An 89,706-nucleotide genomic window follows, 5' to 3' on the forward strand; every position below is an offset into this window, starting at 1 on the left:
CCTCAAACGCCGGCGAGGCTGAAATTGCCCCGCGGCCTCAAACGCCGGACGAGCTGAAATCGCCCTGCGGGCAATCCAGCTCAGCCAAATCCAGCCCCGCCGGCGTTTGAGGCGCCGCCGGAGGCACATCAATCAAGCCCCGCCGGCGTTTGAGGCGCGGGGGTACGGGGGCGGAGCCCCCGTTACGGCGCCGCGCCCGAGAGCGCGGGGAGCGACGCCGCAGGGGGTCAGGCCTCCAGGGCCTCTCGCAGCGACATCCCGTAGATCTCCGTGCCGCCGTCGTCCGACAGGCGAACCCGTTCGACGCCGCCGTCCAGCAGGTCCTTCCAGTACTCGCCGATCCAGGACTCCGCGTCCCCCTGCGTGGTGAACTCCTCCGGCACCACCGACGGGTTCGTCTCCGCGCCGTCGGCCGTCTCGAACCGCCACGTCCACGCCATGTCCGCCTCCGTTGCTCGTCCGCTGTTCGCCTTGAGTCTGCCCGCAGAGTAGCCGGGCGCGCACCACTCTCGGCGACGCGGGAGGATCATCCTGTGGAACTCACTCTGCTCGGCACCGGCACACCCGAGGGCCTGCCCCGCCCCGGCTGTCCCTGTGCGGCCTGCGCCGTCTCCGTCGGCACCCGCTCCCGCGCCGCGACGGCCGTCCTCGTGGACGGGGCGCTGCTGCTCGACCTCACCCCCGGGGCGGTGCTGGCCGGCGCCCGGGCCGGGCATTCGCTGACCGGCGTACGACAGGTCCTGCTGACCCACCCGCACGACGGGCCCGCGGTGGAGCTGCCGCCCGGGCTGCCGGCGGCCGGGCGGGTGCCCGACGGCCGGGAGCTGTCGGTGATCTCCGGGCACCGGGTGCGGGCGGTGCCGATGGACGCGCCGGGCACCGGGTACGAGGTGACCGGCCCGGACGGCGGCCGGCTGCTGTACCTGCCGCCCGGCGGGGCTCCGGCCGGGACGAACGGGGCGAGCGGGCAGCGCCCGTACGACATGGTCCTCGCGGACGTGCTGGGCCGGCCCGAGGCCCTGGCGCGGCTGCGGGCGAGCGGCGCGGTGGGCCCGGCCACGGACGTGATCGCCGTCCACCTCGACCACGACACCCCGCCGGGCCGGGAACTGGAGCGCCGGTGCGCGGCGGCCGGGGCCCGGGCGGTGCCGGACGGGACCACCGTCGTCGTCGGGGAGTACCACGCGGTGCCGGACCTGCCGCGCCGCACCCTGGTGCTGGGCGGCGCCCGCTCCGGCAAGTCCTACGAGGCGGAGCGGCGGCTGGAGGCCTTCCCCGGGGTGGTGTACGTGGCCACCGGCGGCACCCGCGAGGGTGACCCGGAGTGGGCGCAGCGGGTCGGCCTGCACCGCGAGCGCCGGCCCGCGAGCTGGCGGACGGTGGAGACCTGCGACCTGGTCCCGCTGCTGGCCGAGGCCGGTCCGCCGCTGCTGATCGACTGCCTGGCGCTGTGGCTGACGGACGCCATGGATCGGGCGGGCGCCTGGGACGACGAGGAGTGGGCCGCCACCGGCCGGCTGAAGCTGAGCGACCGGGTCGCCGAGCTGGTGGCCGCGGTGCGCGCCACCCGCCGCACGGTGGTGCTGGTCAGCAACGAGGTGGGGTCCGGGATCGTCCCGGCGACCGCGTCGGGCCGCCGCTTCCGCGACGAGCTGGGCCGCGTCAACACCGCGGTGGCGAACGAGTGCGAGCAGGTGCTCCTCTCCGTCTCGGGACAGGTGCTCGTACTCAAGGAATAGCAGCGCCTCAAGGAATGGCGGAGGTGACGCCGTGAAGCCCTCGAGATCCGCCGGAGAGAGAACCGGGCTGGCCGCCTTCGCCGGGTGCTGCCTGCTCGGTGGCGGCAACGCGGTCGGGGTGAGGTTCAGCAACCGCGAACTGGACCCGCTGTGGGGCGCGTCGCTGCGGTTCGGGGCGGCCGCGGTGGTGCTGCTGGCGGTCATGGCCGTCCTGCGCCTCGCGCTGCCCCGCGGACGGGCGCTGGCCGGCGCCGTCCTGTACGGGATCCTCAACTTCGGGGTGACCTTCGCGCTGGCCTACTACGCGCTGGTCCGTGTCCACGCGGGGCTGGGCCAGACGCTGCTGGCGCTGGTGCCGCTGGTGGCGCTGCTGCTGGTGGTGGCCCAACGGCAGGAGCCCTTCCGGAAGTCCGCGCTGGCGGGCACGCTCGTCGCCGCAGCCGGGGTGGCGCTGGCCTCGCGGGCTCCGCTGCAGGGCGATGTGCCGGTGCTGTCCCTGCTGGCGGTGCTGGGCGCCGTCCTGTCCTTCGCCGAGGCCACCGTGCTCGTGCACCGGCTGCCGCCGGTCCACCCGGTGACGATGAACGCGGTGGGCATGAGCGCCGCGACGGCGCTGCTGGTCACCGGCTCGTTCGCCGCCGGGGACACCTGGCGGCTGCCCGAGCGGACGGCGACCTGGTGGGCGCTGGCCTACATGGTCGTGGCGGGCTCGGTGCTGACGTTCGTCTTCTACCTGGTGGTGGTCCGCCACTGGGGCGCGTCGCGCGCCGCCTACGTCTTCGTCGTGATCCCGGTGGTCACGATCGTGCTCTCCGCCTGGCTCGACGACGAGGAGCTGACGGTGGGTCTGCTGCTGGGCGCGCCCCTCGTGATGGCGGGTGTGCACCTCGGAGCGCTGAGGCCCGGCCGGCACCGGGACACCCCCTGAGGGGAGGGCCTCACCGGCTGTACGCTTCGGCAGATGAGCACGCTGAATCTCGACGACTTCTCCGATCTGATCGAGCGCCCCGACGGGGGCGTCCGACGTGATGCCGAGGAACGCCGTGAACGCCTCTCGGTGCCGCCCGGCGCGCTGGGCCGGCTCGACGAGCTCGCCGAGTGGCTCGCCGCCGCTCAGGGGCGGGTGCCGGTCAAGCCGATCGAGCAGCCGCGCGTCGTGCTGTTCGCCGCCGACCACGGCATCGCCTCCGAGGGCGTCTCGGCCCGGACCGCGTCCACCGGCCACGAGCTGGTGCGGGCCGTGCTCGACGGGACCAGCCCCGTCGCGATCCTGGCCGGCCGGCTCGGCGCCACGGTGCGGGTCGTCGACGCGGGTCTGGACTGCGAGCCCGGGCTGCTGCCCGAGGACGTGGTCCGCCACCGCGTGCGGCGCGGCAGCGGCCGCATCGACGTGGAGGACGCGCTGACGGCCGAGGAGGCCGAGGCGGCGCTGCGGCTCGGGATGCGGATCGCCGACGAGGAGGCCGACTCCGGTACGGACCTGGTCGTCCTCGGCGATGTCAGCGTCGGCGGGACCACCGTCGCCGCGACCCTGGTCGCCGCCCTGTGCGGCACCGACGCCTCGGTGGTCACCGGCCGCGGCGGGGTGCCCATCGACGACCTGGCCTGGATGCGCAAGTGCGCGGCGATCCGCGACGCGCTGCGCCGGGCCCGGCCCGTGCTCGGCGACCAGATCGCGCTGCTGGCCGCGGTGGGCGGCGCCGACGTGGCCGCCATCACCGGTTTCCTGCTGCAGTGCGCGGTGCGCCGTACGCCGGTCATCCTCGACGGCGTCGTCTCGGCGGCCTGCGGACTGGTGGCCCAGCGGGCCGCGTTCCGGGCGCCCGACTGGTGGCTCGCCGGTCAGGCGAGCGGCGAGCCCGGCCAGGCGAAGGCACTGGACCGGATGGCGCTCAACCCTGTGCTCGACCACGGCGTCACAGTGGGCGAAGGTACCGGGGCATTGCTGGCTCTCCCCCTGGTCCAGGCGGCTGCCGCGCTCGCGGCGGAACTCCCGGAGCAGGCGGCGCAGGAGCCGACGGAATGAGTCACCGGGGCCCGCGGTCCTGACCAGGCCGCAGTCCCCGGACTGGCCCGCCATGGATCGCGACGCCCCATATGATCGCTTTTTATGGGAGAGGTCCGTTTGACCAGGGTAGAAACCGACCGCGGCGCCGCAGGGGCACCCGGGACGGCATCCGGAAGGAAAGAGACCGGCGGCGACCCCGCCGGCAAGGCGGCGGGGGGCGGCCGGGAGACCGGCCGGGGGAGCACCCGCTCACGGCGCAGCGCCGCGTTCGCGGTCTGGTACCTGCGCGCCGTCACCTTCGTCAACTTCCTCAGCGCGGTGTGGGTTTCGCTCGGCCAGGACCTGCGCCAGCACAACATCGAGGACTTCTACACCCCGTACCTGCTCACCGCGGGCTTCGCCTCCGGCCTGTTCTCGCTGATGCTGGCCGTCACCATGGGCCGCCGCAAGCGCGCCGCGTGGATCCTGAACCTGGTGCTGGGCGGGATGCTGCTCCTGGCCTTCCTGCGGGCCGCGTTCGCGCCGTGCGTCCAGTGGGACGAGTTCAACCTGTGCTACCCGGAGTTCCGCGAGCACACGCAGAACTGGGTCTCGCTCGTCCTGACCGCCCTGTTCGTCGGCGCCCTGCTGCTGGGCCGCCGGGAGTTCTACGCCAAGGGCGACCGCTCCAACCCCGCGCTCGCCACCATCGTGGCCGCCGCGGGGCTGCTGTTCACCTCGCTGATCGCGGCCCTGCTCGTCGGCGCCACCAACACCGCCGCGGCCGGCGCCGAGGCCACCTTCCTGTCCCGCTGGCGGTACGGGGTGATGCGCCTGATCACCCTGGACCCGGACGCCAAGGCCTACCGGACCATCACCACGCCCGGCTGGGTGGACGTCTTCATCAACGTCATGTCGATGCTCCTGCTGCTGGCCGTGCTGTTCGCGGCCTTCCGCTCGCGCCGCGCCGTCGACCCCCTCTCCGAGGAGGACGAGGAACGGCTGCGGGCCCTGCTCGCCAAGCAGGGCGACCGGGACTCCCTCGGCTACTTCGCGCTGCGCCGCGAGAAGTCCGTCATCTGGTCCCCCACCGGGAAGGCCGCCGTCACCTACCGCGTCGTCGGCGGGGTCTCGCTGGCCTCCGGCGACCCGATCGGAGACCCCGAGGCCTGGCCCGGCGCCATCGAGCCCTGGCTGGCCGAGGCCCGCGAGCACGGCTGGGTCCCGGCCGTGAACGGCGCGAGCGAGGAGGCCGGGCAGATCTACGCCCGGCACGGGCTGGACGCGCTGGAACTGGGCGACGAGGCGATCGTCGAGACGGCCGAGTTCACCCTGGAGGGCCGCGCCATGCGGACCGTCCGGCAGGCCTACAACCGCGTCAAGCGGGCCGGCTACACGGTGCGGATCCGCCGCCACGCGGACATCCCGGCCGAGGAGATGGACGAGCTGGTGCGCCGCGCCGACGACTGGCGCGACGGCGCGACCGAGCGCGGCTTCTCCATGGCACTGGGCCGTCTGGGCGACCCCAGCGACGGCCAGTGCGTGATGCTGGAGTGCACCGACGGCAACGGTGATCTGCGCGCCCTGCTGTCCTTCGTCCCGTGGGGCCCCAAGGGCCTGTCGCTGGACCTGATGCGCCGTGACCGGGATTCCGAGAACGGCCTGATGGAGTTCATGGTCATCGAACTCCTCGAACGCTCCAAGGAGATCGGGGTCAGCCAGGTCTCGCTGAACTTCGCGATGTTCCGGTCCGTCTTCGAGCGCGGGTCGCGGCTCGGCGCCGGTCCGGTGCTGCGGATGTGGCGCTCGCTGCTGAGCTTCTTCTCGCGCTGGTGGCAGATCGAGTCCCTCTACCGGGCCAACGCCAAATACCGGCCGATCTGGGAACCGCGGTTCATGCTCTTCGAGAAGAGTTCGGACCTGCTGCGGATCGGAATCGCGGCGGGCCGGGCCGAGGGCTTCCTTGAGGCCCCCGGCCTGCCGAAGTGGCTGCACCGCAGACACCTGGAGACCCGCCGTTGACAGCGTGGACCACCTCCTCACTCGGGCGGTTCGCCCGCCGCGAGTGGGGGCCCCTGTTCTGGACCGTCCGGGAGGCGCTCGTCCACGACAAGTGGCGGGCGATCCCCATGACCCTCGGCGCGGTCTGCCTGACCTCGGTCTTCCAGATCGTGCAGAACACGTCGTGGGGCTTCCAGCCGGTCCAGAACCTGGGGTCGGTCAAAGCGGTCGACCCCCTGTGGCTGGCCCTGCTGCGCACCCCGCTGTCCCTGTTCGTGCCCGCCCTCGACCTGCCGGTGTGGGGGGCGCTCGCACAGATCCTGCTCGTCTTCGGCATCTGCGAGATCTGCATCGGCTGGTGGCGCACGCTGCTGATCGGCTACGTCGCCACCCTCGCCGGGACCACGTACGCGCGGATCGGGCTCTCGCTCGGCCCCGACCACCCCTTCGGCCTGCCGGTGTCCGACCGGATCGTCAACGACACGGGGCCCTCGGCGGCGGTCGTCGGCCTCGCCATCTACGTCTGCTGGCGCTACCGGGCGTACCTCACGGGCGCCGTCGTGGTCCTGGTGATGATCGGCGAGGTGCTGATCAAGGACAACCTCGCGGGCAAGGAGCACCTGGCGGCCATCGCCGCCGTCATGGCGGTCTGCGTGGTCCGGGCGCAGTGGGGCCCGGAGCGCTCCCGCCAGCCGCTGGGCCGGCGCCCTCCGCCGGTGGACAGCCGGTAGCCGCCGCCCGGGCAGGCCGTACCGTATCCGCGTGACGACAGACCTCGGACGGTTCGCGCCCACCCGGCACTGGATGCGGGCGCACCCGCTCGCCACCGATGCCGTGCTCGCGTTCGGGGCGTTCGTGGCCATGGTCGTCGGGTCCTTCGCCGACCCGCACGGCCCGCACGGGCCCACGTTCGGGACGCGCACCCCGGCGCCGTTCTCGCTGGTGCTGATGCTGCTCGGCTCGGCCGCCCTGGTGTGGCGGCGCCGGCGGCCGCGTGCCGTACTGGCCGTGACCTGCGGGCTCTCCCTGCTGGAGCTGACCACGGGGGAGCCGCGGGCGCCCGTCGCCATGTGCGCGGTGATCGCCCTGTACACGGTGGCCTCGCGCACCGACCGGCCCACGACCTGGCGGATCGGGCTGCTCACCATGACGGGTCTGACGGGCGTGGCCATGCTCGCCGGGCCGATGCCGTGGTACGCGCAGGAGAACCTCGGGATCTTCGCCTGGACGGGCATGGCCGCGGCCGCCGGTGACGCGGTGCGCAGCCGGCGGGCCTTCATCGACGCCATCCGGGAGCGGGCGGAGCGCGCGGAGCGGACCCGCGACGAGGAGGCGCGGCGGCGGGTCGCCGAGGAGCGGCTGCGGATCGCCCGGGACCTGCACGACGTGGTGGCGCACCACATCGCGCTGGTCAACGTGCAGGCGGGGGTGGCGGCGCACGTCATGGACAGGCGCCCGGACCAGGCGAAGGAGGCCCTGGCCCACGTACGGGATGCCAGCCGGTCGGCGCTGAACGAGCTGCGGGCCACGGTCGGGCTGCTGCGGCAGTCCGGGGACCCGGAGGCCCCGACGGAGCCGGCGCCGGGGCTGGCCGTCCTGGACGAGCTGGTGGACACCTTCCGGCACGCCGGGCTGCCGGTGCAGGTGATCGTCCAGCTGGGGCCCGGAACGGAGCCGCTGCCGGCGGCCGTGGACCTGGCGGCGTACCGGGTGGTGCAGGAGGCCCTGACCAACGTACGCAAGCACGCGGGGCCGGGGGCGCGGGCGGAGGTGAGCGTGGTGCGGATCGGCCCCTCGGTGGAGGTGACGGTCCTCGACGACGGCGGCGACTCGGCCGACTCCGCCCCGCCCCCGACCGACCCGGGCGGCGGCCACGGCCTCCTCGGCATGCGCGAACGCACGGGCGCCCTGGGCGGCTCCTGCTTCGCGGGGCCGCGGTACGGGGGCGGGTACCGGGTGCACGCGATCCTGCCGGTGTGAGGCCCGGGCCGGCTTCTGCCCCCTCGGGGGGCCGGCCTGCGGGCGGGAGGCGGGTTTGGTCGGGGTCTCGGCCGGGCGGTCTCAGAGAGGGTATGGGGGTCTCCCGTCAGTCTCATCGTCCTTCCGCGTCGGCCCGGCCTGTCAAGGGCGCTCCCTGCGGTCGCGTCGCTTCGCGATCGCCTACGGCGACCCTTGACAGACCGGCCCGCCACGGAAAAACGAAGACTGCCGGGAAACCCCCAAAAGAAACGGCACGGGTCCACAGTCACAGGGACGGGCACACCAGAGACCAGGCGAGGCACCGGGCACCGGCAGACCGGGCATCCGGCCCGACATCCAGCCCATCCGGCGCCCCCACACGCGCCAGATCGCTACGCGCTCCTCACCTCTCAGCGTCCGACGACCGCCCCGGGCTGATACCCCCACCAAATGCCGAACAGAGAGCCATTCCGTGTCGTCGGGCGCCTCAGATCGCTACGCGCTGCCCTTCGCCCGGCGACCCACGGCCGTCTTGGGCTGGTCGTAGGCGGGCTCGACGTTCTCGACGGCGGTGGGATCCTCCTACGCTCATGGACATGAGTAACAGCACCCCGCCGAACACGTCAACGCCACGTCACTCCGTGTCCGTTGCGGGAGCGGTGGTGCGCGATGACGGCCGACTGCTGGCCATCCGCCGAGCCGACAACGGAACCTGGGAGCTGCCCGGCGGAGTGCTTGAGCTGGCGGAAACCCCAGAGGACGGGGTGCGGCGGGAAGTGCTGGAGGAAACCGGCATCCACGTCAAGGTGGACCAGCTCACCGGGGTCTACAAGAACATCACGGCTGGCGTGGTCGCCCTCGTCTTCCGCTGCAAGGCCTCCGGCGGCATGGAACGCCTCTCCCGCGAAACCACGGCCATCCAGTGGCTTACTCCCGAAGAGGTGGTCGAGCGGATGTCCGAGGTCTACGCCATCCGCCTCCTGGACGCCGTCAACGGCAACGGCCCCCACGTCCGCAGCCACGACGGACGCCAACTGCTCACGGACCAGCCCAACTCGGCCGTGGGTCGCCGGGCGAAGGGCAGCGCGTAGCGATCTGAGGCGCCCCACGACACGGAATGGCTCTCTGTTCGGTATTTGGTGCGGGTATCAGCCCCAGACGGTCGCCGGACGCCGAGAGATGAGGAGCGCGTAGCGATCGGATGCGCTTCGGTGTTCCGCAGGGCGGTCAGGCCGTCATTTGGTGGGGGTATCAGCCCGAGGCGGTCGTCGGACGCTGAGAGGTGAGGAGCGCGTAGCGATCTGGCGCGTGTGGGGGCGCCGGATGGGCTGGATGTCGGGCCGGATGCCCGGTCTGCCGGTGCCCGGTGCCTCGCCTGGTCTCTGGTGTGCCCGTCCCTGTGACTGTGGACCCGTGCCGTTCTTTTGGGGGTTTCCCGGCAGTCTTCGTTTTTCCGTGGCGGGCCGGTCTGTCAAGGGTCGCCGTAGGCGATCGCGAAGCGACGCGACCGCAGGGAGCGCCCTTGACAGGTCGGGCCGACGCGGAAGGACGATGAGACTGACGGGAGACCCCCATACCCTCTCTGAGACCGCCCAGCCGAGACCCCGACCAAACCCGCGTCCCGCCCGCCTGTCTCCGGCCGCCCCACCGGGATCCGCCTGTCTCCGGCCCCGCCCCACCGGGAGGCGGGTGGGCAGCCGCCGACCGGCCCCGGCCCCTCGAGGGGGCAGAAGCCGGCCCGCCCGTCAGCACGCCTTCCGCCACGCCCCCAGGTCGTCCCGCTTCTGCAGGGAGCTCAGCCGCAAGTCGCGCGAGCGGGGGCAGAAACGGGACGCCGGCAGCTCGTACTCGACGTGGAAGACGGCCTTGCCGGCCTGTACGAAGGGGGTCAGGCGGTCGCACTCCTCGTACTGGGCGCACTGTTCGTTCACCGCGAAGTCGAACTCCCCCACCAGCTGCGGGATCTGGTCCAGGTCGTTCTTCAGGCCCACCGCCAGGCCCCGGTCATGGGCCAGCTTCGCGATCAGCCGGTTGTAGCGCAGCTGGTCCTCCGCCGTGAGCGGGAAGCCGGACTTGTTCTTGTAGCCGTCCATGTTGTCCGGCTCGACCGCGTCGAAGCCCTTCTCGCGGCACATGTCGAACCGCGCCGCCATCAGCGGTTCCAGCTCCGCCACCCGGCGGATGTCCAGCCAGCGTTCGCCCTCCCAGCCGTTTCCCTCGCCGAGCAAGTCCTTCGCGAACTGCCCCGCGTCCGGGCGGAAGTCCTCCCAGGCGCCGGTGGAGAGGTAGCAGATCGTCTTGCGGCGGGCCTGCTTGAGGGTGGCGACCTGTTCCTTCGTCGTGTTGAAGCCGTCCACGTCGTACACCGCCGCCTTGACCGACGTGTCGAGCCGGCCCGTGAGCTGCCACTGCCAGCTCACGCCGGGCTTCGGCTGCCAGCGCTCCCCCGGCGGCGGGTCGGGCGAGATGTCGTCGGAGTCGGGGCCCCCGGCCGTACAGGCGGCCAGAAGGAGCAGCGGTACGAGGAGCAGGACGCGCAGGCGCTTCACGCGGTGGCCTCCAGGGCGTGCGGGAGGGTCCCCCACGGGTGGGCGCCGGTGCCCGGGACCGCGCAGTGCACTCCCGCCCGCCGGGCCTCGGCGAGTTCGGCGGCGGGGGCGCCCGGCGGGACGGCGTAGACGAGGTGGCAGAACCGCTGGGCGGGATGGTCGGCGGTCCAGGGCGGTACGGCGCCCGCGTCCCGGTAGGCGTCCCAGGGTCCCTCGAAGGTGACGAGGAGGTCGGCGAGTTCGGCGTAGCCGGGGTGCGGGTGGACCCCGTGGTTGAGGACGAGGGTACGGGCCCCCGCGGCCCGGGCGGCGACGGCGAGCCGCCCGTAGTGCGCCAGCAGTTCCGGGGCGGAGGCGGCCTGGTCGAGGAAGGCCCCGTCGGTGCCGTACCAGTCGCGGTGGCGCAGCAGGTCCTGGACCACGGCGGCGTGCGGGCGGCGCCCGTAGTCGGTGTCGGCGTAGCCGAGGACGGGCACGCCGGCCTCGCGCAGCCGCTCGGCGACGCGCGCGAACCGCTCGTCGGGGGCGGCGCCCGGCCCGCTGTCGGGGTTGAGCACCACGGAGTGGAGCCGGCCGGCGGAGCCGATCAGCCGTTCCCAGTCCTCGGGCCGGTCGTCGGGGTGCTCGTAGAGCGGCACCAGCAGCATGGGGAGGCGGTCCTTCTTCTCGTACGTTCTGACGTGGTTCATCGGTGTGCGGTCGCCCGGCCCAGGAGCAGGCAGACCAGGACGGCGAGCGCCGCCGCGGCCGCGCCCGCCACCACCAGCTGGACCAGCCGGGGCTGTCCCAGCCCGACGAGCAGGGCCAGGCTCTGCGCGACGGCGGCCGAGGCGCAGACCACGGCCGCGGGCCGGACCGCCCCGAAGGACTGGAGGAGCAGCCCGGTCCACATCACCGCGCCGAGCAGGAGCAGGGTCAGGGCGCGGAGCCCGGTCAGGGCGGGGGCGTCCGGCCAGAGGAGGGTGCCGGCCAGGCCCAGGGCCAGCAGCACCGCGAGGTAGGCGGCGAGGCAGCGGGCCAGGGTGGCGTGCATCCGCCGCCGGAAGGCGCGGGGCGAGCGGGCCGCCCGGAGCCCGGCGAGGCTGCCGCTGCGGAACCGGTGGAGGAGCCATTCCGCGGGGCCCATGCTGAGGGTGAGCGCCACCGCGGAGGGGGCGGCCACGGCCTCGGCGGGACCGCCGGCGAGGACCTCCCCGAGCGCGGCGTACAGCACGAGCAGGCCGGTGCCGAGGCCGAAGACCCCGTACGGGACGGAGTCCCCGAGCCGGGGCCCGCGCGGGGCGTACTCCTCCTCGGCGCCGCGCAGCATCCGCCAGCGCACGGGGCCGTGGCCGTCGTGGCGGCGCCCGGTCCGGTCCCGGAGCCGCCGCACGGCGGACCGTACGCCCGCGGCGACGGGCAGTTCCCGTACGGCCAGGGTGCAGGCGGCCAGCAGGGACACGGCGAGGAGGGTCACGCGGACCGGCACGGGCAGGTCCGTGAAGAGGGCGAGCAGCGCGCCGGCGGCCATCGGGCCGAGGGCGGCGAGCAGCAGCCGCTCCCGGCCGAGGACGAGCAGGACGGTGGCGGCCCCGACGTAGAGGGCCTGTCCGGCGGCGAAGGCGTACGAGAACGGCGGCCCGCCGGGGACGGCCAGCGCGGCGGCGGTGCCCAGCAGGGACCCGGCGGGGGCTCCGGCGAGCAGGGTCCGCGCGGCGGCGGCCCGGTCGCCGAGGCCGAGCCAGGAGTAGGCGCGGTGGGACAGGGTCTGGTCCCAGACCCAGCCGATGAGGGCTCCGGCGAGCAGGGTGAGCGTCCCGGCGGGCAGGCCGAGGCGGTCCTGCGGGCCTTCGAGGAGGGGCGCGCCGAGGACGTAGGCGAGGCCGGGCAGGGCGAAGATCACCCCGCGCAGGAGGCAGGCGGTGAGGGAGACCTTCCAGGGGTCGGGGGTGTCCGCGGGCTCCGGGAAGGAGCGGGGCACCCGGGCGTAGAGCTCCTCGGCGAGGGCGAAGGAGTCGGGGCGGCCGTAGGTGAGGCGGATGTACTCGTCGGTCATGCCGTCGGATTCGAGGATCGCGGCGATCTCGTCGGGGTGGACGGCGGCGGCCGCCAGCCCGTCCAGGCGGGTGAGCAGTTCGTCCATGGGGTCGGCGGCCACCGGCCCGTCGCGGCGGGGCCGCGGGACGGCCGGCAGCGTGTCGGTGGCGGCCGGCCACCCGGCCGGGCCGGGTGACCCCGGACCGGCCGAGCCGGACGCTCCGACGCCGCCGCGGGCGCTGGCGGCCCGGTGTCCGGCGGAGCCGGGACCCGTGCCGCCATCGGTTCCGGCGTGGCCGGCCGCGGCCTGGGGTGCAGTCGGGGGTGCAGCCGGGCCGGGGCCCGTGCCGCCCTCAGCACCGGCTGGGCGGCCAGGCCGCTTGTATGCCTTCGCGCCGGCCGAGCCCGGGAGGAGGCGGCCCGCCGGGCCCGCGGGCTGCTCGGGCCACGGGGGCTTGAGCCAGAGGGATCCGCTCACCACAGGCTCCCGTCGGCGGCCAGTTCGCGGTACCAGGGGTCGGCGAGCCGGCGCGCCCAGTCGTCGCCTGCGCGGACGGGCAGGACGGGCTGGCCGGCGAGCTCGCGGTAGATGTGGCGGAAGCCGTCCACGGACTGGTGGAGGGTGAACTTCTCCACCACCCGTTTGCGGGCCATCCGGCCGAGTTCGGCGCGGCGTTCGTCGTCGCGCAGCAGGGCGAGGGTGGCGCGTGCCATGGTCTCGGGCTCGCGCGGCGGGACGACCAGGCCGGTGTCGCCGACGGCCTCCCGGACTCCGCCGACGTCGGTGGAGACGGTGGTGCGGCCGCAGGACATGGCCTCGATGATGGAGAAGGGGAAGCCCTCGCTGATGCTGGAGAGCATCACGATGCTGCCGGCCGCGTAGGCCCGGGCGACCTGCTCGATGCGGCCTTCGTACGAGATCCCGTCTCCGACGCCGAGTTCGGCGGCGAGCTTCTCCAGGCGCAGCCTGTACTCCTCGCAGCCGGCCGGGACCGGGCCGAAGAGCCGCAGCCGCAGGGCGGGCAGTTCCTCGCGCATGACGGCGTAGGCCCGGATGAGGGTTTCGAGGTCCTTGATGGGGTCGATGCGGCCGCACCAGCTGAGGGTGGGCACCTCGGGTTCGGGTCCGGCCTCGGGGAAGGCGTGCGGGTCGACGCCGTTGTAGACGGTGCGGATCCGGTCGGAGGCGGCGCCGCCGCGCTCCTCCCAGCGGCGGTTGTACTGGTTGCAGGGGGTGATCAGGTCGGCCTGCCGGTAGCCCTCGGTGTTGAGTTCGCGGTAGAAGCCGAGCATCAGTGCCTTGACCGGCCAGCGCTGCTCGGCGGTGCGGTAGCCGAGGTAGCGCTCGCGCAGGTAGATGCCGTGCTCGGTGAGGAGGAAGGGCACCTCGTCGAGCTGTTTGGCGGCGAGGGCCGGGAGGGTGGCGAGGCCGCTGCTGACGGCGTGCGCGACGCTGTCGGGCGGGATCCGCACGGCCAGCGGGCGCAGCGCGTGTTCCAGCAGGTCGGTGGCGGTGAGCGCGTCGTGGATGGTGGGCTCGGCGGCGGCGGTGGTGAGGCCGGGGCGGGTCCACACGTCCATGAGGAGGCGCAGGACGGACTCGGAGCGCAGGGCCGGGGCGAGCTTCCCGGCCCTGGCGAGGAGGGCGAGTTCCCGCAGGGCCCCGGAGAACCCTCCGGCGGCCGGATCGAGCAGGGACAGCAGGAAGGTTTCGTAGACCTCGGTGAAGCGGCGGTGGGCCTTGCCGCGCAGGGCGGAGCGGCGGCCGCGTCCCGGGGAGGGACCCCAGAGCGGGACGGCGGTGTGCCGGTAGACGTTGCGCGGGAGTTCCCAGGTGACCGGCTCGCGTCCGGAGCCGGTCAGGGCTATGACGTTGAAGTCGACCTCCGGCATGCCGCGCACCAGTTGGTCGCACCAGGTGCTGACTCCCCCGTGGACGTGCGGGTAGGTGCCTTCGGTGAGCATGGTGACATGGCGCCCATGGCTCATGCGGTGTGTCCCCCCAGGACGTGAAAGGGGCCGGCGCCCCTGTGTGTTCGTTCGCGGAGCGCCGGCGCCGGTGGTTCTCGTGGCGGCTTGCTGGACTGCCCGTACGGTCAGCTGGGCAGCTTGAGCGTGACGGCGCTCTGGAGCAGCTCGGGCGCCGTCCAGGCGGACCGGTTGCCCGCGTAGGCGGTGCCGAAGTCGGCGGTGCCGAGCAGGAGTTGCTTCTTGGTCCCGTTGGGTGCGGTCACCGGGGCGACGACCCCGGTGGGCGCCTTGACGGTGACGGCCGTGCCGATGCGGTAGGCGGTGACCTTGCCTTCGGCGAGGGCCTTGTCCCAGGCGGCGCGGCGGCCGAGTTCGACGCCGGTGTCCTTCATGCTCTGGTTGACGATCGGCGCGCTGGGCGCGTACAGCGCGCGGTAGGTGTCCAGGACCCGGTCGAGCACCGGGTAGAGGGTGCGGTCCTCGGCGAGGTTGGACTGGTGGACGTAGTGCGGGCGCGGGTCGTTGGCCAGCACGTGGCGCAGGGCGGTCCGGGCCTCCTGCGGGACGATGTAGTCCAGGTAGCCGGTGTTCGGGTCGATCGGGTCCGGCAGGCAGGTGGAGGTGGCCGGGTTGTCCTCGCAGACTCCGCTGCCGCCGTCCTCGCGGCTGGTGTAGATCCAGTTGTACTCGTCGGCCATCTCCGCGTTGGTGCCCGTGTTGTAGTACACGTTCATCGGGTGGCGGGGCACGGTGAGGGCGGCGCCGACCGGACGCTGCTGGGGTTCGCGGGAGTTGTCGCTGCCCGCCCATTTCACGCCGTTGTCGGCGAGCGCGCCGGCCAGGTTGGGGTTGTCCTGGTCCTGCTGCGGCAGGGTCTTGAGGCCCGAGTGCTCGCCGGTGACGAGCTCGGTCCGGTCGGTGGTGATGCCCTTGGAGGCGGCCCAGTTGTTGTTGTCGCGGATCTGGGCGGAGATCTCGGCGCGGCTCATCCAGTTGATGGCGCCCTGGGCGTTCTTCGTGCAGGTCCAGGGGGTGGTGGTGGTGTCCTGGACGCAGCCGAGGAAGGGGTGCGTGTAGGTGTGGTTCATCCAGCGGTACTGGGCCCGGTCGGCGACGAGCTGCGCGGTGAGGGCGTCGGTGCCGCCGTTCTCCGCCTTCCACTCCTCGCCGGCGCCCGCGTTGAAGAGCATGTCGAGCTTGAAGCCCTTGGTGCGCTGCCACTGCGCCGCGTAGACGGCGTCGGCGGCGCTCATCCGGATGGTGCTCTCCTTGCCCTCGCCGCCCGCGCAGGCGTAGTCGCCGGGCGTGCAGTTGAGGTCCTTGTTCCAGCGGGCGTCGGGCGCGAAGACGTCGTCGACGTGGACCGCGAAGTAGTTGCGGCTCTGCCCGAGGTGGATCCCCTGGGTGAGCCAGTCGACGATGCCGCGGGCCAGCAGCCGGAACTGCTGCTGGTACTGGTTGTAGCCGAAGGTGACGACCAGTTCGCTGCGCCCGTCGTGGGCGTACTCGCCGACGAGCGAGGCCCGTCCCGTGCCGACGGGGGCGTCGAGGTAGCTGGTGTAGCCGGTCCGCGGCTTGCCCATGAAGCCGAAGCTCTCGGGGACGAGGGCGGAGTTGTCCTCGAAGGCGACCTGCCCGCCCAGGTATCCGAAGGGGCCGGCCTTGCCGGCGGCGGTGACGGCGGCCTGGGTGCCGTCGAGCTGGCCGCTGTAGCCGCCGTTGTCGGTGTACTCCAGGCCCACGCCCGGGTGGGCCCAGGTGTAGGCGTCCACCTGACGGATCCCGTACGCCGTCTCGTACGCGGCGAGGGCGGCCATCTCGGCGGAGCCCTCGCCGAAGGGGTTCTCGTTGGGCAGGACGACGCCCTGGTACTTGGCGCGCGGCCGGCCGTCGACCGTGTCGCTGAGGAAGGCGGCGTTGATGACCGGCCGGCTGCCGCTGCCCAGCACCACTCGGGTGTAGGGGACCCCCGTGTCCCGGAGCTCCGCCGTGATCGCCTCGACCGAGCTGCCGCCGTCGTCGACGACGAGCACCTTCAGGTCGATGCGCGGTGCCGTGGCCGCCGTGGCGGTCGCGGCGGGTACTGCCACGGACACCAGGGCGGCCGCGGCCATGACGGCGGCGACCCTGTTCATCCGGTTCTTGTTGACCATTTCGGCCTTTCCCCCCGCAGGCATCCTCGACTCGGCCCGTGGCGGACGGCCGGGCCGGGGAGGCTCTGTGGAAATCATGCAAAGGAACCCCGCGTCCCCTTGCGAGAGTGGACCGAGTCTCTCGGACCTCGTCAGGTCTACGAGGCAAACCTGGAGCAGAGTCCACAGATGGGTGAACCTGGTGGCCTCTTGATCGAACAACTTGCCAAACCTTCGAGTGACGTACGGGCGAGTACGTGCGCGTAGGCTCATTTCCGGCGGCCGTCGGGCCGGAATACGATCGCCACGGATGGCCGTCCACCCACTCGGCCCACACACACAAACGGAAGCGAGACCTCACCACCGTGACTGCTCTGACTCTCAGCACTGCCGGCGCGGCGACGCTGCGCGCCGACGCCCTCGTCGTCGGTGTCGCGAAGGGCCCGAAGGGGCCGGTCGTCGCCGCGGGCGCCGAGGCCGTGGACAAGGCGTACGACGGAAAGCTCGCCGCCGTGCTCGACGCGCTCGGTGCCTCGGGCGCCGAAAGCGAGATCACCAAGCTGCCGGCCCCGGCGGGCCTGAAGGTCCCGGTCGTGCTGGCGGTCGGACTGGGCTCCCTCCCCGAGAAGGACGAGTCGTTCGACGAGGAGGTGCTGCGCCGCGCCGCCGGCGCCGCCGCCCGCGCCCTGCACGGCTCGAAGAAGGCCGGCTTCGCCCTGCCCCTCGACGACGCATCCGCCGTCACCGCCGTCGCCGAGGGCGCGCTGCTGGGCGCGTACGCCTTCACCGCCTACCAGGGCGGCGACAAGAAGGGGTCCGGCAAGAACGGCGGCCCGAAGCTGCCGCTCGCCGCGGTCGCCCTGCTGGGCGGCAAGCCGCGCGACAAGGAGCACAAGGCCGCGGTCGAGCGCGCCACGGTCGTCGCGACCGAGGTCAACATCGCCCGTGACCTGGTCAACACCCCGCCGAACGACCTGACCCCCGAGGCCTTCGCCGCGGTCGCCTCCGCGACCGCCAAGGAGCACGGCATCAAGGTCCAGGTCCTCGACGAGAAGGCCCTGGTCAAGGGCGGCTACGGCGGCATCATGGGCGTCGGCAAGGGCTCCGAGAACCCGCCGCGCCTGGTGAAGCTCTCCTACACCCACGCCAAGGCGGAGAAGACCCTGGCCTTCGTCGGCAAGGGCATCACCTACGACTCCGGCGGCATCTCCCTGAAGCCGGCCGGCCACAACGAGACGATGAAGTGCGACATGGCCGGCGCCGCCGCCGTCTTCGCCTCCGTGGTCGCCGCCGCCAAGCTGGGCCTCCAGGTCAACGTCACCGGCTGGCTCGCGCTCGCCGAGAACATGCCGTCCGGCTCCGCCGTGAAGCCCGGCGATGTGCTGCGCATGTACAGCGGCAAGACCGTCGAGGTGCTCAACACGGACGCCGAGGGCCGCCTGGTCCTGGGCGACGCGCTGACCAAGGCCTCCGAGGACGCCCCGGACGCGATCGTCGACGTCGCCACCCTGACCGGCGCCATGGTGCTGGCCCTGGGCAACCGCACCTTCGCGGTCATGGGCAACGACGACGCCTTCCGCACCTCGGTCCACGAGATCGCCGAGGAGGTCGGCGAGGCCTCGTGGCCAATGCCGCTCCCCGCGGACCTGCGCAAGAGCATGGACTCCCCCACCGCCGACATCGCCAACATGGGTGAGCGCATGGGCGGCGGCCTGCTGGCCGGCATCTTCCTCCAGGAGTTCGTCGGCGAGGGCATCACCTGGGCCCACCTCGACATCGCCGGCCCGGCCTTCCACGAGGGCGCGCCGTACGGCTACACCCCCAAGGGCGGCACCGGCTCCGCCGTGCGCACCCTGGTGCGGCTGGCCGAGCGCACCGCCACGGGCGACCTGGGCTGACGCGCCCCCGACCGCCGCACATGACACACGTGGGACATGTGGGACACGTGTGAGATACGTGTGAGACACGCCTCAGGCCTTGATCGAACCCTTGATCAAGGCCTGAGGCGTGTTCACCGACAACGAAATCCGTAGGTTTCTACGCAGCGGTAACGCGTACTTCGTGCGGAACGACCTCCCACATGCTGGGCCCGGCGTCCCGCGTTCCCGCGACAAATGCGAAGATGGGTTCTCGGCAGGACAGGGCCCCCACCACAGGGCCGAAGAAACAAGCGGCCGATTACCAGCCGCCGCCCGGTCACAGAGGACCGGTGCCCGGCGCACATGCATGGAGGACGTGACGTGGCGAACGACGCCAGCACCGTTTTCGACCTAGTGATCCTCGGCGGTGGCAGTGGCGGTTACGCCGCGGCTCTCCGCGCATCCCAGCTGGGTCTCGACGTTGCGCTGATCGAGAAGAACAAGCTCGGCGGCACCTGCCTGCACAACGGCTGCATCCCCACGAAGGCTCTGCTGCACGCCGGTGAGGTCGCGGACCAGGCGCGCGAAGCCGCCCAGTTCGGTGTCAAGGCCTCTTTCGAGGGCATCGACATCGCGGGTGTGCACAAGTACAAGGACGAGGTCATCTCGGGCCTGTACAAGGGTCTGCAGGGCCTGGTCGCCTCCCGCAAGGTGACCTACATCGAGGGTGAGGGCCGCCTCTCCTCCCCGACGTCCGTCGACGTGAACGGCCAGCGCATCCAGGGCCGCCACGTCCTGCTGGCGACCGGCTCCGTGCCGCGTTCGCTGCCGGGCCTGAACATCGACGGCAACCGCATCATCTCCTCGGACCACGCGCTGGTCCTGGACCGCGTGCCCGAGTCCGCCATCGTCCTGGGCGGCGGCGTCATCGGCGTCGAGTTCGCCTCGGCGTGGAAGTCCTTCGGCACCGACGTGACCGTCGTCGAGGGCCTCAAGCACCTCGTCCCGGTCGAGGACGAGAACAGCTCGAAGCTGCTGGAGCGCGCGTTCCGCAAGCGCGGCATCAAGTTCAACCTCGGCACCTTCTTCGACAAGGCCGAGTACACGGAGAACGGCGTGCGCGTCACGCTGGCCGACGGCAAGACCTTCGAGGCCGAGGTGCTGCTGGTCGCCATCGGCCGCGGCCCGGTCTCGCAGGGCCTGGGCTACGAGGAGCAGGGCGTCGCGATGGACCGCGGCTACGTCCTCGTCGACGAGTACATGCAGACCAACGTGCCGACGATCTCGGCGGTCGGTGACCTCGTCCCGACCCTCCAGCTCGCGCACGTCGGCTTCGCCGAGGGCATCCTGGTCGCGGAGCGTCTGGCCGGTCTCAAGACCGTCCCGATCGACTACGACGGTGTTCCGCGCGTCACGTACTGCCACCCCGAGGTCGCTTCCGTCGGCATCACCGAGGCCAAGGCCAAGGAGATCTACGGTGCGGACAAGGTCGTCGCCCTGAAGTACAACCTGGCGGGCAACGGCAAGAGCAAGATCCTGAAGACCGCGGGCGAGATCAAGCTCGTCCAGGTCAAGGACGGTGCCGTGGTCGGCGTCCACATGGTCGGTGACCGGATGGGCGAGCAGGTCGGCGAGGCCCAGCTGATCTACAACTGGGAGGCCCTGCCGGCCGAGGTCGCGCAGCTCATCCACGCGCACCCGACCCAGAACGAGGCGCTCGGCGAGGCCCACCTGGCCCTGGCCGGCAAGCCGCTGCACTCCCACGACTAATCGTCACCGGGCGCGACGACCACTTCCGCACTTTCGTAAGGAGCAACAGAAACCATGTCGGTTTCCGTAACCCTTCCGGCGCTCGGCGAGAGCGTCACTGAGGGCACTGTCACCCGCTGGCTGAAGGCCGAGGGCGAGCGCGTCGAGGCCGACGAGCCGCTGCTCGAGGTTTCGACCGACAAGGTCGACACCGAGATCCCGTCGCCCGTCGCCGGCATCCTGGCCTCCATCAAGGTCGCCGAGGACGAGACCGTCGAGGTCGGCGCCGAGCTGGCCGTCATCGACGACGGTTCGGGCGCCCCGGCCGCCGCCGCGGCTCCGGCTGCCGAGCCGGCCGCCGCCGAGGCCCCGGCCGCTGCGGCGCCGGTCGCCGAGGCCCCGGCCGCCCCCGCACCGGCCGAGACCCCGGCCGCCGCCCCGGCTGGTGCCGCCTCCGGCACCGACGTCGTGCTGCCCGCCCTGGGCGAGTCCGTCACCGAGGGCACCGTCACCCGCTGGCTGAAGTCGGTCGGCGAGACGGTCGAGGCCGACGAGCCGCTGCTCGAGGTCTCCACCGACAAGGTCGACACCGAGATCCCCGCGCCGGTCGCCGGCACGCTGCTGGAGATCCTGGTCGGCGAGGACGAGACCGCCGAGGTCGGCGCTCGTCTGGCCGTCATCGGCGTCGCCGGTGCCGCCCCCGCCGCGGCTCCGGCCGCTGCCGCCCCGGCTCCGGCCGCCGCGCCGGCCCCCGTGGCCGCGCCGGCCCCGGTCGCCGCTCCGGCTCCGGTTGCCGCTCCGGCTCCGGTTGCCGCCCCGGTCGCCGCTCCGGCCCCCGTGGCCGCTCCGGCTCCGGTCGCCCCGGCCGCCCCCGCCGCTCCGGTCTCCGCCGGTGACGAGGGCGCGTACGTGACCCCGCTGGTGCGCAAGCTCGCCACGGAGTCCGGCGTCAACCTGGCCACGGTCTCGGGCACCGGTGTCGGTGGCCGTATCCGCAAGCAGGACGTCCTGGCCGCCGCCGAGGCCGCCAAGGCCGCTGCCGCCGCCCCGGCTCCCGCCGCCGCCCCGGCCGCCAAGGCTCCGGCCGCCGCGGTCTCCGAGCTGCGCGGTCAGACGGTCAAGATGACCCGCATGCGCAAGGTCATCGGCGACAACATGATGAAGGCCCTGCACTCGCAGGCGCAGCTCAGCTCCGTGGTCGAGGTGGACATCACCAAGATCATGAAGCTGCGCGAGAAGGCCAAGGCCGGCTTCCTCGCCCGCGAGGGCGTCAAGCTGTCCCCGATGCCGTTCTTCGTCAAGGCCGCGGCCCAGGCGCTGAAGGCCCACGCGGTCGTCAACGCCCGGATCAACGACGACGAGGGCACCATCACCTACTTCGACTCGGAGAACATCGGCATCGCCGTGGACTCCGAGAAGGGCCTGATGACCCCGGTCATCAAGGGTGCCGGTGACCTCAACCTGGCGGGCATCTCCAAGGCGACCGCCGACCTGGCCGCCAAGGTCCGCGGCAACAAGATCACGCCGGACGAGCTGTCGGGCGCGACCTTCACCATCAGCAACACCGGCTCGCGCGGTGCCCTGTTCGACACGGTCATCGTGCCGCCGAACCAGGTCGCCATCCTGGGCATCGGTGCCACGGTGAAGCGCCCGGTGGTCATCGAGACCGCCGAGGGCACCAACATCGGCATCCGCGACATGACGTACCTGACCCTGTCCTACGACCACCGCCTGGTGGACGGCGCGGACGCGGCCCGGTACCTCTCGGCCGTCAAGGCGATCCTCGAGGCCGGCGAGTTCGAGGTCGAGCTCGGTCTGTAAGGGCTCTCCGCCCCGCAGTTCCTCATACGGCGCCCCCGCCCGGAATCCTCTCCGGGCGGGGGCGCCGTCCTGCTACTCCGGCGCATCCGGCCGGGCGGACCTCACGGCGCGCCGTCGACACAGCGGGCGATCGCCGTGATCGTGCCTTCCTGTCCCTGCCCGGCGGCCGTGACGCCCCAGCCCGTGCCGTCAACGGTCGGGAATTGGTTGGTGATGAAGAAGTTCGCGGTGGCGAGATAGCCACCGCCGGTGACGGTCTTGCCCGCAGGGCACGTGGCGACGGCCTGGTTGACGCCATTGGCCGGAACGAGAGCCGGCTCCGAGGAGTAAGCCGTGTACGCCCCCGTCACGCCGCCGGACGGCGGGGTCGGCGGGGTCGGCGCGGGGTTCGTCTGGGACGCGCTCTGGCTGCAGCTGATGTTCTGCGTGCCCGTGAACTGGTTGTTCGTTCCGGCCTGTCCGACGGGGAAGCAAGCGAGTGTGACCGACGGGAGTCCGAGAATCGAGAGCAGTGAACCGTCGTCCGCCGCCTGGGCGCCACCCGTGCCGATCAGCAGGGCCGCCAGGGCGGTGCCAAGGGTGGCCGCGCACCTCTTCGTCAGCTTCACCATTGCGCCTTTCATTCGTACTGCGGGGGGATCCGCAAGGGACAACGTGCCGTGAGGGCACGGGGCCCGAGCCGTGGCGCGCCGCAGCACGACGAGCTTCGCCCGACTGGCCGTCCCGGGCGGGCGGGAATCCGTCGCAGGCTCGGGTCGGAAGCGGGAACCGCCGTACCGGTGCTGTAACCAGCCTCACTGTCGGCGCCCCCGTCCGGGATACTCCCGGGCGGGGGCGCCGCCGTATTGTCTACGCATCAGGCCCGCACACCACCTCCACACCCATCAGGAGATGAACCGCCGATGATCACCCCACCCGTCGTGCACTCGCTGCGCGAGCAGATCCGCGAGCACATCGTGGAGGGGATCGTCAGCGGGCGCTGGAAGCCCGGTGAGCGGATCGTGGAGCGCCGGATCGCCGTGGAGCTCGAGGTCAGCCAGACGCCCGTGCGCGAGGCCCTGCGCGAGCTGGAGACCCTGCGGCTGATCGAGTCGGCGCCCAACAAGGGCGTGCGCGTACGGAACCTGTCGGCGGCGGACCTGGAGGAGATCTACCCCGTCCGGGCCGGTCTGGAGCAGATCGCCGCCGAGCTGGCCGCGCCCCGGCTGGCGGCCGACACCTCGGCCCTGGAGCCGCACGTCGCGGCCCTGTGGGAGGCCGACCGCAGCGAGGACGGCACGGCGCAGGTGCGGCACACGGTGGGCTTCCACCGGGAGCTGGTGCGGGCGGCGGGGAACAGCGTGCTGCTGCACACCTGGGAGAGCCTGGGCATCGAGGTGTTCACGGCCCTGTCCATCCGCTGGCTGGGAACGGTCCAGAAGTCCTACGCCGAGGAGCACGAGGCCCTCGTCAAGGCGTTCCGCACTCAGGATCCGGACATCGGCCTGCTCGTGAAGCGGCACGTTCTGGGCTGCGCACCGCGCGCCTGACGGCCTCCGAGCGCGCCCGCCTCGCCCTGATTTGCCCGGCACCGGGTGCCCGATTTCGTGGCACCGGGTGCCGACTTTTGTCGGATGGACGGTTCTTCGTCACTTTTATTTGATCGATCATCGATCAGGGATTTACAGTCAGGCCGGACCTCAACCAGGTCCAACGACCCTGTCCTGCCCGTCAGGGATTTTTTCACCACCTCTCCATTACCCGGAAGGCGGCGCACAGCGATGTCCGACCCCGTAGGAAAGCTTCCGAGCGAGCTCGACCAGCTCCCGGACCGCGACACCGAAGAGACCGCCGAATGGGCGGCCTCTCTCGACGCCGTCGCCAAGGCCGCCGGTACGCGCCGGGCCGAATACCTGCTGCGTCGCACCCTCCAGCACGCCGAGGCCGCCGGCCTCGCGCTCCCCAAGCTGCTGGAGACGGACTACGTCAACACCATCCCCACCGCCGCGGAGCCGCAGTTCCCCGGCGACGAGGCGATGGAAGCCAAGATCACCGCGTGGAACCGCTGGAACGCGGCGGCCATGGTGACCCGCGGCTCCAAGTACGGCGTCGGCGGCCACATCGCCACCTTCGCCTCCGCCGCCTGGCTCTACGAGACCGGCTTCCAGCACTTCTTCCGCGGGAAGGAGGCCGACGGATCGGGCGACCAGCTCTACATCCAGGGCCACGCCTCCCCCGGCATCTACGCCCGCGCCTTCCTCGACGGACGCGTCTCCGAGCAGCAGCTCGACAACTTCCGCCAGGAGTCCGGCGGCAACGGCCTGCCGTCCTACCCGCACCCGCGGCGCCTGCCGTGGCTGTGGGAGTTCCCCACGGTCTCCATGGGCCTCGGCCCCCTCTCCGCGATCTACCAGGCGCGCTTCAACCGCTACCTGCAGAACCGGAACATCAAGGACACCGCCAACTCGCACGTCTGGGCCTTCCTGGGCGACGGCGAGATGGACGAGCCCGAGTCGACCGCCGCCCTGGCCCTGGCCTCCCGCGAGCAGCTCGACAACCTGACCTTCGTCATCAACTGCAACCTGCAGCGCCTCGACGGTCCGGTCCGCGCCAACTTCCGCGTGGTCCAGGAGCTGGAGGCCCAGTTCCGCGGCGCCGGCTGGAACGTCATCAAGACCCTGTGGGGCTCCGCCTGGGACGAGCTGTTCCAGCTCGACACCACGGGCGCCCTGGTACGCCGCCTGCGCGAGGTACCGGACGCGCAGTTCCAGACGTACGCGACCCGCGACGTGGCCTACATCCGCCAGCACTTCTTCGGCGCCAACGCCGAGCTCACCGCCCTCGGCGGCCTGCTCTCCGACGCGAAGATCGCCGAGTGCTTCCACACCTCCCGCGGCGGCCACGAGCCCCGCAAGGTCTACGCCGCGTACAAGGCCGCCCTGGAGCACAAGGGCGCGCCGACGGTCATCCTCGCGCAGACCGTCAAGGGCTACACGCTGGGTGCCGGGTTCGAGTCGAAGAACGCGAACCACCAGATGAAGAAGCTGACGATCGACGAGTTCAAGGACATGCGTGACCTCCTTGGCCTCCCGATCCCGGACAGCGCTTTCGCCGACGGCCAGGTCCCGTACGGCCACCCGGGCGCCAACAGCCCCGAGGTGCAGTACCTCAACGAGCGTCGTGCGGCCCTCGGCGGCCCCGCCCCGGCCCGCAAGGTCCACCACGTGGCCCTGCCGGCCCCGGCCGACCGCTCCTTCGCCCCGCTGCTCAAGGGTTCCGGCAAGCAGGAGATGGCCACCACCATGGCCTTCGTCCGCCTCGTCAAGGACCTGATGCGCGACAAGGAGACCGGCAAGCGCTGGGTGCCGATCGTCCCCGACGAGGCCCGTACCTTCGGTATGGAGTCCCTCTTCCCGTCGGCCGGCATCTACTCGCCGCTGGGCCAGACCTACGAGCCGGTCGACCGCGACCAGCTCATGTACTACAAGGAAGCCAAGGACGGCCAGATCCTCAACGAGGGGATCACCGAGGCCGGCGCCATGGCCGACTTCATCGCCGCCTGCACGTCGTACGCGACGCACGGCGAGCCGATGATCCCGTTCTACATCTTCTACTCGATGTTCGGCTGGCAGCGCACCGCCGACCAGATGTGGCAGCTCGCCGACCAGCTCGGCAAGGGCTTCATCGTCGGCGCCACCGCCGGCCGCACCACGCTGACCGGTGAGGGCCTGCAGCACGCGGACGGCCACTCGCACCTGATCGCGTCCACGAACCCGGCGTCGCTCAACTACGACCCGGCCTTCGCGTACGAGATCGCGGTGATCGTCAAGGACGGTCTGCGCCGGATGTACGGCGAGAAGCCGGAAGACGTCTTCTACTACCTGACGGTCTACAACGAGCCGAAGGTGCAGCCCGCGATGCCCGAGGGCGTCGAGGAAGGCATCGTCAAGGGTCTGTACCGCTTCAACACGGCGGCCGACCTGGCGGAGGCGGCCCCGGCCGCCGACGCCCCGAAGATCCAGCTCATGGCCTCGGGTACGGCGATCCACTGGGTCCTGGAGGCGCAGCGCCTGCTCGCCGCCGACTGGAACGTGGCCGCCGACGTCTGGTCCGCCACCTCCTGGGGCGAGCTGCGCCGCGACGCGCTGGAGTGCGACGAGGCGCTGCTGCGCGGCGAGGTGCGCACCCCGTACGTCACCCGCGCGCTGGAGGGCGTCACCAGCCCGGTCCTGGCCGTCTCCGACTGGATGCGCCAGGTCCCGGACCAGATCAGCCAGTGGGTCGAGCAGGACTACACCTCGCTGGGCACGGACGGCTTCGGCCTCTCCGACACCCGTGAGGGCGCCCGCCGCCACTTCGGTGTCGACGCCCAGTCGATCGTGGTGGCCGCGCTGGCCCAGCTCGCCCGCCGCGGCGAGGTCCCGGCGTCCTCCATCAAGGAGGCCCGGGAGCGCTACGGGCTCTGACCCGTACGCGACTGACGCACCGAAGGCCGGTGTCCACCCCCGAGGGGGTCGGACACCGGCCTTTGGCCGTATGAGCGGTGGCGGCGGAGGGGTCGACCCGTGATGCTGGAGCGGTGATGGACGAGACGGAGTTCTGGGAGATCGTCGACCGTACCCGCGAGGCCGCCGAGGGCGACCCCGAGGAACACGCCGAGCTGCTCGTGGAGCGGCTGGCGCAGCTCGACCCGGACTCCGTCCTGGACTTCGCGCGGCACTTCGAGTCGCGGTACAACCGGGCGTACACCTGGGACCTGTGGGGGGCCGCCTGGGTGTTGCTCGACGGGGCCAGCGACGACGCCTTCGACTACTTCCGCTGCTGGCTGATCGGGCAGGGCCGGGAGGTCTTCGAGGGCGGGGTGCACGATCCGGACCACCTCGCGGAGCTGCTGGGCGACTTCGACGAGGAGATCGACGGGGACGGCGAGGAGCTGGGGTACGCGGCCGACGAGGCGTACGAGCAGCTGACGGGGGCGGTGGCGCCGGATCTGGGCGTGCCCCTGCAACCGGCGGAGCCGGAGGGCGCCCCGCTGGACTTCGAGAACGAAGCCGTGCTGGCGGAGCGCTTCCCCCGGCTCTGGGACCGTTTCCGGTCGTAGCCCTGCCGACGGCGGGCCTAGTAGTGCGTGCCGCCGTCGATGCGGATCTCCGTACCGGTGATGAAGGCGCCGTCCTCGGAGCCGAGCATCGCGACGACGCCGGCCACGGTCTGCGGGCCGGCGAAGCCCTGGCCGAGGGCCGGGGCGAGCTTGGCGAACAACGACCAGTCGGTGTCCTCGGGCAGGCCCGGGCCGTTGCCGGTGGTCATGCCGCTCTCGATGGAGCCGGGGGCGACGGAGACGAAGCGCAGCCCCTGCTTGCTGTACTCGGCGGCCAGCGCGTGGGTCATGGACTGGATGCCGCCCTTGCTGGCCGCGTACGCGGACATGTAGGGGTGCGCGAAGGTGGCCGAGGTGGAGCTGAAGTTCACGACGACCGGCTGCTCGCCCGCCAGCAGGGCCGGCAGCGACTCGCGGATCATCAGGAAGGTGCCGGTCAGGTTGACCGAGATGACCTTGTTCCAGAAGTCCAGGGTGGTCTTGTGGGTGTGCTCGGACCGCAGGATGCCCGCGGCGTTGACGAGGACGTCGATCCCGCCGAGGGCGTCGACGGCGGCGGCCACGCCCTCCTTGACGGCGTTCTCGTCGGATATGTCCAGGACGGCGGTGGTCAGGCGGTCCTGGTGGCCGTCGGCGGCGGCCTTGTCGGCGGTGGCCTTGAGGCCGGCCTCGTTGACGTCCACCGTGTGGACCCGGCCGCCTTCGGCGAGGATGCGGTGGACGGTGGCCTGGCCGATGCCGGATCCGCCGCCGGTGATGAGGACGCGACGTCCTTCGTAACGGTTCATGGGTACGAGCGTACCGAAGCAGTGGCACGTTTTGCCAGAGTGGCAGGGAATGCACTCCCTCTTGATCCCGGGAGGTACGCTTCACCCCGTGAGATCCCCTCGTCCGTACTCCCCCCAGGCCGGCGCCGGAGCCCAGTCCCTGACCGAACGCCGCAAGGCCGCCACCCAGCTCGACATCGCCCGCGCGGCCTGCGAGCTGTTCGCCGAGCACGGCCCCGACGGCACGACCGCCGAGGACATCGCCCACCGCGCGGGCGTGGCCCTGCGCACGTTCTACCGCTACTTCCGCAACAAGCAGGACGCGGTGGCCCCGCTGCTCGCGGGCGGCGGGGACGCCTGGCGGGCGCTGCTCTCCGAGGAAACCCCCGGCACCCCCCTCGCCGAGGCCCTGGAGCGGGCCGTGACCCGCTCGCTGACCGGGCCGCAGGCGGTCGAGGAGGGCCTGGAGGTGACCCGCGGGCTGCTGCGCGCGGCGGCGACCGACCAGGCCCTGCGCGCGGTCTGGTACCGCGTGAACCAGGACTCCGAGGAGCACCTGGTCCCGGTGGTGGCCCGGCTGGCCGGCCCGGAGGCGGACCCCCTGGGCGTGCGCCTGATCGCCGCGGCGGCCACGGACGCGATCCGCATCTCCCTGGAGCTGTGGTCGGCGACGGACGCCCCGGTCACCGGCCCCGGCTCGCCCGCGGAGCTCGCGGTCCGCTGCCTGCGCGACCTCACCAGCGCGATGCCCCTGCTCCGCTGAGGTCAGCGGAGCAGGGGCATCGGCCCGTGCGCGGGGTGTTCAGCGGCCGCGGTCCCAGCCGCCCGAGTTGTTCCAGTTCCCGGAGTCGTTCCAGTTCCCGTTGTTCCAGTTGCCGGAATCGTTCCAGTTGCCGTTGTTCCAGTTGCCGTCGTTCCAGCTGTCGTTCCAGTTGGAGTTGCGCCAACCGGTGTCGTCCCGCCAGTACCCGTCGTTCCAGTTGCCCCAGTCGTCCCGGTAGCCGCCGACGCCGCCGACGCGGCCGTCGTTCCAGCACCAGTCGGGCACGTAGCGCCAGTCGCGGTTGCAGCATTCGTCCCAGCGACGCCCGTCGTTCCAGTTGTCGCACCTCCAGGTGCCGCCATTGGCCGAGGCGCTTCCGGCCGGCATCAGTCCGAGGGTGACTCCAGCGGCGCCTGCCAGGACTGCCGCAACGATCCTACGGCGCATCTTCATGCACCTCCGAACGTGTTTCTCTTATCCGGCCTTTAGGACATTTCCACCCTGGCTCGGCCGCCGAGCCCTGTCAAAGCGGAAAGGCCCCCCACCGCTCTCCGAAGAGAGCGGCGGGGGGCCTTCCACCAGGCACTTTAGAGGTCGAAGATTTACAGCACCAGTTCTCCGACCTGCAACGATCACCGATCTCAAGATCACCTTGCACGGATCCTGCACAGGCCCCCGGCTTCGCGCCTTCCCGGCGCCGCCACCTCGCACTCGGGATGGGGTGCACACGGCCACTGGACCGGCTTCGGCGGTGATCACTATGTGTGACGGCGAAATTGGTTCCAGATTCGTCCCGATGAACCCCCGTCGGCAGCACATCAGGCCGCCGTCGCGTACATGCTGCGGACCGCTGCCCGGACCTTGTCGCCAGCCGTCGCGACGGGCTTCACGTACTTCCTCAACGTGAACGCGGGGTCGGTGTGCCCGAGCCGGTCCGCGAGGGTGCAGACGTCCACGCCGGCGTCGACCATCATCGACGCGAAGAGGTGGCGGAGGGCGTGCATCATCTTGTCGCGGCACTTCTCCCACTTCCGGCCCTTGCCCACCGGCTTGTCGTTCAGCGCGCGGATCACGCCGATCGCCTCCAGCGCCGCCTTCCAGAGGTAGCCAAAGTAGTTCTTGTTGATCGGCTTCTTCTCGCGCGAGTAGAAGATGATGGAGACCGTCACCGGCTCGCCGTCCCGCGTGGCGTGCGGCAGGGTCACCGTCACCGGCGGGTACGTGGCCATGTGCTCCAGCAGCGCGTTCGCGACGTCCTCGCCCAGCTCGATCCACCGGTCTTTGGGGTTGCGGTCGTCCTCGCCCTTGGCGCCGTCGAAGACCATCACGGACCCGTCCCAGGCGATCTGGCGCTGGACGTGCAGCATCGGGCCGTCGGGGTGGTCCCAGAGGATGTCGTCCGGGGACAGGCCGAAGATCTCCCCCTGGCGCAGACCGAGCCCGCGGCCGACGTCCACGATCGCCTTGTAGGGGTCCGGCAGCTCGATCCGGATCTTCTCCGTCTGCTCCCAAGTCAGCGGCAGGCCCTTCGCCGCGGTCTTGGACCGGTGCGGCTTCGCCTGCTTCACGCTGAACGTGCGGACCGGGTTGCTCGGGATCAGCTTCGCGTCCACCGCGAGGTCGAACATCGACTGCATCTCGGAGAGGATGAGCCCCACGTAGGTCTCGTCGATGACCCCGCTCCGGTCCTTGATCCACCACAGGATGGTGAAGTTGGAGATGTCGGCGATCTCCATGCTTCCGATCTTGTGATCCTTGATGTGCACGCGGGTGCGCGACTCGATCTGATACTTCGACCTGGGGTTCTTGAACCTCTTGACCTCCAGCCACGTGTCGACGAGGGCGCCCATGAGCACCTTCCCGGCCTTCGGGCTGACGTGGGTACCGGCGGTCACGCCGGCCCGCATCTTGTCCTCGTAGTTCTTCGCGTCGACCTCGGTGGTGAACAGCTCCGACTCCTGGACTCCGGCGGGGTCTCGCCAGCGGGCCTGCCACCGCTTGCCCTTCCCGTGCACCTTCGACACGAACTTGTTGTGCCCGTGCTTCTTCACGGTGCAGCGCACGACGCCGGGGTGCCGCTCCTCGCACTCGGCCGGAGAGCTGTGGGGGCACTCGATCGCAGCTCTCGGGGGGCGGGCCAGATGCCAATTGTCGTAGGGCACGCAGGATCTCCTAGTGGTGGTGAAGGAAGGGAAGGGACCGACTACGCGCTCTGCTGGGCGACCTGGGCGGCCCACCACGCGTCAACGTCGGACCACGTGTAGCGGAGGTGCTTGCCGATCCGTACGGCCGGCGGCCCGTAGCCCTTGTGACGCCACTGGTAGAGCGTCCCGACCGGGACTTGCAGGTAGGCCGCTACCTCTTCGGGGGTGGCCTTGGGGTGCCGGTCCAGTTCCGGCTTCCGCGCGGTCATGACCGACCGCCGGGGATCAGAAGCGTACATGCCGCGACGGTGCTCAACAGGTGTTCTGTGCAGGGGAATTGCAAGGAGAGATCCTTACCGCTCCGGGCCCCAGGGCGCCGCACCACACAGCGCCTCGGCGACGTTCACGGCAGGTACCGGGCGATTCGCCTCACAGGGCCCTCGCCGACGATCACATCATTTGACCGGCGCCGAATCACGGACCCGGATGCAGGTTCACCTGCTCAGCCGATGAACATCCCGCGATTGCCCGGCAATCTGATCACATGACGATTGAACTCCCCGCAGGAGTCTCCATGGTGGACGCCTTCGAAATGTCCTTTCGCGCGATGGGAAAGCGCCCGCGCGAAGCCCGAGTGATGGCGATCGGGTGCTTCGACCCGACACAGGTGACGGTCGAGGACCTCTATGCCGCGATCGAGGCCGACGAAGCGGAGGTGCGCGATCGTGAGCACGCCAGGCAACTTGAGCACGCTCGGGCACAACGTACCCGGCTTGTGGAACGGGAGGCCCGCTACGAGGACCCCGAGAGGCAGGAAGCATGGCGGGAAGTGCGGGAAGATCTGCTAGCCGACTGCGACCAGCGGATCCGCGACCTGGAGCAGCACTGCTGAACCACATGAACGGCCGGAGCCGTCCCTGATGGCCGTCTCCGCTGGCGCCAACCTGCACCGACACGCCGAGTTGTTAATCCCGCGCGCGTGGAATTCCGCCTGCTGGGTTGATTCTCATTCTTCAACAGGGCTGCAACCGCTAGATGTTGTGGTTCCCCCAACTTTCTTGCTGCGCAGCGATGCGCTGATCCGCTACGGACCAATTCGACGATGGTCGGCCCGGTTTAAGCTGCCCGGGTGATCTCTGGGAGGAAACCTTTCCCCCCGCTTGTCGCGGCGCCAGGCTGGAGGGCGTGACCTTTCCTCGTAACCCTCTCCCGTCCGGCGGCTACCTCGTACCCGATCTGTTGGAAGGCGAGCTGCTGGTCTTCCGCCCGATGGGGCTGAAGCTCAACGAGTACGGCCACGAGGAGATCCTGACCGATGTTCTGGCGGTGCGGGACCGGACGGTGGGCATCGCGCCCAACGTGAAGGTGAAGCAGAAGTTCCTCGTGCCGACTCTGAAGGAGTTCCTGCCTCAGCCGGGCCGCGATCTTGAGAACCCGGAGGAGCGGATTACTGCCGGCTACATCATGAAGATTCAGTCACCCTGGGTTCTGGCGCCGCACTCTTTGAGGGATGCCGCTGTGGTGCGGAAGATGTGCCGGATCGCTGAGTGGATTCCCGCGGAGGATTCCGACTAGGCCGCGCTCTTGGTGCGTATCGCTTGTTCCGTACCGAAGACAACCCGGTACCCGATGGACAAGCGCGCGTGACGAAGCGACCGGAGGGAGCGGCGTCACACGTGGAAGCGAAGGCGACCGTAGGGAGCCAAGCGCCACCAGCTGTGAAGCAAAAGCAACATAGCTTGAGTCGCTTGGCTCCCTACGGTCGCCTTCGCTCACTCGCCATCGCTCAGCTCCCTTCGGTCGCCGAGCATGTCGTGAGGGGACGGACGGAACAGCTGGAACGGGACAGCAGGCGAGACGAAGTGCTGAAGCCTCAGCAGACACGGCGCTTTTGCTGACGGTAAGAGCCCACGATAGAGAGCCCTTGCGGCGCATGGCCAAGGTGCCTCTGCTTGATAGCCCGCCGACTGTCGTTTGATAGTCCATGGGCTATCAAACCGGGGCGCGGTCCACCGCCCGAACAGCGCTATCAGCGGTGAAAGTTTTCGCATAGGCTGAGTCTGGCAAGGCCGCACAGCGGGGCGGATGGGCCGCAGCGACAGGACATCCCCTCGGTGCAGGAGCACTGAATGCCCCGCAATGCCCCCCGGGTTCGGCGGCTGAACGCCGTCAACGAGACCACCGGCGAGATCACCAATTTCAACGTCGTCGCGGACGGCGAGCCGTTCTACTCCTACGGCTTCGTCAGCAAGCAGTACGCGATGCTCGACTTCTCCTTCTGGCGTATCGCCGAGGAACACAACTTCACAGGGTTCGATTACCGCCTCTACGGGTTCTTCTACGAACGGCAGTCCCGGAAGGATCCCGGGCGCGTCATTATCAAGAGCCAGCGGTGGATCGCCGAGCAGATGGGGACCAAGCAGGCCAACGTCTCGGCCTCGCTCAAGAAGCTCCGCACCTCGCGGCTGCTGTATTCCGAGTCCCGGACCGTCTGGTACCTCAACCCGCAGATCGCGTACTGCGGGAACGGGAAGACCCACGGCGACGCCATCCAGGCCATGCCGGACGGTTCGTTCATCTACGTCACCCCCGACAAGAGCGCCGCGTAAGACGGAAGGGAAACGGATCATGACGAGCTCCGCGGACAACCTCGTGCGGTTCCGGCGGCGACGCCGGCCGACCGTACGCTTCGACCTGTCCCCGGCGGCCTACCGCGTGCTGTTCTTCATGACGAGCCGACAGAAGTCCGGGGAGCCCGGGGTCGCCATCACGGGCACGCAGACCGAGATGGCCCGCGTTCTGGGGAACTCCCAGCCGACCATTTCCAAGGCGCTCCGCGAGCTGCGGGAGGCCGGAGTCATCCGCCCCATCGTCTCGGGCGTCTGGAACATCCACGCCGACTACATGTTCGGCGGGTTCAAGCCGGTGGACAACGTCGTCTCGTTGCCCTTCGTGGCCTGAACATGCAGCGGCCCCCGCTGCCTCGGAGGGGGTTCAGCGGGGGCCAGGACCCTTCCAGGGTATCCACCTGGGCGATTGCCGCAATAGTCGATAAACGGGTGAAACGGATCAGTTCATGGAGCAGCACCCCGAGCGCATGCCCTGGGAAGAGGACCCGGACGTCATCGTGGCCCTGAACAAGATCATGCTCCTCGGAATCGGACCGAGCGGGGAGAACCTTGCGCCCCGCGGCTTCGAGGTGCCGGACCCCTCCAGCAAGTTGTGCGTGCGGAGCGACGTCTGAGGGGTACGAGGGTTCACCCGGCCGGAGTCGTTAGCGCCGTAACTCACGCCGGGCAGGCTGCTCGTATGACGAACTTCCCCCAGGTGGAGGCCGGCGAATGAGCAAGACCGAACCCCGCATCGTGGCCGCCATCCCCGGCGGCGGCTACGTCTTCAACGAGCAGGTGGGCGACCGGACCGCTTCCATCCCGGTCCTGGCGTGGCTGATCTACGACGACGGCGACGTGCAGGCCGTCGACTGCCTCGGTGACCACCTCAAGGGCACCGTCGCCGGACCGTTCAAGGACTGGCCCGCCTTCCAAACACCTCCGCGGGACGGCCTCGCCTCATGACCGACGACCTGCGCCTGATGGTCAGCCTGACCGACGACGAAGCCCGCGCGGCGGAGGAGATCGGCATCCAGGTGTACCACCGGGAGGACGGCACGCCGATGATGCTGCTGAACGACCACACGGCGCACTGCGTGGAGCTCTACGCCGCGGTCCGGCGCTACCGGCACGAGGACGCCGTGACGGCGCGGCAGCTGCTGGCCCAGCTGGACGATCCCAGGACGTAGGACAACACGAGACCCTCGTTGGCCCCCGGTTTCGGCCGGGGGCCTGCGCTAACAACCGCACGACCACCGAACCCACAATCGCGATATGGACCGTGACCTGACCGCGCACTTCGGCGCCGGCGCCCGCGAAGCACCGCAGCCGACTGCGCGCCGCGTCCAGCAGGCCGCCCCTGGGTCGCTGCCGCCCCGCCCCGTACGAACCGACGACCGCGCGGAGTTCGTGGCGTACGCGGGCACGTGGCGCGATCCGCAGTACCCCGTGGACGACCTCGAAGACGGCGAAGTCGTCGAGGAGTGGGACGAAGACGAGGACAACCAGGACCACGGCGAGGGATGGGACTTCATCCCGCTCGGCGGCCGTCGCTAAATCCGGTGCCACGCAGTCACGTAGCTGCGTGAACCGCTACTCGTCGGCTGTCCCCGTCGTCACGTGCAGCACCGCCGACTTGGGCCCGGATCCCGCCGACCCCACCGCTGCGATCTGGAGGGCGTACGCGGTCGACGGCCTGAGCTTGACCCAGGAAGTCACGGGCGGCTCGCCGGAGGTGGCGTTGAACCCGCCCACGATGACGTTGCGGAGCGGCCCAAGCGTCAGCGACGGCGTGTCCGGCGGGGTGTCGCCCTCGGCGATGTAGAGCAAGTGCCCGGTGACGCCGAGTCCGTCGAGCCCCGCCGAGCCGCTCGTGGCGCTGCTGGCGGGGATCTGCCCGACGTCGGAGCTCCAGTACAGCTGCATGCCCTTGTACGACACGTTCCCGCCGTCCTGCGGGGAAAGCCACAGCGGGGCCGCGGGGAGCGGTGCAGAGCCGTATGGGGGTGTCCACGTCGCGCGGTCGGCTTCGATCTCCTCCGGTGTCGCCGGGGGCCACTCCGTGCGCGTCGACTCCCCGTCCGCGTCGGTCAGCGGATACGGGTCCGATGTGTAGTCGCCGCCAGCGTGGAAGGGGGTCTTCTTGTCCTTGATGCTCACAGCCGACTCCAGGAGAAAAAGAGAATGTAATTCTCAATTCTCCCATCCAGCACAAAAAGAATGTGTGACGCGGACAGCGCGAAGGCCCCGAACTCCAGGAGGGAACGGGGCCTTCGTCGTCTACCTGCCGTGCCTGCGCAACCAGTTCCGGGCCCGAGAGCGGTCCTTCGCACTGACGCCCCACGCCGCGGCGTACTCGTACTCGCTGGCCTTCGCGTGCCACACCTCGCCCTGTTGCCAGGACCAGTGAGGCGGAAGGTGCCCGGTGGTGCGGATGTAGTGGTCGGTGCGCTCGCCGGGCAACATCGGCCGGCGCTCAGTGTGCGTTGTGGACATGGGTTTCCCTCTCGGGCAGGGCTCACCGGTCACCGGATGATGACCGGTCCCTGTCCACGTCAAGCCGCGCCGAGAATCAGCAGCGGTAGGCGCCTGAACCCGTAGCGGGCCGTACAGGGAGACGGGGCGCGTACTCGTGGCCACGCTACGGGGGCTACGAGCGCGAAGGGAAGTGAAGTCGCCCGGATGGAGTCAGGGCATGAAGAAGCCCCGCCGGCCTCTTGCGAGGTAGCACCCGACGGGGCTGTGAGATCCGGTGTGACGCGGAGTTCTCGTTGAAGAACTTAGCACATCTGATAGCCTCCTCGGAGGCCACTGCTTTCCCCGCCGGCCACTGCCTCCGCGAATATCTCAATTCGCGTTCGAGGAATCAGGTGGGATAATTCGGGCATTTATCACCTAATGGTGGGTACCCCCTCAACTGCCCACGGAATGCGCCTAGTTGGGCAACCAGGGCATCGCCTTTAGTGCAAATGAAATCTCATATCCTGGTCGTGATATTCCTCGCCTTTCTTTTTTCTCCCGAACCCCCTATGCTGCGCCCCTTTCCGCGATAATTGACCCATGCCCATTCGGGCACGCCCGCTAGCACCGGGCGCACGGTGTGACGATTCGCGATAGGGGTTTCTCGAAAATGACCACGGACACAAGGGCACCGCACACCCAAATTCAGGAACTCATGCGGGAACACCGTCTCACGAGCCTCACTGCCGTGGCAGGCAAGCACGGCGAGACGCTGGCCTACCGCGCGGAGCGTCCCATCCGGGGCCGCTACGACCAGGTGACGACGTTCTACTACGTGATCACCCTCGACGGCCGGTACCTCGACAAGGGATTCAAGTCCCCCGGCGCCGTTACGAAGTGGGTACGCGAGCACTCCGCCGAGATTTCGGCCGAGTCTGTCGAGGACCCGAGTAATCAGGTCGAACCGGAAATGGTCGAGACCGAGGACGACATCACGGACCCGAACACTCCCGTTGGTCGGCAGGCATGGTCTGTCGTCAAGCTGTCCCGTGACGCTCAGAAGTACGCGACGCAGGCGGAGGAGCACGCCCAGGAAGCGGAGCGGCTCGCGCTGGAAACGGCCTGCTACGCGGATATCTCCGAAGTCTCTCGGACTGTGCGGGCAGTCGAGGAGCGGATTTCCGAGGCGCAGCGGCACACGGACCTGATCCGGCCGGAATTCGATGCGGCCGAGCGGCTGTACCGGCGGGCCCGTTGGGCTCACGCTGCGGCGTACCGCATCTCTAGCGTGATGTTCTTCTCTGACGGCCCGTGGGATGCCGTGATGGATGACTGGACGGAGCGCAGCAGCGATGCCCACGCGTCCGCCATGGAATACCGGGACCGCGCCGAGGGTGCGATTCAGGATGCCGGGGACGACGTCCGCCGCGCGGAACGTCAGCTTGACCGTGCATGCGCGGTCTGCGGCTGCTGGTACCCGTGCACGCGGTCCGGGCGTGAGCTGATCGCCGATCTGTATGAGCGTGGCGGGTACACGTGCGGTTGCGGGGGCGCCGTCGAGGCCGACGACGTTCCGGAGCCGGTTGAGCCGTGCGCGGGTCAGATCAGCTTCGACGACGTGCCGGAGCCGGAATTCCCCGTATCCCTCGCGGCCGGTGAGTCGGTGGCCCCGTACGAGGGTGAGCACCACCGTGCCGAGGACGACGGCTACGACTGGGCGTTCACCACGGCGGCCGGTCATGAGTTCCGGCTGTGCGCGCGCTCGTACAACCGGGATGAGTGGCAGGTGGCGCGGGCCCCGTTCACCGCTAGCGGGGCGTCCGGCGGCTGGTTCTGGTGGGCGGAGCCGTACGAGGGGCACAACGACCCCGTACACCTGGCGGCGGCCGTCGAGTGGTGCCGAAAGGACTCGGCATCGCGGGCGTGGGCGGCAGGCGTCTGGGCGCGGCACGGGCACATCAACGAGGAGCGCGTTCCGTGGTCGGCTGAGACCGTCGAAACGGAGCTTGAGCCGCGCGTGTGGCGCGTCGAGCGGTACGGGCGCGTCGGTCTCAAGGCTCAGTACCCGTGGGGCTGGGAGCGGTCGGCGGACGGCGCGTTCACCGAGGCGCCGATCACGGGCAACACGGACGGGATGTTCCGCAAGCGCGCCGACTTCTACCTGACCGTGGCCGGGCTGGAGGAGATCCCGACCGAGCGTTGGGTGATCGCGGGTGTGGACGCCTCGCACGGCAAGGACGCGCGGGAGTGCGGTCCCGGCGGCTGGGAGCACGGGGGGTGCCGTGCCCGTAAGTCCGAGGGCCGGTTCCTCGTGGACGTCCTCGCCGAGGACGGTGTGACGGTCATGGGCCGGGTCGGCGCGTGCGCGGAGCACCTGGCGCGGCGGCTGTTCGAGGTGCACGGCCACGAGGGCGAGCCGTGGGACGTCGCGCACAAGGCGGCGGGCAAGGTCGGCGGTTCCATGGGCTCTTGGCTGGACTGGAAGGAGCGGCTCTACGCGCTGACCGCGCAGATGCTGACGGCGGCCCTGGAGGCGGGCGAGACCAACCCCCGCCCCGACGCCGTGGCGGTGCTGCTGGGAGAAGCCCGGGTGATGGGTGAGCAGCAGGCCGCGAAGGCAGCGCGGAAGGCTGCCAGGACGGCGCACGAGACCACGGTGACCGAGCGGGACGGGTTCTTCATCCCCTCGTGCTCGTGCGGCTGGGTGCAGGACAACGGGGCCTTTCAGCGAGAGGACTTCGCCGAGATGCGCGCGGGCATGCACCGACGTCAGCCGGAATTCGATGTGGACCGGCCGCAGCCGGAGGAGAAGCAGGACCAGGGGGAGAACACGGTGGGGCGGGGCAGCATGGCGCCGAAGAAGAAGGTCGCGCCCAAGGTCGGCGACATCGTCTTCAGCGACAAGAAGACGTTCCCGTGCGTCGCGGAGATCCTGGGTCACCGCTACGTGGTGCGGAAGCTCGCCGGATCCTTCTCTGCCCAGCACGAGCACGCGGACGGGGCCCGGCTGATCTTCGAGGGCGAGGACCCGAAGAACATCTGCCGGACGGGCGGGGACATGTTCCCGAACCTGCCCGCGCTCAAGCGGGCGATCCTCGCGGACGCGGTGACCCGTGGTGAGCAGCAGGCGGAGCCGACGGCCGAGCAGCCGACCGAGGACGGGACTGCGCACCTGCCGAAGGCCCTGCGCCTGGCCCTGGCGCGCGACGCTGCTGAGGAGCAGGAGGAGCAGCAGCCGGTCACGCACGCCGACCTGTTCGCGGTCGACGGCGAGGAGCTGGTGACCCTCCTGGAGTCCCTGACGGAGGAGCAGCGGGAGACGCTGGCCGCGCCGTGGCCGGTGCGGTGGCTCTACCCGGCGGAGAAGCCCAGGGGGCTGAACTTCTGCGCGGGCTGCGGCGGGGGCTGCAAGGGCAAGCGGCTGGTGTCGGACACGGACATGATCTGTGTCGATCTGGCGGGCGACGCGGTGGCGACCTCGGAGGCGGCGGGCTGCACGGTGCTGCGCGCGGACGTGAAGACGCTGAACCCTGAACACCCCGCGCTGCGGTTCACCCACGACGTCATGTTCACGATGCCGTGCCCGGATTTCACGGTGGCTGGTACGGGCGCCGGTCGTGCTCCGGAGAACCTGGAGATCCTGGTCGAGGCGATCAACCAGGTCGGGTTCATGTACGGCAACTACGAGAAGGACGGCACGGAGTACTGCACCCACGAGGAGGACGGCGAGGAGTGCACCTGGGAGGAGGGGTGCTTCTCCTCGTACGGGGAGCGCACCGATCACACGGTGGCGGACATGTGGGCGCTCGTCGAGGGCATGACGGCCAAGACGGCGGGGCTGATGCTGGCCCCGGTGATCTGGTGCCTGGGCCTGCGGTACATCGGCGCCCCGCTCACCCGGATCGTCATCGAGCAGGCCGCCCTGCTGCCCGAGCAGGTCAAGGAGGACATCTGGCTTGAGCTGGTGACGGCCGGGTGCGAGCAGGCGGAATGGGACGTCATTGACGCTGCCGATTTCGGGTCTCCGAGCAACCGCAAGCGCTCGATCATGGCGGCGCACTGGTACCGGCGCCCGGGGATGCCGCAGGCCCCGGGGATCACCACGCTGGCTCATGAGGCGATCGGCTGGGAGCCGGACGCGGAGGTGAACACGCGGGGGGTGCGGAAGACCAGCGGGGGCAACAACTTCCGCATGGACGGCCGCACCAGCCGTCATCCGGAGCCGAAGCCGATCAACGGCATCACCTCGAAGATCCGAGGCTGGTACAACGCGGCCACGGGACGCCGGTTCACGATCGAGGAAGTGTGCCTCCTGGTCGGCCTGCCCGCGGACTACCCGGTGGTGGGGTCGCGCTCCTCGAAGACGCAGCAGCTCGGCGACGTCTTTTCTCCTCTCGTGTCCCTGGCCGTGTGGGGTCAGCTCCTCGGGGTGCCGTGGCGGGAGATGCTTCGCCGCTACCTGAGCGAGCTGTACCCGCAGGTGCACGGCGCCGACACGGAAGAAATTCCGGCCCAGATTCCAGCCGGCGAGTCCGCCGAGGTCGGGGAGGAAGTTCCTGCGCTTGCCGACACGGAGGAAAAGCCGGACGCCGCGGAGTGCGACCACCGATACGCGTGGCTCACCGTCGACCAAGCCGCTGAGGACGGCCGCGGCGTGGCTGTCGGGTGTGCCGACGGGTGCCAGCGGCTCACCCGCAAGGGGAAGTCCCGAACGTCGGCCCTGGCCCTGGCCGAGTGCGAGAGCTGCGAGGTGACGGGCGAGTGGGAGCGCGTGAGCGACACCGTGGAGCGGGTGGCCGTGGTGTGGGCCCCGAAGCGGGACGTGCCGACCATGCGCGAGACCCTGGAGAAGCACGTCGGGCCCGACTGGAAGCCGATCGAAGCCACCGCCGAGCCGGAGTTCGCCGAGGAGCCGGAGGAGCCGAAGCGATACCAGGGACCGCTCACCCGGCAGCAGAAGCGGGCGGCATGGCGCCTGCACGCGGGTGAGCCTCGGGTGACGGTGACCCCGCTGGACGCGGGCGGCGTCGCCGTCAGCATCAACGACGGGTCCTCGTTCGTGGACCTGCGCCCGGCCCTGGAGGCCGCCCCGGTGCGGCCGATGCTGGAGGCGGCACCCGTAGTGCTGCCGGTGACGGGTAGGGCGTACTGGGAGCCGGGGCAGCGCGTGACGCTGGCCGGACGGGCCGGGACGACGCGCTACAGCACCTTCGACGGGGTGCGGGTGGAGTGGGACGACGCGCCGCAGGTGTGCGACTACGTGCGTCCTCAGCAGCTGTGGGTGGAAGGCACCGAGCCGCAGCCGGAGCCGCGGGGGTGGTTCGAGCCGGTCGCCGCTCCCACGTTCGTCGAGAACGACGGCGACGCGATCGACTACGCGGCGATCAGCGCAGCCAACAGGGCCGCACGCGAAGAGGAGCTGACGGCGGAGCTGCTGACGGAGGAGCTTCGGGAGCAGCCCGAGGAGCTGGACGCCCCGTCGATGACGTGGGATGAGCTGGAATCGTCGCTCGATGCTCTGTGGCGGGAGCTGCGCGGGGAGCAGGAGGAGACGACGCCAGGGCTGGACTGGGAGGAGCTGACGGCGGAGTTGTCCACGCTGGGGGGTGAGCTGCGACGGCCGGAGCCGGTGGCGACGCCGGTCCGGGTACCCCGCACGCTGCGGCGGGACCTGATGAGCATTGCGGCGGCGGGGGCACTGGTGACGCTGGTCGGGGCGAGCGTGGCGGAGGTGGTGCCGCCCCTTGGGTGACCCCGGTGGGGCCGGGCGGTGTAGGAGCTGCGCCGCCTGGCCTCGGAGGGGGGGAGCGGCAGGGGCAGCACCAATGAAACCGCGCCCTTTGGCCGCCGAAAGGTAAACGAGCCGTTGACCGCTCCCACCGCCAGGGGATCACGGCCGCGGCGGGATCCGGTAGCGCGGCCAGCGAGGACGGCACCGGTGCAAAAACGGCCACTACGCGGCCGGCTGCAAGTTACCGGATCAGGATTTCCGCTGCTGATCATCGGTTCATGACGATCAATGCAGCCGAGGAGTCAGCACCAAAGCGCAGGAACGCCGCGACGTTCAGTCGGCCGCTGACTCGCCAGCAGATGAGCCATCAGCGTGTGGTCGAGTGGCGCCGACCCGAGGGGCACCCCGTGGTCGGGATGCTCGCGTACCGCTCCGCTCCCGACGATGAACACGCGAAGTGGCTCGTGGTGCCGGTAGCCAACGGGGTCACGGTCCTGCGCGTGCCGTGGCCGGCGGTGGAGGCTGGTGAGTTCTTCGGAACCGGCGTGGGGGTTCTCTCGGTCGAACAGCAACGCACGATCGGCCGGTGGCTGCGGGCTGAGCTGCCGGAGTAGGCGCCGCGGTTGGGCGCCGGGTTGTACGCAGCAGTTGGCGAGTCACAGGTGGGAAACGCGTTTCCCACTCGGCCGGCGAGAGTGTCCCCCATGGGGGACTCGGGATCGAAGCGTAAATGGTGCGTTCGAAACAACCCGGCATGAAGTAGAAGTATGCGGGCGCCAAGGCGTCCAAGATCCGGACGAGCCTGCGCCGGGTCCATGACTCCGAATAAGGTACAGATATTGCGAGTGTTGACACGCTCTGCGGAGCGAAGGGGGACAGAAGTGATCGAAGGTGTGGAATCGGGACTCGCCACGGTGCGAACCGGTGTTGGCGTCCCGCGCCAGATCCAGCGGCCGGAGGAGTACGACGAGCAGACCCGGGCCGGGCTGGACTACGTAGACGACATCGCCGCCGAGAAGGTGGCCGCCGGCCGTCCCGACAACACCGTCACCGCCTACGCCCAGGACTGGAAGGCGTGGGAGAAGTTCTGCGCCGAGAAGCAGCTACCTCTCCTCGCGATCCGGTCCGGCACGCTCGTGTGGTTCGTCGAATGGCTCTGGGAGCAGCCCGGCAGGAAGGCGGGAAGCCGAACCGCGCCGTCCACCATCGACCGCCGCATCACCGGCATCGTCGTATCCGCCCGCGTCGACCACAAGCTGACGTTGGAGCACGGCGTGGCCAAGCAGGCGCGAGCCCGCCTGACGCAGCTCAAGGACGAGTTGGCCAAGAGCCCCGAGACCCGAGGCCGCGGTAAGGCTCCGGCCCTGAAGATTCCGCACCTCCAGCTGATCAGCGCCGCCCTTCCGGACAACCTCCGCGGCCTCCGCGACCGCGCCCTGGTGCTCGTGCACTTCGCCCTCGCCGGCCGGGAACACGAAATCGCGTGGCTGCGGAACCGGCACATCACGCTCACCGACGAGGGCCTGGTGGTGGACGTCGCGGTGTCCAAGGTCAAGCCCCGCACCGTCGGCATTCCCTACGGAACGCGCCTCGCCACCTGCCCCGTACGGAACTGGGTCAAGTACAAGGAAGCCGTCGAGGAGCTGACCGGGGAGCCGCTCAATCCCGACGAGTTCGCGTTCCGCAGGATCCACGCCAAGGGGAAATCGCTCATGGCCGGCGGCATCACCCCCGAAGCCGTCGGCGACGTCGTCACCAGCGCCGGGGAGATCGCGGGGATCGAGATCAGGTTCACCGGACACAGCCCCCGCCGAGGCTTCGCCACCGAATCCGTGAAGAAGGGCAAGGAGCGGGAAGCGAAGCGGCAGGGCGGATGGGCCAAGGCCAGCCGCGCCTTCGAGGAGTACGTGGAGGAAGGCGGACTGTTCGAGGACAACGCGCTGCATGGCATCGGCTTGTAGCGGCTGCCGTCCAAGCCCCCGTTAGTTCATGAGCGGGGGCATTCATTTATTTGAGCAGCAGTTTCTCGTCCTGCCGGACGGCGTACATCTCCAGGCGGTAGCCCAACGCTGCGAGGTAGGAAGCCAGCCGGCCGGGAACGTGCGATTCCTCGTGCTCGAAATTTCCGACCGCCGAGCGGGAGACGTCCATCAGCTTGGCGACTTCGTCCTGGGACAGCTTCAGGAGCTTCCGCAGATCCTTCACCGGCACTTCTTCAACCTCGATCGCCGGCCGCGGTTCATCGAGCAGCGTCATGGGGTCGAAAAACTCTATGTCATCCTCCGCTCCCAGATCAGATGCAGCAACGTAGGAAGGCGGCAGGTTCCACGGCATCGAGCTTTTCCCTTCGGATGACACCTATTCGTGTCATGACACCGATCGGTGTCATTTGGCGCTGCTGCAATTTTCCACGAAAGATCAACGAAGGGGAATGTTGAAAGTCAAGGATGTTGTGATGTGAGGAATGCCACTGCCTCCGGAGCCAGGCGCCGGCCGGGCTGCCCTGCCTGGCTCTAGCAGGGTGTTAGGCAGGGTGTTGCTGGAGCTGTGCCCTGCTGGCGTGGCGTGAGAACTAAGCGAAATACTTCTTCTGCCAATGCATTCTTCTGGCTACGGCAGGAGCAGGCGCCCGGCCCGGCGAGCGTGGCGTACGTAGGGGAAGCAGTACCTATGTATGTAGAAGGGCACATTGCTTGGGCCCCCCGGAAAATCTTTCCCCGTCTCTTCGGGCACCGCGGATACCTACTTGCAAGGGAAGCTCTTCGCCCCGCCGACGTCCTGCATGCGGATCCGCCACATCTGGCGGACCTCTATTCACCTCGACATTTTCCCGTTAACACCATCAACCCGCAGTGGTGAATGCTGGTGGCATGGACGACCCGACAGTCTTCACCAATACCGCGGACCGGCGTATGCCGGCGCTGCTGCGATACCCGGATGACGCCGATCCTGGTCTCATCCTCCGCGAGTTCCCCCCTGACTTCTTCACCTGGAGTCAGCAGTGGGGGTGTCCGACATTCCCCGCCAACCGTGTCACCGATGTCGTTCGTTCTCTGCACCGCCACTTCACGTACGTATCCGTCAGGAGCGGACCTTCCGAAAGGGAGCTGGAGCGGAGTAACCGAGTACACCGCAGCGCATCGGCGCTCACATGAACGGCCGGTTTGCCTCTCCCGGTCGAAGGGGCCCCGTATTCGCCAGCGGGGCCCCGCACCTTCTTTCAGGCTTCCTTGTAGCCGCTCTCTGCGCCGCCTACAAACTGCCGGTTAACCAGCGCGCCGCTGTTCTGCTTCACCGCCCCCGACCTGTACCGGCTGGTGTCGCCGTAGTAGTGGCGGACAGCGGCGTCGTACTCCGTCGAATCGTCCACGACCATGCGCCGCGTGTGGGCGTTGGTCATCTTCCCCTCGCCCTCGTTCCTCACGGACGTGGAGTAGGAACCGCACGGGCGCACCGCCGGATTCTCCCGAGTGTCGGGGCGCTGCATGTCGGGGTGAAGTCCCCATTGGCTGTAGTCGACGCCGGGGCGGTGGTACGGATCGTCATCGGCAAAGCGGAAGTTGTTGATCGAAGGGGCATGTGCCTGACACAGCAGCTCATCGACCGTGCGGCGGGCGCGGTCCGGCGAATCATCCATGGGTACACGGACACCTTGGTTACGCGCATTCATGGGGACCTCCTTTGTGGGGCTTACTGCTGATTATCCCCGCCGAATTTTCTTCAAGTGAAAGAGAGAAAGACATGAACGACTTCTGGGCGCGTAAGGCGCAGGAACGGGCCGAGCAGCAGCGTCAGGCCGAGCAGGAGGCGATGGCAGCGCAGCTGACCTACCGGAACCCCAACCTCGGTGGCTGGAGCCAGGCGGCGGTCGAGAAGCGGCGCGCGGAGGTGGCACGCAACAAGGCAGCGGAAGCGGCCGTAGGGGTGGGTCAGTCCGTGGGTGAGCGGATGCAGAGGGAGTACGCGCTTCGTGCTTTCCAGGCCCGCGGCGTGGACGCGGCGACGCTGGAAGCAAGGCCGGCCGCGGTGTACGGGGACGTGTCCTGAGATGGACGCCGGGCGTGTTTCAGCGCCGCCGGAGCGCTGGAGGGCAGCGTACGAGTCCGCGGAACGTGTGTACCAGCCTCCGCCGCCGGACGTCAGCAGGGCGCCGGTGGGGACGCGTAAGTACGCTCCTGGACCCGACGGGACGCATTGGGCCTCGGGGGTGCTGTGGTGGCGGGTGGTCATGGGCGAGGCGCTGTTCTACGTCCACCCCCGCCGCATCACGGCCTACAACGGCCACAAGCACGTCGATGTCGTGGTGGTCGACGTACGCCGCAAGGGGCAGGAGCTGGACAGCGTTGCTGTCCCCTCTCCCGCGCTTTCGAGAGATCTGGAGATGTGGGCGGGCCGCTGGATCGCGGTACGGATTCTGCGGGACGGGAAGCGCCGGCCTTGGCGTGCGATGCCCGTAACCGATGGGCCCTGGGCGGCCACCGCCGACGAGCTGAACGCCGATCTCTGAGGAGGTATGGCTACCACTGCGGGTGTGGCACATCGGCTGCACCCGGGGCCCTTGCAATCACTGGGCCGTGACCTCCAGGGAGTTACTCGCTGGAGCCGGTGCACCTCACCCGCTGTTCCGCACACCCCTGTCATTCGTCCGACACCCCTTCGGGTCTTTTCGGGAAAGCACCTCCCAGTGGTGTCTCCTCAGATTGGAGCCGACATGAACCTTCCCGAGTTCCTCCACCGCTGGTGGCCGAGCGTGGAGCCGATCATCGACCTCACTACTCCCGAGGCGCGCGCGGAGGCGGCTGCGGCGTATCCGGCAGCGAAGGCCAAGGGCCACATCGTCGACTTCCACGCGGCCCCGCAGGAACCGCCCCGGCACCGCCCCCGCATGACGCCGCCGTGCCCCATCGCGATCATTCGGAAGTCCGACGGGGCGAGGTGGAGCTGATGAGCAGCAAGCGGCGCCGGAACGTCGTCCGGAGCGGCCCCGTCGTGGGCAGGGACGCCCGGCGCGAGCACCTGGAGGCGGCCATCATGGAGGAGCCGCCGGAGACGCCTACGGCGGCTTATGAGGGCCCGACGCCGCCCAGCTGGATGAAGAGGCCCAAGGTCGTCTACAACGTCCGCAATCAGCCTGTGGAATGGGTCGACGAGTGGCCATACGACGAGTGGGCGCATCGCGTAGGCCGTGCAAAAGGAGACTTGCTGATTCTTGACCGGCTCTCCGAGGAAGAGGATGTGAACGAGGCGGAGCCTCCTTCGTGGATGCCGCACCGGACGAGCCGCAAGACCCCCTTGCAGGTGCTCAATCATCCTTCAGAGCGTCTCGATCTCGCGACGCGACTGAAGTACAACCTCATGGACAAGCCGTGGGTCGGCAAGAGCTGGCTTCGGGAGAATGCACGACTGCACCCCGAGGGTCTGCCCGCGGCCACGCCGGAGGAGGAAGAGATGCGGCGGGAGGCGCGCGACATTACGTGCTCGATCGCTCCTTGGTGGGACGAGTAGCCCCTGCATATGACACTGCCCCGCTCCCAGCAGCACCGGGGAGCGGGCCAGTGTCATGTCCGGGTCAGTGACTGATGAGCAGCTCGACGTGATCGACCGCGGCCTGGGTGGACTCGATCAGTCCGGCGTCGCCCTTGGCGAGCCGCAGACGCCGGGCCTCCCAGAGATGGGCGCGGGCGCATTCGAGGTCGCCACGCTCCATGAGGTGCTTGCCGAAGTGCTGGAGTGCGAAGTCGACGAGGTCGGGGTGCTGCTCCTGGGCGGCGTCCAGGGCCTCGCGGTAGAGCGCATCAGCGGTCTCGGCCGCACCGGCATAGCGGTACGCGTCGCCCAGGTTCAGCTGGGTGGCGATGGCGGCGCGGGTGCTGCCGCTGGCGGTGGCCATGTCGAGGGCCTGGTGCAGGAAGGCACGAGCGTCCTGGTGCTCGCCGAGGACCAGCAGGCCGATGCCGACCCACCGCGCTCGGGTCCTGGCGGCGTCCGTGTCCTCGGGGAGCGTCCGAAGTTCCTCGCGGAGCTCCTCGACGGCGGCGTTCAGCTGCGCGCGGTCCGTGGGGACCATGCGCAGATCCTCGCCGTGTGTGATCAGGTGTTGGAGCACACGCTTCTCCCTACGGTCGGATGCCTCGGACCAGCAGGGTGCCGATGTGGCCGGGCGTGGGCGCGTCGATCTCGCGGACCTCGATGTCGGTAAAGCTGGCGTTCTCCATGAACTCGTGCCACTGGTGCAGGGGGTAGCTGTATCGGTAGGTGAACATCGCGGGCCCGGCGAAGCCGCCCTTGTACATGCCCTGTGGGCCGTAGGCGCCGGGGATGGCGGGGGGCTGGGAGAAGGTGAAGACGCCGCCGGGGTTGAGGGAGTTCGCCACGAGGGGGAAGAGGCGGGCGGGGTCGGTGAACCAGGCGGCGCCGAAGATCGAATAGACGGCGTCGAAGGTGCTTTCGGCGCCGGCCAGGTGGGCGAGGATCTCGGCGCACACGAACTCGATGCCGAGGTGGCCGTACTTCTCGGTGCTGTGGGCGACGGCGACCGGGGAGAGGTCCACGCCGGTGCCCTTGATGCCCTGCTCGGCGAGGTAGGCGAGCGCGCGGCCGGTGCCGTAGCCGATTTCCAGGACGGTAGCGGGGTCGCCGGGGATGCCGGGGCCGGGGTCGTTGGGGTGGTCCTTGTACTGGGTCCAGCGGAAGACGGGGTCGCCGTTGGAGGGGTCCTTCGTGGCGCTCTCGGCGAACTGGTCCCACAGGGCGCGCTCGTGCTCGTAGTTGTGCGGCGTGGTCATGGCGATGTCCTTCAGAAACGCGGGAGGGGCCCCGCCGGTCGCGCTGGCGAGGCCCACACCCTAGGGGCGGTTCGGTTGTGCATGTGCCGGATTCGGCCGCGGGTCGTCCGTCAGTGGGAGTCGGGCACCTTGGAGTCGCACGGCGAGCAGTCCGCGCCGTCCTTGGCCCACAGCTCCTGGTCCGGGGAGAACCCGCAGGAGGTCAGGAAGTCCGCGGTGCGGATGACCAGGCCGTCGGTGCGGCGCTTGATGAACGGCGCGTGGTGCTTGTACTTGCCGCCGTTGTAGAGGTCGCAGAACGCGAAGTAGACCGGGGTGTCGAGGATGACCTGGTGGACACCCTTGTCGACGATCTTGCCGACGCCGATGTGGACGTCCGGGTTCTCCATCGACGCGATCATGTACATCACCGCGTTGCCCAGGATGCGCTCGGCGGTCTCGCGGGTGTCCACCTCGTCGCGGAGCAGCAGCGCGATCTCGCGGTCCCAGACGGTCATGCCGTCGTCGAGGATGTTGACGGTCAGGTGCTGGATGTGCGGCGTGACCGCGTTCAGCAGCTCCTTCGGGTCGCGGGAACGGGCGGTGTTGCCGGTGCTCGGGTTCTCGATCATGACGGTCATGCGGTGGTGCTCCTCTCGATCTGTTCGAGTGGTGCAGGGGGTGGTGCTGTCCGCCCGGATCGGGGGCGGGGGTCTGGGGGTCACATCCCCTTGAGGTGCTCGCGGACGTGGCCGGCGAGGTCGCGGTAGTAGTCCGTGCGGTCCTCGGCCTGGAGGATCTGTGCGCACACGGTGAGGACGGCGACCCGGGCCTCGGGGCGGTCGAGGATGGGCGCGAACTCCTTGCGGACGCGGGCGGCGGTGTCCGGGGCGCGCAGGGCGTAGATGTGGAGGGTGGCGGCGTCGAAGCCGTACGGTCCGGTGCCCCAGCCTTCCCAGTCGATGACGTGGCCGTCGGTGGTGACGTTCGCCCAGTGCAGATCATCGTGGGCGGTGGACCAGGTGATGTCTTCGACTTGGTGACCGGTGTACTGCGGGACGACGCGGCGGATGTACTCCTCGCGCACAGCGACGCGTTCGGTGGGGACGGCGGCGAGGGTGCCGAGGGCGCCGCGGATGTCGGCCCACCACGTTTCGGGGAGCGCCGGATCCTCGTCGAGGACGGGGCAGACGGAGACCACGGGCGCGGTGAGGCGGTCGTACAGTTCGGCTCGGTAGGACCAACCGTCCGCGCTCCAGTCGTGTACCCGGAGCAGCGCCGGGCGGCGCACCGCTGCGGGCAGGGCGCGGCGGGCGAGGAGGGGCCCGTCCCAGAGCTTGCCTCCGGCCTTCTCGTCGGGCTCGCTGACCAGGCGCAGCCAGCAGTCCCCGGAGGGCCCGGAGAGGGTCCGACCCTGGTACCCCCACACCCGCGGATCGGGCGGGGCTGCGAGGTGCAGCCCTTCGCATGCCTGGGCGTAGGCGGCGTGCATGCGGTCGCGGATCTCGGGTGCGGGGGCGGGGAACATGGCGGCCTACTTCCCGGTGACGGCGACGACGTCGGAGGTGACGAGTTCGGTGGCGAGGGCGGCAGCCTGGTCGAGGGTGATTCCGGATCGTCGGGCGAGGACTCCCAGGGGGACCGCTTCGCCGGCCACGAGGGGCTCCAGGAATCCGACGGTGTGTGCGCTGAGCGTCCACTCCTGCCCGGCGGCGCGGAACACGATGCCGCTGTCGGCCACATGGTAGGAGGCTCGGGCGGTGGTGAGGCGCAGGATCAGGGTCTCGTCGGCCGGGACGGTCTCGATGTGGGGCAGGGAGGGGAAGGGGCGTCCGGGGTCGCAGGCGTCGAGGGATTCGAGGTACTCGGCGATGACGTTGGGGTGCAGCGCCTCGGTGATCTCCTTGCGCAGGGATTCGACGTAGGCGGCTTGGTCGGCGGGTGAGGCGTGGACCGGGAGTGAGGCCCGAAGGGTGGCGGAGCCGGTGAGCTGCCGGGCGAGCCACTGGAGGAGGCTCTGGCCGGTGGCGGGGGTGAGGCCGCACGTCAGGTGCAGGGAGCGGCCTTCGGTCGCGGCCACGGCGTGCCAGCAGCCGCGCGGGACGTACAGCATGTCTCCGGCCCGCAGCATGATTTCGGTGAACGCCTCGGCGTCGGGTTCCTCGGGGGTCTCGGTGTCGTCGCGGAGGGGGTCCGGCCGGGTCTGGCCGTACAGCCGCCAGCGCTTGGACCCTTCGAGCTGGAAGATCACCGTGTCGTGGTCGTCCCAGTGGATTCCGAATCCCTCGGTCGAGGTCCACGAGGCGTACAGGTTGATCTGGACGTCGGTGTGGAAGTGCCGTTCCAGGGTCTCGGCGAGTTCGGCGACGCCGGGGTGCAGGCCCTCCATGGCGTCCACGACGAGGGAGGCGCCTGCGGCTATCTGCTGGTGCAGGGCGGCGGGGAGGACGCGCTGCCGTACTTCGTGGCGCTTGGTCACCTTGCTGTGGAGGTACTCGTGCGGGGGGACCTGGACGCCGGCGCGGAAGAGGCGGAGCCGGGGGGCGTCGAGCCGGTGCCGGCCGAGGATGTCGTTCAGGTCGTCCCACGTGAGCAGGCCGGAGAAGTCCGCGACCTGCGACCAGTGCTGAGAGGTGCGGCCAAAGGCCCCGGCGAGGAAGTCCCCGCCGAGGCCCTTAACCGCCGCATCGAGAGCGGCGTTCATCAGCGGCGGCGACTAGTCGTTGCCGTCGCCCTTGCCGGTGCCCCCGCCGTCGGGGGTCTGGGTGCTGGCACCCTTCACGATGCGCTTCGAGATGATCAGGTCCATCACGATCTCCTCTCTCGGTGCTGCGGTGATTCCCGCCGGAGGATTCCGACGGGAGGCTGTGCGCCCGCCCCGGGCCGTAGGAGTGCGGGGCGGAAGTCTGAGGTGGTTCAGCCCCGTTCGAGGCTGGAGGGGTCCTTCACGATCCACTCCTTGCCGCCGCCGGGGGGCCGGGCGAAGATCGCGTTGGTGATGGTGATGCGGGTGGTGGGGTCGACCCACTCGCCGATGAACTGGACGATCCCGTTCTTGCGTTCCAGCGGATCCCTGATCGCTGTCCCCTCGGTCACCCAGCCGGGCACCGTCTGGCGCTGGCGCTCACGGCCGGGGCGGGACACCGTCACCCCGTTCGATGTCGGCGCGGCGCATGAACTTCTCCCAGCCGCCGGCCGCGCGGACGCGCAGGGCCCGGCTCGGCGCCCCGGGGCTCGGCTCCTGTATGGCGAGGGTGCGTCCGCTGGCTCCGGGCTTCCGGCGCGGCAGGGAGGTCATGGCCTTCTCCTCTCCGACGAGGGCACAGCGGGGCTACGGCTGCGACGTAGGGATGAGGGCCGCAGCCCCGCTGCTGGGGGAGCACTTCCCGGAGCGGGTGGATTGCTCCGGGGTGCGATGAACAGTCAACGCGGCCAGGACCGTTCGGACTATGTCTGACGGAAGGTCTGCAAAGTCTGTGCATGCATCGGCACACTCTGTGCATGGGTGATTCGCTGGGGGATGTGCTGCGGCAGGCTCGGACCGCGAGGAGGCTGAACCAGTGTGAGGTGGGCAAGGCCGTTGGATACTCCGGCTCGTGGGTCTCGCGGGCCGAAAACGGGAAGATCCAGCCTGACGACGACGCGTTGGCCGCTTTGTGTGGTGTCCTGGGTCTGACCGCTGCCGATGTCGGACTCGAAGGGGATGACGTGCACCGCCGAAAAGTGCTCACGCTCGGGCTGGGGGTCGGCATCGCTGCCGCGCTGCCCGGCACCGCCTCCGCCTCGGCCATCGACCCGAAGGAACTGGTGGAGCGGTCGCTGTTCCGCCTTCCCGAAGCGCGGCCAGCATCGCGTGATGCACTGTTCTCCGCGTTGGTCGAGGCCCGGAGGGTGTTCCAGGCGGCGGAGTACAGCAAGCTGGGCCGCACGCTGCCCTCGCTGATCTCGGGCTCCCTCGCCTCGCAGGCCCACGACATCGCGGCCCGCGCGTACGTGCTGCTCGCGCAGCTCGCGATCAAGAACTATCAGGGCATGGCGTGGGTGGCGGCCGAGCGGGCGCGCGCTCAGGCTGAGCTGACGGGTAATCCCGTGGTAATGGGTGAGGCCGCGCACTCCATGGGCGTCTCCATGCGCCGCAGCGGTGACTACCTGGCCGCGATCGAACATCTTCAGGAAGCCGCCGGGCGGTTGGGCCAGCGTCCGGACGAACTCGCCATGAAGGGCACCCTGATGCTGACCGCATCCTACGCGGCAGCGCAGGCCGGCTGGCGCGGGCAGGCCATGGAGCTGATCGGAGAGGCCGAGGAGACGGCGAAGCGGCGCGAGACGGCCGCACAGCGCCTCTACATCCCCGGGGACTTCGGAGAGGCCCAGACACGCGGCTTCCGTATCTCCGTGCACCATGCGCTCGGCGAGGACGACCAGGCCCTGACGTACGCGGAGAAGCTCGACCCCCGCCGCCTGCCGACGGCCGAGCGGCGGGGGCGGATGTGCATGGACGTCGCCCGTGTCTGGCAGGCGCTCGACGAGCCGACCAAGACGTTCCACGCCCTCCGCGCCCTGGCCTCCTACGCACCGGAGGAGGCGACCCGACCGAAGGTGCGGGCGATCACGTCGGAGCTGCTGCTGATGAACCCCGACATGCCGGGGCTACGCCGGTTCTCGCAGAAGATCGGCGCCACCGTATGACCGCGATCGGAGAGGACACCATGAGCGAGGACGGCCGGATCTTCCGCGAGGCGTGGATCGCCGGTGTGAAGAAGCACTTCCCCGGGGAGCCGAAGCCGGGCTACATCACCCCCTGGGACGACACCCCGGAGTGGGAACGGCAGTCCGCGGCGGCTGTGTACGGGCAGGTGCGCGACTTCGTCACCGTGAGCGGCGGGCAGACGGCGAAGCTGAGCCGGGAGCAGAAGGGCCGGTTCGTCGCGCTGTGCTGGATCGCGCAGATCCACAAGCACATCGAGAACCCCAAGCCCGGCTACGTCGCGGATTGGGACGCGCTGCCGGAGTGGCAGCAGCAGACCGACGCGGACATCTTCGAGCACATCGAGCAGACCGTCTGACTCCCGGACATGACGATGCCCCCGACAGGCGGGGGCTGATCCGAGTAGTGGTGCGTTGTTCAGGCGGCGTCGTCGTCCGGCTGCCGCGTGCGGCGCAGGCGCCGGTTACCGCTCCCTGCCTAGACTCGAAGCAGCAGGTAGGACTACACATCGGACCACATTCTTCTCCGGATCCTGCGCCGCGTCGTCGCACCGCAGGAGAAGAAGAACTATGCCCCACCCTGGCGAGAACCCCGACTATGTGCGTCCCGACGATCCCAGGCTTGGGGACAAGGGGCCCGCCGGCCCGTATGACCTGCGGGTGAATCCGCCCATTGACCACCGACTGGAGTCGTTCCCGTACCTTCAGGACGACACCTACGGTCAGCGGTATCTGCATCGTGGGTTCATGAAGACGGCGGTGAGCAAGGAGCCGGGTGACCCTTCGTCTCCGGCGACTCCGACGTACCTGCTGAAGTTTCTCTACAACCCTTCTTCGATCGCCGTGGATTTCAGCGTCGACCCCAGCAATATGCTGCTGCCCGGCAGTTATACGCCGACGGAGGACACGTCCACAGTTCTGGGTGCGACGGGCGGAACCCTCAGTCTGGACCTGCTGTTCGACCGCACATATGAGACGAGCGACGAAAGCAAGCAGAAGACGTTCGTCGGCGATCTCGGCGTCCTTGCCGATTCGCACGTCCTGTACAACATGGTCGGCATGAACCAGACGGCGCATTCCGAGGACCCGAACAATGTGAACAAGTCTCAGGCCGACCCGGACAATGTGCTGGGCGTCATGCAGATGTCCTATGTGTGGCTCACGCTCATGAACCCCCGAGACAGCGCGGTCTACCGGAGTCTGCCGAATCATTCCCGGATGAACTACTTCGGATGGATCTCTCACATCAAGGTCACCTACTCGCATTTCACACAGCGGATGGCCCCGAGCAGGGCGGCCTTCACCATCGACCTCAACCTGATGACGTCGTACGGATACGCCAGATAGGACCCTTCGTGACTGCCACCGAGACCACGCTGCCCCTGTACCGCTCCGGCACTTGGACGAACGTTCCCTCGCCGCTGCCCGAGGTCTCCGACGACTGGGCGAAGACCCTGGCGGAGCTGCACTACGCCCCGTTCTTCGTGCCCGGCATGCCGACGCTCAACGGTTCAACGGTCCGGGTATACCGCCGCGCCGGCGAGGACACCAACCACCGCTTCCTTATCGAGTTCGCTGCCCCGCAGGCCCGCGAGATGATCCTGATCGCCACGCTCCACGACGTGATGCAGCTCCTCGGCGAGTGGCTGCCGACGCTCGCCCCGCCTCCCGCCCCGAAGCAGAAGGCGCTGCTCGACGAGACCACCGACCGCGTCCCCTACATCGAAGTCGTCGAAGAGTACGCGCGGCGCAACACCCGGGGCCGCACCCTCGTGCCCGTCAGGACCGCGGCCGACGCGGCGCGGACCTACGACATGCTCACCGACTTCTTCACCCGCTTCGTCGTCTTCCCCGGCAAGATCAGCCCCGACGAACCGTTCCGGCACAGCACGACCCCGTCCCGGGCGCTCGTTGACGCCCTGCTGGAGTGGCTGGAGCAGGAACGCGTGGCCCTCACCGACGCCTGAAGTTCCGCCCTTCAGGCACACCCCGTCAACGGAGGGCCCGTAGTGCTCTACACCCGACGCCGCCACCGAGGCATACCCGCCGCCATCGCCGTCGTCCTCACCACCGACACCGGCCACAGCCTGCTCGTGCGGTGCCCGTACTGCCAGGCACAGCACATACACCAGGGCGGCCCTTACGAGCCGGGATACGGCCTGCGCAGGGCTCTGTGCCGCCTCGGAGCCGCCTACTGGACCGTGCCCGGCTGACAGCTCCGGGAACACAGATGCCCCCGCCTGGTCCGGTTGGGTGTGCCGGGGGCGCGGGCATCTGTGCTTAGGTCAGGCGACCCGGAACCGGGTGCCTTCCTTGTCGTCTGCGGTCACCACCACGTCGCGGTACCCGGATGCCCGCAGCGCCGCACGCAGTATGGCGATCACAGCCCGAACGGGAACGTTGACACGGCGTGTGCGCTGCGGTTCTGCTGCCAGCAGATCGGCACCCTTACGCACCTCGTCGTGCAGCTCCTCTGGCACGAATTCGTCGAGAAACTCCTGCTCGGAGCGGTAGACCGAGTATCCGTTCATGATCCGTTGGCCTCCAGCGCCTTCAAGTAGTCCTCGTATCGTGCGTCCGCCAGAGGAATGGCCTCCTCGTACCAGCCTGCCCAGTTTCCGGCCTTGTCGCCAGCCACGAGCAGCACCGCCCTCCGCTGCGGATCGAAGATGAACAGGATGCGCACCTCGCTGCTACCCGATGATCCGGGTCGCAGCTCCTTCATGTTGGGATAACGCGACTGGACGCGCTTCTTCCTCCGGATCCTGGAGGAATTCTGCGTCAGGGTGTCCACGAGCGGGCGGCCGAGGGCTGGACCATCGCGACGGAGACGGGTGATCGCCTTGGACACCAGCGTGAGCGTCGTCAGGTCGGTGCGGCGGAGTCCATGCAGCCACTCTCGCACCTCGGGGACGATCGCCAGCTCGTAACCACTCGGTTGTGTGCTCATCTGCTTCCTTCCGGCTCCGCGAAGGAAACGATTCGGTACCGCTGGAGGTTGTGCTGGGTGCCGAAGCTCACCAGCCCACCTGCCCGTAGGCCAGGCCGTAGGGGCTGCACTCGTCGCACCCCTCGCACTCGTCGTCCCCGCAGTCGTACGGCTCGGCATCGTCGTCCTGGCCGCCGCCGTACTCACCGTGGCGCCAGCCCGAGCAGCCGACCGAACAGCCGCAGCCGGCGCACTCCGGGCAGAGAATCCCGTACGTCCAGCCGCATGCGGTGCACATCAGGTCATCGGCTTCGGTCCCCCCGTTTTCGGGGCGGAAGGGCGGGGTGTCGGTGGTGATCATCGGGTCTCCCGGTAGTGGATGAGCGCCTCGCCGTCGGGTCCGACGGTGCCGTGCAGGAGGCCGCGGACATGGGTCGCCTCCCACGAGCCGGGGCGGTTGCGCAGCACTTCGTCCACGCCTCCCTCCGCGGCGGCGACGTGGGCAAGGGCGGTGGCGAGGAATTCGGCGACGTCGCGTCCTTCCTCAAGCGCTTCGGTGATGGCGTTGACTGCCTGCCGGGTCGTGGGGTCCACGGGTGTCCTTTCAGGGATGCGAGAGGCCCCCGCCGTCGTGCTGGTGGCGGGGGCCTGATGTGCGCTGGCGCTGCTGGATCAGCTCTCCTGGTTCTCGATCACCTCGGCCATGTGGAGGAGCGCGAACGTGATGGAGGTGAGTGCCGTCACGGTGGCCCGGCTCTCCTCGTTGGCTTCGTTGAAAGCCTCGTCGGCGGCGTCCACGGCGAGCTGCTTGTACTTGTTGCTGATCAAGGAATTCCTTTCGCGGGAGAGAGGGCCGGTCGGCCTCCGCACGGCTCCCGCGCGGGCGGGAGCTGCACGGCCAGGTGACCGGGTCAGGTGCCGGTGATCTGCTGCCAGATCCAGACGAGGGCGCCGAAGGCGAAGAGGGCGCCGGTGATCAGGAGGGCGACCGGGTTGTCGGTGGCGCTCTGGGCGTCGGAGGTGAATTCCTCTTTGCCGGGGATTCCGCCGTCGTGGCGTTGCTCACGGTGGCGTCGGCGGACGGCGTCGGCGGCCTCCTTGGACATCCATCCCCATGCGGTGTCGCAGGTGCCGCAGCGGTAGCGCCAGGCCATTGAACTCTCCTTCCAACAGGCTCTGTTGGGCGTTGACGCTACCTGCTGGAAGGGAGGCGTGGGGGCGGTCGGAAGGATAGGTAGTTCTAGCGGATAGGGCTCTGACCTGTGGTTCTATCCCGCTACCGCGTCCGGGAAGGGGCCGGGGGAGGGGAGCGGCTTGAGGATGTGGACCCCGTCGGCGACGGGGGTGCCCTCGGTGGAGGGGGCCTCGGCCCGGGGGGTGAGGGGCTGTTCGAGGTGCTGGATGACGGTGGGGAGGGGAGCGCCATAAAGGCGTTCGAGGGAGTCCCGTCGGATGCCGATGCGGTTGGCCTGCTTTCCGTTCCGCTTGATGTTGAAGGAGACCACTTCGAAGCCCTCGCGTTCGCAGTGCTCGCGGAGCGCGGTGAGGGAGAGGTCGAGGTGGACGGCGAGGGCGTCGAGGTGGACGCCCTTGGTGCCGCCGGAGGTGTGGATGTTGACGTAGCGGAGGATTTTGAGGGTGAGCTTCTCCCCCGCGGCCTTCGTGTCGGCCGGCTCGGGCTTTTCGTCCGGCTCCCCCGGGCCTTCGTCGTCCTCCTCCCCCGCGTCTTCTTCCTCGTCCTGGTCGTCTTCTTCCTCATGGGTGAAGTCGCCGGTGGCGCCGAGACCGAAGACGGCCAGGAAGAGGATCCCGCCCGTCCACCACCACAGCTCGGGGTACCGCTTGCCGAAGATGACCAACAGGAAGCCCGTGAAGCCCGCGAGGACGACCCGGGTCGAGCGGGTCGACTCCTCGATCACCTTGCCCTTGCCGTTCTTCACCTCGGCGCCGTCCACGAACACGACGTGGCAGGCGCACCGGACCAGCCACCACAGGGCCCGCCCGCACTCGCGGGGGGTGGGGATCTTGGGATCGGCCACGTCAGCCCCCCACGATGCCGAGGAGGGTTCCCACGAGCTTGAGCGGCACCCGCCAGACCGACTCCGGGGCCGCTGCCCACGCGGAGGACATCAACAGCCCCAGGATGGCCCCGATGGCCGGGGAGAGCTTCAGGTAGAAGAAGAGAGCCAGCAGGAACAGGGCGGCGAAGCCGGGGCCCATCACGCCCAGGTCCCCCGAGCTGCTGGTTTCCACGACTACCTCGTGCAGGGACTGCGAGATCGTGTTCCAGGGGTCGCCGGCCCGGTCGAACTCGACCCCGGCGAAAATGCCGACGACGACGGCCGGGACGGCGGCAAGGCGCTTCTTGCCCTTCCCCTTGACGCCGAGGATGAGCACGGTGGTGAAGATGACGGCCATACCGCCGCCGCCCACGTCTCCGAGAGCGGTCTGCGCGCCGGCCAGGGTGACAGTGTTGATCATGATTCCCCTCAGACCGTCGCGGCCGTGGTGTGGATGAGAACGGCGAAGACGGCCGAGGACATCGGGACGGCGAGCGCGTACCGGACGGTGCCGAGGAGCACCGGGGAGAACGAGAGCCACTTCCCGACGGTGGCCATCACCCGGGCGCCGATGAAGGCGGTGCCGAGGACGATGAAGGCCCCGAGCGTGAGGCCCGTGTAGGGAGACGTCGAGGAGACCGCGGCGGCCTGCATCCAGGAGCCGAAGGTCTGCGGAAGACCCACGGAGAAGTCCCCTTCAAGCAGGCCGTAGCCCCAGGCGCCGAGGGCCAGGGCGGACCCGTGGCGGAAGAGGAACTTCGTCTTGGCCGGGAGCTTCGCCCACCACTCATGAACGTCCTGCGTCGAGTGCGGGAGCTTCTGCTTCTTGGCAGGAGCGGGAGCGGGGGCGGTCTGCTCGGCGATCCGGTTTAGGACTTCGAGCATCTGTTCCGTCTCGGTCCTCGCGGGCTCGGGGACCACGCCCTCCGGAGCGTCCTTGGCGAGGCTGTACCAGAGGATGCGCCGCCGTTTCTCCTGCCGTTCCTTGCGGGTGTCCTCGGGAGCGTTCTGGTCGTTCACCGGCCGACCCCCATCCGGATCAGCGCGGTGCGCAGGGCGATCTCGTCTGCTCCGGGCTCGGCGGTGTGGACCGGGCGCGGGGGGACGGAGTAGAGCAGGTTCCCCGTGTGGGTGAACCGGTACGCCGGGCGGCGGAAGAACCGCGTTATACGGGACACTGGGGCTTCCTTCCTTTACGGGTAGGTGGCGCCCCGGTCGGCCGTAGGAAGCAGTGGCCGGGGCGCCGTTTTCATGTGTGCGGGCCGGCTGGCCCGTGGCCGTCCTCGGGGCTGCCCGTGGGGGCTCGGCTCCGAGGGCGACCATGCGTCAGCCGGTCAGTGCGGGGGCGTGTTCGCTGAGCGCCCGGCGCAGTGTCCGGGGGGACACGCCGAGCTGCGCGGCGTACTCGGCCTGAGTGATGCCTGGCGTGTCCTGCTGGGCCTGCTGCCACCCCTGCGCGTAGGACAAGCGGCGCTTGGCCGCTTCCTTGGCCGCGCGGGCGTTGCGGGCGGTCAGGCTGTTGTCGGGCGGCGGACAAGCCGGAGCGGCCTGCGGGTTTGTCGACTCGTCGGCAGCGTCACCCTCTTGGGTGTCCTGCGTGTCATCCGGGTTCTCGTGCAGGTTCTCCGGCTCGGGTTCCTGCGTGTCCTCCTCCTGCGTGTCCGCCTCGCAGTCGTCGAGTTCGTCCACGTCGTCCAGCGGGATGCGGACGCTGACCTCCTCGCGTGGCCGCTTGGGGTTGTGCGCCGCGAAGGCGACGGCTGGGGACGGAATCACCGTCCGGATGGGCGGCAGTGCGGGCGTGGCCGCCAGGTCCAGCGCGGTGTCGGCGTGCTCCTCGAAAGCGGGTGCCGACGGTGCCGAGGGCCTCCACTCGATCAGGATTCCGGCGGCGGCCAGCCCGGCGGGGGCGGTCTGCGCGAGGGGTACGCCGAGCTTGGCCAGCCGGAGCGGTATCACGGCCTCCACCGGGGCCTTGCGGCGCCAGGCGCGGCCGTACCGGGCTTGGAGGCGGGTTCGGTAGACGAGGCGGTCCTGCTCCATCCCCACGGCCTGCTCGTAGCTGCGCAGCTCCCACAGCTTCATCCGGCGCCACAGCTTGAAGGTGGGGGCCGGGGAGAGCAGCCACCGCGTGATGCGGACCCCGTCCATGTCCTTGTCGGCGGTGATGTCGGCGATCCGGCCCACCGCGTGCCGGGCGGCTTCGACGGTGATGACGAACAGGACGGGGATCACCGCGTGCATTCCGACCCCGAGGGGGTCCGGCCACGCCGCGGCCCCGTTGAAGGCGATGGTGGCGGCCGTCAGCAGCCATGCGATGTGCCGCAGAACCGGGAAGGGGATCCGGATCCAGCACAGCAGCAGATCGAGGGCCAGGAGGACGCCGATCCCCGCGTCGATGCCGATCGGGAAGACGTACGCGAAGGTGCCGAACCCCTTCTGCACCGCCAGTTTCTTCACGGCGGCGTACGAGCCGGCGAACCCGATTCCCGCGACGACCACGGCGCCGAAGGTGACGATGCCGATGAGGATCTTGTGCGTGCGGGTGAGTTGGAGCGGCGGCTTCATCGGCCCGCCTTTCTGATCTGTGCACGTGCGTGGCGGGCGCCGATGAAGAACGCGCCGATGGAGCGGTACCGCTGGTGCAGCGGCGGGCGGGGGTTCACGGAGTCGTCCCGACGTGCAGGGCCAGCCAGACGACGAACAGGACGGCGGCGAGGTTGAGGAACAACGTCCCGCAGCCGGCGTTCTTCTGTGGACGCATTTCAGACCCCCTCGAAGAACTTCTCGGCCGCCTGGTTCCAGGCCACTGCCTGCGCACGGCGGCGGATGCGCCCGCGGATCTTGGCGGCCTTCACCCGGCGCTCGTTGAGCGTGATCGCGTAGCCGGTGGGGAGCTTGAGCTGGATCCCGCTCACGCCGCCACCTCGGTCATAACGCGGACGTGGGCGCCGTGCTCGGTGACGCCGGTGGCCTCGGTTAGGCGGCCGGTACGCCAGGTGCGGCCCTCGGTGAGAGTGTCGCCCAGCGCGGTCATGTCGTGGGCGTCGAGGACGCCGGGAAGACGGATCTCCAGGACAGCGCCGGGGATGCGGTCGACGGCCGCGAGGAGGTCCATCACGGCGTCGTAGACGTGCGTGGCGTCAGGGTGCTCGGCGGTCAGCTCAGCGATGACGGCGGCGATGTGGGCCCGCCGTTCGGCCTGCCCGGCGCGGGGGTCGGGAATGCGGGGCGGTACGTTGTTGGTCATGTCGTTCTCCCTGCTGCGTAGGGGGTTCGGCCGCCCCGGTCGTGGTCGCACACGGTCGGGGCTTTGTCGTTGGTGCGTGGGCGGGGCCGGTGTTGCTCCGGCGTCCGAGGAGGTCCCGCTGGGGCCCGCCCGCCGCGATGCGCCGAGACCTTGCCCGGCGCTTTAGAGGCCGTCGCACGGCCTTCTCCCGGACTGCAAAGGCGCCGGCTGCCTCCCCCGGTCCACCGCCGGGCTCCTGGTCGTACTCCTCAACTCCGGCTTGCTGCTCCGGCATTGAGGTCTTGCGGTAGAGCGTGCACTCAAAAAGTAGGTTGAGTCAACCCACACAACCTTTTCGAGCGAGTCAACCAGCCCGTACGATGCGGACCATGTGGCGACTGACTTCGAACGACGTACGGGTGCACTGGGCGAAGGTGACGCGGTACGTCCGCGAGCGCGGCGGCGTCGTGATCGCCCGGCAGTACACGACCGACGTCGTGGCCGTCGTTCCGATCGACTGGTACGAGCGGGCCGTGAAGGCGATCGGCGCCCCGCAGGTTCCCGACGACCCGGAGCCGCCGGTGACCTACGACAAGCCGGCCACTGCCTGATCCGGACCTCCAGGCCCCCGCTCCTTCGGCGGGGGCATTTGCATGTCCTCGGACCGGAACAGGCCCGGCTGCGTCTTCGCCGCGTGCCCCCATCCGCCGCAGCGGCAGACGCAGGGTGAGAGCGGGTCCGCCTCGGCGCAGGCTTCGTTGTGGCAGGGCTGCACGGTCAGTCGGTGCCGCCGCCGATGACGGTGATCACCCACTGGTTCGGGTACACCGTCATCTCTTTGCGGGTCCTCGGCAGGAAGATCCGCAGGGCCGCGGGCTCGTTGGTCGCGCTGACGACGGTCCCCCGGTAGACGGTGGGACGGTCCAGGTCGCTTTCGTCGTCGGTGCTGGAGATCGGCTTGTCGTCCACCGTGATCTCCTTGCCGACCAGCTCGGTCCAGTCGCGCTCGTTCATGTTCTTCTCCTTGGTGGTGGTGCAGGTCATCGCCCGTCCGATCGGCGATCCCGTGCGAGCCGTGCCCGTACGGCGAGGCGGCTCTGGAGATTGCGAAGGATTCGTTCCTCCGGTTCCTCGGCCGCCGGACAGATGAGGTCGTGATCGAGACGGCACCAGGCGGTCTCGTTCTCTCCCGGCCACGCGATGCCGCTGGCGAGGTGCCAGCGGGCCCGCTCGGGGAGTCGTTGGCTGGGGAACTCGCCCGGCTGGAGTGCCACGTCGTGCTGCTGGTCGATGACCTCGCGGAACTCCACCACCAGGCCGCACCCGTCACACGGGCCAAACTCGGGCCGGCCACCCCGCTCGCTGCTCGCGCTCATGCGGTGCCCCCGGTCTGCCAGCGGCGGTGAGTGCGCTGGCGGCGCTTGTGCTTCGGCGCGCATCGCCAACAGCGGCCGTGGTCGGGCCGGGCGCCCTCGGTGGTGTGGCCGCACCCGTCCTCGGCACAGCGCCAGCGGTCGGGTATGCGTAGGCCGTTCTCGAACTCGGTGGGCAGGTGGTACTCGGTGAGCGCGGCCTTGATCGCGGTGGCGGCCTGGTGGCAGTCGTCGCAGGTCCCATCGGCGGGCGCCTCGCCGGTCCCGGGGCACTCGCAGCCCGTGCAGGCCCAAGTCACCTCGTAGATCGCCGTGGCCCGGTCTCGGAAGATCAGCGGGGTACCGCGCCGGTCGGCGTACCGCTCGTGACAGGTCGGGCAGGCGGTGCCGGTCGCCCAGATGCGGCCTTCCTCGCACTGCGGCGCCGGGCAGGGGGCGTTCCGCAGACCCCGGCTGATGAGCCAGCCGTACGGGTCGCGGACGGCGTGGCGCTCGTCGGCGAGGTGGCCGTGGACGCGGTAGGTGATGCGCTCGACGTCGCCGTCAACCTTGGCCACAGCCGCCTCGATCGCCTTCGAGGCGAGGGCGTACTGGGCCGCAGACAGCTTCAGCGGCAGCAGCCGCAGCACGCGGTACGCGGTGGCCGAGATCGTGGTGAAGGACTTCTTGGGCGGTTCCGGCGTAGCCGTGTCGTCCGAGGCCACTGCCTGCCCGAACGTTTCGACGGCTGGGTTTTCCACAGGGCCACGCGCTACTACAGGTGACGCCGTACCGGCGGAACCACAGGAGACCTCGCGCGCTTGTTCCGAGAGTGGTGTTCCCAGAGAGATGTTCTGTGTAGCCCGATCGGGGTGGGGGCCTGTAGCCGTTTCGGGGGCGGTGGGGGTAGCCGGATCGGGGTGGGTCACCGGCTTGTCGTGCACGTCGTAGCGAGCGCCGTGCAGGCCCCCGCCTTCCTCGGTGCGGGTGATCCAGCCATCGGCCTCCAGCTCGCGCAGGATGAGGCGGACGGTGTCCTTGCCGGTGATCCCGCAGAGCTTCGCGGCCTGGGAGCGACGGAACTCGGTCTTCGTGTCCGCGCAGAACCTGGCGTAGACGTAGACCTTGAGGCGGTTCCCCCGCAGTACGTCCCGTGCATCGTTGGAGAACCGGATGAAGGGTTCCGCCGGCCGCCCGTTCTCGTCGCGCCGAAGGGGCCGAAGGCGCCGGGTCGGGGTCGCGCGGCCGGTGTTCTCGGTGGTCATGGCGCGGCCGTCTTCGAGGAGCGAGAGCAGCGCCATATAGCCGCTGATGGTGACGGGGTGGAGGCCGAGTTCGAGGGCCAGCCGCTTGCGGGAGGCGAAGCAGCCTTGGCCGCCGTGGCCGTAGTCGATGACCTTGGACGCGAGCCGGACGGCGTCGCCGGGAAGGCGTGACAGCCATGCGAGGGGCATCAGCGTCTCGAAGGTGGAGGTGTCCGCCGGTGCGGCGAATTCCCCGTCCCCGAAGGGCGGTCTGGGTGGCCATGCCGCATCAGGGCATGCCAAAATAGGCACGTTCACGGGAGGTATCAGCTTCCGCGTACAGCTCCCGAGCCCCGGCAAGGGCGGAGGAAGCAGGGTGGAGGTCGCTCCACTGCTCAGAGGTCCGAGCTTCTTGGAACGGGACGGCTGCTACCGTCCCTAGATGCTCGGGCCTCTTTGCGTTGTCGCGGCCCTGACGATGACGCCGGCTGGGTTGGACAGCACGGTGCCGTGCAGCAGCTACCGAGCCCCCTTACTGGGACGCCCGCGTGCGACTACGGACGCGAAGTTAGATCAGCACTCGGAGTAAGCACAACCTGCATCCATGACATGCCCACTTCTAGCAGCGTGCCCTTTGGCCTGCGCTTTTGCGGACATATCAGGATGAACAGCAAAAGGCCCCGCTACTCTCCGTAGAGAACAGCGGGGCCCTTGCTCGTATGAAGTTATGCCTGGCGCGCCGTCAGTCTCGCGGCTTCGGCCTGCACGGCGGCTGCACCAGGGGCCGGAAACCAGCAAAAGACAACGGAAAGCGTCGCAAGTGTTTCCGCAGGTCAGAAGGGGTTCCCGGACCGCACTCCCCTAGGGGCGATTGGTCCGGGTTTGCCCAGCTTCTTACAGGTCGAAGTACAGCTCGAACTCGTGCGGGTGCGGACGCTGCGCGATCGGGGCGATCTCGTGCGTGCGCTTGTAGTCGATCCAGGTCTCGATCAGGTCCGGGGTGAAGACACCGCCGGCCAGGAGGTACTCGTGGTCCTCCTCCAGCGCCTTGAGGACGTCCTCGAGGCTGGTCGGGACCTGCGGGACGCTCGCGTGCTCGTCGGGCGAGAGCTCGTAGAGGTCCTTGTCGATCGGCTCCATCGGCTCGATCTTGTTCTTGATGCCGTCGAGGCCCGCGAGCAGCAGCGCCGCGAAGGCGAGGTACGGGTTCGAGGACGGGTCCGGCGCGCGGAACTCGACGCGCTTGGCCTTCGGGTTCGAGCCCGTGATCGGGATGCGCATGGCGGCGGAGCGGTTGCGCTGCGAGTACACCATGTTGACCGGCGCCTCGAAGCCCGGCACCAGGCGGTGGTACGAGTTCACCGTCGGGTTGGTGAACGCGAGCAGCGACGGAGCGTGCTTGAGGATGCCGCCGATGTAGTAGCGGGCGGTGTCCGACAGGCCCGCGTAACCGGCCTCGTCGTAGAACAGCGGGTCGCCGTTCGCCCACAGCGACTGGTGCACGTGCATGCCCGAGCCGTTGTCACCGAAGATCGGCTTCGGCATGAAGGTCGCGGTCTTGCCGTTGCGCCAGGCGACGTTCTTCACGATGTACTTGAAGAGCATCAGGTCGTCGGCCGCGGCCAGCAGCGTGTTGAACTTGTAGTTGATCTCGGCCTGGCCACCGGTGCCGACCTCGTGGTGCTGGCGCTCGACCTGGAGGCCCTGGGCGTCCAGCTCGAGGGAGATCTCGGCGCGCAGGTCGGCGAAGTGGTCGACCGGGGCGACCGGGAAGTAACCGCCCTTGTAGCGGACCTTGTAGCCGCGGTTGTTCTCCTCGGAACCGGTGTTCCAGGCGCCGGCCTCGGAGTCGATGTGGTAGAAGCCCTCGTTCGCGGAGGTCGCGAAGCGCACGCTGTCGAACACGTAGAACTCGGCCTCGGGGCCGAAGAACGCGGTGTCGGCGATGCCGGTGGAGGCGAGGTACGCCTCGGCCTTCTTCGCGATGTTGCGCGGGTCGCGGCTGTAGGCCTCGCCCGTGATCGGGTCGTGGATGAAGAAGTTGATGTTCAGCGTCTTGTCACGGCGGAACGGGTCCAGACGCGCGGTGGTGATGTCGGCACGCAGAGCCATGTCGGACTCGTGGATGGCCTGGAAGCCGCGGATCGAGGAGCCGTCGAAGGCGAGCTCCTCCGCCGGGTCGAACGCCCGCGCCGGGATGGTGAAGTGCTGCATCACACCAGGCAGGTCGCAGAAGCGGACGTCGACGAACTTGACGTCGTTCTCCTCGATGTACTGCTTCACTTCGTCGGCGTTCTGGAACATCCAACTCCTCCTACTCCCGGTCCCCGGGGGAGGGACGGGCTTTATAGCTCGTGGTGCGTCAGTGCGGTGCCGCACGCTGACCCGACCATAAGCAGACGGGATTTCTCAAGCATGACCCATTTGTTTCGCACAAGTTAACCAGGGTCCCGTCCGCAGGTCGCGAGACGCCACCGGTACCGTGGTCGGGTGGACAACAGGCAAGCAATCGGATCCTGGCTCTCCGGCCCCCGCGCCGCCGCCGAGGACATGGGCGTCGACTACGGCTACCCGGGCCGGCGGCTCGGCCTGCCCCAGCAGGGGCCCGGCTCCCTGGCCCGCTTCGGCCGCCGGCTAGGCGCGATCGCCCTCGACTGGATCGCCTGCGAGGTGATTGCCTACGGCCTGATCACGGGCGGTGGCGACATGAACGCGCTGGCCAACTGGACGTACGTGCTCTTCCTCACCCTGACCCTCCTGACGGTCGGCACGGTGGGCTTCACCCCCGGCAAGCGCATCGTGGGCCTGCGCGTCCTCTCGGAGGACGGCACCCGCCTGGGCCTGCCCCGCGTGGTGCTGCGCACGCTCCTCATGGCCCTGCTCGTCCCCGCCCTGGTCCGCGACCGCGACGGCCGCGGCCTCCACGACCGCCTGTCCCGCGCGATCCAGGTCCGCATCTAGGCCCGCGAAAGGAACGACACGCAGAGGCGCCCCCGGGGCCCGGGGGGCGGGGGGGCCGCCGGGCCCCAACCGCGCCCCCCCACACACCCCCCCCGCCGGGCCCCCCCCGCCCCGCGGGGGCGGGGGCCGCCTCCGTGTCGTATACGAAAATCAGCCGAGCGGGTCAGCGCATCTTTCCGCCACGAGGCATCCTCGTGCCCTTCGGCATGGGGCCCTTTGGCAGGGGCATGTTCGACATGAGATCTCCCATGGCGCGCAGCTTGTCGTTGACCTCGGTGATCTGGGGGCCCGCCAGGACGCGCGGGAGCTTGAGGAGGGTGGTGCGGACCTTCTTGAGCGGCACCTCGCCCTCGCCCGTGCCCACGATGAAGTCGTGCACCGGCACGTCCGGCATGATCCGGGCCAGCTTCTTCTTCTCGTTCGCGAGCAGCGGCTTCACGCGGTTCGGGTTGCCCTCGGCGATCAGCACGACGCCGGCCTTGCCGACGGCACGGTGGACGATGTCCTGCTGCCGGGTCATCGCGACGGCGGGGGTGGTCGTCCAGCCCCGGCCCACGTTGTCCAGTACGGCCGCGGCCGCGCCCGGCTGTCCCTCCATCTGCCCGAAGGCAGCCCGCTCGGCCCGTCGCCCGAAGACGATCGCCATCGCGAGGAAAGCCACCAGGAAGCCCAGGATGCCCAGGTAGACCGGGTGGTCGATCAGGAAGCCGATCGCAAGAAAGACACCGAAGGTGACGATTCCCACGCCCGCGACGATCAGACCGACCTTCGGGTCGGCCTTGCGCGTCATCTTGTACGTCAGGGCGATCTGCTTCAGTCGCCCGGGGTTCGCAGCAGTCTCTGCGTTTGACTTCCTCGCCATAGAGCGAAGTTTACGTGGCCTGCGGGGTCCGGGTCGCCGCGGCCTCAAGTACGTGTTCGGTTTCGACCCGGTCCTTGGCCCTGCGGCGGTCCTCGAGCACGGCCGTCCAGGCGTTGCGGCGGGCGCCGCTCATGAGCAGCGACTCGAAGCCGCGGAAGGCGTCGGACAGGGACGGGATGGCGATGGCGCGTACGGGCGCGGCCTGCATGATGTCGATCCCCTTCACGGAACTCACGTCGGCGGTGCGAGGGCTGTGCGTTGCTGTGCGTGGATCCAGCGTCACTGATTGGTGTTACCAGCGCATGACCTGGCGGTCAAACGTGATGAAACATTGACGCGGCCCGCCAGGCTCTTCCTTGAGTGAGCCTAGGGGCCGCGTCGATGCGGTGTTACCCGTTGGTAAGACTTTGTGCGCGAGTTCACACAGTCCGTGTCAGACCGTCGCGCGCTTCTCCATCGCCTGCTGGTAGAGGCGCCCGGCGCGGTACGAGGACCGGACCAGCGGACCGGACATCACACCGGAGAAGCCGATCTCCTCGGCCTCCTTCGCCAGCTCCACGAACTCGGCCGGCTTCACCCAGCGCTCGACGGGGTGGTGCCGCGGCGAGGGCCGCAGGTACTGGGTGATGGTGATGAGCTCGCAGCCGGCCTCGTGCAGGTCCTTCAGGGCCTGCGAGACCTCCTCGCGCTCCTCGCCCATGCCGAGGATCAGGTTCGACTTGGTGACCAGGCCGTACGCGCGTGCCTTGGTGATCACCTCGAGCGAGCGCTCGTAGCGGAAGGCGGGGCGGATCCGCTTGAAGATCCGCGGCACCGTCTCGACGTTGTGCGCGAAGACCTCGGGGCGGGAGGCGAAGACCTCCTCCAACAGCTCCGGGACCGCGTTGAAGTCGGGGGCCAGCAGCTCGACCTTGGTGCGGCCGGCCTCGCGGCCCGCGGTCTGCTGGTGGATCTGGCGCACGGTCTCCGCGTACAGCCAGGCGCCGCCGTCCGGCAGGTCGTCGCGGGCGACGCCGGTGATGGTGGCGTAGTTCAGGTCCATCGTGACGACCGACTCGCCGACGCGGCGCGGCTCGTCCCGGTCCAGGGCCTCGGGCTTGCCCGTGTCGATCTGGCAGAAGTCACAGCGCCGGGTGCACTGGTCGCCACCGATGAGGAAGGTGGCCTCGCGGTCCTCCCAGCATTCATAGATGTTCGGACAGCCGGCTTCCTGGCACACCGTGTGCAGTCCTTCGCCCTTCACCAGGGCCTGCATCTTGGTGTACTCGGGACCCATCTTCGCCCGGGTCTTGATCCACTCGGGCTTGCGCTCGATGGGGGTCTGGCTGTTACGGACCTCCAGGCGCAGCATCTTGCGTCCGTCGGGTGCGACTGCGGACACGACCGGCTCCCTGTGACTTTGATTCCTCGGCGCCCACCAGGGTACGCCCGTAATTTCGTACGCTCTTACGTCGGCCAACCCCGAGGGGTGGCGGACGCATTCCCCGGCGGCTAGGCGCCCACGGCGGGTTCTGTCTCGCGGGGCTTCAGCTCCGCGTGCTCCAGCACGTCCCTCAGGTGCCGTTCGACGACCGGCAGCACCTCGGCGATGGTGACGTCGCGGCCCAGCTCGTACGAGAGCGAGGTCACACCGGCGTCCCGGATGCCGCAGGGGATGATCCGGTCGAACCACGTGCTGTCCGGGTTCACGTTGAACGAGAAGCCGTGCATCGTGACGCCCTTGGCCACGCGGATGCCGATGGCGGCGAGCTTGCGGTCCTCGCGGCGCTGGCCGGCGTTGGACGGGGCGTACTCGGGGCCGTTCAGCCGGGCGTCGAACTCGTCGTCGTGCATGCGGGGGTCGAGGTCGAGGGAGAGGCCGCCGATCCTCGGGCGCTCCTCGACGGGGTCGCCGAGGACCCACACCCCGGAGCGGCCCTCGACACGGGTGGTCTCCACGCCGAAGTCGGCGGCCGTGCGGATCAGCGCGTCCTCCAGGCGGCGGACGTGGGCGACCACGTCCACCGGGCGGGGCAGCTTCATGATCGGGTAGCCGACGAGCTGGCCCGGGCCGTGCCAGGTGATCTTGCCGCCGCGGTCCACGTCGATGACGGGGGTGCCGTCGAGCGGACGCTCGCTGGGGTCGGTGCGCCGGCCCGCCGTGTAGACGGGGTCGTGCTCCAGCAGCAGGCAGGTGTCCCCGATCTCGTCCGCGAAGCGGGCGGCGTGGACCCGGCGCTGCTCTTCCCAGGCCTCGGTGTACTCGACGTAGCCGTCCGGCCCGAAGCCCAGATGGACAAACCCAAGCTCAGCCACCGCAGCGCCTCCTCGTTGAACCTGCTGTGTGCACGTATCGCACTCAGCAAGGGTACGGCGGCCCCTCCCGGGGTCCTTCCGGGGGCTCGGGAGGCGGCTCGGGCAGGGGCTCCGCCGGGGTTTGCGGCGGCTCCGGCGGGGGCCCCGGCAGCTGTTTCGGCCGGCGCCGCCCCCTCGGCGGCCGGTCCGGGTCCTCGTCCTCGCGCGGCAGCCGCCGGTGCCCCTCCGAGTGGTCGTTGACCCAGCCGCACACCCCGCAGGCGTACCGCCCGTCGAGTCCCGCGATGTAGGTCCCGCACCGCCGGCACTCCGCCTCGGTCAGCTCGGGCGGAGGCAGCGGAGCGGTGGATTCGGGACGCTCCTCGGGGAGGTGCGCCCCGTGGGGCCGGCGGGTCATGGCCCGCAGCCTATGCGGGTGGAGGGGGTCCGTCCGTAAAGGGTCCTACCGATTCTGCACACGATCGGATGAATGTGGGACAGAGAGGACGGCAAGAGGGGAGTTCGCCGCTACATTCACGCCGTTCACAGGGCCGGGACTCCGGTCCGTCACGTCAGGAAACCGTGGAGCCGATGACGGAACGACCTGCCCAGCGCGTCCCCAACCGGCAGCTCGCGGCGCTGATCGCGGAAGCCGGGTTCTCCAACGCCGGGCTCGCCCGCCGCGTCGACCAGCTCGGCCTGGAGCACGGTCTCGATCTGCGGTACGACAAGACCTCCGTGACCCGCTGGCTGCGCGGACAGCAGCCGCGCGGCACGACCCCAGCGCTGATCGCGGAGGTCTTCACCCGGCGGCTGGGGCGGCGGCTCTCCGCACAGGACCTGGGGCTGGACGCCTGCGCGCCCGTCTACGCCGGGCTGGAGTTCGCCGCCACCCCGGAGGAGGCCGTGGACATCGCGAGCGGGCTGTGGCGCAAGGACTCCGGCTCCCACGCCGAACTGCGGAAGATCGCCTTCACCCCGGCCGGACTGGTCGTGCCCAGCCGGGACTGGCTGATCGGGCGCGCCGACGAGCGGGTGGGGCGCGGTGCCGAGCCGGCCGCGGCGCGCGTGCCCGTGCAGGGGCGGGCCTCGGTGCCCCGCCAGCGGCAGATCGACCGGGGGCCCGGGCAGCGGGTGACGGGCGGGGACATCGCGGCGCTGCGCTCGGTGAGCGAGCTGTTCCGCACCCTGGACCACGCCTACGGCGGCGGGCACGCCCGGCAGGCCCTGGTGCGCTACCTGGAGCACGAGGCCGAGCCGATGCTCCGCGGGACCTACGGGGAGACCACCGGGCGGCGGCTGTTCTCCGCCGCCGCCGACCTGACCCGGCTCGCGGGCTGGACCTCGTACGACATCGCCGCGCACGGGCTGGCCCAGCGGTACTTCGTGCAGGCGCTGCGCCTGGCGCAGGCGGCGGGCGACCGGCCGTACGGCTCGTACGTGCTGGTCACCATGAGCCGGCAGGCGGTCTACCTGGGCCACGGCCGGGAGGCGGTGCAGCTGGCCCGCGTCGCCCAGCAGGGCGTGGGCTCCGGTCCCCCGCCGCTGGTGCAGGCCCTGCTGCACTCGGCGGAGGCGCGCGGGCACGCGGTCCTCGGCGAGGTGCGGGCGTCGACGGCCTCGCTGGTGCGGGCCGAGCGGGCGCTGGGCGCGGCCCGGCCCGGGGACGACGTGCCGCACTGGGCGCGGTTCTTCGACGAGGCGCAGCTGGCGGACGAGTTCGGGCACTGCCACCGGGACCTCCAGCAGTACCGGGCGTCGGCGCAGCACGCGGAGCGGTCCCTGCAGTTGAGGGCGCCGGGGTACGCGCGGTCCCGGCTGTTCTGCCGGGTGGTGCTGGCCACGGCGCGGCTGGGGCTCGGCGAGCTGGACCAGGCGTGCGCGCTGGGCGCGGAGGCGGCGCAGCAGGCGATGGAGATGCGGTCGGTGCGGGCGGTGGAGTACGTACGGGACTTCGAGCGGCGGCTGGAGCCGTACCGGGACGCGTCGGCCGTGCGGCAGTACCGGGACCGGGTGGCGGCGTTGTCTTGACCCTGCGGGCCGGCTGCCGGGGCTCTGCCCCGGCCCCCGCGCCTCAAACGCCGGCGGGGCTGGATTTGCCCTGCGGGCAAACCAGCCGCGCCGGGCGTTTTGAGAGCCCGGGGCCAGTGAGTGGTGGTCAGGCCGCGACCGGAAGGGCCGGTTCCTGGGTGGTCGGGAGCGGGATGCCGAAGTCGCGCAGGACGGCGGTGGTGGCGCGGCGGGCGGAGCGCAGGGCGCCCTGGACGGTGTTGGTGTCCCGGTGGTCCCCGCACACGTACAGGCCGGCCAGGACGCGCACCGGGCGCCGCAGGTCGTGGGGCGGGGGCATCGCGGGGACGGCTTCCGGGGTGTGGTGGAGGGCCAGCAGCTCCCAGTCGCGGGTGGCGGTGTCGTAGAGGCGGGCGAGGCGCGAGGCGACCGTGCGCAGGGGTGGCGGCGGGCCGAGGACGGTGGTGGTGACCAGGCTGCGGCCGGCCGGGGCCCGCGTCGGGTCGACCGCGCTCATGACGGCGGTGTGGGCGACGGGCCACTTGGGGTCCGCGTCGAGGAGCAGCGAGCCGTCCCAGGGCAGGGGTGCGGCGGTGGCGTGGTGCAGGACGGTGACCTCGTGGAAGCCGGGCACGCGCAGGCCGGGCAGGAGTTCGGCGGCGGCGCGGGCCCCGGTGGCCAGGAGGACGGAGCGGCAGCCGAAGTCGCCGTGTTCCTCGGTGGTGACCAGGTTGGTCGCCACCGACCGGACCCGGACCCCGGTGCGGATCGTTCCGGGCGGCAGGGCGGCGGCGAGCAGTTCGGGCAGGGTGGCCGCGCCTGACTCGGGCACGGCGAGGCGGCCGCGGGCGAAGCCGCGCAGGGCGAGGTCGGCGACGCGGCTGGAGGTGGTGAGCTCCGGGTCGCGGAGCAGGGTGGCGAGGAGCGGCCGGAGCACGCCGTTGACCGTGCGCGGGGGCAGGCCGCGGGAGCGCAGGGCGGCGAGCGCGGTGCGTTCGGGACGGGCGAGCAGGCGTTCCTCGGGCAGGGCGGCGAGCCGGCCGAGGGCGGCGCTGAGCCGGGCCTGGTCGAGGGAGCCGCTGGCCAGGGCGCGGGCCGGGGTGAGGGCTCCGGCCCGGAGCTGTTTGCCGTCGGTGCCCTGGACCAGGACCCCGGGCGCGAAGGTGCGCAGGGGCAGGTCGGCCAGGCCGGGGGTCCGGCCGAGTTCCGTGTACGAGGTGTTGAGCAGCTGGCCGACCCGGTCGAGCCGGAACCCGTCGGCCGAGACGGTGGCCATCCGGCCGCCGGGGTCGCCCGAGGCCTCCAGAACGGTGACCGCGACCCCCGCTGCGATCAGGTGGTGCGCGGCCGCGAGTCCTGAGACTCCGGCTCCTACGATGACGACGTCCGCATTGAGCACGTGCCCCTCCCCGAGGTCGGCGCGGCTGTGTGGGAGTCCTCCTTCCCCCAACCGGCTCCAGGGGAACCCGAGTTCGGTGGGGTATTGCGGTCATCTCCGGTCGCACGGCGGTCGCATCCGGGTCACAAACGGTCGCACGCCGGTCGCACGGCTGTTACCTGCCGGGGAGGGCGGCCCGGATGGCCTGCTCGATGCCCGGTTCCCGGAAGACGAAGCCCGACTCCAGCAGCCGGGTGGGGACGGCCCGCTGACTGCCCAGCACGTCCGAGGCGAACTCGCCGAGCGCGATGCGCAGGGCCACCGCCGGTACGGGCAGCGCGGCGGGCCGGCGCAGCACGCGGGCCATGGCCGCCGTGACCTGGCGGTTGGTCAGCGGTTCGGGGGCGGTGAGGTTGACGGGGCCGGAGAGGGAGGGGGTGTCGATGACGTGCCGCAGGGCCGCGATGTGGTCCCGGAGGGAGATGTACGGCCAGTACTGGCGGCCGCTGCCGAGCCGGCCGCCGAGGCCGGCCCGGAAGAGCGGGAACATCCGGCCCCAGGCCCCGCCCTCGGGGGCGACGACCAGGCCGGTACGGGCGTAGGCGGTACGGATCCCGGCCGCGCGGGCCGGCTGCGCGGCCGCCTCCCACTCGACGCAGACGCCCGCGAGGAAGCCGGTCCCCGCCGGGGCGTGCTCGTCGAGGACCCGGTCGCCGGCGTCCCCGTAGTACCCGACGGCGGACCCGACGACGAACGCCTGCGGCGGCTGCGCGAGCGCGGCGAGCGCCCGGGCCATGGTGTCGGTGCCGAGGATCCGGCTGTCGCGGATCTCCTTCTTGTACGCGGCCGTCCAGCGCTGGTCCCCGACCCCGGCGCCGGCCAGGTGCACGACGGCCCCGCACCCGGCCAGGGCGTCGCGGTCGACGTACCCCCGCCCGGGGTCCCACCGCGCCTCGTCCGCCGCGGCGGGCGGCCGCCGCACGAACCGCACCACTTCGTGCCCGTCCGCCCGGAGGGACCGTACGAGTGCACTGCCGAGGAGGCCGGTGGAGCCGGTGACTGCGATGCGCATGCCCCTATCCTGCCGGGGCCGGGCGGTCTCGGGTGCGGCGCCGCTGCCGCGCGCCTCGCCGGCGGGGCCGCGGTGTTCCGGGTGCGGCGCCGCTGCCGGGGCTTCGCCCCGGACCCCGTTCGCCTCAAACGCCGGCGGGGCTGGGGGGTGCCATTGCGCGGGGCCGGAGCGGGTCTTGGGGTGGGGGGAGTGGGGGCGCGCAGGGGCGTCCCCGCAGGACGAGCGCGCAACCACCCTTCCCTGACGCAGCGGGCCTTGGTGCGCGAGCCGAGGAGACGTCCCGGAGGGACCCCACGGACCGCCTCAGCGGACAAGGCCCCGACCGGGGGCGCCACCCCAGCCCGCCGGCGATTGAGGCGCGGGGGCGCGGGGGCGGAGCCCCCGGAGCGGCGCCGCACGCGGCATGTCCAGCCCCGCCGGCGATTGAGGCGCGGGGGACCGGGCCGCGTCAGGTGGTGCCGAGCCAGGTGCCCACCGCGTAGGTGACGGCCATGGCCAGCGCACCCCCGACCACGTTCCGCCCCACCGCGCGGAGCGCAGGCGCTCCGCCCAGCCGAGCACTGATCACCCCGCACAGCGTGAGCGCCCCCAGCACCGCCCCCACAGTCACCGGCACCCGCTCCGACGGCCCCGGCAGCACGATCGCCAGCAGCGGCAGCAGCGCCCCCACCGTGAAGGCCACCAGGCTGGCCAGCGCCGCGTGCCACGGATTGGCCAGCTCGTCGGGGTTGATCCCCAGCTCCACCCGGGCGTGAGCCCGCAACGCGTCGCGCTCCGTCAGCTGCTCGGCCGCCTCCCGCGCCAGCTCCCGGCTCAGCCCGCGCCCCATCAGCAGCTCGGTGAGTTCGTCCAGCTCGGCCTCCGGCTCCTCGGCCAGCTCCCGCCGCTCCAGGTCCAGCGCCGCCCGCTCCGAATCCCGCTGGGAGCTGACCGACACGTACTCCCCCGCCGCCATCGACAGCGATCCCGCCAGCAGCCCGGCGACGCCCGCCGCCAGGATCGCCGAGCGCGAGGTGGTGGCCCCGGCCACGCCGACCACCAGGCCGGCCGTGGAGATGATCCCGTCGTTCGCGCCGAGCACCCCCGCCCGCAGCCAGTTCAGCCGCGTGCTGATCTCCCCGCTCGGCGTCCCGCCGCCCCGGCCGCCCCCGCCGCCCCCGTGGGCCTCCAGGTGCACCCGGGTGGGGGTCCTCGGGGCCTCGCCCGAGCCTTCGTTTCCCGTCACGCCACCACTGTCGTGGCACCGGCCGTACGGGGCCACCCGGCAGACCGGTCCGGGGTGCGCGGGCCCGGCCGCCGTACCAGGGTGGAGGGGTGAGACGCGGACGCGCGGAGCCGGGCTGGCTGCGCGGGGAGCCGCCGCCGCGCTGGGCCCGGTTCGCGCCCGCGGTGGCCCTCGTGGGGCTGGTCCTCGCCCAGCGGGTCACGCCGGGCGATGTGGAGCTCGGCTACTTCCTCGCCGGGCTGCCGCCGGTGGCCGCCTTCGCGTACGGGGCGGCCGGGACCGCCTTCTTCGCCGCCGTCGTGCTCCTGCTGCTGGGCGTGCCCGCCCTCGGCATCGCGCACGCCCGGGGTACGGACCTGGCCACGGTGGCGACCGTGGGACTGCTGAGCGTGGTGATCGCCTGGGTCCGGCGGCGCCGCGACGCGCAGCTGGTCAGCGTACGGACCGTCGCGGAGGCGGCGCAGCTGGCGGTCCTGCCCCCGGTGCCGGAACGGGTGGGTCCGGTGGCCTGTTCTGGCCTCTACCGGGCGGCCCAGCGCGGCACCCTGGTCGGCGGGGACCTGTACGACGTACGGGCGGGGCCCTACGGGGTGCGGGCGCTGGTCGGGGACGTGCAGGGGCACGGCCTGGCGGCGGTCGGCACGGTGGCGGCGCTGCTCGGGGCCTTCCGCGAGGGGGTGCTCGACGACGCGGAACTGTCGGCGGTCGCGGCCCGGCTCGACCGGCGGCTGACGGCGGACGCGGCCGCCGGGGCCGTGGAGCACCCCGAACTGTTCGCGACGGCGGTGCTGCTGGAGTTCCCGCCCGGGCTGGACCTCGTACGGATCCTGTCGTGCGGGCACCCGCCCGGTCTGCTGCTGCGCGGGCCACGGGTCGAGGAGGTGGCCGTGGAGCCGGGGCCTCCGCTGGGTCTGGGGCTCGCGGGGACACTGCCCCCGGCGGTGGCGGAGCTGCCGGTGCGGGCCGGGGACCGCTTCCTGCTGCACACGGACGGGGTGACGGAGGCCCGGGACGCGACGGGGCACTTCTACCCGCTGGCCGCGCGGGTCCCCGTACTGGCGAGGGACCCGGCGGGCCTGGCCCAGGCGGTGTGGCGGGACCTCGCGGCCTTCACGGACGGCGGTCCGCGCGACGACGTGGCCCTGCTGCTGCTCCGCCTGGACGGGTGACCACTCCGCGCCCGATCGGCACGGAGTGGCGCGGATGACCGGCTGTCACGACTCCTGGATGAACGCGCGCACCATCTTGCAGGTGACGTTGGACGGCCGGTGGATGCCCGTCCGGACGGCCATCGTGCGGATCTTCCTGTTGGTGGCGCGCCGGGCGTCATACGTCCCCGAGTCGAGCAGGGATATCGCCAGGCGCATCGCCTTCAGACGGCGGTTGTGGCTCTCGTACCACTCGCGGGGCAGACCCGCCGGCAGCGGCTTCTTCTTGACGTGCTGGATGGTGGTGGCAGTGGCCATCTACAGCCTCCCAAACGGTAGTTGGCTTCCTGTCGTTCTCCTTCGATTTTACCGGGGACCACTGACAGAAGCCCCTGGCCAGACCTGCACAGGACGGCCTCGGGACAGCCCTGGATAGGCTGGGCACCATGGAGATCTGGATCAACCCCGCCTGTTCGAAGTGCCGCAGCGCGCTGACCCTGCTGGACGCGGAGGGCGCCGACTACACCGTGCGCCGGTACCTGGAGGACGTGCCCTCCGAGGAGGAGATCCGCGAGGTGCTCGGCCGCCTCGGGCTGGAGCCGTGGGACATCACGCGCACCTCGGACCCGCTGGCGAAGGAGACCGGCGTGCGGGAGCTGCCGCGCGAGGAGACCGACGAGGCGCGCGGCCGCTGGATCGCCCACCTGGCCGCGCACCCGAAGCTGATCCAGCGCCCGATCATCACCGCCGAGGACGGCACGGCCGTGGTCGCCCGCTCCGAGGAGGCCGTACGGGACGCCCTGTCCCGCAACGGCTAGACCGGCTAGACCGGCTAGACGGCATCACACGCGTCTCAGGCCCAGGCCTTGCCGTACGGGCTGCGCATCGTAAGGAAGCGGAGCTCCAGGTCGCGGGTCAGGTAGTCCATCCGGCGCTCCCAGAAGTCGCGGAGGTGCGGCAGCGCGAGGTGGGCGTCGAGGTCGGCCTGGCTGCGCCACACCTCGTAGAAGACGAAGACCCCGGGCTCTTCGCGGTCCTCGTGGAAGTGGTACTCCAGGCAGCCCGGCTCCTTCCGGGTGGGCGCCACGAAGGAGAGCAGCAACTCCTTGAGCTCTGCGGCGCGTTCGGGCTTGGGACGGGCGGTGCCGACGAGCGTAACGAGCTGGTCCATGCGAACTCTCTCCCCACCTCGGGCCTTTTCAGACCCCTCTAGGTACGACTGCACTCGTACCTGACGGAAGCTAACATCCACCAGAGGTACGATTCAAGCCGTACCTGAGGAGGCCGGCACCATGCCCGACGAAGAAGGGCATCCCGCCCTCGACGAGATCGAACTCGGCAAGGTCCTGTCCGCGCTCGCGGACCCGCTCCGCCGCCGGGTGGTGCGCGAGCTGTCCGTCGCACCGGACGGCACGGCGCGCACCTGCAGTTCCTTCGCCCTGCCCGTCTCGAAGGCGACGGTCACCCACCACTTCCGCACCCTGCGCGAGGCCGGACTGATCCGGCAGGTCGACCGGGGGAACAGCCGCATGGCACGCCTGCGCCGCTCCGACATCGAGTCCCGCTTCCCGGGGCTGCTCGCCATCCTGGCCGCCGAAACCGAAGGGCCCGAACCGCACAATTCGGATCATGGAAAAGCGCCCGGCCGGGGTCGCTCGGCATACTCGGCCTCATGACTCTCGAAACGCCCCGTGAAGCGCTGACCGTACCCGCCGCCCCCGACACCGCCGCCTGTGCCGCCGCCCTCGAAGTCGCCACCGCCTACTGCACCCCGGCCCTGCTGAACCACTCGGTGCGGTCCTACGTGTGGGCCTCCGCGTACGCCGCGGACCGGGGCATCGAGCACGACGCCGAGCTGCTGTACGTGGCCGCGCTGCTCCACGACATCGGCCTGGTCCCGGAGTTCGACAGCCACACCGTCGCCTTCGACGAGGCCGGCGGGCACGTGGCCTGGGTGTTCGGCGCCGGGGCGGGGTGGCCGGTGGAGCGCCGGCAGCGGCTGTCCGAGGTCATCGTGCGGCACATGTGGGACGCGGTGGACGTACGGGAGGACCCGGAGGGCCACCTGCTGGAGCGGGCCACCGGCGTGGACATCTCGGGGCGGAACGCGGACGACTTCACCGCCGGGTTCCGGGCGGAGGTCCTGGCCCGGTACCCGCGCGAGGGCCTCGCGGACGAGTTCCTGGCCTGCTTCCGCGACCAGGCCGCGCGCAAGCCGCAGAGTTCCCCGGCGGCGGCCGTACGCGGCGGTCTCGCCGAACGCGTCCTGTCGAAGTCGCACCCGCTGGAAGGCTGAACGGTGGGCAGGTCGGCGTCCGCCGCTCGCAACGGCACGCACCCCACCGACGCCCGGGCCCTGATCTGCCCGCTGGACGACGCGGCGCGCGACGACGCGGCGCGCGCCGTCCACCGCTTGCTCACGTCCGCGCTCACGTCCGCGCCGCTCACGTCCGCGCTCACGTCCGCGCCGCTCACGTCCGCGCTCACGTCCGCGCCGCTCACGTCCGCGCTCACGTCCGCGCCGCTCACGCCCTACGCGGCGGAGCCGCGGGCGTGAGCGCCGGAGCCGGTGCTGATCTGCATCTGGAGCTCTCCCCCGATGGCGCCCGGCGGACCGCCCTGGCCAACGCCCTGCGTGACGCCGTGCGCAGCGGCCGGCTGGTGGGCGGGACCCGGCTGCCGCCCTACCGGGCACTGGCAGCCGACCTCGGGCTGGCCCGCAACGCCGTCGCCGACGCGTACGCGGAGCTGGTCGCCGAGGGCTGGTTCACCGCCCGTCAGGGTTCCGGAACCCGGGTCGCCGAAGGCGTGACGGCCGCGGCCGCGCCGCCCGTCACCGCCGGGCCCACCCCCGAAGGTCCCCGCTACGACCTGCTCCAGGGCAAGCCCGACCCGGCCTCCTTCCCGCGGGGCGCCTGGGCCGCCAGCGCACGCCGGGCCCTCGCCCAGGCGCCGACCGAGGCGTTCGGGCCCGGCGATCCGCGGGGCCGCCCGGAGCTGCGGCGGGCCCTGGCGGGCTATCTGTCCCGGGCAAGGGGCGTGCGTACCGGCCCGGAGAACATCGTGGTGTGCTCCGGCTTCGCCAACGGCCTGCGCCTGCTCGCCTCGATCCGGCCCCGGGACTGGGCCGTCGAGGCGTACGGACTGCCCTTTCACCACGGCATCCTGGACGCCGCCGGGGTCCGCCCGCACCCCGTCGCCGTCGACGAGGACGGCGCCCGGACCGACGAGGTCCCGGGCCGGGCACGCACTGTGCTCCTCACCCCGGCGCACCAGTTCCCGACCGGCGGCCGGCTGCTGCCGGCGCGGCGGGCCACCGCCGTGGAGTGGGCGCGTACCACCGGCGGGCTGATCGTCGAGGACGACTACGACGGCGAGTTCCGCTACGACCGCAAGCCGGTGGACCCTACACCCTGGCAACTTGGAATGTGCCCAGTTCAGGGCACTAGCAAGCCCCGCCCATGCGCCGGAGGGAGACGCACGAACGGGGGCTTCCTGGGGGCCGTTGGCGGTGCCCCCGTCCCCACACCCGGTCAGACCCGACCGGCCGCGAGGGGTTCGAGTAGGACCACCTGGCAGCCGTTCACGCGGCCATTGCTGGTGTTCCAGCGGATGCCGATTTCCCCGCCCCCATCCTCGGGACGGTTCGGACGCATCCCGGATTCGTGCCATCCCAGGTGCCCGAATCTCAGCCCGCACGTCGCTGACTCATTGACCCACTCGTCATAGCGGCGCGTGCCCGGAATTCCGCGCCGAACGGCCGCAACCTGATGCGGATACAGCTTGACCCACGAGTCACACTGCGCGGGGCGCTCGGTCCTGACACTGACAAGGGGCGTAGGCACGTACGTTCCTTCTCTCGGGTAAGACGATTTCCAGCATTCGCCGTAAGACGTTCACGCCGATTCCGAGCTGTGCGGATATTTCGACGTAGGTCTCACCGTTGGCCAGCCGCTTTCTGAGCTTGTCTTCATGGGCCGCTATGTAGTCGCGGTTTTCCTTCATCTCCCGCGCGCTGAGTCTGGCCACGGGCTATTCCTGCCCCGTGTGCCTGCCATCGTGGCCGCGCGGCATGTAGCAGCCGTAGCAGACGTAGTCCCGGGGGTGGCTGCATTTGCTATGGCCGCAGCGCGGCATCCCTCGGACCGCAACAGGTGTGTCCTCACCCCATACGGCCCACAGCACTCCGCGCCCGTGTTCGTGGTCGCTCGACGAAGCGAAGTGGCCCATGTGGTTTCCCGTGTGGTCGGCCCACAGGTCGCACATGGTGGGCGCCTCCCAAGGGAGTTCGTCAATCTCCGAGTCGAGAAGCAGCCGGATGGTGGCCTTAATGTCCTCCGGAACGTCCACGCTCTGGAGGCAGCTTTCTCCCACGTCCTCAACGGCCCGAGTTGCGCGGTGCTCGCGCGAGGAATTCGACGGCTGTTCCACAGCGCCACTCTTCGGCCAGTACGCGTCAGCCGGAATGGTGGTCAGCTTTGGCCGGTCGCTGTGCACTGGCCATCTCCCTTTCGGCGGCTTCGATGGCTGCTTGTACGAGCTGGGGTGCGGCATCTCTTATAGCGCGCAGCCATATGCGGGCCTCGCGGTCAGCGAGGATTTCTGCAAGTCCCGCATCGAGTAGCGTCCGCTCCTCCGTAGTGAAGGACTCCCGAATTTCGTTCACGCTCTCTCCCTCGCTGCATGGACCTCTTCCGGCTTTGCCGGGCGCAGCGTCTCGGTTTGGGCGTACCACTTCTCTCCGGACCCGATAGGGCGAAGCCGGTAGCCCATGCTTGTGACCCACCCAAGGGAGCGGCCTACGCGGTCCGTGGCAGCGTCGTAGACCGCATCCCCGTTCTCGGGCTCCCACCGGGGTTCGCGCGCTCCCTCGGGCCGGAGCCTGTGAAAGTCCCCGCGCTCTATCGCGTGCCCCAGTTCCCCCAAGGTGTCGCCCTGGATGGCGCGCACGGTCCCGTTCGCCATGAGCCCTCGCCGTCCCGTCCGGTGTCGGTTCGTGGATCGTCCCGCCGACCAGCGAAGCGAAGTAGGGGCATTCCTAGGGGCAAGTGGCCTTCGATCACCCGTTCTTGCCCTGTCTAGTGGCAGCGATAGGGGCAAGATGGGCTCATGGCTATCGGGGCGCTGATCAAGGATCTACGCAAGGCTCGCGGCTGGAGTCAGGGGCGGCTAGCGTCAGCGATCAATGACGCCTTCGGGACGAACCTTGATCGGGAGTACGTGAGCCGCTGGGAGCGTTCCAAGGTGACTCCGGGGACCTACTACCTCCGGTGCCTGTCGGCCGTCCTGGACGTGCCCCTAGCCGCTCTAGAGGGTGAAGTGAAGCGCCGTACGTTCCTGACCGATGCAGCCGGAGCCGCGATAGCGCCCGTGGTCGCCTCAGACCTCTTGAGCGTGGGGTTCGCCGCCCGTCTCCAAGGGGGCCCTTCTGCGGAGTCGTGGGAAGCCAAGCTAGCCACGTACGGCACTGAGTACATGAGTCTCGGCGCTGCCGACATTCAGCGGCGTGTGTCCGGTGAACTCGTTGTGGTCCAACAGCAGTTGGATGAACCCCGGTTGTGGTCGGTGGCCGCTCGTCTGATGACCCTCTACGCCAAGACGTTTCCCGGCTCGGACGGCTCCAAGGCGGTCCAGTGGTACCGCATGGCAGCGGAGGCAGCGGACCAGTCTGGTGACGACGACGCGCGGGTGTGGGTCCGAGGTCGAGCAGCCATTGCACTCGGGTACGAGGGGGCGTCACTCGGCGTCGCTGACGTGCTGGCCGATCAGGCAATGGCGATCAGCGACCGGCCGTCGCTGGGACTTCTGAACGCGATCTACGGGAAGGCGCACACAGCAGCGATCCGGGGCGACGTGGCCACTGCACGGACGCTCATGGAGCAGGGGCGACGCGTGTTCGACAAGGCCGGGTCGTACGAGCAGACCAGTGACTACGCGGTGCCGTGGTGGCGGCTCAACGTCTTCATCTCGTTGCTCGCTGCCCGCCTAGGAGACGAGACCACGGCGGTAGCCGCCCAGGACGCAGCACGGCGCGAGCTGCCCGCATCGCTACCTAGGTTCGCGACGCACCTTGAGATGCACCGGGGGCTCATGCTCGCCCGGTCCGGCGACGTGTCCGGCGGGGTGGCCTACGCACGGGCAGCCCTCGACGCGCTACCCCCAGAAAAGCACTCACTGACCCTCCGGCTTCTCATGGCGGAGGTAGAGCAGTCCTGACCGTACGTAGCCAGGGTTTTCGCCGGCTGCACCTCGCGGAATTTGGACATTGCGGCACCAGTCACCCCACCCGTGCCGACCGGCGGTGACGCGCGGTGACGGAACACAGAAAGCCCCCGACAACCACCCAGCGCGGGCAGCCATCGGGGGCAGGGTCAGAAATGACGGGGGCAGCAGCCAACCGCGAACAGGTCCAACGCGCTTGGCGTCGTGCCGAGTTCGAGCCGGTACAGCGTGGCGAGCACGGGCCACAAGGGGTGGCGCTCCGGGGTGTCGTGCTCAGCCAACTCGCAGCAGAGTTCCTGGAGTTCGTCACTGGCCATTGCGGTACGCGTCCAGAGCGGCGACAGCAGCCGCGCGGGCAGCGTCGATGGGGTCGGCCGAAGCGGCAGGGTCTGCCGTCTTCTCGTGTGCCGACAGGGCCGTGTCAAGCTGCCCCAGGAAGCGCAAGAGCGGGTGGGCCACGGGCACGCCGGACGAGCCGGGGACCGTGACACCCTCAGCGACGATCTGAGCGGCCATGGCATCCCAGACGGCCCGGAGTGCCGGGTATCGCTCCGTGTCCCCTGAGGCGGGCTCAGGGCGGATCTTGGATGCCGTCGCAGTCGCCTTGCGGGCGCGCGCTGCCGCCTTGCGGTGAGCCTCGCTGCAATACCGGGTGCGTCGGTCGGCATCGGCGGGAATCGGCGCATCACACGGAACGTGTGAACACCTTCGTCTCATGGTTCCCCCTCTTGAGTTAGCGGACAGTCCGGAAATGCTTGTCCGGGACGGACGCGAAAAAGGAGCTGGGACCGGGATCGCTGAGCGGCAATGCGGCGAACTTTCGACCCGCGTACGCCCTATGCCAGCGACACTCAGCGCGAGCCCACGCGCTCATTCGCTTGATGATGAGTCATCAGCAGGACGGCAACGCTCGCATTCAATGACCCATGAATCCGCGCGCTCATCGAGTCGCGCCGACTGGGGCAACCGATCCTTGAGCCTGTACCCAAAGCGCTGACACGACCGGCAGCGAGCCGGAACCCATTGCCTGTCATCTCCGCTGGGCACTGCCCGACCATCAGGCCGCATCCACGCCGGACGCATCCACGATGGCCAATCGCTCAACTCCTCAGCAGTGCCAGGAATCTCACGCACCCTGAATGCGATGACCGGGCGACCGTCACTGAGTTTGTGGGCAGCCACCCGCTTCCGCCCCCACCCCTTTTCGGTGAGGTACCCCCCTACGTCAGCAGGGCACTCCACACACATACCCGCCCCCAGGGGTGCACCATCAATGCGCACCCCTGAGAGCAATTCCACGAACACGGTTAGACGCGCTCAGCGAGATCAGCGCCAAGCAGCCAATCCGCCTCAGACTGCGGAACGTCGTACGTCTCGCCGTTCTGGAGAACGTGAGACGGAATGCCGCCATCAGTCGGGCCGTAGCTCATGTAACCAGTCATGCGAACGGTCACGGTCGGTTCATCAGTGTTGAAGAAAGACATGGGTTGAACTCCTCTTAGGCGGAAACGGTGATCTTGCAGACGGCAGCGGCATTCGGGACAGCGATAGCAGCACGAGCGATAGCGCGCACTGCCGTACCGTCCTTGAGGAAACCGAACTGATCACTGATCTCAAATCCGGCATCCTTCCGCCATACTGCGAAAATCTGATCCGCTTCGTAGGTCAGAATTTCGGCATCCGGCAGGAACGGCGACAGCCACACGGGCACGCCAAGAATGGAACGCTGAATGCCAGTGGTCGGGGAACCGGCCGACTCGCTCAGAAGCGGCTTAAGCGATCCAGTTGCCTCACGAAGCGCCATGAGACCGGCCCACGTCTTCGGAGTCATCACGATGGCCGTAGCCTTCGCGTTCACCGATTCCAGCTTCCCAAATGCCGTGACGAACGGGTCAAGGTCCTTGAGTCCGCCCGTGACCGCGTGAGTCTGAATGCCAGCCGTCTTGGAAATGCCGACGAACCCCTTACCCGTGCCGGTACCAATAAGCGCCTCACGGTCGAAGCCCAGCGCCACCGACCGCATAAGCGACTTCGCAACCGGATTCAGGAACGAAGAACCGCCATCCTGCACAAGCTCATTGGCGAGCATGTCAGCGGCAGCGATCTTCTTCGGCGTGACCTTGAGCGGGTCAGCGCCAAATCCGCCGGTCGGCAGGTCGTCAAGCTCACCCACGAATCCGGCCGTGAAGTCGGAACGGATAACCGGGAACGAGTAGGTTTCAGCGTTCGTCTGAACCCGGTTGACGCCGGATGCCATGACGACCGACTGAGGGGCCAGGAGGTCAACGAACTGCTTGGCCGTCTGCTCCGGGCTGAACGCCTTACCCGTACCCGTGGTGGTGATTCCACGCACAGCCTGAATGGAACGGCTCATCAGATCGCCCGGCGTCACCGCAGCGCTCTCACGGGCCGGGAAAAGGCTGCGCGTAGTGCCCATCTCCTGAAGTGGAGACCTGACGCTGATCGCCATTTCCTCAGCGGCAGACGCCGCAATGTGGCGCTTGGCGTTGTCGTCGTGCTCCTTGATCTGGTCGAGTAGCTTGCCCTCCTCCTTCTGCTCATTGGGAGTGAGCTTGCGGTTCCGCGCTCCGTCCGTAAGTTCACGTAGCTTGTGCGATGCGGCATCCCGCTTCTCAAGGGAGGCGCGTGCTATCTCGGCATGACTCATCTAAGGCCCCTTGCTGATCATCTTGAAGGCAACAGAAAGGCCCGGACCGCGAAATTTTGGGGGCCCGAGCCGGCCAGGTGCTGAGATCGAATCTCGAAAGCCCCTTCAAAGGGATTAGTAAATGTCTACGCGGCCTTAGAGGCGGCGCGGTTCTTCGCGGCCCAATCGCGCTTTCGCTGTCGGTTGCGCTCCGCCCGGCATTCGTCCGAGCACATCAGCGGCCACCGGCGCTTCTGCCCTTCCGGGCGCTTCTGCTCATACGCCTTTCCGCACACTTCGCATTCGCCCGTGAACACCTTCACGCCGTCCACCACGCGGATAGTGCCGCCCTTCGTCGCCCAGGACATGGGGCGAGCCTCACGGCGACGAATGATCAGACGAGCCCGCAGCACGTCATCACGCAGCGCGGGCGGGAACTCCCACAGGGGCCGGAACGGGTCGGCTATCAGCCGGTATCCACCACGGGCGAACCCAGCGCGCACGTCCACGGGGCCGCTCACACCCTGCATTGAGCGGGCGGTGTCCCACTCCATGAACGCCCGGACAAGCTCCGGGTCCTTGTGCTCAGTCAGTTCGTCGGGGGTATCAAGGAGCGCGTCAATCTCGTTCTCAGTCACGCCAGTTGGGTTGTAGTACATGGTGTGTCTCCAGTCTCAGGGCATAGAAAAGCCCCGGTTCGGTGAAGCCGGGGCAACAGCGCACGTGAGGTATTGGTCAGCGGGGCAGGCGCACGCGGAATCCCCATGGGCCACGCGCACCCATCGGGCCGAATCGGCCATCTCCTCCAAAGAGTTCACGGGCCAGCACGAGAAGGGCGCGTTCACCAATCGCAGCGTGCGGGCAATCGCGCCGGAAAGCGGCTATCAGGTCACGCCGGGAAACGAAGTCACCCGCCGACGGTTCGCATAGCTTCAGCCAGCGTTCAGGCGTCATTGCGGACTCACGGCGGAACATTGGCGCCCCGGACAGGATCTCTTTCAGGTCCCGGACGTTCGGACCGGAAGCGTGCCGGACGGCAACGGCCATCCCCTTCCAGGAGAGTGCCCGCGTTCCCAGCGCACCCCAACGATCAGGCAGGGCGGATTCCGGCACATAAATTCCCTCCGGGCCCGTATCCCCGGCGTACTCCGCAAGCCCGGAAAGCATGTCCGCGATACGGACCCGCCACAGAGCCGGGTCAAGCGGCGCGTACGGGGCTTCCCCTTCAACCCAGCACCGGGAAGCCGGACACCACAAGGCGGGAGCGTGCGAGACGTAGTGAGCGGCCCGGATGATGGCCTCCGACCATTCGCCAACCGTTGCCGCCTTCAACACGTGTCCACTCATGAATCATCCTCTCTAGTGTGCGCTCACTCGCTGTCGAGCAAGTCACGGACAAGCAACACTCAAGAGCTGTGCAAGAAACACACATCTCTCTCTCACGCTGTAAGCAGGGGTTTTGCAAGCTGTGCAAGATACGTAGGTGACTCACTGCCCCTTACGGAAACGACAACCGGGAAAGTGAGCGTCATTCACCACTCGTCACCACTGGAGCCCAGCGGCTTCCTGCGGGCACGAAGGAGCCCCGCCGGTCGGCCGGGGACCAACGGGGCCAGTTCGGGGCTCAGACGGCCGCCTACGCGGCCAGCGCCATGTCTGCCGACTCCTCCGCCTCTTCGCCTTCCGGCGTGGCCCACTCGATGCCGCAGCGGGTTTTGCCGTTGAACCTCACGCCCTGGCCGGGTGCCTTCGTCACGGTCACGTGGTCGATGCCCAGTCCGAGAAGGTCACGCTTGAGCGCAGCGTCCGCCGCTTCCCACGCTTCGCGGAGCAACCCGTTCATGAGGAAGCTGATATCCACCGGTCCGCCGGAGAGTTCGTTGACGCGCTCCTCTGCTGCCGTCAGGCGCTCCTCAGCCTTCGTCTTCGCGGGAATTCGGGACTTCGCGGAACGCCCCGAATAGAAGCCTGCCTGATCGTCTGCGTGGAACTTGTCCAACCCGTCTTGTGCGGCCTTGAGTTCCGCCCCCGCTTCTCGGATCTCCGCCGACTCCTGGGGGCGGGTGAGTGCCTGCCAGCGCTGGGCAGCCGCAATCATCAGCGGGTCGTCAACATCGGAATTCTCCATACGAGCAATCCAGCGATCCACGATGTACGGCTCAAGGGCGTCACGCCAGACCGAAGCCGGGGCAGCACACGCACCGCCATTCGCACGCATCTGACAGTTGTAGGACTTGCCGCTGAGGGTCATGGCATAGCCACACTCGGCACACCGGAGCTTGCCGGTAAGCAAGTGCGCCGCCCGCCCCACGCGCGGAGTGTTGTCAACGATCTGATGCCCGCTGAGAACGCGCCGGGCACGCTCAGCCGTCTTCGCCGCAATCATCGACTTCAACACACCCGGCTCAACACAGCGGACGCGCTCCCCAGCGTCGTTGAAGTAGTGTGTCGGGGCCTTGTGGGACTTCCCGCCGGGCGAGACCGTAAGCCACCCCTCGTAAACCGGGTGAATGACGATCGCCCGGATACTGTCCGCGCGCCAACTCTTGCCTGTCGCGGACTTGATCCCTTCCTCATTGAACTTCCGGGCCAGTGCACGCGACGACGTGCCGCCCGCTATCTCCTTGAAGATCCGGGCCACGATGGCCCACGGGGAATAGTCCTTGCCCCGGACCTTCACTCGGTTCGGAGAAAGCTTCCGTGTGTCCTTGTCGGCAGCCAGACCAAACGGGGCACGGGCCAGCCAACGCCCCTCGTTCCGCTGACGCGTCTTCGTGCTGCGGACGTTGTACGAAAGCCGCTGCGAGTATTCGCGGGCATTCTCCGCCCGGTCGATAATCCAACGCCGGTCGCGCTCATCCATCGAGTCAAGACGCTCGTAATCGAAGATGACCCGAGCCTTGCCCAGAATCGGGACGACCGCCTCAGCACCCTTACGGCTGAACCGGTCCAGCGCGTACACCCACAGCGCGGGAACCTCACCGTTCAGCACAGCGCCCATGGCCGCGTCGTACTTGGGGCGCTGCACGTCCGACCACGCCGACAGGTTCTCTTTCCAGACCTTGCGGACCCGGTACCCGTTCTCATCCGCCCAGTGCCGCCCGCGCTCCTCCTGAGCCCGCAGCGAGAGGGCCCGCTCACCCTCCCGGACGATCTTCGACTTCCTGAGCAACAGGTCCACCTCTGGCCTGTCGTCTGCCTTGCCCGCCGAGCGAGCCACCCCCGCGCGTGATGATGCCTCCATACCTCCCTTCAAGGGTGTCGGTTGCCTGCCCGCGCTCTTACCCGTGGTCGTCTTCACTCCCGCCCTAGAGCGGGACGGTTGCCCGCCCGTCCGGGCCTCAGTAGTCGGATGCACCTCTTCCCTTGGGGGCAAGAGATTCCCCGAACCCGTGACCTTCGCTGCCGACGCCATGCCGAACCCCTCGTGACCTGCGGGTTCGGCCCGCTACCGAGTAGTTCCCAGAGTGTTGGACCTACTCCGGTCGGCGCCGTGCAGGGCCTGGCCCCCGAACACGTGGTGTACGCAGGCTCGCTCAGCAAGAGCCTGTCGCCGGCGCTGCGCCTCGGCTGGCTGGTGCTGCCGGAGCAGTTGGTCGGTGCCGTCCTGGCGGCGAAGGGGCTCCGCGAGTCCTGGGCGAGCGCGCTCGACCAGCTGGCGCTGGCCGACTTCATCGAGTGCGGCGGCTACGACCGGCACGTCCGCCGGATGCGGCGCCGCTACCGCGACCGCCGCGACCAGCTGGTCTCCGTACTGGCGGCGCGCGCCCCGGGGGTGCGGGTGACGGGCATCTCGGCCGGCCTCCACGCGGTCGTGGAACTCCCCGCAGGTTACGAAGCCCCGGCCCTGCGAGCGGCCCACGCGGCGGGCCTGGCCCTGGACGGCCTCTCCTCCTACCACCACCCCACCGCGGCGGGACCACCCCGCGAGGGCCTGGTCGTGGGCTACGCGGCACCCCCGAACGCGGCGTTCGGGGTGGGGGTGGGGGTGCTGGGGGAGGTGGTGCGGGGGGTGGTGGGGGCGAGAAGGTGATGGGGGCTTCGGGGGTCGGTAGCCGAGTGGAGGGCATCAGAGAAGGTTTGGGGGTTTCCCGTCAGTCTCATCGTCCTTCCGCGTCGGCCCGGCCTGTCAAGGGCGCTCCTTCGTCGCGTCGCTTCGCGATGGCCTACGGCCACCCTTGACAGACCGGCCCGCCACGGAAAAACGAAGACCGACGGGAACCCCCCAAAAGAACGGTCCACGGGTCCCACGCATCCACACGAGCAGCGCCAGAGACCCAATCCC

Annotated in this window: 100 protein-coding genes and 1 pseudogene; 45 read left to right on the forward strand and 56 right to left on the reverse strand. The window is 69.8% G+C overall.

Features of this window, described 5'->3' with window-relative positions:
* Positions 1-227: 227 nt before the first annotated feature.
* Entirely contained in the window at positions 228-440 is a 213-nt protein-coding gene (locus tag ACFTXQ_RS22505; RefSeq protein WP_382643415.1) for a hypothetical protein, read from the reverse strand.
* Between the two features lie 93 nt (positions 441-533).
* Between ACFTXQ_RS22505 and ACFTXQ_RS22510 the strand changes: the two genes are divergently transcribed.
* The 7 genes from ACFTXQ_RS22510 (at position 534) to ACFTXQ_RS22540 (ending at position 8,777) form a co-directional block, all read left to right on the forward strand.
* The gene (locus tag ACFTXQ_RS22510; protein ID WP_382643417.1) at positions 534-1,739 is read left to right on the forward strand and encodes a bifunctional adenosylcobinamide kinase/adenosylcobinamide-phosphate guanylyltransferase; all 1,206 of its coding nucleotides are present in this window, start codon (positions 534-536) and stop codon (positions 1,737-1,739) included.
* 31 nt (positions 1,740-1,770) lie between these two features.
* Positions 1,771-2,667, forward strand: coding sequence for a DMT family transporter (locus ACFTXQ_RS22515; protein WP_382643419.1), 897 nt, complete (start codon positions 1,771-1,773; stop codon positions 2,665-2,667).
* A 33-nt stretch (positions 2,668-2,700) separates the two neighbouring features.
* A complete protein-coding gene (cobT, locus tag ACFTXQ_RS22520) occupies positions 2,701-3,765 on the forward strand; it encodes a nicotinate-nucleotide--dimethylbenzimidazole phosphoribosyltransferase (RefSeq protein ID WP_382643421.1) in 1,065 nt (354 codons plus the stop codon).
* An 84-nt stretch (positions 3,766-3,849) separates the two neighbouring features.
* A complete protein-coding gene (locus ACFTXQ_RS22525) occupies positions 3,850-5,748 on the forward strand; it encodes a phosphatidylglycerol lysyltransferase domain-containing protein (RefSeq protein WP_382643423.1) in 1,899 nt (632 codons plus the stop codon).
* The gene (locus ACFTXQ_RS22530; protein WP_382643425.1) at positions 5,745-6,458 is read left to right on the forward strand and encodes a hypothetical protein; all 714 of its coding nucleotides are present in this window, start codon (positions 5,745-5,747) and stop codon (positions 6,456-6,458) included. The genes ACFTXQ_RS22525 and ACFTXQ_RS22530 overlap by 4 nt, the downstream gene beginning before the upstream one ends.
* 31 nt (positions 6,459-6,489) lie before the next feature.
* Entirely contained in the window at positions 6,490-7,707 is a 1,218-nt protein-coding gene (locus ACFTXQ_RS22535; protein WP_382643427.1) for a sensor histidine kinase, read from the forward strand.
* 575 nt (positions 7,708-8,282) lie between these two features.
* A complete protein-coding gene (locus ACFTXQ_RS22540) occupies positions 8,283-8,777 on the forward strand; it encodes an NUDIX hydrolase (RefSeq protein WP_382643429.1) in 495 nt (164 codons plus the stop codon).
* Positions 8,778-9,431: 654 nt separating this feature from the next.
* On the opposite strand, the gene ACFTXQ_RS22545 is transcribed toward ACFTXQ_RS22540, so the two are convergent.
* The 5 genes from ACFTXQ_RS22545 to ACFTXQ_RS22565 form a co-directional block, all read right to left on the reverse strand.
* Positions 9,432-10,235, reverse strand: a complete 804-nt coding sequence (locus ACFTXQ_RS22545) for an endo alpha-1,4 polygalactosaminidase (RefSeq protein ID WP_382643431.1) — start codon at positions 10,233-10,235, stop codon at positions 9,432-9,434.
* On the reverse strand, positions 10,232-10,924 hold the full coding sequence (locus tag ACFTXQ_RS22550; protein WP_382643433.1) for a spherulation-specific family 4 protein: 693 nt from the start codon (positions 10,922-10,924) through the stop codon (positions 10,232-10,234). The genes ACFTXQ_RS22545 and ACFTXQ_RS22550 overlap by 4 nt, the downstream gene beginning before the upstream one ends.
* Positions 10,921-12,729, reverse strand: a complete 1,809-nt coding sequence (locus ACFTXQ_RS22555; protein ID WP_382643435.1) for a hypothetical protein — start codon at positions 12,727-12,729, stop codon at positions 10,921-10,923. The genes ACFTXQ_RS22550 and ACFTXQ_RS22555 overlap by 4 nt, the downstream gene beginning before the upstream one ends.
* Positions 12,726-14,240, reverse strand: a complete 1,515-nt coding sequence (pelF, locus tag ACFTXQ_RS22560; protein ID WP_382643437.1) for a GT4 family glycosyltransferase PelF — start codon at positions 14,238-14,240, stop codon at positions 12,726-12,728. Before pelF ends, ACFTXQ_RS22555 begins: the two co-directional genes overlap by 4 nt.
* Positions 14,241-14,347: 107 nt before the next feature.
* Entirely contained in the window at positions 14,348-16,375 is a 2,028-nt protein-coding gene (locus ACFTXQ_RS22565) for a hypothetical protein (RefSeq protein WP_382643439.1), read from the reverse strand.
* Between the two features lie 344 nt (positions 16,376-16,719).
* Here ACFTXQ_RS22565 and ACFTXQ_RS22570 point away from each other — a divergent pair, with 344 nt between their 5' ends.
* The 3 genes from ACFTXQ_RS22570 to sucB all read left to right on the forward strand — a co-directional run bounded on the left by ACFTXQ_RS22570 (position 16,720) and on the right by sucB (position 21,783).
* Positions 16,720-18,252, forward strand: coding sequence for a leucyl aminopeptidase (locus ACFTXQ_RS22570; protein WP_382643441.1), 1,533 nt, complete (start codon positions 16,720-16,722; stop codon positions 18,250-18,252).
* Between the two features lie 342 nt (positions 18,253-18,594).
* Entirely contained in the window at positions 18,595-19,983 is a 1,389-nt protein-coding gene (lpdA, locus tag ACFTXQ_RS22575) for a dihydrolipoyl dehydrogenase (RefSeq protein WP_382643443.1), read from the forward strand.
* A gap of 54 nt (positions 19,984-20,037) precedes the next feature.
* Positions 20,038-21,783 (forward strand): 2-oxoglutarate dehydrogenase, E2 component, dihydrolipoamide succinyltransferase, encoded by a 1,746-nt coding sequence (gene sucB, locus ACFTXQ_RS22580; protein WP_382643445.1) that lies wholly within the window; start codon positions 20,038-20,040, stop codon positions 21,781-21,783.
* Between the two features lie 101 nt (positions 21,784-21,884).
* Here sucB and ACFTXQ_RS22585 read toward each other — a convergent pair whose 3' ends face one another.
* The gene (locus ACFTXQ_RS22585; protein WP_382643447.1) at positions 21,885-22,394 is read right to left on the reverse strand and encodes a hypothetical protein; all 510 of its coding nucleotides are present in this window, start codon (positions 22,392-22,394) and stop codon (positions 21,885-21,887) included.
* A gap of 294 nt (positions 22,395-22,688) precedes the next feature.
* Here ACFTXQ_RS22585 and ACFTXQ_RS22590 point away from each other — a divergent pair, with 294 nt between their 5' ends.
* The 3 genes from ACFTXQ_RS22590 to ACFTXQ_RS22600 all read left to right on the forward strand — a co-directional run bounded on the left by ACFTXQ_RS22590 (position 22,689) and on the right by ACFTXQ_RS22600 (position 26,863).
* The gene (locus tag ACFTXQ_RS22590) at positions 22,689-23,312 is read left to right on the forward strand and encodes a GntR family transcriptional regulator (protein ID WP_382643598.1); all 624 of its coding nucleotides are present in this window, start codon (positions 22,689-22,691) and stop codon (positions 23,310-23,312) included.
* Positions 23,313-23,543: 231 nt separating this feature from the next.
* Entirely contained in the window at positions 23,544-26,228 is a 2,685-nt protein-coding gene (gene aceE / locus ACFTXQ_RS22595) for a pyruvate dehydrogenase (acetyl-transferring), homodimeric type (RefSeq protein ID WP_382643449.1), read from the forward strand.
* Positions 26,229-26,344: 116 nt separating this feature from the next.
* On the forward strand, positions 26,345-26,863 hold the full coding sequence (locus tag ACFTXQ_RS22600) for a DUF4240 domain-containing protein (RefSeq protein WP_382643451.1): 519 nt from the start codon (positions 26,345-26,347) through the stop codon (positions 26,861-26,863).
* A 17-nt stretch (positions 26,864-26,880) separates the two neighbouring features.
* On the opposite strand, the gene ACFTXQ_RS22605 is transcribed toward ACFTXQ_RS22600, so the two are convergent.
* A complete protein-coding gene (locus ACFTXQ_RS22605) occupies positions 26,881-27,651 on the reverse strand; it encodes an SDR family NAD(P)-dependent oxidoreductase (RefSeq protein WP_382643453.1) in 771 nt (256 codons plus the stop codon).
* 88 nt (positions 27,652-27,739) lie between these two features.
* Here ACFTXQ_RS22605 and ACFTXQ_RS22610 point away from each other — a divergent pair, with 88 nt between their 5' ends.
* A complete protein-coding gene (locus ACFTXQ_RS22610) occupies positions 27,740-28,393 on the forward strand; it encodes a TetR family transcriptional regulator (protein ID WP_382643455.1) in 654 nt (217 codons plus the stop codon).
* Positions 28,394-28,432: 39 nt separating this feature from the next.
* Here the strand turns inward: ACFTXQ_RS22610 and ACFTXQ_RS22615 are convergent, their stop codons facing one another.
* The 3 genes from ACFTXQ_RS22615 to ACFTXQ_RS22625 form a co-directional block, all read right to left on the reverse strand.
* Positions 28,433-28,780 (reverse strand): hypothetical protein, encoded by a 348-nt coding sequence (locus ACFTXQ_RS22615; protein WP_382643457.1) that lies wholly within the window; start codon positions 28,778-28,780, stop codon positions 28,433-28,435.
* A 431-nt stretch (positions 28,781-29,211) separates the two neighbouring features.
* Positions 29,212-30,555 carry a tyrosine-type recombinase/integrase gene (locus ACFTXQ_RS22620; RefSeq protein WP_382643459.1) on the reverse strand — a complete coding sequence of 448 codons (1,344 nt, stop codon included), beginning with the start codon at positions 30,553-30,555 and terminating at the stop codon, positions 29,212-29,214.
* A 41-nt stretch (positions 30,556-30,596) separates the two neighbouring features.
* Positions 30,597-30,836: a helix-turn-helix transcriptional regulator gene (locus ACFTXQ_RS22625; protein WP_382643461.1), complete on the reverse strand. Its 240-nt coding sequence runs from the start codon at positions 30,834-30,836 to the stop codon at positions 30,597-30,599.
* A gap of 245 nt (positions 30,837-31,081) precedes the next feature.
* Here ACFTXQ_RS22625 and ACFTXQ_RS22630 point away from each other — a divergent pair, with 245 nt between their 5' ends.
* From ACFTXQ_RS22630 to ACFTXQ_RS22665, 8 genes are all read left to right on the forward strand, one after another.
* Positions 31,082-31,429 (forward strand): hypothetical protein, encoded by a 348-nt coding sequence (locus tag ACFTXQ_RS22630; RefSeq protein WP_382643463.1) that lies wholly within the window; start codon positions 31,082-31,084, stop codon positions 31,427-31,429.
* Between the two features lie 293 nt (positions 31,430-31,722).
* The gene (locus tag ACFTXQ_RS22635; protein WP_382643465.1) at positions 31,723-32,112 is read left to right on the forward strand and encodes a hypothetical protein; all 390 of its coding nucleotides are present in this window, start codon (positions 31,723-31,725) and stop codon (positions 32,110-32,112) included.
* Between the two features lie 554 nt (positions 32,113-32,666).
* Positions 32,667-33,146: a replication/maintenance protein RepL gene (locus ACFTXQ_RS22640; protein ID WP_382643467.1), complete on the forward strand. Its 480-nt coding sequence runs from the start codon at positions 32,667-32,669 to the stop codon at positions 33,144-33,146.
* A gap of 19 nt (positions 33,147-33,165) precedes the next feature.
* Positions 33,166-33,498 carry a helix-turn-helix domain-containing protein gene (locus ACFTXQ_RS22645; RefSeq protein ID WP_382643469.1) on the forward strand — a complete coding sequence of 111 codons (333 nt, stop codon included), beginning with the start codon at positions 33,166-33,168 and terminating at the stop codon, positions 33,496-33,498.
* A gap of 115 nt (positions 33,499-33,613) precedes the next feature.
* Positions 33,614-33,781, forward strand: a complete 168-nt coding sequence (locus ACFTXQ_RS22650; RefSeq protein ID WP_382643471.1) for a hypothetical protein — start codon at positions 33,614-33,616, stop codon at positions 33,779-33,781.
* A gap of 97 nt (positions 33,782-33,878) precedes the next feature.
* On the forward strand, positions 33,879-34,112 hold the full coding sequence (locus ACFTXQ_RS22655; protein WP_382643473.1) for a hypothetical protein: 234 nt from the start codon (positions 33,879-33,881) through the stop codon (positions 34,110-34,112).
* A complete protein-coding gene (locus tag ACFTXQ_RS22660) occupies positions 34,109-34,336 on the forward strand; it encodes a hypothetical protein (RefSeq protein WP_382643475.1) in 228 nt (75 codons plus the stop codon). Before ACFTXQ_RS22655 ends, ACFTXQ_RS22660 begins: the two co-directional genes overlap by 4 nt.
* Positions 34,337-34,421: 85 nt before the next feature.
* Positions 34,422-34,703 carry a hypothetical protein gene (locus ACFTXQ_RS22665; protein WP_382643477.1) on the forward strand — a complete coding sequence of 94 codons (282 nt, stop codon included), beginning with the start codon at positions 34,422-34,424 and terminating at the stop codon, positions 34,701-34,703.
* 36 nt (positions 34,704-34,739) lie between these two features.
* Here ACFTXQ_RS22665 and ACFTXQ_RS22670 read toward each other — a convergent pair whose 3' ends face one another.
* Positions 34,740-35,306 carry a hypothetical protein gene (locus ACFTXQ_RS22670; RefSeq protein ID WP_382643479.1) on the reverse strand — a complete coding sequence of 189 codons (567 nt, stop codon included), beginning with the start codon at positions 35,304-35,306 and terminating at the stop codon, positions 34,740-34,742.
* 120 nt (positions 35,307-35,426) lie between these two features.
* Positions 35,427-35,642, reverse strand: coding sequence for a hypothetical protein (locus ACFTXQ_RS22675; RefSeq protein WP_382643481.1), 216 nt, complete (start codon positions 35,640-35,642; stop codon positions 35,427-35,429).
* Between the two features lie 712 nt (positions 35,643-36,354).
* On the opposite strand from ACFTXQ_RS22675, the gene ACFTXQ_RS22680 reads away from it, so the two are divergent.
* The 3 genes from ACFTXQ_RS22680 (at position 36,355) to ACFTXQ_RS22690 (ending at position 43,298) form a co-directional block, all read left to right on the forward strand.
* Positions 36,355-41,358, forward strand: coding sequence for a hypothetical protein (locus ACFTXQ_RS22680; protein ID WP_382643483.1), 5,004 nt, complete (start codon positions 36,355-36,357; stop codon positions 41,356-41,358).
* A gap of 257 nt (positions 41,359-41,615) precedes the next feature.
* Positions 41,616-41,951, forward strand: coding sequence for a hypothetical protein (locus ACFTXQ_RS22685; protein ID WP_382643485.1), 336 nt, complete (start codon positions 41,616-41,618; stop codon positions 41,949-41,951).
* Between the two features lie 267 nt (positions 41,952-42,218).
* Positions 42,219-43,298, forward strand: coding sequence for an integrase (locus ACFTXQ_RS22690; protein WP_382643487.1), 1,080 nt, complete (start codon positions 42,219-42,221; stop codon positions 43,296-43,298).
* A 46-nt stretch (positions 43,299-43,344) separates the two neighbouring features.
* Here ACFTXQ_RS22690 and ACFTXQ_RS22695 read toward each other — a convergent pair whose 3' ends face one another.
* Positions 43,345-43,671 carry a helix-turn-helix domain-containing protein gene (locus tag ACFTXQ_RS22695; protein ID WP_382643488.1) on the reverse strand — a complete coding sequence of 109 codons (327 nt, stop codon included), beginning with the start codon at positions 43,669-43,671 and terminating at the stop codon, positions 43,345-43,347.
* An 886-nt stretch (positions 43,672-44,557) separates the two neighbouring features.
* Positions 44,558-45,007, reverse strand: a complete 450-nt coding sequence (locus tag ACFTXQ_RS22700) for a hypothetical protein (RefSeq protein ID WP_382643489.1) — start codon at positions 45,005-45,007, stop codon at positions 44,558-44,560.
* A gap of 71 nt (positions 45,008-45,078) precedes the next feature.
* Here ACFTXQ_RS22700 and ACFTXQ_RS22705 point away from each other — a divergent pair, with 71 nt between their 5' ends.
* From ACFTXQ_RS22705 to ACFTXQ_RS22720, 4 genes are all read left to right on the forward strand, one after another.
* A complete protein-coding gene (locus ACFTXQ_RS22705; protein ID WP_382643490.1) occupies positions 45,079-45,384 on the forward strand; it encodes a hypothetical protein in 306 nt (101 codons plus the stop codon).
* A 106-nt stretch (positions 45,385-45,490) separates the two neighbouring features.
* Complete coding sequence (locus tag ACFTXQ_RS22710; protein WP_382643492.1) at positions 45,491-45,844, forward strand: hypothetical protein; 354 nt, start codon at positions 45,491-45,493, stop codon at positions 45,842-45,844.
* A gap of 204 nt (positions 45,845-46,048) precedes the next feature.
* Positions 46,049-46,282 (forward strand): hypothetical protein, encoded by a 234-nt coding sequence (locus tag ACFTXQ_RS22715; protein WP_382643494.1) that lies wholly within the window; start codon positions 46,049-46,051, stop codon positions 46,280-46,282.
* Positions 46,282-46,842 carry a hypothetical protein gene (locus ACFTXQ_RS22720; RefSeq protein ID WP_382643496.1) on the forward strand — a complete coding sequence of 187 codons (561 nt, stop codon included), beginning with the start codon at positions 46,282-46,284 and terminating at the stop codon, positions 46,840-46,842. Before ACFTXQ_RS22715 ends, ACFTXQ_RS22720 begins: the two co-directional genes overlap by 1 nt.
* A gap of 64 nt (positions 46,843-46,906) precedes the next feature.
* Here ACFTXQ_RS22720 and ACFTXQ_RS22725 read toward each other — a convergent pair whose 3' ends face one another.
* The 7 genes from ACFTXQ_RS22725 to ACFTXQ_RS22755 all read right to left on the reverse strand — a co-directional run bounded on the left by ACFTXQ_RS22725 (position 46,907) and on the right by ACFTXQ_RS22755 (position 51,399).
* Positions 46,907-47,404 (reverse strand): tetratricopeptide repeat protein, encoded by a 498-nt coding sequence (locus ACFTXQ_RS22725; protein ID WP_382643498.1) that lies wholly within the window; start codon positions 47,402-47,404, stop codon positions 46,907-46,909.
* A gap of 49 nt (positions 47,405-47,453) precedes the next feature.
* Positions 47,454-48,122 carry a class I SAM-dependent methyltransferase gene (locus ACFTXQ_RS22730; RefSeq protein WP_382643500.1) on the reverse strand — a complete coding sequence of 223 codons (669 nt, stop codon included), beginning with the start codon at positions 48,120-48,122 and terminating at the stop codon, positions 47,454-47,456.
* A gap of 110 nt (positions 48,123-48,232) precedes the next feature.
* On the reverse strand, positions 48,233-48,742 hold the full coding sequence (locus ACFTXQ_RS22735; RefSeq protein ID WP_382643501.1) for a hypothetical protein: 510 nt from the start codon (positions 48,740-48,742) through the stop codon (positions 48,233-48,235).
* An 80-nt stretch (positions 48,743-48,822) separates the two neighbouring features.
* Positions 48,823-49,629 carry a hypothetical protein gene (locus tag ACFTXQ_RS22740; protein ID WP_382643503.1) on the reverse strand — a complete coding sequence of 269 codons (807 nt, stop codon included), beginning with the start codon at positions 49,627-49,629 and terminating at the stop codon, positions 48,823-48,825.
* A 6-nt stretch (positions 49,630-49,635) separates the two neighbouring features.
* The gene (locus ACFTXQ_RS22745) at positions 49,636-50,805 is read right to left on the reverse strand and encodes a cupin domain-containing protein (protein WP_382643505.1); all 1,170 of its coding nucleotides are present in this window, start codon (positions 50,803-50,805) and stop codon (positions 49,636-49,638) included.
* A 212-nt stretch (positions 50,806-51,017) separates the two neighbouring features.
* Positions 51,018-51,197, reverse strand: a complete 180-nt coding sequence (locus tag ACFTXQ_RS22750; RefSeq protein ID WP_382643507.1) for a hypothetical protein — start codon at positions 51,195-51,197, stop codon at positions 51,018-51,020.
* Positions 51,198-51,225: 28 nt separating this feature from the next.
* The gene (locus ACFTXQ_RS22755; protein WP_382643509.1) at positions 51,226-51,399 is read right to left on the reverse strand and encodes a hypothetical protein; all 174 of its coding nucleotides are present in this window, start codon (positions 51,397-51,399) and stop codon (positions 51,226-51,228) included.
* 203 nt (positions 51,400-51,602) lie between these two features.
* On the opposite strand from ACFTXQ_RS22755, the gene ACFTXQ_RS22760 reads away from it, so the two are divergent.
* The 5 genes from ACFTXQ_RS22760 (at position 51,603) to ACFTXQ_RS22780 (ending at position 55,021) form a co-directional block, all read left to right on the forward strand.
* On the forward strand, positions 51,603-52,790 hold the full coding sequence (locus tag ACFTXQ_RS22760) for a helix-turn-helix domain-containing protein (protein ID WP_382643511.1): 1,188 nt from the start codon (positions 51,603-51,605) through the stop codon (positions 52,788-52,790).
* Positions 52,787-53,167, forward strand: coding sequence for a hypothetical protein (locus ACFTXQ_RS22765; protein ID WP_382643513.1), 381 nt, complete (start codon positions 52,787-52,789; stop codon positions 53,165-53,167). Before ACFTXQ_RS22760 ends, ACFTXQ_RS22765 begins: the two co-directional genes overlap by 4 nt.
* A 211-nt stretch (positions 53,168-53,378) precedes the next feature.
* Positions 53,379-54,155 (forward strand): hypothetical protein, encoded by a 777-nt coding sequence (locus tag ACFTXQ_RS22770; RefSeq protein ID WP_382643515.1) that lies wholly within the window; start codon positions 53,379-53,381, stop codon positions 54,153-54,155.
* Positions 54,156-54,163: 8 nt separating this feature from the next.
* On the forward strand, positions 54,164-54,775 hold the full coding sequence (locus tag ACFTXQ_RS22775; RefSeq protein WP_382643517.1) for a hypothetical protein: 612 nt from the start codon (positions 54,164-54,166) through the stop codon (positions 54,773-54,775).
* A 42-nt stretch (positions 54,776-54,817) separates the two neighbouring features.
* Positions 54,818-55,021: a hypothetical protein gene (locus ACFTXQ_RS22780; RefSeq protein ID WP_382643519.1), complete on the forward strand. Its 204-nt coding sequence runs from the start codon at positions 54,818-54,820 to the stop codon at positions 55,019-55,021.
* A gap of 72 nt (positions 55,022-55,093) precedes the next feature.
* Here the strand turns inward: ACFTXQ_RS22780 and ACFTXQ_RS22785 are convergent, their stop codons facing one another.
* The 13 genes from ACFTXQ_RS22785 to ACFTXQ_RS22845 form a co-directional block, all read right to left on the reverse strand.
* Entirely contained in the window at positions 55,094-55,339 is a 246-nt protein-coding gene (locus ACFTXQ_RS22785; protein WP_382643521.1) for a hypothetical protein, read from the reverse strand.
* Positions 55,336-55,758 (reverse strand): type II toxin-antitoxin system RelE/ParE family toxin, encoded by a 423-nt coding sequence (locus tag ACFTXQ_RS22790; RefSeq protein WP_382643523.1) that lies wholly within the window; start codon positions 55,756-55,758, stop codon positions 55,336-55,338. Before ACFTXQ_RS22790 ends, ACFTXQ_RS22785 begins: the two co-directional genes overlap by 4 nt.
* Before the next feature lie 67 nt (positions 55,759-55,825).
* Entirely contained in the window at positions 55,826-56,098 is a 273-nt protein-coding gene (locus ACFTXQ_RS22795) for a hypothetical protein (RefSeq protein WP_382643524.1), read from the reverse strand.
* Complete coding sequence (locus tag ACFTXQ_RS22800; RefSeq protein WP_382643526.1) at positions 56,095-56,331, reverse strand: hypothetical protein; 237 nt, start codon at positions 56,329-56,331, stop codon at positions 56,095-56,097. The genes ACFTXQ_RS22795 and ACFTXQ_RS22800 overlap by 4 nt, the downstream gene beginning before the upstream one ends.
* 78 nt (positions 56,332-56,409) lie before the next feature.
* Positions 56,410-56,565 carry a hypothetical protein gene (locus ACFTXQ_RS22805; RefSeq protein ID WP_382643528.1) on the reverse strand — a complete coding sequence of 52 codons (156 nt, stop codon included), beginning with the start codon at positions 56,563-56,565 and terminating at the stop codon, positions 56,410-56,412.
* 83 nt (positions 56,566-56,648) lie between these two features.
* Positions 56,649-56,891: a hypothetical protein gene (locus ACFTXQ_RS22810; RefSeq protein WP_382643530.1), complete on the reverse strand. Its 243-nt coding sequence runs from the start codon at positions 56,889-56,891 to the stop codon at positions 56,649-56,651.
* 114 nt (positions 56,892-57,005) lie between these two features.
* Positions 57,006-57,776, reverse strand: a complete 771-nt coding sequence (locus tag ACFTXQ_RS22815) for a hypothetical protein (protein WP_382643532.1) — start codon at positions 57,774-57,776, stop codon at positions 57,006-57,008.
* A 1-nt stretch (position 57,777) separates the two neighbouring features.
* Positions 57,778-58,218 carry a hypothetical protein gene (locus tag ACFTXQ_RS22820; protein ID WP_382643534.1) on the reverse strand — a complete coding sequence of 147 codons (441 nt, stop codon included), beginning with the start codon at positions 58,216-58,218 and terminating at the stop codon, positions 57,778-57,780.
* An 8-nt stretch (positions 58,219-58,226) separates the two neighbouring features.
* The gene (locus ACFTXQ_RS22825) at positions 58,227-58,817 is read right to left on the reverse strand and encodes a hypothetical protein (protein WP_382643536.1); all 591 of its coding nucleotides are present in this window, start codon (positions 58,815-58,817) and stop codon (positions 58,227-58,229) included.
* The gene (locus ACFTXQ_RS22830) at positions 58,814-58,975 is read right to left on the reverse strand and encodes a hypothetical protein (protein WP_382643538.1); all 162 of its coding nucleotides are present in this window, start codon (positions 58,973-58,975) and stop codon (positions 58,814-58,816) included. Before ACFTXQ_RS22830 ends, ACFTXQ_RS22825 begins: the two co-directional genes overlap by 4 nt.
* 148 nt (positions 58,976-59,123) lie before the next feature.
* Positions 59,124-60,365: a DUF2637 domain-containing protein gene (locus ACFTXQ_RS22835; protein ID WP_382643540.1), complete on the reverse strand. Its 1,242-nt coding sequence runs from the start codon at positions 60,363-60,365 to the stop codon at positions 59,124-59,126.
* 197 nt (positions 60,366-60,562) lie between these two features.
* On the reverse strand, positions 60,563-60,715 hold the full coding sequence (locus ACFTXQ_RS22840) for a hypothetical protein (RefSeq protein WP_382643542.1): 153 nt from the start codon (positions 60,713-60,715) through the stop codon (positions 60,563-60,565).
* Entirely contained in the window at positions 60,712-61,047 is a 336-nt protein-coding gene (locus ACFTXQ_RS22845) for a hypothetical protein (protein WP_382643543.1), read from the reverse strand. The genes ACFTXQ_RS22840 and ACFTXQ_RS22845 overlap by 4 nt, the downstream gene beginning before the upstream one ends.
* A gap of 368 nt (positions 61,048-61,415) precedes the next feature.
* Here ACFTXQ_RS22845 and ACFTXQ_RS22850 point away from each other — a divergent pair, with 368 nt between their 5' ends.
* A complete protein-coding gene (locus ACFTXQ_RS22850) occupies positions 61,416-61,637 on the forward strand; it encodes a hypothetical protein (RefSeq protein ID WP_382643545.1) in 222 nt (73 codons plus the stop codon).
* Between the two features lie 166 nt (positions 61,638-61,803).
* On the opposite strand, the gene ACFTXQ_RS22855 is transcribed toward ACFTXQ_RS22850, so the two are convergent.
* From ACFTXQ_RS22855 to glnA, 4 genes are all read right to left on the reverse strand, one after another.
* Positions 61,804-62,070, reverse strand: a complete 267-nt coding sequence (locus ACFTXQ_RS22855) for a hypothetical protein (RefSeq protein WP_382643547.1) — start codon at positions 62,068-62,070, stop codon at positions 61,804-61,806.
* Positions 62,067-62,402 carry a DUF6083 domain-containing protein gene (locus ACFTXQ_RS22860; protein ID WP_382643549.1) on the reverse strand — a complete coding sequence of 112 codons (336 nt, stop codon included), beginning with the start codon at positions 62,400-62,402 and terminating at the stop codon, positions 62,067-62,069. Before ACFTXQ_RS22860 ends, ACFTXQ_RS22855 begins: the two co-directional genes overlap by 4 nt.
* A complete protein-coding gene (locus ACFTXQ_RS22865; protein ID WP_382643551.1) occupies positions 62,399-63,832 on the reverse strand; it encodes a hypothetical protein in 1,434 nt (477 codons plus the stop codon). Before ACFTXQ_RS22865 ends, ACFTXQ_RS22860 begins: the two co-directional genes overlap by 4 nt.
* 684 nt (positions 63,833-64,516) lie before the next feature.
* Entirely contained in the window at positions 64,517-65,926 is a 1,410-nt protein-coding gene (gene glnA / locus ACFTXQ_RS22870; RefSeq protein ID WP_382643552.1) for a type I glutamate--ammonia ligase, read from the reverse strand.
* 186 nt (positions 65,927-66,112) lie between these two features.
* Here glnA and ACFTXQ_RS22875 point away from each other — a divergent pair, with 186 nt between their 5' ends.
* The gene (locus ACFTXQ_RS22875; RefSeq protein WP_382643554.1) at positions 66,113-66,583 is read left to right on the forward strand and encodes an RDD family protein; all 471 of its coding nucleotides are present in this window, start codon (positions 66,113-66,115) and stop codon (positions 66,581-66,583) included.
* Between the two features lie 163 nt (positions 66,584-66,746).
* On the opposite strand, the gene ACFTXQ_RS22880 is transcribed toward ACFTXQ_RS22875, so the two are convergent.
* From ACFTXQ_RS22880 to ACFTXQ_RS22900, 5 genes are all read right to left on the reverse strand, one after another.
* Positions 66,747-67,445, reverse strand: a complete 699-nt coding sequence (locus ACFTXQ_RS22880; protein ID WP_382643555.1) for a DUF4191 domain-containing protein — start codon at positions 67,443-67,445, stop codon at positions 66,747-66,749.
* 10 nt (positions 67,446-67,455) lie between these two features.
* Positions 67,456-67,653 carry a hypothetical protein gene (locus tag ACFTXQ_RS22885; protein ID WP_382643600.1) on the reverse strand — a complete coding sequence of 66 codons (198 nt, stop codon included), beginning with the start codon at positions 67,651-67,653 and terminating at the stop codon, positions 67,456-67,458.
* Positions 67,654-67,878: 225 nt separating this feature from the next.
* Positions 67,879-68,826: a lipoyl synthase gene (gene lipA / locus ACFTXQ_RS22890; RefSeq protein ID WP_382643557.1), complete on the reverse strand. Its 948-nt coding sequence runs from the start codon at positions 68,824-68,826 to the stop codon at positions 67,879-67,881.
* Between the two features lie 110 nt (positions 68,827-68,936).
* Complete coding sequence (gene lipB / locus ACFTXQ_RS22895) at positions 68,937-69,740, reverse strand: lipoyl(octanoyl) transferase LipB (RefSeq protein ID WP_382643558.1); 804 nt, start codon at positions 69,738-69,740, stop codon at positions 68,937-68,939.
* Positions 69,741-69,783: 43 nt separating this feature from the next.
* A complete protein-coding gene (locus ACFTXQ_RS22900) occupies positions 69,784-70,137 on the reverse strand; it encodes a hypothetical protein (RefSeq protein WP_382643560.1) in 354 nt (117 codons plus the stop codon).
* A gap of 173 nt (positions 70,138-70,310) precedes the next feature.
* Here ACFTXQ_RS22900 and ACFTXQ_RS22905 point away from each other — a divergent pair, with 173 nt between their 5' ends.
* Positions 70,311-71,750 carry a regulator gene (locus ACFTXQ_RS22905; protein WP_382643562.1) on the forward strand — a complete coding sequence of 480 codons (1,440 nt, stop codon included), beginning with the start codon at positions 70,311-70,313 and terminating at the stop codon, positions 71,748-71,750.
* 127 nt (positions 71,751-71,877) lie between these two features.
* Here ACFTXQ_RS22905 and ACFTXQ_RS22910 read toward each other — a convergent pair whose 3' ends face one another.
* From ACFTXQ_RS22910 to ACFTXQ_RS22920, 3 genes are all read right to left on the reverse strand, one after another.
* Positions 71,878-73,128: an NAD(P)/FAD-dependent oxidoreductase gene (locus tag ACFTXQ_RS22910; RefSeq protein ID WP_382643564.1), complete on the reverse strand. Its 1,251-nt coding sequence runs from the start codon at positions 73,126-73,128 to the stop codon at positions 71,878-71,880.
* Between the two features lie 154 nt (positions 73,129-73,282).
* The gene (locus ACFTXQ_RS22915; RefSeq protein WP_382643566.1) at positions 73,283-74,179 is read right to left on the reverse strand and encodes a TIGR01777 family oxidoreductase; all 897 of its coding nucleotides are present in this window, start codon (positions 74,177-74,179) and stop codon (positions 73,283-73,285) included.
* Between the two features lie 448 nt (positions 74,180-74,627).
* Positions 74,628-75,350 (reverse strand): VIT family protein, encoded by a 723-nt coding sequence (locus ACFTXQ_RS22920; protein ID WP_382643601.1) that lies wholly within the window; start codon positions 75,348-75,350, stop codon positions 74,628-74,630.
* Between the two features lie 143 nt (positions 75,351-75,493).
* On the opposite strand from ACFTXQ_RS22920, the gene ACFTXQ_RS22925 reads away from it, so the two are divergent.
* Complete coding sequence (locus ACFTXQ_RS22925) at positions 75,494-76,573, forward strand: PP2C family protein-serine/threonine phosphatase (protein WP_382643567.1); 1,080 nt, start codon at positions 75,494-75,496, stop codon at positions 76,571-76,573.
* A 45-nt stretch (positions 76,574-76,618) separates the two neighbouring features.
* Here the strand turns inward: ACFTXQ_RS22925 and ACFTXQ_RS22930 are convergent, their stop codons facing one another.
* On the reverse strand, positions 76,619-76,870 hold the full coding sequence (locus tag ACFTXQ_RS22930) for a hypothetical protein (RefSeq protein WP_382643568.1): 252 nt from the start codon (positions 76,868-76,870) through the stop codon (positions 76,619-76,621).
* Between the two features lie 128 nt (positions 76,871-76,998).
* Between ACFTXQ_RS22930 and ACFTXQ_RS22935 the strand changes: the two genes are divergently transcribed.
* Positions 76,999-77,370, forward strand: coding sequence for an ArsC/Spx/MgsR family protein (locus ACFTXQ_RS22935; protein WP_382643570.1), 372 nt, complete (start codon positions 76,999-77,001; stop codon positions 77,368-77,370).
* 35 nt (positions 77,371-77,405) lie between these two features.
* Here ACFTXQ_RS22935 and ACFTXQ_RS22940 read toward each other — a convergent pair whose 3' ends face one another.
* Positions 77,406-77,723 (reverse strand): putative quinol monooxygenase, encoded by a 318-nt coding sequence (locus tag ACFTXQ_RS22940; RefSeq protein ID WP_382643572.1) that lies wholly within the window; start codon positions 77,721-77,723, stop codon positions 77,406-77,408.
* A gap of 121 nt (positions 77,724-77,844) precedes the next feature.
* On the opposite strand from ACFTXQ_RS22940, the gene ACFTXQ_RS22945 reads away from it, so the two are divergent.
* The 4 genes from ACFTXQ_RS22945 to ACFTXQ_RS22960 are packed head-to-tail and all read left to right on the forward strand — an operon-like array spanning position 77,845 to position 80,281.
* A complete protein-coding gene (locus ACFTXQ_RS22945; RefSeq protein WP_382643574.1) occupies positions 77,845-78,228 on the forward strand; it encodes an ArsR/SmtB family transcription factor in 384 nt (127 codons plus the stop codon).
* Entirely contained in the window at positions 78,225-78,848 is a 624-nt protein-coding gene (locus ACFTXQ_RS22950) for an HD domain-containing protein (protein WP_382643576.1), read from the forward strand. Before ACFTXQ_RS22945 ends, ACFTXQ_RS22950 begins: the two co-directional genes overlap by 4 nt.
* Before the next feature lie 3 nt (positions 78,849-78,851).
* Positions 78,852-79,109 (forward strand): hypothetical protein, encoded by a 258-nt coding sequence (locus ACFTXQ_RS22955; protein ID WP_382643578.1) that lies wholly within the window; start codon positions 78,852-78,854, stop codon positions 79,107-79,109.
* Entirely contained in the window at positions 79,106-80,281 is a 1,176-nt protein-coding gene (locus tag ACFTXQ_RS22960) for a PLP-dependent aminotransferase family protein (RefSeq protein WP_382643580.1), read from the forward strand. Before ACFTXQ_RS22955 ends, ACFTXQ_RS22960 begins: the two co-directional genes overlap by 4 nt.
* A 727-nt stretch (positions 80,282-81,008) precedes the next feature.
* Here the strand turns inward: ACFTXQ_RS22960 and ACFTXQ_RS22965 are convergent.
* Positions 81,009-81,218, reverse strand: a complete 210-nt coding sequence (locus ACFTXQ_RS22965; RefSeq protein WP_382643582.1) for a hypothetical protein — start codon at positions 81,216-81,218, stop codon at positions 81,009-81,011.
* A 443-nt stretch (positions 81,219-81,661) separates the two neighbouring features.
* On the opposite strand from ACFTXQ_RS22965, the gene ACFTXQ_RS22970 reads away from it, so the two are divergent.
* Entirely contained in the window at positions 81,662-82,768 is a 1,107-nt protein-coding gene (locus ACFTXQ_RS22970) for a helix-turn-helix domain-containing protein (RefSeq protein ID WP_382643584.1), read from the forward strand.
* A 155-nt stretch (positions 82,769-82,923) separates the two neighbouring features.
* Here the strand turns inward: ACFTXQ_RS22970 and ACFTXQ_RS22975 are convergent, their stop codons facing one another.
* From ACFTXQ_RS22975 to ACFTXQ_RS23000, 6 genes are all read right to left on the reverse strand, one after another.
* Positions 82,924-83,091 (reverse strand): hypothetical protein, encoded by a 168-nt coding sequence (locus tag ACFTXQ_RS22975; RefSeq protein ID WP_382643586.1) that lies wholly within the window; start codon positions 83,089-83,091, stop codon positions 82,924-82,926.
* Between the two features lie 990 nt (positions 83,092-84,081).
* Complete coding sequence (locus ACFTXQ_RS22980) at positions 84,082-84,258, reverse strand: hypothetical protein (RefSeq protein ID WP_382643588.1); 177 nt, start codon at positions 84,256-84,258, stop codon at positions 84,082-84,084.
* A 14-nt stretch (positions 84,259-84,272) separates the two neighbouring features.
* Positions 84,273-85,442 (reverse strand): phage major capsid protein, encoded by a 1,170-nt coding sequence (locus ACFTXQ_RS22985; protein WP_382643590.1) that lies wholly within the window; start codon positions 85,440-85,442, stop codon positions 84,273-84,275.
* 125 nt (positions 85,443-85,567) lie between these two features.
* On the reverse strand, positions 85,568-86,080 hold the full coding sequence (locus ACFTXQ_RS22990; protein ID WP_382643592.1) for a hypothetical protein: 513 nt from the start codon (positions 86,078-86,080) through the stop codon (positions 85,568-85,570).
* A gap of 76 nt (positions 86,081-86,156) precedes the next feature.
* Entirely contained in the window at positions 86,157-86,768 is a 612-nt protein-coding gene (locus ACFTXQ_RS22995; protein WP_382643594.1) for a hypothetical protein, read from the reverse strand.
* 289 nt (positions 86,769-87,057) lie between these two features.
* On the reverse strand, positions 87,058-88,602 hold the full coding sequence (locus ACFTXQ_RS23000) for a recombinase family protein (protein WP_382643596.1): 1,545 nt from the start codon (positions 88,600-88,602) through the stop codon (positions 87,058-87,060).
* Positions 88,603-88,902: 300 nt separating this feature from the next.
* Between ACFTXQ_RS23000 and ACFTXQ_RS23005 the strand changes: the two are divergent.
* A pseudogene (locus ACFTXQ_RS23005) lies at positions 88,903-89,454 on the forward strand (aminotransferase class I/II-fold pyridoxal phosphate-dependent enzyme); the annotation flags it as partial.
* Between the last annotated feature and the right edge of the window lie 252 nt (positions 89,455-89,706).

The organism is Streptomyces sp. NPDC057010 (assembly GCF_042673805.1).
GTDB lineage: Bacteria > Actinomycetota > Actinomycetes > Streptomycetales > Streptomycetaceae > Streptomyces.

Bases quoted from the DNA above. Each gene is read 5' to 3' on its own strand.
- ACFTXQ_RS22930 (WP_382643568.1), bottom strand. From the start codon at position 76,870: ATGGCCACTGCCACCACCATCCAGCACGTCAAGAAGAAGCCGCTGCCG.
- ACFTXQ_RS22565 (WP_382643439.1), bottom strand. From the start codon at position 16,375: ATGGTCAACAAGAACCGGATGAACAGGGTCGCCGCCGTCATGGCCGCG.
- ACFTXQ_RS22605 (WP_382643453.1), bottom strand. From the start codon at position 27,651: ATGAACCGTTACGAAGGACGTCGCGTCCTCATCACCGGCGGCGGATCC.
- ACFTXQ_RS22525 (WP_382643423.1), top strand. From the start codon at position 3,850: ATGGGAGAGGTCCGTTTGACCAGGGTAGAAACCGACCGCGGCGCCGCA.
- ACFTXQ_RS22770 (WP_382643515.1), top strand. From the start codon at position 53,379: ATGCCCCACCCTGGCGAGAACCCCGACTATGTGCGTCCCGACGATCCC.
- cobT (WP_382643421.1), top strand. From the start codon at position 2,701: ATGAGCACGCTGAATCTCGACGACTTCTCCGATCTGATCGAGCGCCCC.
- ACFTXQ_RS22700 (WP_382643489.1), bottom strand. From the start codon at position 45,007: ATGAATGCGCGTAACCAAGGTGTCCGTGTACCCATGGATGATTCGCCG.
- ACFTXQ_RS22795 (WP_382643524.1), bottom strand. From the start codon at position 56,098: ATGATCACCACCGACACCCCGCCCTTCCGCCCCGAAAACGGGGGGACC.
- ACFTXQ_RS22640 (WP_382643467.1), top strand. From the start codon at position 32,667: ATGCCCCGCAATGCCCCCCGGGTTCGGCGGCTGAACGCCGTCAACGAG.
- ACFTXQ_RS22765 (WP_382643513.1), top strand. From the start codon at position 52,787: ATGACCGCGATCGGAGAGGACACCATGAGCGAGGACGGCCGGATCTTC.
- ACFTXQ_RS22600 (WP_382643451.1), top strand. From the start codon at position 26,345: ATGGACGAGACGGAGTTCTGGGAGATCGTCGACCGTACCCGCGAGGCC.
- ACFTXQ_RS22695 (WP_382643488.1), bottom strand. From the start codon at position 43,671: ATGCCGTGGAACCTGCCGCCTTCCTACGTTGCTGCATCTGATCTGGGA.
- ACFTXQ_RS22985 (WP_382643590.1), bottom strand. From the start codon at position 85,442: ATGAGTCATGCCGAGATAGCACGCGCCTCCCTTGAGAAGCGGGATGCC.
- ACFTXQ_RS22715 (WP_382643494.1), top strand. From the start codon at position 46,049: ATGAACCTTCCCGAGTTCCTCCACCGCTGGTGGCCGAGCGTGGAGCCG.
- ACFTXQ_RS22740 (WP_382643503.1), bottom strand. From the start codon at position 49,629: ATGTTCCCCGCCCCCGCACCCGAGATCCGCGACCGCATGCACGCCGCC.
- ACFTXQ_RS22675 (WP_382643481.1), bottom strand. From the start codon at position 35,642: ATGTCCACAACGCACACTGAGCGCCGGCCGATGTTGCCCGGCGAGCGC.
- ACFTXQ_RS22860 (WP_382643549.1), bottom strand. From the start codon at position 62,402: ATGAGCGCGAGCAGCGAGCGGGGTGGCCGGCCCGAGTTTGGCCCGTGT.
- ACFTXQ_RS22685 (WP_382643485.1), top strand. From the start codon at position 41,616: ATGACGATCAATGCAGCCGAGGAGTCAGCACCAAAGCGCAGGAACGCC.
- ACFTXQ_RS22820 (WP_382643534.1), bottom strand. From the start codon at position 58,218: ATGATCAACACTGTCACCCTGGCCGGCGCGCAGACCGCTCTCGGAGAC.
- ACFTXQ_RS22945 (WP_382643574.1), top strand. From the start codon at position 77,845: ATGCCCGACGAAGAAGGGCATCCCGCCCTCGACGAGATCGAACTCGGC.
- ACFTXQ_RS22720 (WP_382643496.1), top strand. From the start codon at position 46,282: ATGAGCAGCAAGCGGCGCCGGAACGTCGTCCGGAGCGGCCCCGTCGTG.
- ACFTXQ_RS22660 (WP_382643475.1), top strand. From the start codon at position 34,109: ATGACCGACGACCTGCGCCTGATGGTCAGCCTGACCGACGACGAAGCC.
- ACFTXQ_RS22915 (WP_382643566.1), bottom strand. From the start codon at position 74,179: ATGCGCATCGCAGTCACCGGCTCCACCGGCCTCCTCGGCAGTGCACTC.
- ACFTXQ_RS22630 (WP_382643463.1), top strand. From the start codon at position 31,082: ATGACGATTGAACTCCCCGCAGGAGTCTCCATGGTGGACGCCTTCGAA.
- ACFTXQ_RS22885 (WP_382643600.1), bottom strand. From the start codon at position 67,653: ATGCAGGCCGCGCCCGTACGCGCCATCGCCATCCCGTCCCTGTCCGAC.
- ACFTXQ_RS22650 (WP_382643471.1), top strand. From the start codon at position 33,614: ATGGAGCAGCACCCCGAGCGCATGCCCTGGGAAGAGGACCCGGACGTC.
- ACFTXQ_RS22615 (WP_382643457.1), bottom strand. From the start codon at position 28,780: ATGCCGGCCGGAAGCGCCTCGGCCAATGGCGGCACCTGGAGGTGCGAC.
- ACFTXQ_RS22880 (WP_382643555.1), bottom strand. From the start codon at position 67,445: ATGGCGAGGAAGTCAAACGCAGAGACTGCTGCGAACCCCGGGCGACTG.
- ACFTXQ_RS22855 (WP_382643547.1), bottom strand. From the start codon at position 62,070: ATGACCTGCACCACCACCAAGGAGAAGAACATGAACGAGCGCGACTGG.
- ACFTXQ_RS22990 (WP_382643592.1), bottom strand. From the start codon at position 86,080: ATGTACTACAACCCAACTGGCGTGACTGAGAACGAGATTGACGCGCTC.
- ACFTXQ_RS22540 (WP_382643429.1), top strand. From the start codon at position 8,283: ATGAGTAACAGCACCCCGCCGAACACGTCAACGCCACGTCACTCCGTG.
- ACFTXQ_RS22745 (WP_382643505.1), bottom strand. From the start codon at position 50,805: ATGAACGCCGCTCTCGATGCGGCGGTTAAGGGCCTCGGCGGGGACTTC.
- ACFTXQ_RS22865 (WP_382643551.1), bottom strand. From the start codon at position 63,832: ATGCCCCTCGCATGGCTGTCACGCCTTCCCGGCGACGCCGTCCGGCTC.
- ACFTXQ_RS22655 (WP_382643473.1), top strand. From the start codon at position 33,879: ATGAGCAAGACCGAACCCCGCATCGTGGCCGCCATCCCCGGCGGCGGC.
- ACFTXQ_RS22940 (WP_382643572.1), bottom strand. From the start codon at position 77,723: ATGGACCAGCTCGTTACGCTCGTCGGCACCGCCCGTCCCAAGCCCGAA.
- ACFTXQ_RS22905 (WP_382643562.1), top strand. From the start codon at position 70,311: ATGACGGAACGACCTGCCCAGCGCGTCCCCAACCGGCAGCTCGCGGCG.
- ACFTXQ_RS22900 (WP_382643560.1), bottom strand. From the start codon at position 70,137: ATGACCCGCCGGCCCCACGGGGCGCACCTCCCCGAGGAGCGTCCCGAA.
- ACFTXQ_RS22625 (WP_382643461.1), bottom strand. From the start codon at position 30,836: ATGTACGCTTCTGATCCCCGGCGGTCGGTCATGACCGCGCGGAAGCCG.
- ACFTXQ_RS22835 (WP_382643540.1), bottom strand. From the start codon at position 60,365: ATGAAGCCGCCGCTCCAACTCACCCGCACGCACAAGATCCTCATCGGC.
- ACFTXQ_RS22730 (WP_382643500.1), bottom strand. From the start codon at position 48,122: ATGACCACGCCGCACAACTACGAGCACGAGCGCGCCCTGTGGGACCAG.
- ACFTXQ_RS22785 (WP_382643521.1), bottom strand. From the start codon at position 55,339: ATGAACGGATACTCGGTCTACCGCTCCGAGCAGGAGTTTCTCGACGAA.
- ACFTXQ_RS22980 (WP_382643588.1), bottom strand. From the start codon at position 84,258: ATGTCTTTCTTCAACACTGATGAACCGACCGTGACCGTTCGCATGACT.
- ACFTXQ_RS22970 (WP_382643584.1), top strand. From the start codon at position 81,662: ATGGCTATCGGGGCGCTGATCAAGGATCTACGCAAGGCTCGCGGCTGG.
- ACFTXQ_RS22725 (WP_382643498.1), bottom strand. From the start codon at position 47,404: ATGGTCCCCACGGACCGCGCGCAGCTGAACGCCGCCGTCGAGGAGCTC.
- sucB (WP_382643445.1), top strand. From the start codon at position 20,038: ATGTCGGTTTCCGTAACCCTTCCGGCGCTCGGCGAGAGCGTCACTGAG.
- ACFTXQ_RS22645 (WP_382643469.1), top strand. From the start codon at position 33,166: ATGACGAGCTCCGCGGACAACCTCGTGCGGTTCCGGCGGCGACGCCGG.
- ACFTXQ_RS22705 (WP_382643490.1), top strand. From the start codon at position 45,079: ATGAACGACTTCTGGGCGCGTAAGGCGCAGGAACGGGCCGAGCAGCAG.
- ACFTXQ_RS22845 (WP_382643543.1), bottom strand. From the start codon at position 61,047: ATGACCAACAACGTACCGCCCCGCATTCCCGACCCCCGCGCCGGGCAG.
- ACFTXQ_RS22760 (WP_382643511.1), top strand. From the start codon at position 51,603: ATGGGTGATTCGCTGGGGGATGTGCTGCGGCAGGCTCGGACCGCGAGG.
- ACFTXQ_RS22505 (WP_382643415.1), bottom strand. From the start codon at position 440: ATGGCGTGGACGTGGCGGTTCGAGACGGCCGACGGCGCGGAGACGAAC.
- ACFTXQ_RS22790 (WP_382643523.1), bottom strand. From the start codon at position 55,758: ATGAGCACACAACCGAGTGGTTACGAGCTGGCGATCGTCCCCGAGGTG.
- ACFTXQ_RS22950 (WP_382643576.1), top strand. From the start codon at position 78,225: ATGACTCTCGAAACGCCCCGTGAAGCGCTGACCGTACCCGCCGCCCCC.
- ACFTXQ_RS22755 (WP_382643509.1), bottom strand. From the start codon at position 51,399: ATGACCTCCCTGCCGCGCCGGAAGCCCGGAGCCAGCGGACGCACCCTC.
- ACFTXQ_RS22550 (WP_382643433.1), bottom strand. From the start codon at position 10,924: ATGAACCACGTCAGAACGTACGAGAAGAAGGACCGCCTCCCCATGCTG.
- aceE (WP_382643449.1), top strand. From the start codon at position 23,544: ATGTCCGACCCCGTAGGAAAGCTTCCGAGCGAGCTCGACCAGCTCCCG.
- ACFTXQ_RS22995 (WP_382643594.1), bottom strand. From the start codon at position 86,768: ATGAGTGGACACGTGTTGAAGGCGGCAACGGTTGGCGAATGGTCGGAG.
- pelF (WP_382643437.1), bottom strand. From the start codon at position 14,240: ATGAGCCATGGGCGCCATGTCACCATGCTCACCGAAGGCACCTACCCG.
- ACFTXQ_RS22850 (WP_382643545.1), top strand. From the start codon at position 61,416: ATGTGGCGACTGACTTCGAACGACGTACGGGTGCACTGGGCGAAGGTG.
- ACFTXQ_RS22735 (WP_382643501.1), bottom strand. From the start codon at position 48,742: ATGACCGTCATGATCGAGAACCCGAGCACCGGCAACACCGCCCGTTCC.
- ACFTXQ_RS22585 (WP_382643447.1), bottom strand. From the start codon at position 22,394: ATGGTGAAGCTGACGAAGAGGTGCGCGGCCACCCTTGGCACCGCCCTG.
- ACFTXQ_RS22935 (WP_382643570.1), top strand. From the start codon at position 76,999: ATGGAGATCTGGATCAACCCCGCCTGTTCGAAGTGCCGCAGCGCGCTG.
- glnA (WP_382643552.1), bottom strand. From the start codon at position 65,926: ATGTTCCAGAACGCCGACGAAGTGAAGCAGTACATCGAGGAGAACGAC.
- ACFTXQ_RS22665 (WP_382643477.1), top strand. From the start codon at position 34,422: ATGGACCGTGACCTGACCGCGCACTTCGGCGCCGGCGCCCGCGAAGCA.
- ACFTXQ_RS22975 (WP_382643586.1), bottom strand. From the start codon at position 83,091: ATGGCCAGTGACGAACTCCAGGAACTCTGCTGCGAGTTGGCTGAGCAC.
- ACFTXQ_RS22810 (WP_382643530.1), bottom strand. From the start codon at position 56,891: ATGGCCTGGCGCTACCGCTGCGGCACCTGCGACACCGCATGGGGATGG.